The 112,950-nt window shown below is 62.5% G+C and carries 105 protein-coding genes and 3 tRNA genes (2 of these 108 only partly in view); 71 read left to right on the forward strand and 37 right to left on the reverse strand.

Annotated elements, in window-relative coordinates:
* The 4 genes from BLR13_RS32730 to BLR13_RS32745 form a co-directional block, all read left to right on the forward strand.
* Positions 1-1,294, forward strand: partial view of a b(o/a)3-type cytochrome-c oxidase subunit 1 gene (locus BLR13_RS32730; RefSeq protein WP_074814946.1) — the 3' portion only. The gene continues 332 nt to the left of window position 1, outside the view; 1,294 of the gene's 1,626 nt are visible here — the last part of the coding sequence; the start codon falls outside the window, past its left edge; the stop codon is at positions 1,292-1,294.
* Entirely contained in the window at positions 1,291-2,082 is a 792-nt protein-coding gene (locus BLR13_RS32735) for a c-type cytochrome (protein WP_074814943.1), read from the forward strand. The genes BLR13_RS32730 and BLR13_RS32735 overlap by 4 nt, the downstream gene beginning before the upstream one ends.
* A gap of 111 nt (positions 2,083-2,193) precedes the next feature.
* Entirely contained in the window at positions 2,194-3,237 is a 1,044-nt protein-coding gene (locus tag BLR13_RS32740; protein WP_074814941.1) for a transglycosylase SLT domain-containing protein, read from the forward strand.
* Between the two features lie 240 nt (positions 3,238-3,477).
* Positions 3,478-4,644, forward strand: coding sequence for a DUF2336 domain-containing protein (locus BLR13_RS32745; protein WP_074814938.1), 1,167 nt, complete (start codon positions 3,478-3,480; stop codon positions 4,642-4,644).
* Positions 4,645-4,773: 129 nt separating this feature from the next.
* Here the strand turns inward: BLR13_RS32745 and BLR13_RS32750 are convergent, their stop codons facing one another.
* The 3 genes from BLR13_RS32750 to BLR13_RS32760 all read right to left on the reverse strand — a co-directional run bounded on the left by BLR13_RS32750 (position 4,774) and on the right by BLR13_RS32760 (position 7,149).
* Positions 4,774-5,352 carry an Hpt domain-containing protein gene (locus BLR13_RS32750; protein ID WP_074814936.1) on the reverse strand — a complete coding sequence of 193 codons (579 nt, stop codon included), beginning with the start codon at positions 5,350-5,352 and terminating at the stop codon, positions 4,774-4,776.
* A gap of 22 nt (positions 5,353-5,374) precedes the next feature.
* Positions 5,375-5,920 (reverse strand): response regulator, encoded by a 546-nt coding sequence (locus tag BLR13_RS32755; RefSeq protein WP_074814934.1) that lies wholly within the window; start codon positions 5,918-5,920, stop codon positions 5,375-5,377.
* Between the two features lie 263 nt (positions 5,921-6,183).
* On the reverse strand, positions 6,184-7,149 hold the full coding sequence (locus BLR13_RS32760) for an NAD kinase (RefSeq protein ID WP_283806884.1): 966 nt from the start codon (positions 7,147-7,149) through the stop codon (positions 6,184-6,186).
* Between the two features lie 88 nt (positions 7,150-7,237).
* Between BLR13_RS32760 and BLR13_RS32765 the strand changes: the two genes are divergently transcribed.
* Complete coding sequence (locus BLR13_RS32765) at positions 7,238-8,839, forward strand: S10 family peptidase (RefSeq protein WP_074814929.1); 1,602 nt, start codon at positions 7,238-7,240, stop codon at positions 8,837-8,839.
* Positions 8,840-8,903: 64 nt separating this feature from the next.
* Here the strand turns inward: BLR13_RS32765 and BLR13_RS32770 are convergent, their stop codons facing one another.
* A complete protein-coding gene (locus tag BLR13_RS32770) occupies positions 8,904-9,443 on the reverse strand; it encodes a tetratricopeptide repeat protein (RefSeq protein ID WP_074814923.1) in 540 nt (179 codons plus the stop codon).
* A 290-nt stretch (positions 9,444-9,733) separates the two neighbouring features.
* On the opposite strand from BLR13_RS32770, the gene BLR13_RS32775 reads away from it, so the two are divergent.
* The 4 genes from BLR13_RS32775 to BLR13_RS32790 all read left to right on the forward strand — a co-directional run bounded on the left by BLR13_RS32775 (position 9,734) and on the right by BLR13_RS32790 (position 12,134).
* Positions 9,734-10,042: a His-rich protein BRANT gene (locus BLR13_RS32775; protein ID WP_091976884.1), complete on the forward strand. Its 309-nt coding sequence runs from the start codon at positions 9,734-9,736 to the stop codon at positions 10,040-10,042.
* Between the two features lie 203 nt (positions 10,043-10,245).
* A complete protein-coding gene (locus BLR13_RS32780; RefSeq protein WP_091976886.1) occupies positions 10,246-10,668 on the forward strand; it encodes a hypothetical protein in 423 nt (140 codons plus the stop codon).
* A gap of 322 nt (positions 10,669-10,990) precedes the next feature.
* Complete coding sequence (locus tag BLR13_RS32785) at positions 10,991-11,716, forward strand: outer membrane protein (protein ID WP_074814910.1); 726 nt, start codon at positions 10,991-10,993, stop codon at positions 11,714-11,716.
* 178 nt (positions 11,717-11,894) lie between these two features.
* Entirely contained in the window at positions 11,895-12,134 is a 240-nt protein-coding gene (locus tag BLR13_RS32790; protein WP_074814906.1) for a DUF6719 family protein, read from the forward strand.
* Positions 12,135-12,279: 145 nt separating this feature from the next.
* On the opposite strand, the gene BLR13_RS32795 is transcribed toward BLR13_RS32790, so the two are convergent.
* Complete coding sequence (locus tag BLR13_RS32795; protein ID WP_074814901.1) at positions 12,280-12,534, reverse strand: hypothetical protein; 255 nt, start codon at positions 12,532-12,534, stop codon at positions 12,280-12,282.
* 414 nt (positions 12,535-12,948) lie between these two features.
* Between BLR13_RS32795 and BLR13_RS32800 the strand changes: the two genes are divergently transcribed.
* Together BLR13_RS32800 and BLR13_RS32805 are read left to right on the forward strand one after the other, a co-directional pair.
* On the forward strand, positions 12,949-13,317 hold the full coding sequence (locus tag BLR13_RS32800) for a hypothetical protein (protein ID WP_074814898.1): 369 nt from the start codon (positions 12,949-12,951) through the stop codon (positions 13,315-13,317).
* Positions 13,314-14,162, forward strand: coding sequence for an alpha/beta fold hydrolase (locus BLR13_RS32805; protein WP_074814897.1), 849 nt, complete (start codon positions 13,314-13,316; stop codon positions 14,160-14,162). Before BLR13_RS32800 ends, BLR13_RS32805 begins: the two co-directional genes overlap by 4 nt.
* Positions 14,163-14,249: 87 nt before the next feature.
* Here BLR13_RS32805 and BLR13_RS32810 read toward each other — a convergent pair whose 3' ends face one another.
* Both BLR13_RS32810 and BLR13_RS32815 read right to left on the reverse strand, forming a co-directional pair.
* Positions 14,250-14,681: a hypothetical protein gene (locus BLR13_RS32810; protein ID WP_074814894.1), complete on the reverse strand. Its 432-nt coding sequence runs from the start codon at positions 14,679-14,681 to the stop codon at positions 14,250-14,252.
* Between the two features lie 186 nt (positions 14,682-14,867).
* Positions 14,868-15,107: a hypothetical protein gene (locus BLR13_RS32815; protein WP_074814890.1), complete on the reverse strand. Its 240-nt coding sequence runs from the start codon at positions 15,105-15,107 to the stop codon at positions 14,868-14,870.
* Between the two features lie 196 nt (positions 15,108-15,303).
* Here BLR13_RS32815 and BLR13_RS32820 point away from each other — a divergent pair.
* Positions 15,304-15,378 (forward strand) — tRNA-Thr (locus tag BLR13_RS32820).
* A gap of 61 nt (positions 15,379-15,439) precedes the next feature.
* Here BLR13_RS32820 and BLR13_RS32825 read toward each other — a convergent pair.
* Positions 15,440-15,874: a hypothetical protein gene (locus BLR13_RS32825; RefSeq protein ID WP_074814888.1), complete on the reverse strand. Its 435-nt coding sequence runs from the start codon at positions 15,872-15,874 to the stop codon at positions 15,440-15,442.
* Between the two features lie 220 nt (positions 15,875-16,094).
* Between BLR13_RS32825 and BLR13_RS32830 the strand changes: the two genes are divergently transcribed.
* The 3 genes from BLR13_RS32830 (at position 16,095) to BLR13_RS32840 (ending at position 19,153) form a co-directional block, all read left to right on the forward strand.
* Positions 16,095-16,790, forward strand: coding sequence for an urease accessory protein (locus BLR13_RS32830; RefSeq protein ID WP_074814885.1), 696 nt, complete (start codon positions 16,095-16,097; stop codon positions 16,788-16,790).
* A gap of 63 nt (positions 16,791-16,853) precedes the next feature.
* Positions 16,854-17,819 carry a Bug family tripartite tricarboxylate transporter substrate binding protein gene (locus tag BLR13_RS32835; protein ID WP_074814880.1) on the forward strand — a complete coding sequence of 322 codons (966 nt, stop codon included), beginning with the start codon at positions 16,854-16,856 and terminating at the stop codon, positions 17,817-17,819.
* Positions 17,820-17,848: 29 nt separating this feature from the next.
* Positions 17,849-19,153 (forward strand): serine hydrolase domain-containing protein, encoded by a 1,305-nt coding sequence (locus tag BLR13_RS32840; protein ID WP_074814878.1) that lies wholly within the window; start codon positions 17,849-17,851, stop codon positions 19,151-19,153.
* A gap of 108 nt (positions 19,154-19,261) precedes the next feature.
* Here BLR13_RS32840 and BLR13_RS32845 read toward each other — a convergent pair whose 3' ends face one another.
* A complete protein-coding gene (locus tag BLR13_RS32845; protein WP_074814874.1) occupies positions 19,262-20,755 on the reverse strand; it encodes a GH1 family beta-glucosidase in 1,494 nt (497 codons plus the stop codon).
* Between the two features lie 69 nt (positions 20,756-20,824).
* Between BLR13_RS32845 and BLR13_RS32850 the strand changes: the two genes are divergently transcribed.
* Complete coding sequence (locus BLR13_RS32850; protein WP_143039579.1) at positions 20,825-22,618, forward strand: glycosyl hydrolase family 17 protein; 1,794 nt, start codon at positions 20,825-20,827, stop codon at positions 22,616-22,618.
* A 14-nt stretch (positions 22,619-22,632) separates the two neighbouring features.
* Here BLR13_RS32850 and BLR13_RS32855 read toward each other — a convergent pair whose 3' ends face one another.
* A complete protein-coding gene (locus tag BLR13_RS32855; protein WP_074814869.1) occupies positions 22,633-24,273 on the reverse strand; it encodes an alkaline phosphatase family protein in 1,641 nt (546 codons plus the stop codon).
* A 243-nt stretch (positions 24,274-24,516) separates the two neighbouring features.
* Here BLR13_RS32855 and BLR13_RS32860 point away from each other — a divergent pair, with 243 nt between their 5' ends.
* Complete coding sequence (locus BLR13_RS32860) at positions 24,517-24,978, forward strand: hypothetical protein (RefSeq protein ID WP_074814867.1); 462 nt, start codon at positions 24,517-24,519, stop codon at positions 24,976-24,978.
* A 55-nt stretch (positions 24,979-25,033) separates the two neighbouring features.
* A complete protein-coding gene (locus BLR13_RS32865; protein WP_074814861.1) occupies positions 25,034-25,468 on the forward strand; it encodes a hypothetical protein in 435 nt (144 codons plus the stop codon).
* A gap of 59 nt (positions 25,469-25,527) precedes the next feature.
* On the opposite strand, the gene BLR13_RS32870 is transcribed toward BLR13_RS32865, so the two are convergent.
* Positions 25,528-26,358 carry a TrmH family RNA methyltransferase gene (locus BLR13_RS32870; protein ID WP_079587426.1) on the reverse strand — a complete coding sequence of 277 codons (831 nt, stop codon included), beginning with the start codon at positions 26,356-26,358 and terminating at the stop codon, positions 25,528-25,530.
* Positions 26,359-26,559: 201 nt separating this feature from the next.
* On the opposite strand from BLR13_RS32870, the gene BLR13_RS32875 reads away from it, so the two are divergent.
* Positions 26,560-26,645: transfer RNA gene (locus BLR13_RS32875), tRNA-Tyr, on the forward strand.
* Positions 26,646-26,899: 254 nt separating this feature from the next.
* Positions 26,900-27,997 (forward strand): LLM class flavin-dependent oxidoreductase, encoded by a 1,098-nt coding sequence (locus tag BLR13_RS32880; RefSeq protein WP_074814858.1) that lies wholly within the window; start codon positions 26,900-26,902, stop codon positions 27,995-27,997.
* Between the two features lie 27 nt (positions 27,998-28,024).
* Here BLR13_RS32880 and BLR13_RS32885 read toward each other — a convergent pair whose 3' ends face one another.
* The gene (locus BLR13_RS32885; RefSeq protein ID WP_074814855.1) at positions 28,025-28,414 is read right to left on the reverse strand and encodes a YciI family protein; all 390 of its coding nucleotides are present in this window, start codon (positions 28,412-28,414) and stop codon (positions 28,025-28,027) included.
* 225 nt (positions 28,415-28,639) lie between these two features.
* Here BLR13_RS32885 and BLR13_RS32890 point away from each other — a divergent pair, with 225 nt between their 5' ends.
* The 3 genes from BLR13_RS32890 (at position 28,640) to BLR13_RS32900 (ending at position 29,590) form a co-directional block, all read left to right on the forward strand.
* Positions 28,640-28,837: a hypothetical protein gene (locus tag BLR13_RS32890; RefSeq protein WP_244524982.1), complete on the forward strand. Its 198-nt coding sequence runs from the start codon at positions 28,640-28,642 to the stop codon at positions 28,835-28,837.
* Between the two features lie 50 nt (positions 28,838-28,887).
* Positions 28,888-29,103 (forward strand): hypothetical protein, encoded by a 216-nt coding sequence (locus BLR13_RS32895; protein ID WP_074814850.1) that lies wholly within the window; start codon positions 28,888-28,890, stop codon positions 29,101-29,103.
* A 413-nt stretch (positions 29,104-29,516) separates the two neighbouring features.
* Positions 29,517-29,590, forward strand: a tRNA-Gly gene (locus BLR13_RS32900).
* Positions 29,591-29,862: 272 nt separating this feature from the next.
* Here the strand turns inward: BLR13_RS32900 and BLR13_RS32905 are convergent.
* Both BLR13_RS32905 and BLR13_RS32910 read right to left on the reverse strand, forming a co-directional pair.
* Positions 29,863-30,465 carry a PepSY domain-containing protein gene (locus BLR13_RS32905; RefSeq protein ID WP_074830826.1) on the reverse strand — a complete coding sequence of 201 codons (603 nt, stop codon included), beginning with the start codon at positions 30,463-30,465 and terminating at the stop codon, positions 29,863-29,865.
* Between the two features lie 222 nt (positions 30,466-30,687).
* Positions 30,688-30,897 (reverse strand): hypothetical protein, encoded by a 210-nt coding sequence (locus tag BLR13_RS32910; RefSeq protein ID WP_074814847.1) that lies wholly within the window; start codon positions 30,895-30,897, stop codon positions 30,688-30,690.
* A 454-nt stretch (positions 30,898-31,351) separates the two neighbouring features.
* Here BLR13_RS32910 and BLR13_RS32920 point away from each other — a divergent pair, with 454 nt between their 5' ends.
* Positions 31,352-31,804 (forward strand): hypothetical protein, encoded by a 453-nt coding sequence (locus BLR13_RS32920; protein WP_074814841.1) that lies wholly within the window; start codon positions 31,352-31,354, stop codon positions 31,802-31,804.
* Positions 31,805-31,873: 69 nt separating this feature from the next.
* Here BLR13_RS32920 and BLR13_RS42030 read toward each other — a convergent pair whose 3' ends face one another.
* The 3 genes from BLR13_RS42030 to BLR13_RS32935 all read right to left on the reverse strand — a co-directional run bounded on the left by BLR13_RS42030 (position 31,874) and on the right by BLR13_RS32935 (position 36,667).
* Positions 31,874-32,014: a hypothetical protein gene (locus tag BLR13_RS42030; RefSeq protein WP_244524983.1), complete on the reverse strand. Its 141-nt coding sequence runs from the start codon at positions 32,012-32,014 to the stop codon at positions 31,874-31,876.
* A 185-nt stretch (positions 32,015-32,199) separates the two neighbouring features.
* The gene (locus BLR13_RS32930) at positions 32,200-35,307 is read right to left on the reverse strand and encodes an efflux RND transporter permease subunit (RefSeq protein ID WP_074814838.1); all 3,108 of its coding nucleotides are present in this window, start codon (positions 35,305-35,307) and stop codon (positions 32,200-32,202) included.
* A gap of 13 nt (positions 35,308-35,320) precedes the next feature.
* Positions 35,321-36,667 carry an efflux RND transporter periplasmic adaptor subunit gene (locus BLR13_RS32935; RefSeq protein ID WP_079587424.1) on the reverse strand — a complete coding sequence of 449 codons (1,347 nt, stop codon included), beginning with the start codon at positions 36,665-36,667 and terminating at the stop codon, positions 35,321-35,323.
* A gap of 137 nt (positions 36,668-36,804) precedes the next feature.
* On the opposite strand from BLR13_RS32935, the gene BLR13_RS32940 reads away from it, so the two are divergent.
* Positions 36,805-37,461: a response regulator transcription factor gene (locus BLR13_RS32940; RefSeq protein ID WP_074830825.1), complete on the forward strand. Its 657-nt coding sequence runs from the start codon at positions 36,805-36,807 to the stop codon at positions 37,459-37,461.
* Between the two features lie 3 nt (positions 37,462-37,464).
* Positions 37,465-38,799, forward strand: coding sequence for a sensor histidine kinase (locus tag BLR13_RS32945; RefSeq protein WP_079587423.1), 1,335 nt, complete (start codon positions 37,465-37,467; stop codon positions 38,797-38,799).
* 857 nt (positions 38,800-39,656) lie between these two features.
* Here the strand turns inward: BLR13_RS32945 and BLR13_RS32955 are convergent.
* Positions 39,657-40,436 (reverse strand): IclR family transcriptional regulator domain-containing protein, encoded by a 780-nt coding sequence (locus tag BLR13_RS32955; RefSeq protein ID WP_074814830.1) that lies wholly within the window; start codon positions 40,434-40,436, stop codon positions 39,657-39,659.
* 128 nt (positions 40,437-40,564) lie between these two features.
* Between BLR13_RS32955 and BLR13_RS32960 the strand changes: the two genes are divergently transcribed.
* From BLR13_RS32960 to BLR13_RS32990, 7 genes are all read left to right on the forward strand, one after another.
* Positions 40,565-41,401, forward strand: a complete 837-nt coding sequence (locus tag BLR13_RS32960; RefSeq protein ID WP_074814827.1) for a TauD/TfdA dioxygenase family protein — start codon at positions 40,565-40,567, stop codon at positions 41,399-41,401.
* 169 nt (positions 41,402-41,570) lie between these two features.
* Positions 41,571-41,891 (forward strand): 2Fe-2S iron-sulfur cluster-binding protein, encoded by a 321-nt coding sequence (locus BLR13_RS32965; RefSeq protein ID WP_074830821.1) that lies wholly within the window; start codon positions 41,571-41,573, stop codon positions 41,889-41,891.
* Positions 41,892-41,958: 67 nt separating this feature from the next.
* On the forward strand, positions 41,959-43,200 hold the full coding sequence (locus BLR13_RS32970) for a cytochrome P450 (protein ID WP_074814824.1): 1,242 nt from the start codon (positions 41,959-41,961) through the stop codon (positions 43,198-43,200).
* A 132-nt stretch (positions 43,201-43,332) separates the two neighbouring features.
* Positions 43,333-44,583, forward strand: a complete 1,251-nt coding sequence (locus BLR13_RS32975) for an MFS transporter (protein WP_244525302.1) — start codon at positions 43,333-43,335, stop codon at positions 44,581-44,583.
* Positions 44,584-44,669: 86 nt separating this feature from the next.
* Positions 44,670-47,903 (forward strand): ABC transporter substrate-binding protein, encoded by a 3,234-nt coding sequence (locus BLR13_RS32980; protein WP_083387520.1) that lies wholly within the window; start codon positions 44,670-44,672, stop codon positions 47,901-47,903.
* A gap of 375 nt (positions 47,904-48,278) precedes the next feature.
* Positions 48,279-49,382 carry an efflux RND transporter periplasmic adaptor subunit gene (locus BLR13_RS32985; RefSeq protein WP_074814814.1) on the forward strand — a complete coding sequence of 368 codons (1,104 nt, stop codon included), beginning with the start codon at positions 48,279-48,281 and terminating at the stop codon, positions 49,380-49,382.
* Between the two features lie 4 nt (positions 49,383-49,386).
* Positions 49,387-52,542 carry an efflux RND transporter permease subunit gene (locus tag BLR13_RS32990; RefSeq protein WP_074814812.1) on the forward strand — a complete coding sequence of 1,052 codons (3,156 nt, stop codon included), beginning with the start codon at positions 49,387-49,389 and terminating at the stop codon, positions 52,540-52,542.
* 200 nt (positions 52,543-52,742) lie between these two features.
* On the opposite strand, the gene BLR13_RS42335 is transcribed toward BLR13_RS32990, so the two are convergent.
* On the reverse strand, positions 52,743-52,874 hold the full coding sequence (locus BLR13_RS42335) for a hypothetical protein (RefSeq protein WP_283806883.1): 132 nt from the start codon (positions 52,872-52,874) through the stop codon (positions 52,743-52,745).
* A 475-nt stretch (positions 52,875-53,349) separates the two neighbouring features.
* Positions 53,350-54,270 (reverse strand): LysR family transcriptional regulator, encoded by a 921-nt coding sequence (locus BLR13_RS32995; protein ID WP_074814809.1) that lies wholly within the window; start codon positions 54,268-54,270, stop codon positions 53,350-53,352.
* Between the two features lie 168 nt (positions 54,271-54,438).
* On the opposite strand from BLR13_RS32995, the gene BLR13_RS33000 reads away from it, so the two are divergent.
* From BLR13_RS33000 to BLR13_RS33010, 3 genes are all read left to right on the forward strand, one after another.
* Positions 54,439-55,182, forward strand: coding sequence for an SDR family NAD(P)-dependent oxidoreductase (locus BLR13_RS33000; RefSeq protein WP_074814806.1), 744 nt, complete (start codon positions 54,439-54,441; stop codon positions 55,180-55,182).
* Between the two features lie 112 nt (positions 55,183-55,294).
* Positions 55,295-55,729: a GlcG/HbpS family heme-binding protein gene (locus BLR13_RS33005; RefSeq protein WP_074814803.1), complete on the forward strand. Its 435-nt coding sequence runs from the start codon at positions 55,295-55,297 to the stop codon at positions 55,727-55,729.
* A 111-nt stretch (positions 55,730-55,840) separates the two neighbouring features.
* Positions 55,841-56,209 carry a DUF427 domain-containing protein gene (locus BLR13_RS33010; RefSeq protein WP_074814800.1) on the forward strand — a complete coding sequence of 123 codons (369 nt, stop codon included), beginning with the start codon at positions 55,841-55,843 and terminating at the stop codon, positions 56,207-56,209.
* 390 nt (positions 56,210-56,599) lie between these two features.
* On the opposite strand, the gene BLR13_RS33015 is transcribed toward BLR13_RS33010, so the two are convergent.
* Positions 56,600-58,519: an adenylate/guanylate cyclase domain-containing protein gene (locus tag BLR13_RS33015; protein WP_079587419.1), complete on the reverse strand. Its 1,920-nt coding sequence runs from the start codon at positions 58,517-58,519 to the stop codon at positions 56,600-56,602.
* Between the two features lie 239 nt (positions 58,520-58,758).
* Here BLR13_RS33015 and BLR13_RS33020 point away from each other — a divergent pair, with 239 nt between their 5' ends.
* The 6 genes from BLR13_RS33020 to BLR13_RS33045 all read left to right on the forward strand — a co-directional run bounded on the left by BLR13_RS33020 (position 58,759) and on the right by BLR13_RS33045 (position 63,554).
* The gene (locus BLR13_RS33020; protein ID WP_074814795.1) at positions 58,759-59,043 is read left to right on the forward strand and encodes an autotransporter outer membrane beta-barrel domain-containing protein; all 285 of its coding nucleotides are present in this window, start codon (positions 58,759-58,761) and stop codon (positions 59,041-59,043) included.
* Positions 59,044-59,162: 119 nt separating this feature from the next.
* Positions 59,163-60,236: an alkene reductase gene (locus BLR13_RS33025; protein WP_074830819.1), complete on the forward strand. Its 1,074-nt coding sequence runs from the start codon at positions 59,163-59,165 to the stop codon at positions 60,234-60,236.
* A 638-nt stretch (positions 60,237-60,874) separates the two neighbouring features.
* Entirely contained in the window at positions 60,875-61,273 is a 399-nt protein-coding gene (locus BLR13_RS33030) for a DoxX family protein (RefSeq protein ID WP_091977669.1), read from the forward strand.
* Complete coding sequence (locus tag BLR13_RS33035; protein WP_197679496.1) at positions 61,270-62,187, forward strand: pirin family protein; 918 nt, start codon at positions 61,270-61,272, stop codon at positions 62,185-62,187. The genes BLR13_RS33030 and BLR13_RS33035 overlap by 4 nt, the downstream gene beginning before the upstream one ends.
* A 50-nt stretch (positions 62,188-62,237) precedes the next feature.
* Positions 62,238-62,477: a hypothetical protein gene (locus BLR13_RS33040; protein WP_143039578.1), complete on the forward strand. Its 240-nt coding sequence runs from the start codon at positions 62,238-62,240 to the stop codon at positions 62,475-62,477.
* A gap of 117 nt (positions 62,478-62,594) precedes the next feature.
* Positions 62,595-63,554 carry a LysR family transcriptional regulator gene (locus BLR13_RS33045; RefSeq protein ID WP_074814786.1) on the forward strand — a complete coding sequence of 320 codons (960 nt, stop codon included), beginning with the start codon at positions 62,595-62,597 and terminating at the stop codon, positions 63,552-63,554.
* A gap of 71 nt (positions 63,555-63,625) precedes the next feature.
* On the opposite strand, the gene BLR13_RS33050 is transcribed toward BLR13_RS33045, so the two are convergent.
* Positions 63,626-64,597 carry a LysR family transcriptional regulator gene (locus BLR13_RS33050; RefSeq protein ID WP_074830817.1) on the reverse strand — a complete coding sequence of 324 codons (972 nt, stop codon included), beginning with the start codon at positions 64,595-64,597 and terminating at the stop codon, positions 63,626-63,628.
* A gap of 150 nt (positions 64,598-64,747) precedes the next feature.
* Between BLR13_RS33050 and BLR13_RS33055 the strand changes: the two genes are divergently transcribed.
* Genes BLR13_RS33055 through cbbX form a run of 7 tightly spaced genes read left to right on the forward strand, consistent with a single transcriptional unit; the run spans position 64,748 to position 72,712 of the window.
* A complete protein-coding gene (locus BLR13_RS33055; RefSeq protein ID WP_074814784.1) occupies positions 64,748-65,785 on the forward strand; it encodes a class 1 fructose-bisphosphatase in 1,038 nt (345 codons plus the stop codon).
* 16 nt (positions 65,786-65,801) lie between these two features.
* Positions 65,802-66,677 (forward strand): phosphoribulokinase, encoded by an 876-nt coding sequence (locus BLR13_RS33060; RefSeq protein ID WP_074830815.1) that lies wholly within the window; start codon positions 65,802-65,804, stop codon positions 66,675-66,677.
* Entirely contained in the window at positions 66,674-68,710 is a 2,037-nt protein-coding gene (gene tkt, locus BLR13_RS33065) for a transketolase (RefSeq protein WP_074814782.1), read from the forward strand. The genes BLR13_RS33060 and tkt overlap by 4 nt, the downstream gene beginning before the upstream one ends.
* A 29-nt stretch (positions 68,711-68,739) precedes the next feature.
* Positions 68,740-69,825, forward strand: a complete 1,086-nt coding sequence (gene fba / locus BLR13_RS33070) for a class II fructose-bisphosphate aldolase (RefSeq protein WP_074830813.1) — start codon at positions 68,740-68,742, stop codon at positions 69,823-69,825.
* 57 nt (positions 69,826-69,882) lie between these two features.
* Entirely contained in the window at positions 69,883-71,343 is a 1,461-nt protein-coding gene (locus BLR13_RS33075) for a form I ribulose bisphosphate carboxylase large subunit (RefSeq protein ID WP_074814780.1), read from the forward strand.
* Positions 71,344-71,354: 11 nt separating this feature from the next.
* Entirely contained in the window at positions 71,355-71,780 is a 426-nt protein-coding gene (locus BLR13_RS33080) for a ribulose bisphosphate carboxylase small subunit (protein ID WP_074814777.1), read from the forward strand.
* The gene (gene cbbX / locus BLR13_RS33085) at positions 71,777-72,712 is read left to right on the forward strand and encodes a CbbX protein (protein WP_074814774.1); all 936 of its coding nucleotides are present in this window, start codon (positions 71,777-71,779) and stop codon (positions 72,710-72,712) included. The genes BLR13_RS33080 and cbbX overlap by 4 nt, the downstream gene beginning before the upstream one ends.
* 15 nt (positions 72,713-72,727) lie before the next feature.
* Here the strand turns inward: cbbX and BLR13_RS33090 are convergent, their stop codons facing one another.
* Together BLR13_RS33090 and BLR13_RS33095 are read right to left on the reverse strand one after the other, a co-directional pair.
* Positions 72,728-73,009 (reverse strand): DUF3551 domain-containing protein, encoded by a 282-nt coding sequence (locus BLR13_RS33090; protein WP_074814770.1) that lies wholly within the window; start codon positions 73,007-73,009, stop codon positions 72,728-72,730.
* A gap of 417 nt (positions 73,010-73,426) precedes the next feature.
* A complete protein-coding gene (locus BLR13_RS33095) occupies positions 73,427-74,458 on the reverse strand; it encodes a fatty acid desaturase (RefSeq protein ID WP_074814768.1) in 1,032 nt (343 codons plus the stop codon).
* 729 nt (positions 74,459-75,187) lie between these two features.
* Between BLR13_RS33095 and BLR13_RS33100 the strand changes: the two genes are divergently transcribed.
* From BLR13_RS33100 to BLR13_RS33115, 4 genes are all read left to right on the forward strand, one after another.
* Entirely contained in the window at positions 75,188-76,414 is a 1,227-nt protein-coding gene (locus BLR13_RS33100) for a CaiB/BaiF CoA transferase family protein (protein ID WP_074814766.1), read from the forward strand.
* Between the two features lie 66 nt (positions 76,415-76,480).
* Positions 76,481-76,684: a hypothetical protein gene (locus BLR13_RS33105; RefSeq protein ID WP_074814764.1), complete on the forward strand. Its 204-nt coding sequence runs from the start codon at positions 76,481-76,483 to the stop codon at positions 76,682-76,684.
* Between the two features lie 26 nt (positions 76,685-76,710).
* Complete coding sequence (locus tag BLR13_RS33110) at positions 76,711-77,997, forward strand: MmgE/PrpD family protein (protein ID WP_074814761.1); 1,287 nt, start codon at positions 76,711-76,713, stop codon at positions 77,995-77,997.
* 91 nt (positions 77,998-78,088) lie between these two features.
* Positions 78,089-80,089, forward strand: a complete 2,001-nt coding sequence (locus BLR13_RS33115) for a tyramine oxidase (protein ID WP_079587416.1) — start codon at positions 78,089-78,091, stop codon at positions 80,087-80,089.
* Positions 80,090-80,093: 4 nt separating this feature from the next.
* Here the strand turns inward: BLR13_RS33115 and BLR13_RS40755 are convergent, their stop codons facing one another.
* Positions 80,094-80,270, reverse strand: coding sequence for a hypothetical protein (locus BLR13_RS40755; protein ID WP_154070951.1), 177 nt, complete (start codon positions 80,268-80,270; stop codon positions 80,094-80,096).
* 87 nt (positions 80,271-80,357) lie between these two features.
* The gene (locus BLR13_RS33120; RefSeq protein ID WP_074814759.1) at positions 80,358-81,908 is read right to left on the reverse strand and encodes an amidase family protein; all 1,551 of its coding nucleotides are present in this window, start codon (positions 81,906-81,908) and stop codon (positions 80,358-80,360) included.
* A gap of 244 nt (positions 81,909-82,152) precedes the next feature.
* Between BLR13_RS33120 and BLR13_RS33125 the strand changes: the two genes are divergently transcribed.
* Positions 82,153-82,548 (forward strand): RidA family protein, encoded by a 396-nt coding sequence (locus tag BLR13_RS33125; protein ID WP_074814756.1) that lies wholly within the window; start codon positions 82,153-82,155, stop codon positions 82,546-82,548.
* A 7-nt stretch (positions 82,549-82,555) separates the two neighbouring features.
* On the opposite strand, the gene BLR13_RS33130 is transcribed toward BLR13_RS33125, so the two are convergent.
* Complete coding sequence (locus BLR13_RS33130; protein WP_074814754.1) at positions 82,556-83,803, reverse strand: glycerophosphodiester phosphodiesterase family protein; 1,248 nt, start codon at positions 83,801-83,803, stop codon at positions 82,556-82,558.
* A gap of 142 nt (positions 83,804-83,945) precedes the next feature.
* Between BLR13_RS33130 and BLR13_RS33135 the strand changes: the two genes are divergently transcribed.
* The 3 genes from BLR13_RS33135 (at position 83,946) to BLR13_RS33145 (ending at position 85,046) form a co-directional block, all read left to right on the forward strand.
* Positions 83,946-84,263, forward strand: a complete 318-nt coding sequence (locus BLR13_RS33135; protein ID WP_074814750.1) for a hypothetical protein — start codon at positions 83,946-83,948, stop codon at positions 84,261-84,263.
* 158 nt (positions 84,264-84,421) lie between these two features.
* Complete coding sequence (locus BLR13_RS33140) at positions 84,422-84,742, forward strand: twin-arginine translocation signal domain-containing protein (protein ID WP_074814746.1); 321 nt, start codon at positions 84,422-84,424, stop codon at positions 84,740-84,742.
* Between the two features lie 55 nt (positions 84,743-84,797).
* On the forward strand, positions 84,798-85,046 hold the full coding sequence (locus BLR13_RS33145) for a GCG_CRPN prefix-to-repeats domain-containing protein (protein ID WP_074814741.1): 249 nt from the start codon (positions 84,798-84,800) through the stop codon (positions 85,044-85,046).
* A gap of 160 nt (positions 85,047-85,206) precedes the next feature.
* On the opposite strand, the gene BLR13_RS33150 is transcribed toward BLR13_RS33145, so the two are convergent.
* Both BLR13_RS33150 and BLR13_RS33155 read right to left on the reverse strand, forming a co-directional pair.
* Complete coding sequence (locus tag BLR13_RS33150; RefSeq protein ID WP_074814739.1) at positions 85,207-85,446, reverse strand: GCG_CRPN prefix-to-repeats domain-containing protein; 240 nt, start codon at positions 85,444-85,446, stop codon at positions 85,207-85,209.
* A gap of 135 nt (positions 85,447-85,581) precedes the next feature.
* Positions 85,582-86,283: an ArsR/SmtB family transcription factor gene (locus tag BLR13_RS33155; protein WP_074814736.1), complete on the reverse strand. Its 702-nt coding sequence runs from the start codon at positions 86,281-86,283 to the stop codon at positions 85,582-85,584.
* A 199-nt stretch (positions 86,284-86,482) separates the two neighbouring features.
* On the opposite strand from BLR13_RS33155, the gene BLR13_RS33160 reads away from it, so the two are divergent.
* The 3 genes from BLR13_RS33160 (at position 86,483) to BLR13_RS33170 (ending at position 88,547) form a co-directional block, all read left to right on the forward strand.
* Positions 86,483-86,791, forward strand: a complete 309-nt coding sequence (locus BLR13_RS33160) for an NIPSNAP family protein (RefSeq protein WP_074814733.1) — start codon at positions 86,483-86,485, stop codon at positions 86,789-86,791.
* A gap of 68 nt (positions 86,792-86,859) precedes the next feature.
* Positions 86,860-87,681 carry an isocitrate lyase/PEP mutase family protein gene (locus BLR13_RS33165; RefSeq protein ID WP_074814730.1) on the forward strand — a complete coding sequence of 274 codons (822 nt, stop codon included), beginning with the start codon at positions 86,860-86,862 and terminating at the stop codon, positions 87,679-87,681.
* Entirely contained in the window at positions 87,681-88,547 is an 867-nt protein-coding gene (locus tag BLR13_RS33170) for an alpha/beta fold hydrolase (protein ID WP_197679497.1), read from the forward strand. Before BLR13_RS33165 ends, BLR13_RS33170 begins: the two co-directional genes overlap by 1 nt.
* A gap of 88 nt (positions 88,548-88,635) precedes the next feature.
* On the opposite strand, the gene BLR13_RS33175 is transcribed toward BLR13_RS33170, so the two are convergent.
* Positions 88,636-89,073, reverse strand: a complete 438-nt coding sequence (locus BLR13_RS33175; protein WP_074814728.1) for a hypothetical protein — start codon at positions 89,071-89,073, stop codon at positions 88,636-88,638.
* A 150-nt stretch (positions 89,074-89,223) separates the two neighbouring features.
* Here BLR13_RS33175 and BLR13_RS33180 point away from each other — a divergent pair, with 150 nt between their 5' ends.
* A complete protein-coding gene (locus BLR13_RS33180) occupies positions 89,224-89,862 on the forward strand; it encodes a trimeric intracellular cation channel family protein (protein WP_074814723.1) in 639 nt (212 codons plus the stop codon).
* A gap of 142 nt (positions 89,863-90,004) precedes the next feature.
* On the opposite strand, the gene BLR13_RS33185 is transcribed toward BLR13_RS33180, so the two are convergent.
* A complete protein-coding gene (locus BLR13_RS33185; protein ID WP_074814720.1) occupies positions 90,005-91,246 on the reverse strand; it encodes a cytochrome c in 1,242 nt (413 codons plus the stop codon).
* Between the two features lie 281 nt (positions 91,247-91,527).
* Here BLR13_RS33185 and BLR13_RS33190 point away from each other — a divergent pair, with 281 nt between their 5' ends.
* Positions 91,528-95,022 carry an indolepyruvate ferredoxin oxidoreductase family protein gene (locus tag BLR13_RS33190; protein WP_074814718.1) on the forward strand — a complete coding sequence of 1,165 codons (3,495 nt, stop codon included), beginning with the start codon at positions 91,528-91,530 and terminating at the stop codon, positions 95,020-95,022.
* 134 nt (positions 95,023-95,156) lie between these two features.
* Here BLR13_RS33190 and BLR13_RS33195 read toward each other — a convergent pair whose 3' ends face one another.
* Positions 95,157-96,149, reverse strand: a complete 993-nt coding sequence (locus BLR13_RS33195; protein WP_157793749.1) for an ABC transporter substrate-binding protein — start codon at positions 96,147-96,149, stop codon at positions 95,157-95,159.
* A gap of 742 nt (positions 96,150-96,891) precedes the next feature.
* On the opposite strand from BLR13_RS33195, the gene BLR13_RS33200 reads away from it, so the two are divergent.
* Together BLR13_RS33200 and BLR13_RS33205 are read left to right on the forward strand one after the other, a co-directional pair.
* Entirely contained in the window at positions 96,892-97,323 is a 432-nt protein-coding gene (locus tag BLR13_RS33200) for a hypothetical protein (protein ID WP_074814714.1), read from the forward strand.
* A gap of 94 nt (positions 97,324-97,417) precedes the next feature.
* Positions 97,418-98,395, forward strand: a complete 978-nt coding sequence (locus BLR13_RS33205) for an ABC transporter substrate-binding protein (protein ID WP_074814713.1) — start codon at positions 97,418-97,420, stop codon at positions 98,393-98,395.
* A gap of 263 nt (positions 98,396-98,658) precedes the next feature.
* Here the strand turns inward: BLR13_RS33205 and BLR13_RS33210 are convergent, their stop codons facing one another.
* The 4 genes from BLR13_RS33210 to BLR13_RS33225 form a co-directional block, all read right to left on the reverse strand.
* Positions 98,659-98,889: a DUF3303 domain-containing protein gene (locus BLR13_RS33210; RefSeq protein ID WP_244524984.1), complete on the reverse strand. Its 231-nt coding sequence runs from the start codon at positions 98,887-98,889 to the stop codon at positions 98,659-98,661.
* Positions 98,890-98,942: 53 nt separating this feature from the next.
* On the reverse strand, positions 98,943-100,103 hold the full coding sequence (locus BLR13_RS33215; RefSeq protein ID WP_074814710.1) for a DUF2652 domain-containing protein: 1,161 nt from the start codon (positions 100,101-100,103) through the stop codon (positions 98,943-98,945).
* 564 nt (positions 100,104-100,667) lie between these two features.
* Complete coding sequence (locus BLR13_RS33220) at positions 100,668-101,093, reverse strand: DUF4399 domain-containing protein (RefSeq protein WP_074830805.1); 426 nt, start codon at positions 101,091-101,093, stop codon at positions 100,668-100,670.
* A gap of 20 nt (positions 101,094-101,113) precedes the next feature.
* Positions 101,114-102,676 (reverse strand): SUMF1/EgtB/PvdO family nonheme iron enzyme, encoded by a 1,563-nt coding sequence (locus tag BLR13_RS33225; RefSeq protein ID WP_074830803.1) that lies wholly within the window; start codon positions 102,674-102,676, stop codon positions 101,114-101,116.
* A gap of 907 nt (positions 102,677-103,583) precedes the next feature.
* Between BLR13_RS33225 and ltrA the strand changes: the two genes are divergently transcribed.
* Positions 103,584-104,906, forward strand: a complete 1,323-nt coding sequence (gene ltrA / locus BLR13_RS33235; RefSeq protein ID WP_433994240.1) for a group II intron reverse transcriptase/maturase — start codon at positions 103,584-103,586, stop codon at positions 104,904-104,906.
* Between the two features lie 1,115 nt (positions 104,907-106,021).
* Here the strand turns inward: ltrA and BLR13_RS33245 are convergent.
* Positions 106,022-106,984 (reverse strand): IS110 family transposase, encoded by a 963-nt coding sequence (locus BLR13_RS33245; protein ID WP_091976312.1) that lies wholly within the window; start codon positions 106,982-106,984, stop codon positions 106,022-106,024.
* Positions 106,985-107,675: 691 nt separating this feature from the next.
* Here BLR13_RS33245 and BLR13_RS33250 point away from each other — a divergent pair.
* The 6 genes from BLR13_RS33250 to BLR13_RS33275 form a co-directional block, all read left to right on the forward strand.
* Positions 107,676-108,824 carry a thiolase domain-containing protein gene (locus BLR13_RS33250; RefSeq protein ID WP_074814702.1) on the forward strand — a complete coding sequence of 383 codons (1,149 nt, stop codon included), beginning with the start codon at positions 107,676-107,678 and terminating at the stop codon, positions 108,822-108,824.
* On the forward strand, positions 108,824-109,213 hold the full coding sequence (locus tag BLR13_RS33255; protein WP_074814699.1) for a Zn-ribbon domain-containing OB-fold protein: 390 nt from the start codon (positions 108,824-108,826) through the stop codon (positions 109,211-109,213). The genes BLR13_RS33250 and BLR13_RS33255 overlap by 1 nt, the downstream gene beginning before the upstream one ends.
* Positions 109,214-109,385: 172 nt before the next feature.
* Positions 109,386-110,246 carry a MaoC/PaaZ C-terminal domain-containing protein gene (locus BLR13_RS33260; RefSeq protein ID WP_074814697.1) on the forward strand — a complete coding sequence of 287 codons (861 nt, stop codon included), beginning with the start codon at positions 109,386-109,388 and terminating at the stop codon, positions 110,244-110,246.
* Positions 110,247-110,366: 120 nt separating this feature from the next.
* Entirely contained in the window at positions 110,367-111,245 is an 879-nt protein-coding gene (locus BLR13_RS33265) for an SDR family oxidoreductase (RefSeq protein ID WP_074814694.1), read from the forward strand.
* 65 nt (positions 111,246-111,310) lie between these two features.
* Entirely contained in the window at positions 111,311-112,267 is a 957-nt protein-coding gene (locus BLR13_RS33270) for a dihydrodipicolinate synthase family protein (RefSeq protein ID WP_074814691.1), read from the forward strand.
* Between the two features lie 18 nt (positions 112,268-112,285).
* A protein-coding gene (locus BLR13_RS33275; RefSeq protein WP_074814689.1) for an NUDIX hydrolase crosses the window boundary here: on the forward strand, positions 112,286-112,950 show its 5' portion. It continues 136 nt past the right edge of the window; only the first 665 of its 801 coding nucleotides appear in the window; it begins with the start codon at positions 112,286-112,288; the stop codon falls past the right edge of the window.

The raw sequence follows: 112,950 nt of genomic DNA on the forward strand, positions 1-112,950 counted from the left end.
TTCGGTGCTGTACACGTTCTACCCGCCGATGATCGGCAATCCCTTCTACTACATCGGCGTCGTGATGGTCGTGGTCGGCTCATGGATATGGGTCGCGCTGATGTCGATCAACATGGCGATCTGGAAGCGCGAGAATCCGGACAAGCCGGTGCCGCTGGCGATGTTCGCCAATGTCGCGGGCTCCTATCTCTGGGGCTGGACCGCAGTTGGCGCGGCGCTCGAAATCATCTTCCAGATCTTGCCGGTCGCGCTCGGCCTGAGCGCCACCATCGACGCCGGGTTGGCGCGGGTGTTCTTTTCGTGGACGCTGCACGCGATCGTCTATTTCTGGCTGATCCCGACCTACATTGCCTATTACACGATCTTTCCGCGCGCGATCGGCGGCCGGCTCTACAGCGACGCCATGGCGCGGATTTCCTTCATCCTGTTCGTCGTCGTTGCGATGCCGATCGGCGTGCATCATCTGTTTGCCGATCCGCAGGTCGGCGCCGGATTCAAGTTCATGCATTCGGTGTTCACCGGCCTCGTCGCGCTGCCGACGCTGCTGACGGTGTTCACGATCTGCGCTTCGGCCGAGATCGCGAGCCGCCTGCGCGGCGGGCGCGGCGCGTTCGGTTGGGTGACGGCACTGCCATGGCAAAATCCGATCATGCTGGCGACCGCGCTGTCGCTGGTGATGCTCGGCTTCGGCGGCGCCGGCGGGCTGATCAACATGAGCTATCAACTCGATGCCAGCATCCACAACACGCAGTGGATCACCGGGCATTTCCACCTGATCTTCGGCGGCGCCATCGTCATCATGTATTTCGCGATCGCCTATGACCTGTGGCCGCATCTCACCGGCCGCGCGCTGGAAAGTTTTGGCCTGATGCGCGCGCAGCTCTGGCTGTGGTTCGTCGGCATGATCGTCACCACGTTTCCGTGGCACTATGTCGGCATTCTCGGCATGCCGCGCCGCATGGCGTTTTACGACTACGCCAATCCGGCGATCTCGCCGCAGGCGTTTTCGGTGGCGATGTCGGCGGTCGGCGGATTCATCCTGCTGATTTCCGGCGTGTTGTTCCTTGCCGTGCTGGTCCGTGGCCAGTGGGCCGCGAGCAGCGAGGCGGGCGCCTACCGCTTCGCCGTGCCCCTGCACATGCCGGTGCGGATCCCGGCCGCGCTGAACAGTTTTGGGCTCTGGCTGGCGCTAATGGTCGGGCTCACCGTCGTCAATTACGGCTATCCGATCGCGCAATTGATGGCGTTGAAGGAAACCAACGTGCCCGCGGTCTATGTCGGAGCCAGCCGATGAGCGACCAGCCGCTATTCTCGTCCCGCAATCCCTGGTTCAGCATCAGCGTCGGCGTTACCGCCGGCATTGCGGTACTGGCGGCGATCATCGGCCTGATCTGGCTGCCCCTGGCGCAACCGGATTTGAAACTGAGCGGCATCTGGGACGCGATCTGCAGCGCCGCCGGCGTGCCGCGCGTCACCTCACAGCCAAATTCCATCCAGCCGGATTTCAAGACGTCTGATGTCGTGATGACTTCGGAGATGCTGACGAAGCCGAGCCAGGTCTCGATCGGCCGCGGGGCGACGCTGGCGCAGCGCTGTGCGATCTGCCACGGACCACAGGGCGTCAGCGACGCCAATTCGCCCAACCTCGCGGGCCAGTTCGCTGCGGTGACCTACAAGGAACTGAACGACTTCAAGGCCGGTGCGCGGGTCAACGTGGTCATGAGTCCGTTCGCGGCCACCATGAGCAACCAGGACATGCTCGACGTCGCGGCCTACTACGCTTATCTGCCGCGGGTGCCGTCGAGCAATCTGGACCTGAAGCTTGCGGCTCCCCAGATCGTCACGACCGGCGCGCCGATGCGCAACATCGCCCCCTGCGGCTCCTGCCATGGCGACGTCGACAACAAGGCCGGCAGTCCATGGCTCGGCGGCCAGTCGGCGGTCTATATCAAGGCGCAACTGCAGGCGTTCGCGTCGGGGATCCGGCGCAACGACATCAGCCAGCAGATGCGCAATATCGCCCGCCAGATGACGGCGGAAGAGATCGACCAGGTCGCCCGCTATTACGAGGCCCAGCCCTGAAGGGTTAACCCGTCATTAACCATAATTGCCGCAGGGTGACGGTGGCCTTGGCGATCGGGAGCTCGTGCAGGCCGAGAGGGGTCGTTTCGCGGGGAGCGGGGCACCAGGCATATGTCGGTCGACACAATAAACGCCACGGCTGCGGCAGGTGTTGATCCCACGCGCGTGAAGATCGCGGGCTCGATCAAGCAGGCCGCCTCGACCACCGGCGCCAGCTTCGAATACCTGCTCACCACCGCGAAGATGGAATCCAACTTCAATCCGAAGGCATCCGCCTCGACCTCGTCGGCGCGGGGGCTGTTTCAATTCATCGACCAGACCTGGCTCGGGACGGTGAAGGAAGCGGGCAGCCAGCTCGGCTACGGCAAATTCGCCGACGCCATCACCAAGAACCCTTCCGGCAGTTATTCGGTCAGCGATCCCTCGGATCGGGCCGCGGTAATGAAGTTGCGCGACGACCCCGATGCGGCCTCGTCGATGGCGGGGGTACTGACCCAGTCCAACAGCTTCAAGCTGACCGGCAAGATCGGGCGCCGCCCGACCGACGCCGAACTCTATATGGCGCATTTCATGGGCGTCGGCGGCGCCGGCAAACTGATATCGAGCGCCGAGGACAATCCGAACGCCAACGCCGCGCAGATGTTTCCGAACGCGGCGGCGGCCAACCGTTCGATCTTCTACGATCGCTCGGGCTCCGCCCGCAGCGTTTCCCAGGTCTATTCGGTGCTGACTTCGCGCTACGCCAGCGCCGCGAGTTCGCCGGCGACGCAGACCGCGATGGCGGCGGTCGGCGGCGACATCAAGCGCGGCGTGGCGGTTGCGAGCGCCGCACCGTCCGTGTCGATGGACACGGCCGCTTACCTCTCGAGTTTTCCGGATTCGCGCACCGTGACGCCGGTGGCCGCGACATCGTCGACCGATCTCAAGACCGCCTCGGCGCAGCCGCAGCCGATTTTCCGCTCGTTGTTCCAGGCGGGCGACCGCGCGGAGCCGATTTCACCGGCGGTTCAGGAATTGTGGGGTAGCGGTTCTTCGCTGACTTCCGTGTCGGTTGCGTCAAGCGCGGCGACGACCTCGCTGTCGGGGCAGACCCCCGAGGTCCGTGCGCCGGGCCGGCTCGATCTCTTCAGCGACCGCAACGGCACGTTTAGCTGACCCTCATGGTGAGGAGGCGCACTTGCGCCGTCTCGAACCATGTGGCCCGTGGCCCATCCTTCGAGACGTGCTTCGCGCTCCTCAGGATGAGGGCAGTGGAGAGCCGGTCCCGCACCCTTAACAAAACGTCAATAAAACCAGCCGTTTATGGTGAACCCTTTGTTAAGCGTCATGGTTTATTTTCTATGACAGTGGCACCGCGTCATGGTGCCGTCACGGGTTGCGTAAGCCGGCAGGACCATGATCGTTCGGCAGTTCATCAGTTGGATACGTACCGCTCCGGCAGGCGAGCGGGCAGAGGCGACGCGGTCTTTGGCGCGGGCCTGGTTGATTTCAGATCTTTCCGAGGACGATCGCACCGCAGCCGAAGGCGCGCTGCTGATGCTGCTCGACGATCCGTCGCCGCTGGTTCGCCAGTCGATGGCGGAAGTGTTCGCGCGCAGCTCGGAAGCTCCGGCCGCCATCGTGCAGGCACTGTCGCTCGACCAGACGTCGATCGCGCTGCCTATTCTCGAACACTCTCCGCTTCTGATCGACGCCGACCTCGTCGACATCGTCGCGACCGGCAATGGCGAGATGCAATGCGCCATCGCCCGCCGCATCAATCTGCCGCCGTCTGTGTCGGCTGCGATTGCCGAAGTAGGTTCCGCGGCTGCAGCGCTCGAATTGATCGAAAACGCCTATGCGGAACTGGCGCCGTTTTCCTGGGACCGCATCGTCGAGCGTCACGGCCATCTCGCCGCGATCCGGGAATCGATGCTGGTGCTGGAAGGCCTGCCCGCCGCCACGCGGCTGGCACTGGTCGCAAAACTCTCGGACACGCTGGCGCAATTCGTCGTGGCGCGTAACTGGCTCAGTCCGGACCGGGCAGGGCGGGTGGCGAGCGAAGCCCGCGAACGTTCGACCGTCAACATCGCGGCGCGTTCGGGCGGCGAGGACATGCAGGGGCTGGTGCGGCACCTGCGCGCCACCGGGCAACTGACCGCCGGCCTGATCCTGCGGGCGCTGCTGTCGGGTAATCTCGAACTGTTCGATTCAGCGCTCGCCGAATTGTCCGATCTGCCGCTGGCCCGCGTCTCGGCGTTGCTGCATGACCGCGGCAGCGCCAGCCTGCAGGCACTGCTGATCCGCGCCGGTTTTCCCGAATCCACTTTCGCTGCGTTCCGCGTCGCGCTCGAGGTCAGTCACGAAACCGGATATGTCGACACCCTTGGCGGCGCGGCAAGATTGCGCCGGAGCATGGTCGAGCGTGTGCTGACCCATTGCGAAACCGATCGCCAGGCCGCCGAACCTTTGTTGATCCTGCTGCGGCGCTTCGCCACCGAGTCGGCGCGCGAGGAAGCCCGCATGTTCTGCGACGAACTGGTCGCCGAAGATGCCAACGGGCATGACCTGATCGCGGCGTAGGTCGCTATCGCAAATTCGTAGGGTGGGCAAAGCGAAGCGTGCCCACCATCTTCAGCAAAAAGTTGTAGTTGTTGTCGGTGGGCACGGCGCAAGAGCGCCTTTGCCCACCCTACGGATTCGGAGTCTATCTCACTCCGCCGGAATGATGCTCGGCGCCAGGATCGCTTCGAGATGTTCGGGGCGGTCTCGGTTGGCGTAAGCGAGGAATTCGTCGGCGATGCCGCGCAACTGCCGGCTCAACGCGGGAGCCATGACCGCCGTGTCGAGCTTGGTACGCTCGCGCACAATCGCCTGAATGGCGTTGATGTGGTGGGCGATCAGATTCGCGGGCACCTTTTCGAGGTCGGGTGCGTGTTCGATAATGCGGCACAGGCTCTCGGCGGCAACGCCCGCGGAAGCGAAGCCGAAGGTCGCGGCATCGCCCTTGATGTCATGTGCGGCACGAAACAGCTCTTCGCGGTTGTCGTCGGTTAGGCCTTCGCGCAGGATCGCGGCGTGAGCGGCGGAAAGGCGGTCGGCTTCGATGGTCATCCAGTTCTTGAATTCGCTGGACAGCCCGGCGAGCGCCTTTTCGGCGCGGCCGACGGGATCGTCGAGATCGGATTCCGGAACGCGCAGCAAAACCTTGCGCAGCGGATTGGGCTGCGTGATGACGTGATGATCGGCGAAGGACTGGACTTCCAGTCTGCCCGGCTTTTCCTTCGCCATGATGCTTTCCCTCAGACCTGCGCTAGACGCTGGATCGCGCTTTGTCGAGCAACGACGGCTGCTGCATGACTTCGACCTCGCCGCCGATGCGTCGCTCGGGGCCGATATAGGCGTTGTTGGTGTTGCGCCGGCGATCCGGACCGAAATAGGTTTTGGTCTTGATGAACGGGCGCGGATTGGCGACGACGTTGAGGATGCGCTGGTACAATCCCTTGGCCGAGATTGGCTTGGCCAGAAACTCGGTGACGCCGGCGTCGCGCGCCACCGTGACACGGCGCTTTTCCGAATGGCCGGTCAGCATGATGATCGGCGCGTAGGGATTACCCTTGGATTCCGGCTGCCGGATCATCTGCGCCAGTTCGAGGCCGTCGAAGATCGGCATCGACCAGTCGGTGATGACGATGTCGGGAACGTAGTGGCTGTACATTTCGAGTGCGGTGGCGCCGTCCTCGGCCTCATAGGCCTCGCGCGCGCCGAACGAATGCAGCAGCGTGCGCAGGATGCGGCGCATGTGCGGGTTGTCGTCGCAGATCAGAAATCGCAGCTTGTTGAAGTCGATGCGATACATGGTTCGGCCCTAAGCGCATACCGCGGCCAAAACGGTATACCTGACGTTAACCATATCGCGCCGCCGGTTAACGAATGGTTGCGAAACCGGAGTCTTGGGAGGGGTGGGTCGACGGGAATGTTGCTGCTTTCCCGCCGTCGTCCCTGCGGAAGCAGGGACCCATACTCCGTGCAGCCCGTTGTGAAGCGGAATGGCTAAGAGCAACGCGCGAAAACAACGGCCGGTGGTTATGGGTCCCGGCTCAAGGCCGGGATGACGAGTAGCTAATGCCCGAACTGCTCGCGCAGGATGCGTTCCTCGAGGCTGTGGCCGGGGTCGAACAGCATCCGCATCGAAATTGTCTTGTCGGACAGCACCTCGACGCGGCGGACGTCGCGCACCTCGTCATGGTCGGCCACCGCCGCCACCGGGCGCTTATCGCCCTCGAGCACCTCGATCACCACGAAGGCGGTGTTGGGGAGCAGGGCGCCGCGCCAGCGCCGCGGCCGGAACGCGCTGATCGGGGTCAGCGCCAGCAGCGCCGCGTTGATCGGCAGGATCGGTCCCTGGGCGGACAGATTGTAGGCGGTGGAGCCCGCCGGCGTCGCCACCAGGATGCCGTCGGCGATCAACTCCGCCATGCGTTCGTGCTCGTCGATCAGGATGCGCAGGCGCGCTGCCTGATAGGTCTGGCGAAACATCGCGACTTCGTTGATGGCATGATGCAGATGCACCGTGCCGTGGACGTCGGTGGCCCGCATCAACAGCGGGTTGATCAGCGATTCCCGCGCCGCCGCGAGGCGCGTATGCAGGTCGTGCGTCGTGAATTCGTTCATCAGGAAGCCGACGGTGCCGCGATGCATGCCGTAGATCGGCTTGTTGGAGCGCATGTGGGCGTGCAGCGTCTGCAGCATCAAGCCGTCGCCGCCGAGCGCGACCACGACGTCGGCATCGTCGGCATTGTGATTGCCGTAGATATCGGTCAGTTGCTCCAGCGCCGCCTGCGCTTCCGTGCTGGCGCTCGCAACGAACGCAATCCGGTCATATCGCTTGGGGCTGGCCATGAGACGCGTACTCTTAAGCTTCGGTGCAGCCTCGATATAGCATTCGAAGGTGAAACGAAACCGGGCGATCGCTGTGGCGATCTGTCCGATTGCCCTAAACGGAGGTCTAGTTAACCGAGACAGGCTCTTGCCTGTTGGCCTGAGACGTTTCTCGGGCTTCCAATTGCCGGCGGCGGATGCCGACATGAACAATCCTTAATTTCTCAACCTCTTGTGGGCCCTGCCGACCCGCACCTGTGTCGGTTACACTGCGGCCAACAGGGAGGTAGCACACATGGGTATCGGACCGGCCTTGCAGCACTACGCGCGCGTGGTGATTGCGCTTCTTGTCGTTTCAATCGCGACCGGTGCCTGGGCGGATGACGAAACACCGCCGCCATCACAGCAGCAACCTGCCGCAACGACGCCAGCGCCGTCCGCAGGCCAGAAGGGTGGGGGCCGCCGCAGTGGCGACACCGCGCCGCCCTCCAATGCGCCCTCCGCCGAGCAACACCGCCTGCCGCCGGATTCGACCACCAAGCAGACGCTGGCGTTGCCCGGACGGACGCTCAATTTCACCGCGACCGCGGGCTCGATCCGCCTGTTCGACGACAAGGGCGAGCCGCAGGCCGATATCGCCTACACGTCCTACCAGCTCGACGGCGCCGACCGGACCGACCGGCCGGTGACGTTCCTGTTCAACGGCGGGCCGGGTGCATCCTCGGCCTGGCTGCAATTCGGCGACGCCGGACCATGGCGGTTGTCGATCAGCGGTGACGGCGCGGTGTCTTCCGCTTCCCCCGATCTGCTGCCCAACGCCGAGACCTGGCTCGACTTCACCGATCTCGTATTCATCGATCCCGTTGGCACCGGCTATAGCCGCTTCGTCGCGTCGGGCGATGAGGTGCGCAAGCGATTGTTTTCCGTCGACGGCGACGTCAGTTCGATTGCGCTGGTCATCCGGCGATGGCTGGAAAAATACGACCGCCTGCTGTCCCCGAAATTCGTGGCGGGCGAAAGCTATGGCGGCATACGCGGACCGAAAATCGTGCGCAACCTGCAGACCCAGCAGGGTGTCGGCGTGCGGGGATTGGTCCTGATCTCGCCGGTGCTCGACTTCCGCGACTATTCGGGCTCGAGCCTGCTGCAATACGTCACCAGCCTGCCGACGATGGCAGCGGTGGCACGCGAAGCCAAAGACGCGGGGAACGGATCGGTGACCCGCGCCGGCCTCGCGGACGTCGAAAAATATGCGCAAGGCGAGTTCCTGCTCGATCTGATCAAGGGGCAGGTCGACAAGGAGGCGACGACGCGGCTTGCCGACAAGGTAGCGGCGCTGACCGGTATCGATCAGGCGGTGAGCCGCAGGCTCGCCGGGCGCTTCGAGATCGGAGAGTTTCGCCGGGAATTCGACCGCCGCAGCGGCCGGGTCACCGGACGTTACGACGCCTCGGTCTCGGGCTTCGATCCCTATCCGGATTCGAGCTTCTTCCACTTTGGCGATCCCTCCGGCGATCCGCTGATGGCGCCCCTGACCAGTGCGGCCGTCGACCTCACCACGCGAAAACTCAATTGGCGGCCAGATGGTTCGTACCAATTGCTGAGTGACAGCGTGAACCAGGCCTGGGACTTCGGGCGCGGACGAAATCCGGCCGAGTCGGTGTCGCAGCTTCGGCAAATCCTCGCGCTCGATCCGAACATGAAGTTGCTGGTCGGTCACGGGCTGTTCGATCTCGCCACGCCCTATTTCGCCTCGAAGATCATCCTCGACCAGTTGCCGGCCTATGCCGGTCCGAACCGGGTGAAGCTCGTCGTCTATCCCGGCGGCCACATGTTCTATTCGCGTGACGGCGCGCGTCAGGCGTTCCGTGCGGAAATTCAGGCGCTGATGAAGTGAAACAGGAACAACAACAAGCCGGCGCAGCTTGATGACTGCGCCGGCTAAATTCGTGTTGCCTAACTCAGTAAACCAGTCCGGTGCCCGGCGGTTTCTCCATCGCTTCGGCGAGCGAGCGATATTCTTCGCTGGTCGTGCCGGTGAGCTGGGCGATCCGGTTCAGGTGATATTGCGCCTGGTCGCGGTTGCCCTGTTCGAGCTGCCACAGGCCGTAATACTGCCAGGTCTTGACGTGGTTCGGATCGGCCTTGAGCGCGCGCTCGTACCAGATCTGCGATACCTTGTAGTCGCCCAGCTTGCGGTAGGAGTAGCCGATCAGGTTGGCGACGGCGGCGCTGTCGTCACGCCCGAGTGCTTTCAGCTGCGGGATCGCCGCGGCGTAGTCGTGGCGGTCGTAGATGGTGGCATAGGCGGCGCGATAGCCGTCGGCGAAAGCGGTCTGCTCGATGGCCGGGCGCGCTTCAGAGGATTTCTTCTTCTTGCCCTTGTCCGGCGGCGGAGGATCGTTGTCCGGCGCAGCGTAGACCACGGTGACGATGGGCGCTGCCGCGAGCGTCAGCGACAGCATGGCGAGCGTCAAAAGCCTGATGGCAAGTTTGTTCATGCATCTCTCCTGATGGCCAGTTCGGTAATCCTACACGGATGCCTGGTGAATTGAACCCCCGGCGGTTGCAAACATTCCCGCTTGTCTGCCCTGATTTGCGCAAAATTTGCGCGCGCGGACGGCGGTCCGCGAAACCCGCAACATGACCAACATGTCATGCAGATGAACGAAGTCCGTCATTGCGCTTCAGCAGGGGTTCAGCGCGCGCTCGCTAAGGTCATCTCCATGATCAGCGAGCCCCCGGTCATCCGGCCGGAGATGCCAGCGATCCCCTGAAAGAGGAGACATCCATGTTCAAGACCATTTCCGCAGCGCTCGTTGCCGTTTCCGTTCTCGCCGCGCCCGTGCTCGCCGCCGCTCCCGGCAAGACGACCCAGAACACCGCTATCAAAGCTCCGGTGACCAAGACGGTGCAGGCCCCGGTGATCAAGGCCGATACCGCGAAGTCGAAGTTTCTGAACGCCAATGCCCGCATGGGCCGCCATCACCAGGAGCACTTTCGTCATCATCGCCACCACCAGCACATGGGTGCGCTGAAGACCCACGCCGCGCCGAATCTCGCGGTCAAGCATGTGACGCCGGCGCCCAAGCGCGGCTGAAACTAGCGGCTGAAACTGATCCGCGGGCGCGTCTCGATCGCCCCCATTGCCCACCGCGCCAGCGGATATCCGGCCCAGCCCACGCGCCATGCCCCATGGCCGTGGGCTGGTGCTTTTGATGACAGAGATGCGAATTCCAATTCACCGCCGGGCGGTCTAAGAGTGCCCCAAGACCGGATTAAGACCGGATAGAAGAGTTTCGCTTGGGGACATCAGCAAAATTTGCGGCGATCCTGATGCTGCCGATCGTGCTTTCGGCCTGCGCCGGCAGCGACGAAGGCAGGCCGATCACGTATAGCGACGATCGCGGCGTCGCCAACCAGCCGTTTCCGGGCAATTACCGCACCGAAGTGCTGGCGTTCATGAAGAGCTACCTCAACAATCCGGCGGGCGTGCATGAGGCCGCGATGGCTGAGCCGGTCCAGCGCGTCGTCGGCGGCCGGCTCCGCTATGTCACCTGCCTGCGCTTCAGCCCGCGCGAATCGGACGGCAGCTATCGCGAGCCCCGCGAGCGCGGCATTCTCTTTGTCGATGGCCGGCTCGACCGGCTCGTCGAGAACGCCAGCGAGCCTTGCGCCGGCGCGGTCTATGCGCCCTTTCCGGAAATGGAAAAGCTGACACGGTAGGGCCGCTCGGCTGCGCCACGGCAGCCGGTTCCAGACGGGTTGCCAGGCGGTGGTCGCGACCTCTGTAGCGGGCTGAAAAGGTGAACGAAACCCGATCACTTTTCGGCGAGGCTTGAACCTCGCCTTAGTTGTCTTCGACATCAACAAAGCGGGAAATCACCTGATTAACGCAGGAAAAAACCTTACATGCGAGGGAACTAAAGCGCTTTGTTGCCATGCCGTCACAGTTGCGCACCATCGGTGCGCCGGCATTGCCCCAAAGCAACCTAAATGAGGTCACGTTGTTTGTTTGATATCGCAACGTAAGTCATGGGGAATGAAGATGAAGAAGATTTTGCTCGGCGCTGCCGCGCTGGCCGCCCTGTCGGTACCTTTGGCGGCACCTGCTTTTGCGGCTGACATGCCGGCCCGCACCTATTCCAAGGCGCCGGTCTATACCGCGCCGGCGCTGGTCTATAACTGGACCGGGTTCTATATCGGCGGCCATCTCGGCGGCGCCTTTGCAGGCAATAACGGCCTGCAGGGCAGCGACGCCCGCTTCCTTGGCGGCGTGCAGGCCGGCTTCGACTATCAGTTCGCGCCCAACTGGGTGATGGGTGTCGAGGCCCAGTACAGCTGGCTGCCCAACAGCAACAATAACGGGGTGCTGTTCCCGGGCGGGACGCTGGTGACCTCCAATACCAACCAGCTCGGCTCGGTGACCGGCCGGGTCGGTTACACCTGGGGCCCGGCGCTGCTCTACGCCAAGGGCGGTTACGCCTGGCGTGACGGCAACAACATCGGCGTGACGGCTGGCGGCCTGGCGCAGCCCTTCACCACCAATGGCAACCACAAGGACGGCTACACCGTCGGCGGCGGCCTCGAATACATGTTCGCCCCGAACTGGTCGGCCAAGGCCGAGTACCAGTATTATAATTTCGGCAATACCAACTTCATCACCGCCCCGGCGGATGTTGCGGGCCGGAGCTTCCGGAACGACGAACACACCGTCAAGGTCGGCGTGAACTACCGGTTTGGCTGGGGTGGTCCGGTCGCCGCCAAATATTGATCGACGCCTGACATAAGACGCGACAAAGGCCGGCTTCACGCCGGCCTTTTTGTTGGCGGTCGGGTGCTGCGGCGCGCGCCCGGCATTTTTCGGACGTCGAAAAATAATTTTTGCAGCGCACGAAACTTTTCCGTCATGTTGAGTTATTATGGTTCAGCCGGCTGGTTGGACAACGAACATGCGTGCTTTTGCGTTAGGGCTGATTTTTTCCGCGATGGCGTTTCCCTGCCTTGCCCAGACCGTCCTGAAATCCGAACCGTTGATCATGGCACCCTATGAAATCGCCTTTGTGCAGGACATCTCGTGTCCGGCAGGCAAGGTGCTGAAGGTCACCGGCGCGATCCGGGGACTGCACCGGCGCAAGGCCTGCGTCTCGCTGGCTGCGGAGCAGGCCTCGCTGGCAACGGCGACGCCTTAGATCGGCATTCCAGCTTTCTCGCCAGCTTTCACGGCGTGTCCGCCTGCGCGGGCGTCCGGCGGGTTGCGCCTTTCGGTAGGACAGTAGCGTCCGGGAAATACCGGATCATCCGCTTCGCGGACGAAGAGCCGCCGAACAACAGACTTCACGAACCCAATGGCGGCTCCAGCCTGGCGTCGCGCTCGGCATCTGCCTTGTTTTTGGCTGGGTCTTCATGCGGTTCGGGCTGGCACGGCCGGATCTCGTAATCATTGTCCAGCACCGGACGCGGCGCGGCCTTCTGTTTCTCGGAGACGACGTCGACCACGAGGCCGCTGTTCTGGGCCACCTTCCAGACGTCGGCCTCGGTCGGGTAAGCCTTGCTCAGTTTAGCGTCGTTGCAGAACAGGGCGAAGGGCATGGTTGGCTCCGGTAAAAAGCGTCAACGCGGAAGCCTCATCCGGGTTGCAGGCTGGCTGGTATGCCGGCGGGTTCTAATGACCTAAAACGGACTAAATTCGCCCATTTCGGTCCGTTTTTGAGGAGTCCCTGAGTCCTTAACGAGGGGTAAATCCGGCAAAAAAGAATCCCCGAGACTCCCCGGCCAGAATCGCCGGATGTTGCCGGCCATGAGAACGATCCTCCCGACCTCCTGCGAGCGTGTCCACCTCACGCTCACTGTCGCGCTGCTGGCCGCCTGCGCCACCAACGTGGCGCTGGTATGCGCCTGGCTCTGACTTCGGGCGATTGACGCCGTGCCCGTTCGACCCATCATGCAGGTCAACCAAGAGAACGGGCCGCCTTGAGCGGCCGGGCGTATGCGAGGGGGGACCAAATGATCGAGACGCTGCCTGAGCGGGTCAATGGCGATGCGGCGCTGGTCCGGCGCGGACGCTACCTGACGACCACGTTTCTGCTGGAGGTCGGCCAGACCTGCTGGCTGGTCGCGATCCACGAGGGCCGCATCGTGTCGGTGACGCGGGGCCCGTTCGTGATGCCGTCCTCGTCCTTTGCGCTTCGTGCGCCCGAGGAAGAATGGCAGAAATTCTGGAGCAAGCGGCCGCCGCCGGGCTCCAACGACCTGCTGGCGCTGATCAAGCGACGGGTGCTGAAGGCCGAAGGCAATCTGCAGATTTTCATGTCCCATCTGCGCTACTTCAAGGAGGCGCTCGCCAAGCTACGCGCGCAGGGAGCGGCGGCATGAGGGCGCGGTTCGAGCCGATTACCGGCCGCTACATGCATCTCGATCTGTTCGGGCGGCCGCACCGCGTCTATGTCGAGGAGGCGGGCGAGGGCACGCCGCTGTTGTGCCTGCATACGGCCGGAAGCGACGGCCGGCAGTATCGCGGTCTGATGAACGACACGCGCGTGACCGCAACGCATCGCGTGATCGCCTTCGACATGCCCTGGCACGGCAAATCGTCGCCGCCGTCGGGCTGGCACGAGGAGGAGTATCAGCTCACCTCGGCGCAATACACCACGATGATCCTGGAGATCTCGGCCGCGCTCGAACTCGACAGGCCGATCCTGATCGGCTGTTCGATCGGCGGCCGCATCGCGCTGCATCTGGCGCTTGAACATCCCGAACGCTTTCGCGCCATCATCGGCCTGCAGGCCGGCACGCATGTCGATCCCTATTACGATCTCAACTTCCTGCACCGGGCAGACGTGCATGGCGGCGAGGTCTGCGGCGCCATCGTCTCCGGGCTGGTCGGCCCGGATGCGCCAGACAGCGAGCGCTGGGAGACGCTGTGGCACTACATGCAGGGCGGCCCCGGCGTCTTCAAGGGCGATCTCTATTTTTACAAGCTCGACGGCGACATCCGCGGCCGGGTGGCGCAGATCGACACCCGGCGCTGCCCGCTGTTTCTGCTGTCCGGCGAATACGACTATTCCTGCACGCCGGAGGAAACACTGGCGGTGGCGAACAGCATCCCGGGTTCCGAGGTTGCCATCATGAAGGGCCTCGGCCACTTTCCGATGAGCGAAGATCCGCAGGCGTTTCTGACGCATCTTCTCCCTGTGCTGGAGAAGATCGGCAAGGGCTGAAGGTCGCGAAGCGGCTCACACACCCCGCACCAAGGTGCGGGGGTGAACCGGTCTGCGCAAACGCGTCATAAGGGAAGTATGGGAGAGCTACTTGCCCACCCGCGGCGAGGCCGGCATCTCCCGCAGCGTGGCATGGACCTTGGCCATGGTGGCGCTGCAATAGGCCTCGCGCTCCTGGCTGAATCGCTCCTGGTGGGCCCGGAAATTGGCGACCCGCGCCTTGATCTCGGATATTTCCGACTGGAAGCCATTGCGCAGGTCGGCTCGAGCGATCGTTTGCACCGGCCGCAACGCTTCCCTAGAAATTTCCCGCGGCGCCTCCTTCGGCAGATCGGCCACGAGGGCCTCGGCCAGCAGGGCCTCAATGTCAGGCATCGGCGCTGCCGTGTCGGCGGCTCCCGAGGTCAACGCGACCGATGTGGCAACTGTGTTCCCGGCCTCCGGCATCTTGCCGGTCACCGATTGAACAAACGCCATGGTCTGCGCGATCAGAAGGTCGCGTTCCCTCATCCATTTCATGAGACACCTCTGCCTACCTAACACCATCAAATCGCTTTTCTGGAAGCAAGGGCGGTTGGTGATTTGGAAGGGGACAGCGTCGGTTTTGCGTGCGAGGTGACAAAACTGTGACACTTGGCGCACGCCAGCGTGCACATGGTGGCGTCACGGGGCGATCCCGCTACCGCCGTTGCGCGAGCAAGCAATCTATCGTTCGCGCGGATTGGTGTTGGGCACGAACGGCGCGCCGACCACGCGAACCGCCGGCTGGTCGGTGACGTGGACGATCGGCCTGGCGGCTGCCGGGGTCTGCTCGGCGCGGGCGGCGAAGCGGACCGGGGCCTTGTCGGCCGGCTCCACCAGACTGGCGCTGGCCGCAACGATCACGGTGAACACCGTGACGACGGCGAGCAGGAACATGTTGCAGTTTTCTTCGCGAATTTTCATGCGGAGAAAACGTGGGAGGTGGGGGTTGGTTCCGCAGCGGATGGAAGGAGCCAGCGCCGTGCCCGGGACTGGTGGCAAGTACGGCGGAAGTGGATTTCGGGGTTCTGGCCCTTTGAGGGCAAGTCTGGTATTCGACCCGCCGAAGATCGATTGGCTGCAGTCCGGTATTCTGCCGCCCGCCGATCCCCTTCAGTCCGCCGGTTTAGCTCAGCGGTAGAGCAGCGGTTTTGTAAACCGAAGGTCGGGAGTTCAATCCTCTCAACCGGCACCATTCCTTGCGTATGAAAAAGGCGGCCTTTCGGCCGCCTTTTCCGCATCGATGGGTAATTGCCTTACTGGCAGATGTGCTGCCGCCCGTCCTCGCCGCGGAACCAGGTGCCGGGGACGCAGACAAAACCGTTGCGGCGGGCATAGTCCGCGCCGCCGATCGGGGCTGTGGCGATGGCGGCTGCGGTGCCTACGGCGCCGCCGACCACGCCGGCCGCGACGTTGCCCGGCCGGAAGCCGCCGTCATTGTCATACCGGTTGTAGCTGCCGCGCCAGCGGCGGTCGTGCCGATAGCCCTGATCCTGCCAGTCCTGGTTCTGGGTGACCTGCCGCTGGTAGCTGCCGGTGTAGGGGTTGCCCGGTCCCTTGTTCTGGCAATTGGCATTTGGATAGAACTGGGCGCAGTAGCCGGGATTGTAGATCACTTCCTGCGCCATGGCGGGGGTTGCGAGCGCGGATGCGACCAGCGCGGCGGCACCCAAAATTCCGAATCTTGTCATGTGGGTTCTCCCAGAGAGGTGTGAGCCGGGGCAACCGGGGGCGCGCAGGCATGTTCCGGTTTTAAGCGTTGTGCGATCTTCAAACCGGTGTGAAGTTCCTCCTTCGGCATTCTGACGGGGATTGCGACTCCGGTTGGCGGGTTGCGCGGCGAGAGTAAGTGTTTGACCTGACAAAGGCTTCGACTTGGTATTTGATGTACCGGCAGAGAGCAGGGGGCGCATGTTCGGAATTCTAGGGCTTGGCTTTTTGCTCGGCATGCAGCATGCGCTCGAGGCCGACCATATCGCCGCCGTATCCAGCATCGCCGCGCGCCGCAGCCAGGTCGGGGACATCGTCAGGCACGGCCTGACCTGGGGGCTCGGGCACACCCTGACCCTGTTCATCTTTGCCGGCGCCGCCCTGCTGCTCGGCCACGCCATCCCCGAGAGCCTGGCCCGGCCGATCGAGACCGCCGTCGGCGTCATGCTGGTCGGTCTCGGTTCGCATGTGCTGTGGCGGCTGTGGCGCGACCGGGTGCATTTTCACCGCCATGGCCATGGCGACGGCACGGTGCACTTCCATGCCCACAGCCATGCCGGCGAAATCGCCCCGCATGCCCGCACCGCCCACGCCCATGAACACGGCTTCCGCTGGCGCACGCTGCTGGTCGGGCTGATGCACGGGATGGCCGGCTCCGCAGCACTTCTGGTGCTGACGGTATCGCAGGCCTCCAGTCCCGCGGTCGGGCTTGGCTATGTCGCGCTGTTTGGAATCGGCTCGATGATCGGGATGGGCGCATTGTCGACGTTGATTGCGGTGCCGCTGGCGGTCACGGCGCGCTGGCTCACCTTTGCCAATCACGGCCTGCAGGCGGTGGTGGGAGCCGCCACGATTGCCATCGGCATCAGGACCATCGTCGAGATGGCGTTGGCCTAATGCCGGATTGTCGACCCTGCCGAGGGCTGATGTAGTGGGCAAAAATCGTTCGGGAGGACGGGGATGAAGCGCCGGGATTTTCTGGCAGGAGGCGCGGCGTGCACGCTGGCGGCGATTTCAGGCAAGGCGTCTGCGCAATCGGGCCCGCTGACGAAAATCATCTTTCCGTTTGCGGCCGGCGGCGGCGGCGACGCGCTGTGCCGGGTGCTGGCGCAGTATATGAGCCAGCCGCTCGATCGTAACATCATCGTCGAGAACCGTACCGGCGGTGACGGGCTGATCGGAATCAAGGCGGCGAAGGCTGCCAATCCTGACGGCACCACCATCCTCGTGACCACGGGTCCGACGATGTACCTGCTGCCGATGGTCGAGACGCAGCCGACATTCGATACCGCCAAGGACTTTGTCCCGGTTTCGCAGCTCGTGCGTTTCGAGTTCTGTGTCGTCGCTGGTCCGGCCGTGGACGCGAAGGATTTCACGCAATTCGTCGCCTGGCTGAAGGCCAATCCCGACAAGGCGACGTTTGGCGTGCCGAGCAATGGCACCATTCCGCATTTCACCGGCTCGAGGCTCGAGGAGGTGCTGGGCATCAAGATGACACGGGTGGCCTATCGCGGCGGGGCGCCGATCATGAACGACCTCATCGGCGGTCACCTGCCGTTTGCGATTGTCACACTGACCGACGCGATCCCGCAACATCGCGCCGGCGGTGTCAAGGTTCTGGCGGTGACGAGTGCCGAGCGTTCGCCGTTCCTGGAGGTGCCGACCCTGAAGGAGTACGGCATCGATCTGGTGGCGGACGCCTGGTACGGCATGTGGCTGCCGGCGGGGGCGTCGCCCGCCTTCGCCAAGCAGGTGAGCGAGGCAGCGGCCACGGCGCTCGCCAAGCCCGAGGTCCGGGAAAAGCTGCTCGCGATCGGCTTGATCCCGGTCGGCTCGACGCCCGAAGGTCTGACGCGGGAACTCGCCGCGAACACCGCTTTCTGGCAGCCCATCGTGAAGGCGACTGGATACAAGATTACCAACTAGGCGAACTCGAAACCCCGGGGAAGTCGCTGATGCCAGATGCCGGAACTTCGCGAGAAAGCCGTTTCGCGATCGTCTTCGCGCTTGTCGGCGCCCTGTTCGTGGGCGCGGGCACCGCCATGGCGGAATCGGCTGCTCCCCAGGCGCCGACCTTTTCGCACGCTGCGCTCGACAGCTTTGGTGACTTCATCCGCAGGGAGATCGCTGCCGACAAGATTCCCGGCGGCGTCCTGCTGATCCAGCAGCACGGCAAGCCGGTCTATCTCGAAAGTTTCGGCGTGCGGGATCCCGCCACCCAGGCGCCGATGACGGCAGATACCATTTTTCAGGTCTATTCGATGAGCAAGGCGGTCACTTCGGTGGCTGTGATGATGCTGGTGGAGGACGGCAAGCTTTCGATTGACGATCCCGTCCAGAAATACATCGAGTCATTTGCCTATGCCAAAGTGGGCATCGACGATTCCGACGAGGCCGGGCAACGGCCGCTCAGGCTGGTGCCGTTGAAGCGGCCGATCACCATCAGGGACCTGCTGCGGCATACATCCGGCATCACCTACGGCTTCTACGGTGAAGGCGTGATCCGCAAACTCTACGGCGATCCCAAATTGTTTGCAGGCGATCCCGACAACGCCGACTTCGCCGACCGTATCGCCGTGCTGCCGCTGGCCGACCAGCCGGGTGTGCGCTGGGACTACGGCCATTCAGTCGACGTGCTTGGGCGCGTCGTCGAGGTGGTGTCGGGACAGTCGCTGTTTCAGTTCGAGAAGCAGCGGCTGTTCGATCCACTTCACATGCCCGACACCAACTACTTCGTTGCGGACAAGAAGGACTGGTCGCGCATTGCGCGACCGTTGAAGGCCGATATTTTCGAGCGCCCGCTGGCCGGCATTATCGATCCGAGACTGCCGCGGCGCTTTGAGTCCGGCGGCGCCGGGCTCAACACCACCATCGGAGATTATTCGCACTTCCTGCAGATGCTGCTCAACAAGGGCGAGCTCAACGGCAAACGCTATCTGAAGCCCGAGACGGTGGCGCTGATGACGTCGGACCAGATCGGTCCGGAGACCGGCATCATCCACGATCCCTTCTATTTTCCGAGCCCGAACAGCGGTTTCGGTCTCGGCTTCGCCGTCCGCACGTCGCCGCCGGCGGGTACCACGTGGCCGCTCGGCGAATATCGCTGGGATGGGGCTGGCGGCGCATTCTATTTCGTCGATCCGGTCGACGATCTGTTCGCGATCTTCATGGTGCATTCGCCGACGCAAGGCGGCCGGATTCAGTTGGCGCTGAAGACGCTGATGTATCAAGCGTTGGGCAAGGGGCTGCGCAAGGACTGATACATAGCGTTTTCAAGCGAAGTGGATTCCGGTTCGCGTAGCAATCAAGCTTGCGCAGATTGCGTAGACTTATCTGCGGTAGAAAACGCGTCAAAAAGAAAAGCAAAATCAAACAATGGCGTTGCGTGCGATGGTTTCGCGATAGAACGATGCGCTGAGTCTTGGCGTGCGACGCTGGGTGTCGAAATCGACCCGGTAGAGGCCGAAGCGCTTTTCAAGTCCGTCCGACCATTCGAAATTGTCCAGCAGGCTCCACAGAAAATAACCGTGCACCGGCACGCCCTCGGCTGTCGCGCGCTGCAACTGCGCCAGGTAGTTGCGCAGATACATGACGCGATCGAGGTCTGAGATGCTGCCATCGGCGGCAGGCTGGTCGGTCCCCGACGTGCCGTTCTCGGTGATGTAGATCGATTTCACGTTCCACAGTTTCGCGACATGGCGCGGCGTCCAGTACATGGTCTCGGGGCCGAATCTGAGCCAGGGCGCATCCATGTGCGGAAACGAGGCAGGGAAGGGCGCCAGCGTAAACCCGCTGATGTTGTCGGCGGCCACGACGTAATGGTCGGGCATGTAGACATTCAAGCCGACGAAATCGACCGGCGACGAAATGATGCGCAGATCCTCAGGCGTGAATTTCGGCGCGTCGGCGCCGGCCTGCGCCAGATAAGCGTCGGTGTACTTCCCCTCCAACATCACGGTCAGATAACCGGCATTGAGTTCGCGCATCGCGATCTCGGCCGCCCGGATGTTCGCCGGCGTGTCGATCGCGGGGATGCAGCTCACGGCATTTTCCGCCGGGCCGACCTTGGTGCCGGCATGCGCATGGGCGCGGATCGCCTGTACGGCCAGACCGTGTCCGAGCGCGATGTGGTGACGGACCTGGTTCAATTCCACCCGCGGCAATTTGAGGCCGGGTGCGTCGGAGCCGTATTCATGGCCGAGCGACACCGTCCTGGAGCATTCATTGATGGTGAAGAAATGTTTGACCCGGTCGCTCAGGCGGCCTGCGACATAGGCTGCATAATCCGCGAACGCCTTTGACGTGTCGCGGGACGTCCAGCCGCCGAAGCGGGTCTGCAGCGCCTGCGGCAGGTCCCAATGATACAGGGTCGCGAACGGTTCGATGCCGTTGGCCGATAATTCGTCGAGCAGGCGGTTGTAGAAGTCGAGACCTTTGGGGTTCGGCGTACCGGTGCCGTCAGGGAAAACGCGCGGCCATGCGATCGAAAACCGATAGGCTTTTGCGCCCAGCGCCTTCATCAGCTGAACGTCTTCCTTGTACCGATGATAATGATCGTCGGCGGTGTCTCCCGTGCTCCGATCCGAGATCGTGCCTGGCTGGTGCGTGAACAGATCCCAGATCGACGGGCCGCGGCCATCTTCGTTGACGGCGCCCTCGATTTGATAGGCGGACGTGGCCGTGCCCCACAGAAAGCCGTTCGGAAAGCCGGGTGGGGCCGTTCGGCTTTCCCTGGGCAAAGCAGCCTGCGCGTCAGCGCGCCGCGCCGCGGTGGCGCCAGACATTCCGAGCGTTGACCAGCCCAAGATTTTGGAGAATTGGATTTTGGCGAACTGGCGCCGGGAAAATTTCAGCAACGGCATCGCTTCACGTGTTCGGGATCGAGGCAAATATGCGGCAAAAGCAGAGCTTACCCTTCGCAGCCGACCTTGATGCTGGTCGAATTGACATGTTACGAGGTCAAACGAAGTCGCGCAAACGGCGTGAACGCCCATCGACCACGCCTCAGGACAGGACCGACAGCCTTGCGCACGCCACTGGCGCTCTTCTTCGTTTCCATCGGATTGATCGCGGCGGCGTGGTGGTGGCTGGCCGCGCCGGTCACCCTGGTGCGTGCGCCGATCGATCCTGAGGCCAAACTCGAATGCGTGTCCTACGCGCCTTTTCGCGGAGAGCAAACGCCGCACAATCCGCGACTGATCGTCAGTCCGGAGCAGATCGCGGAGGATCTCGGCGAGCTAGCCAAGGTCACCAAATGCATCCGCACCTATTCGATCGATAACGGGTTGGACAAGGTGCCCGAACTGGCGTCCAAAGCCGGATTGAAGGTTCTGCTCGGGATCTGGATCGGGCGCGATCGCGCCAAGAATGTGCTGCTGATCAATCACGCGGTCGCGCTGGCCAACGATCATCCCGGCGTGGTCACGTCGGTCATCGTCGGTAGCGAGGTGCTGTTGCGCGGCGAGATGACGGTGTCCGATCTGCGCGAATTCATCCGCTCGGCCAGATCGCGCGTCCACGTTCCCGTGACCTACGCCGATGTCTGGGAGTTCTGGCTGCGCTACCGGGAAGTCGCCGCCGATGTCGATTTCGTCACCGTGCATTTTCTGCCCTATTGGGAAGACGTTCCGCCGCGCGCCGAAGACGCCGCCGCGCATGTCGATGAAGTCCGCAAGCAGTTGACGGTCGCCTTTCCCGGCAAGGAGATACTGATCGGCGAGACCGGCTGGCCGAGCCAGGGACGGATGCGCGAGATCGCGGTGGCCTCCCGCATCAATCAGGCGCGGTTCATTGCCGAGATTCTCGAACGCGCCAGAACCGAGAAGTTTCGCGTCAATCTGTTCGAGGCCTATGACGAGCCGTGGAAGCGCCGATGGGAAGGCACCGTGGGCGGCTATTGGGGCGTGTTCAATGCGTCAGATCGCCGGCTGAAATATCCGGCCGGTATTGCCATCGGCAACTATCCGCTCTGGAAGTGGCAGATGGCGGGCGGGCTTGCGCTGTGCATCCTCGTCTTCGCCACGGCGGGGTTGGCGCTGCGGCGCCGATCGTCGTCGCCGCGATTGGCATCGTGGATGGCGGTCGCGCTATCGGCGACAACGAGCGGGGTTCTGCTCGGCGTCAGCCTCGACAAGCTGCTCTATGAAAGCTTCGGGTTCGATGGCTGGCTGCGCCAGTGCGCGCTGCTGGCAGCAGCGATCGCGGCACCGCTGTTGTCCACCCATGCCTTGATGTCGGAACGCCCGATTCCGGCGTTTCTCGATATCTTGGGGCCGTCCGAACGCCGAACCCAGATCTTCATCACGACGCTCCTCGGCGTCACGCTGATCGCGATCACATTGATCTCGGTGGAAACCGCACTGGGTCTGGTGTTCGACGGGCGCTGGCGCGATTTCCCGTTCGCCGCCCTGACCATGGCGGTCGTGCCGTTTGCAACGCTGGCGCTGCTCACTCATCCGCGATCGGGCGCGCGCCCGATTGCCGAAGTCGTGTTCGCGAGCCTGCTCGCGATGGCGGCGCTTTATATCGGCTTCAATGAAGGTTCCGCCAACTGGCAGTCATTGTGGACCTGCGCGGTGTATCTGCTGCTGGGTTTCACGCTGGTGCAGGCGCGGGAGGGCAAGTCTTCCGAGGGCAAGGCTTTCGATGGCAAGGCTTCCGAGGATGAGGCTTCCGAGCCGCAGTCCGAACGCTGGTCGAACGGGGCTTCCAGTCAGTTACGTTGACGCGTGCGTCTCGCTCACGGCTTGACCCCGATCTTCTCCCGGATCGCGCCGAGCTCGGTCTCGTCCCAGATACCGATCAGGACGCCGTTCTTCACCTGCAGCTGCTGGTTTGCATAATTGGCGATCTTCTCGTTCGACGTGGTGATGTGTCCCTTCGGATGCAGCGCCCAGTCGAACAACTCCGCCTGCAGCCGGGCGACGACATCGGCGCAGGACGGGTCGGCGCCGCGATCGCGAAATTCCTCCGGATCGCTTTCGAGGTCGTAGAGCATCGGCCGAAACCCCGACGCGTGGATGAATTTCCAGCGGCCGTCGAACACCATGAACAGCCGGCAGCGTTCGATCGGCTGTCCCAGCATCACGCGGACGTCCTGCATGGCGTAGTCGTATTCGGAGAAGACTACCTTGCGCCAGTCGGCAGGCTGCTTGCCTTGCAGCAGCGGCAGCAACGAGCGTCCCTCCAGAATATGGTCCGGCGGCTTGCTGCCAAAATAATCAATGAAGGTCGGCGCCAGGTCGATGCCCTCGACCAGCGCGTCGCACACCGTGCCGCGCGTGCTGTCGGCTTGAGCCGACGGATCGATCACAATCAGCGGGATTTTGGCGGACTGTTCGTGGAACAGATCCTTCTCGCCCATCCAGTGATCGCCGAGATAGTCGCCATGATCCGACGTGAACACGATCATGGTGGTGTCGAGCAGGCCGCGCGCCGCGAGGAACTGCATCAGCACGCCCATCTGGTCGTCGATCTGCTTGATCAGGCCCATATAGGTCGGAATGACCTTTTCGCGGGCCTCGTCGCGCGACATGTTCTTCGAATAGCGCATGTTCATGTAGGCGGCGAACACCGGATGGGCGTTGTCGCGTTCGATCTCCGACCGGATCGCAGGCTGCACGTCGGAGGCCGCGTACATGCTGGCGTAGGGCTCCGGCGCGATATAGGGCCAGTGCGGCTTGATGTAGGACAGATGCAGGCACCACGGGCGGCCGTCGTCCTCGGCCTCCGCGATGAACCCCATCGCGCGCCGCGTCATGTAGGGCGTCTCGGAATGCTCCTCGGGCACGCGCGCGGCCTTGTCGGCGTGAACCAATAGCCAGCCGTTTTGCAAGGCCCCCTCGGCGTCGGCGCCGGAATTGGCCCAGTGCTCCCACGGGTTGTCGGCGTTGTAGCCCTGCCGGCGCAGATAGTCGTCATAGGCCGGGCGAGGGCGTCCGGTCGGATGCAGGCCGTCGTCGCGCTCATAGGGCTCGAAGCCGCATTCCGACACATGCACGCCGATGATCGAACTGGGCGCGATGCCGAGGTTCTTCAAGCCTTCGAGGTCGGGTGCCATGTGGGTCTTGCCGACCAGCACGTTGCGGACGCCGATCTTCTTTAAGTGATCGCCGAGCGTCGGCTCGCCGACACGCAGCGGCCAGCCGTTCCAGTGCGAGCCGTGCGAGCGCATGTAGCGGCCGGTGTAAAACGACATCCGCGACGGGCCGCAGATCGGCGACTGCACATAGGCGTTGGAGAACAGCACGCCGCGTTTGGCCATCGCATCGATGTTGGGCGTCTTCAGCACTGGATGGCCGGTACAGCCGAGATAGTCGTAGCGAAGCTGGTCGCACATGATCCAGAGCACGTTTTTCGCAGGCTTTTGGGAGGGCGGCATATCCGGGCATTTCCAGCAGTTCGGGAGCCGCGATGGTGCGATATTGCCGGTCAAATGACAATAAAGCGGGCCGCCGCAGCGGCCGGGGCCGGGACGTTAACGTTTGGCTATCGCGATTTCTCGCAATTGAACTGGCATCGAGGCCGGCGCGTTAGGCTTACCGTCAGTTTGGCCCGCCGCTTTAACCCCTCAGGTTGTGCGTTGGATTAGATTGCCCGCCGAGGAAGGCAGGGATCCCAAGCAATGCGCGTTCGCGTAACACTGGCAATCTTGATGGCGATGACGTCGACGGCGTTTGCCGGCGGCGGTTTTGACATTGTGATTCCCGGTCGCGCCGGCGTGCCCGTCATCATTAACGGCGTCGATGCGTCCTATGCGGCGGTCGAGGGCGAATGGGGGCTCGGCAAGAACTGGCAGGTGCAGCCGACGGTTTACGGCGGCCGCTATATCGATCCGGTTCCGAACGTCGGCCATTACTATCCGAGCGCAGGCCATCTGCCCGGCTACGGGCGCCTGGAAGTCGAACCGCCGGCCAACCGCCGTTTGCCGCAGCCGGCCGAGAGCTATCATCAATCATGGTCGGCGCAGTCGGCGCCGCTGCCGGCGCAGTCCAACGTGCCGGTCGAACCGCCGGCCATCATTTACGCGCCGCAGGAGCAGGGTCGTCACGATTTCAGGCCGCGCCCGCACAACGTTCCGCACTAGGAAAACAGGCACTTCAAGAAACGAAGCCAACGAAAACACCTTACAGGAGAGACTAATGCGTCAATTGTTTACGGGATTGGTTGCGGCGGTCGCTGTCATGGCCGCGGCGCCCGCCTTTGCGTGCGGCTACACCCCTTGCGCAGCACCGGTCTACGTCGCGCCCGCGCCGGTCGTCGATTACGGCTGCAACCCCTGCGGCGGTGGCGGCTGGGCTCACGAGCGGCTCGCCGCCCCGGAGCAGCAGTACTATTACGTCAACCAGGGCCCGACCTATACCGGTCCGGGCGACTTCGCGCCGGCTCGGGTCTATGAAGAAGGTTCGGTCTCCGGTTACGGCTATGCCCGTCCGTATCACTATGGCTACCGCCCGCACTATGGCTATCGCCAGCATTACGGCTACCGCCACTATCGCCAGTGGGCTCCGCGCGTCAGCTACTATCGCGGCCACGCGCCGTACTACGGCCACCGCGTTCTGCGCCGCTACTATTGATCTGAAAACGATCTGAAAGCTTTAGCGCCCGTTCGCATCAAGCGAGCGGGCGTTGTCTTTTACCGGCCCATCAGGCCGAGCCGGCTCGCGCCGATATAGAGCGCCAGCACCGCGGCGTTCGACACGTTGAGGCTCTTGATCTCGCCGGGCATGTCGAGGCGCGCCACCACGCTGCAGGTCTCGCGCGTCAATTGCCGCAGGCCCTTGCCCTCGGCGCCCAGCACCAGCGCCAGCGGCTGCCGCAGTTCGACCGCGGCGAGGTCGGTGCTGCCCTCGCTGTCGAGACCGACCGTCAGGTAGCCCAGGTCGTTGAGCTCGTTCAGCGCGCGGGCGAGGTTCTGCACGGTCACCAGCGGCACCATTTCCAGCGCGCCGGAGGCCGATTTCGCCAGCACGCCGGTCGCCTCCGGACTGTGTCGGCTGGTGGTGACGATCGCCTTGACCGCGAACGCCGCAGCCGAGCGCATAATGGCGCCAACATTGTGCGGATCGGTGATCTGGTCGAGCACCAGCACGATGCCCTCCTGGGGCAGCGTCTCGAGGTCGGGCGAGGGCAGGGGATCGGCCTCCGCCAGCAGGCCCTGATGGACGGCGTCGGGCCCGAGCCGGGCGTCGATCTCGCTCGGCCGGACGATTTCCGGGGCAACCCTGGTGTCGATATTCTCGTCACTGAGCCGGCGAGCAGCATTCTCGGTCAGCAACAGCTTGCGGATCCCGCGCGCCGGGTTGGCCAAGGCGGCCGAAACCGTGTGCCAGCCATAGAGAATCACCGGGCCGTCCGGACTGCTGTCACGGTCCCGCCAGACCGGCCGGCCGCCCGGTTTTCGGCCTTTTTCGAAGGGTTTGCCGCCGCCACGGCGGAACGGCGGTTTTCGATCGCGATCACTCATGGGAAGCTTCTGTCACGGGTTCCGGATTATGGCAATTTGGGCCCTTCCGGGGCGGATTTGATGGCTCGCCTTGGTTGACTTTGCCACCCCCCTTCGCCCATAAACGCGCCCGACCGGGAGCTCGCCATCGGCTCCCGGATTTAACGTCATCCATGGCCTGATCGCCGCCTCTTGGCGGTTGGGTTTGCGATGCTGTTGGACGGGGGAGTGTCCCGAGTGGCAAAGGGAGCTGACTGTAAATCAGCCGTCTTATGACTTCGAAGGTTCGAGTCCTTCTTCCCCCACCACGCTTCGCCCTGACGGGCTACGCGTGGCGCAGCCACGCTGAGGCCGGCAGGGCGAAGCGTGTCCGGCGTAGCTGAGCGCAGCGAAGCGTAGACGGACTGGCGCGGCACAGGCGGGCCCGACTGCCCAACTACGGCACCGCGCCCCAGTGGGCTCTGTAAGCCAGCGCCCCCCATTTGCATCCCCCGACATCCCGTAGCAGGATACCTGCGTCCTTATTCCAGGTTCCCGTTCGCTGCCATCACAGGCCCCCCGCGTGCCCTTAACCGCCAACGCGCTTCACAATGCCAACAAGCTCAAGCTTGGGCTGTTTTCCCTCAACGCCGATGGCGGCATCGCCATCACAAAAGTGCCGGAGCGCTGGCGGGCGGACTGGGCTGACATCGCCGAGGTCGCCCAACTGGTCGACCGTGCCGGCTTCGAATTCATCCTGCCGATCGCGCGCTGGAAGGGATTTGGCGGCGAGCTCGATGTCCGCACGCTGTGCTTCGAGACGTTTACGTTTGCCGCAGCACTCAGCGCGATGACCGAACAGATCACGATCTTTTCCACCGTGCATGTGCCGGTCGTGCATCCGGTGTTCGCGGCGAAGGCGCTGGTGACGGTGGACCATGTCAGCGGCGGCCGCGCCGGGCTCAACATCGTGGCCGGATGGAATCAGGGCGAGTTCGACATGTTCGGACATGCGCTCGCCGAGCACGATCGCCGCTACGAGCAGGGGCTCGAATGGTTCGAGGTGATGAACCGGATCTTCACTTCAAAAGAGCGGTTCGACCACGCCGGCGAGTTCTACCAATTGACTGGCGTGATCGGAAAGCCGCAGCCGGTGCAGCGCCCGCGTCCGCTGACGATGTCGGCGGCGTCCTCGCCGGCGGGGCGGGCGTTCGCGATGAAAACCAGCGACCTTCTGGTCACCGTGCTCGGCGTCGCCGGCGAGGGCCTGGCGCCGGTGCGGGCACTCGCGGCGCAGCGCAACGCCGAAGGCCGTCCGCTGCAGATCATCACCACGACGCATGTGGTTTGCCGCGAGACCGATCGCGAGGCGGAAGACTATTATCAGCATTATGCGGTTGCGAATGCCGACACCGAAGCGGTCGACTATCACATGAACATGTCGCGCCGGAATCGCCAGCTCGATACCAACGAGATCTTCAACGAGCGCAAGCGTTATGCCGGAGGCTTGAGTTCGCATCCCTTGATCGGCCGGCCGGAAAAGATCGTCGACGAATTGCTGTGGCTCAACGCCGCCGGGATCGACGGCGTCACGCTGTCCTTTGTCAATTTCAAGGACGAACTGCCGTTCTTCATCGACCGCGTGCTGCCGCTGCTGCGGCAGGCCGGCTTGCGACAGTAGGCCGGGCTGAGGACGGCCCCCGCAAGCCTATTCCTCCGCCGCCTCGGTCGCCGCAACCGGCGCGCCCGGAAGGTATTTGCGGATCTCGCGGATCTCGTAGACCGCGGTCGGATTGACCTGGCGGAGCTGTCGGGCGACGTCGAGGGCTGCGTCCTCACTGGCGCAGTCGACCACGTATAGCCCCAGCAACTGCTCCTTGGTCTCGGCAAACGGCCCGTCCAGCACCATGCCGGCGCCCGGGCCGCGCAGGGTGCGGGCCTTGGCGGTACCGCCCAGCCGCGCCGTCGGGCCGAGCAGTTTGTGCGCGTTGAGCCGGTCATGGACGGCGAGCAGGTTGACCATCAGGGCCGCATCCTCCTCCGGCGTCCAGGACATGACCTCGGCTTCGACGTGATAGGCCAGAATGGCGTAAAGCATGGGTTCTCCTCGTTTGCTTGCGGGATCGGCTGCCGCTCAAGGACGTCTGGACACGGCCTATCCCGACAATCCGGCTTTTGAAACGTGGCACCATGCCGCCATGTTGCCGGCCGGCGATGAAACATTCCGGAAACACGATATATCCGCCGATCCTTGAACGGACCGCCAGAAGGCCACGACTGATGGGCAGAACGCAGGAACTGCGCGGCCATCATGGAGACGGTCATGTCACGCGAGCCTACCATCATCAGCGATTCCGCCAGATCCCGCGCGTCGCTGCCGGCATCGTCGCAGGCCGGTGACTGGCACGACGTCAGCGGCCATCACCGCTACTACGGCAGCTCGGCCACCAATGGCGGCGAGCGAATCGTCGAGAATCGCCGCGGCCCGCGCCCGCGCTCCGTCAATCTCTGCGGCTTCTGATCGCAAGCGCCGCTCCGATCCCAAGGTTGCTAACACCGAAATTTCCATCCATGACCGCCGTCGCGCTGTTCGTCCTGTTCCTGCCGTTTCTGCTGTCGCTGTTCGGACAAAGCTCGATGGCGAAGATGCTCTGTCTGGTGACGAGCATCCTGGCCACGCTGCTGAGCGTCGAACCCGGTGGGGCCGTGCTGCCCTGGTTCCTCGGCGCACTGATCGCCGGGGTATCGGTGTGGGAACGAATCCGGCAGCGGCGGACGGCGCAATAACCTGTTCATCGTCATCGATGCTTCGCATCGCCCCGGAATGTCTGCGACTGGGAAAATGACAATACCAAAATAAAAGGCGCGACGGGATTGCTCCCGTCGCGCCCCACTATTTGTGCTCGCTGGTCCAGGGCTGAGAGCGCCCCGATGCCAGACCTTCAAAACCTACAAGCCTTCAAAGCTAGTTGGCCTTGCAGAGCCTAGCGGGCGATCCCAGCGAGGTGACAGCGCTTGGTAAGAGACACTGGATCACCTCCTTTCGTTGGTTGTGGAAACATCAATATAGGCGGCGAATCTGCCGCTGTTAAGCCCCGAACCGTTGCGGAATCCCGGGAATAATGGCCGTTGGTCGGCGCGGAGGCCGCCGCGAGGCGGGTTGAGGCCGCCTGCGCGGCGTGTTAGGTGATCCCCGGTGCGCGGGTGTAGCTCAATGGTAGAGCAGCAGCCTTCCAAGCTGAATACGAGGGTTCGATTCCCTTCACCCGCTCCAAAAGCGATTTCAATGACTTAGCCGTGGATTTTAGTTTCAGTCCTGGCGCCATTCTGACAATTTTTACATGTCATGGCTGAAGGCTGACGCAAATTCGCGAGTGTTTTCATACTCTACTACAAGTCGTTCTTATTTATGATAACCGTCCGCGATAAGCTTTGTTCGTGGTCGGCGTGGCCACGATTGCCGATATCCGCGCCGTGGGCTTGTGATCTCTGAAACATCGGATCGCGGTAACGGCGATCTAGCTTATCGGTTCAGACGTGCGTCGCCTAATGGCGATCTGACTTTTCCTTACCGACTTTGGGCGGTTCGAGCATGACCTCCTTCAAGCGATCACCACTGGCGATGACGACCGCGAAGTTGAGTTTGCCATCCTGCTTCATCAGACCTCCGGCAAGGGCGCTTCCCGATGCAGCTTTTTCAGCGATGCGTACGGCATCCGATAGCTCTTGCTTAACTGATTTCAGGGCAGTGATGTTGCCCAGATCCTCTCTATCCAGCTCGCTCAGCGATGACGAAATTTCCTTTTCTGTAACGCTTCCGGTGTTCGCATCTATGACATTTTCCCAAATTCGCTCATTTCTTACCGTCCGCACTCGATAAATGGCCGGACCGGATATCTCAAAGCTAACGTCCGCGGTCCTTGAACCGTCATGTAAATGCTCGGCGATCGCTACCGCCTGACTGAGTGGTATTTTTATGGTGCGAAATTGCTCGAGCAGGCGACGAATCACCGCCTCCTCGGCATCGCCTTGCGCGGCTACGCCTCTATTTGTGGCGTCCAAAGGGGAGTGGGTGAAATCGGCTCTCGCGCCCGTAGCAGCAAGCGTGGCGGACAAAACGATAATCGCTAATAATTTCTTCTTCGACATGAAGTTCATCCAGTAGCTCTCGGTCAAAACTGACCGGTGCAGTTATTTGTGTGTGGGCAATGCGCCATCAGCAGGCGCGTACTGTGCGCTATTCGGGCGGGTAAAGCTGGACGCCTCTGCGCGCCAGCTCCGACTCGATGAGGTTGAATACACATTCGACGGGTAGGAGCCACACGTTGACCGAATAGATGATGCAATCGCGAGCGAAGAGAAGGGCCGGGGTCACGGGGTGGCCCTCCGGCGCTGGGCTTGTTGCGTGATCGGCACCGCCTCTCGATCGACGAACGCGTGCAGCCCGGCAAGCAAGGATATCGTAACGCCCAGCAGCAAGCTCAGGCCCACGAGGAACAGAGCCACGACCAGGTTCAGGAATGCGAGCGCAAGCCCCGGCCACGGATTTTCTTTTGCGAGCGACCATAAAAGTGTTGACATTCTTTGGCTCCTAAATACACTACACCGTATAGTTCATATACATCCCGATCCCCGGGATGTGTCAAGAGCGAAGACTCACAAGCGCGTGTTCGGGCCGTTCCAATGGTGGGGAGTTTGGAGCGTAAGGCTGCGCTCCCCAGGCGAACGCGGGTGCCGCAACTGTAGAAGGGATTCGATATGTTCAAGTACACATTGGTCGTCGTGCTGGCGGCTTTGTTCGCCAACGGCACTGTCTTAGCGCAGGAGAACCGCGCCACTCCCGAGCAAAGGGCCGCGTGCGCGCCTGATGCCTTCCGGCTATGCGCGAGCTACATCCCTGACGCCGGGAATGTGGAGGCGTGTCTCAGGCAAAGAAAGTCAGACCTGAGCGATGCTTGCAGAGCCGTCTTCGATCACGCTGCGGGGACTGCTTCGGTCAAGACCATAGGATCGCTCCGGTACCACAGCGCAACAGATGAGGAATGATCGCGTGAACACGTTTTATGCTCCCGCTTTCGCCGCGTTCGGAGGCTCGGCCTTCGGAGCGATCTCTACGATCGTAACTGGATGGGTGAGCCGGCGCCGCAGGGTTCGCGAGCGTCACTATGCCCGGTCGATTTCCAAGCGCGAGCGGCTCTATCGAAGCTTCATCGAGGAGGCCTCCCGAGTCTACGCCGACGCGCTCGTCAGCGACAAATCCGAGATTCCGCAACTGGTCAATCTGTATGCGCTGATAGGGCGGATGAGGATTCTGTCCAGCGATCAAGTGGTTCAAGCCGCGGAGCGGGCAGGTCGCCTGATCATCGAAACCTACCTGTCACCAAACCGCGAATTTGGCGATCTGCCCGGGTTCATGGAGGAAATGGATCCCCTGCGTGGCTTCGGGGAAGCCTGCCGACGCGAATTGCATTCGATCCCATCTCACTGAGGTCCCTTGCGATGCTGCCGACTTAAGTCCCAAAGCCGTGGCGCAAGGTTAGCGAGCGGGGTGGCTGATTCACGGCCTCCAGTCCGCTTTGCAAGCCGCGAGAAAGAAATTGACTCGTTCGTGCAGGAATGTCGGCAGCTCTTTTTTGAGATCCTTCAGTTCCTCACCCATCAGAGATCTCATCAGCATCGGAAGCAGGATGAGATCCATGAACATCTGCGCGGTCGCAACGCTCCGCTTTGCGCTGAAGGGTCCTTTGGCCGAGCGCGCGACCTTCTGCGTCGCGTCGTTCAGGAGCTACGAAACTGCCCCAGCCGCGCGGTCGCGCGCCGCGTCGTGAACATTTCGGCTCAACTCCGGAAATCGCTGCGAGCGGGTCATGTGCTTCGACATCGTCACTCTGCCGGTTGCGGTGCGTAGGAGGCGTCGTGTGCGGCCGGGCCAACAAAGCGGCGCGCGCGGCAGAACCAGGGATAGAGAGCGGGGAGCACGAGCAACGTCAGCAACGTTGCGCTAATCAGGCCGCCGATGACTACCGTGGCGAGCGGGCGCTGCACCTCGGCGCCCGAGTTCGTCGAGAGCGCCATTGGCAGGAAGCCGAGACTGGCCACAGTCGCCGTCATCAGCACCGGGCGCAGCCGCGTCATGGCAGCCTGCCAGGCCGCGTCGGCCATGGCGAGTCCTTCCTTGCGCCGTTCCTCCATGTAGCTCACCATCACGACGCCGTTCAGAATAGCGATGCCGAACAGGGCGATGAAGCCGACCGCGGCCGAGATACTGAACGGCATGCCGCGCAGCGCCAGAGCGAAGATTCCGCCGACCGCCGCAAACGGCACGTTGAAGAAGATCAGCGTCGCGAGACCGGCGCTGTCGAACATCAGATAGAGCAACAGGAAAATGACGCCGAGCGCCACCGGCACGACGCTCGACAGCCGCGCCATGCCCTCTTGAAGGTCCTGGAAGCTCCCACCCCAGGAAATCGTATAGCCGGGCGGCAGCCGGACCTGGGCCGCAACGGCCTGCTGCGCATCGGTCACGAAGCTGGCGAGCGGCCGCGCGCGCACATTGGCCTGCACCTTGATGATGCGCTTGCCCTGCTCGCGTTCGATCTGGGCAGGACCAGGCTCCCAGCTGACGTCGGCCAGATCGCCAAGAGCAACCGAAAGGCCGGCGCCGTTGCTCACACGCAGCGCCCGGATACGGGCGATGCTGTCACGGTCCTGCGGCGCCAACCGGACGCGGATGTTGTACCGCTCTTCCCCGTCCTTCATGGTGCCCACCGTGCGTCCGCCGAGCGCTTCGACAAGGTCGAGCACCTGAGTCGCGCTGAATCCGTGACGGGCGATGGCATCGCGATTGACGACGACGCGCAGATAAGGCTGGCCGACGGTTTGCTTGGCCTGCACGTCGGTAGCGCCAGGAACGCTCGACACCACGCGCGCCACCTGGTCGCCGAGGTCGTGGAGTGTCGCCGTGTCGGTCCCGTGGATGACGATGGCAAGGTCCGCCATCACGCCCTGCAGCAGGTCGTCCATCCGCATCTCGATCGGCTGCGCCCAGCTCTGGGTAATCCCGGGCACGCTCTCATCCAGGGCCTGCTTGTAGGCTTCGATCAGCCCGGCCTCGGTCTGCGCGGTCCGCCATTCCGACTTCGGCTTGAGAATGATGAAGGTGTCGCTTTGCTCGACTCCCATGGGGTCGGTTGGGATCTCCGAACTGCCGCCGAGCGTGACGACGGTCTGGACCTCCGGGAATTTCTTCAGCGTCTTCTCCACCATGGTCTGCGTGGCGATGGCGGATTCGAGCGAGATGCCGGGCAGCTTGGTGGTGGTGACGGTGAGCGCACCTTCCTCCAGGCGGGGCAGGAACTCCGCGCCGAGGTTTGAGCCGATCGCGAGCGCGCTGCCCAGCATCACGGTCGCTACCAGGATCGTGATGACGGGATGGCGCATCGTCCTCGCGAGCACGGGCGCATAACCGCGGCGAGCAACTCCGATGATGCGGCTGTCCCGTTCGGCGACCGGCTTGCGAAGGAAGAACGACGCGAGCACCGGCATCAGCGTGAGCGTCAGCACGAGCGAAGCGACCAGCGCGAACATGACGGTCAGCGCCATTGGGCGGAACATCTTGCCCTCGACGCCCTGCAGGCTGAGGATCGGCAGATAGATCAGCGTGATGATCGCGACCGCAAAGGCGACCGGTCGCGCCACATCGTGCGCGGCCTCGCGCACCACCTGCGCCGCAGGAAGGGAAGGCGCCTCGGCGCGGCGGCGCACGATGTTCTCGATCATCACCACCGCCCCGTCGACCAGCAGGCCAAAATCGATGGCGCCGAGGCTCATCAGGTTGCCCGACAGTCCGGTGAAATACATCGCGGTGACGGCGGCCAGCATCGAGAGCGGAATCGCCAGCGCGACGACGACGGCGGCGCGGAAATTGCCCAGCAGCAACAACAGGACGGCGATGACCAGGAAGGCACCCTCAGCCAGGTTGTGGGCCACGGTCTCCAGAACGCGGTCGATCAGATCGGCGCGATTGTAGTAGGGAACTATGCTGACACCGAGCGGCAGCGTCTTGTTGATCTGTTCGACGGTGGTGCCAAGTCGCTGCGCGACCACGCGCGTGTTCTCGCCCAGCGTCATCAGTGCGACGCCCACCACCGCCTGGCCGTCGCCCTGGCTCGTCACCGCCCCGAGCCGCGGCATCGGCGCCTCGACCACCTCGGCGATGTTCTTGACGTACAGCGGCGAACCGCCGGCTGCGGTGCGCAGGACGATATTGCCGATGTCGCCGATAGATTCCAGCAGTCCTTCGCCGCGGATGACAGCCTGCTCGCCGTTGCGCGCGATCGTCGCACCGCCAGTAGCGCGGTTGTTCTGCGCCACCGCGTTGTAGATGTCCTCGATGGACATCCCAAAGCGCGTCAACGCGCTCTGGGAGACTCGGACCTCGTAGGTCTTGAGCTCACCGCCGTTGACATTGACCTCGGTGATGCCCGGGACCTGCTTGAGCTGCGGTGAGACCTGCCAATCCAGGATCGAGCGCAACTGCATGAGCGAGTAGTTTTTGCCCTCGACCCTGAACTGGTAGATCTCGGAGAGGCCGTCGGAGAGGGGGCCAAGCCTGGGCGTTCCTGCTTCTGCGGGCAGCGCTGTCTGGCTCAGCCGCTGCGCAACAAGCGTGCGGTCGGTCAGGATGTCGCCGCTGTCGGCGAACTTCACATAGATGACGGAGAGCCCGTAGCGCGAGATCGAGCGGTAGCTCGTCATGCCCGGCAGGCCCTGCAGGGCCAGCTCGATCGGCGTGGTAATCGAACGCTCCACGTCCGGCGGGGCCAAACCCGGTGCTTGGGTGGTGACCAGCACCTGCAGCGGCGAGATGTCAGGGTCGGCGTCAAACGGCAGGCGTTGCATGCTCAAAAGACCGGCCGCGACAAGCCCGGCGATGAGGATGAGCACGAGCATGCGGTTGCCAAGGGCGGCATCGACAATTCTGTTGATCACGGCGATGTCTCCTTCAGCCTTGGTCCGGAATGGTGGACTGCATCAGAGCCGCCTTGAGCCAATAGCTGCCCTCGCCGACGACTGGCGTGCCAGCCGCGAGCCCGCTCGTGATCTGGGTCTTTCCGTTTGCAACCAGGCCGGTATGAACCGCGCGCCAGGCGAACTGGCGATCTCCTGTCGGGATGAACACGACGCTCTGTCCATTGACCTCCTGCAGGCTACTGCTCGGCGCCAGGACGGCGTCGCTGCCCTGCGGCGAGAGGATATTGACGGTTGCGAACATGTTGACGCGCAGTGCGCCATCCGGGTTTGGGACCTCACAGCGCACCTTGGCCATCCCCGTCCCCGACTCGATCTGGTCGGGGATGTAGGTGACGCGGCCAGCAAAAACCCGGTCCGGAAAAGCGCTCACTTTCACCTCGACTGCATCGCCCACCTTGACTGCGCCGAGATCCCTCTCTGCTACGTCGGCCTGTACCCAGACGGTTGAGAGGTCGGACACGGTGAAGATCGGTGTCGCCGGATCGACGATCTCTCCGGTTGCGACGGAGACCGAATCAACGACCCCGGCGAATGGTGCGAACAGGGCGCCGCGGGAATCCCCCGGCCGATCGTTGGACGCGTCGGCACCACCGGCAGCAGAGCGCACGGGCAAGAGCCGTGCCTCCTCCTCTTGGTACTGCCGTAACACCGCTTCCTTGGTACGGAGATCGGCTTCCATGGTAACTGCGGTGGCGCGCCGAGCCACGAGTTCGGCCTGGGTCACGAGGTCGCTGCGAATAAGGTTTGTCGCACGATCATAAGCAGCACTTGCCGCAGCGAGTTGCGCCTTTGCCTGATTCAGCGCCGCCTCGGCGCCCAGAACCTTGCTGTGGGCCGCACTGAGGTCGAAGTTATCGAGAACGGCCAGGCGTTGACCTGGAACGACCCGATCGCCGGCGGTTACATCGACTGTCTCGATCCGGCCGCGCGCCGTAGGCTTGATGCGGGCAAGGTGGAGTTGATCGTATCCGACGCTACCCGTCGCCGACACGGCGCGCACCAGCGGCCCGGCCTTCGCCTTCTCGATCTGCAATTGCAGGTTCGCCAGCTTCGGCTCGGAGAGAGTAATTGCGGCGGGCAACTCCGGATCGGCGGCAACTGCCGACGGGGCGCTCACAGGCATGGCAACTGAAGCAGACGGCAACGAACGACCAGCCACAAATCCCGCAACTACAGCGATAGCGACCGTCGCGACACTGAGAAGCAATCGGCGTTTCAGAATCGGCAGCCTCCCAGGAAGAAGGGACCGGCGATTATTGGACTCCGACCAATTGATCGCGATTGCGTGAGCTGTGCGTGATAGGCTTGTATGAATCATCTTCCCGCTCCGACGAAATATTGTAGGTCGGCACCGTTAGCGGGCTTTTCTGACGCGGGCCTGAAGGCTATCTGATTGACGTTCAGGTTGGCGTCAGCTTTCTCCTGCAATTAACCCTCATGACGACGAGCGAGCCCATGCGAGTCTTGCTAATTGAAGACGAACCACATCTCGGATCGGCTGTGCAGGAGCATGTCCGCGCGGCAGGACACGCGGTCGACTGGTTCGAACGGCTGGAGCCGGCGGAGCACGCGGTGCGCACGGTATCTTATGACGCGCTGCTGCTTGATCTGCACCTGCCTGATGGGCGCGGCCTGGATTTCCTGCGCAAACTTCGCCGCCGCGGCGATGCGCTGCCGGTCGTCATCCTCACCGCGCGCGATTTGGTCAGTGACCGGATCGAGGGCCTTAAGGCGGGCGCCGACGATTACATCGTCAAACCTTTCGACCTCGACGAAGTGAATGCACGTTTAGAGGCCGTCAGACGCCGGTATTTCGGCAAGGCAATGCCGGTCGTTCAGGTCGGTCCCGTGGAGTTGGAGTGGGAATCGAAGGTGGCGCGGCTGGACGGACGACTGGTCGAACTGAGCGCGCGGGAGTGGGCCGTCATCGAAGTGCTGGGCCGACGGCGGCAATCGACGGTCTCGAAAGAGCAAATCGAGGATGCGCTCTACGCATTCGGCGAGGAGATCGAAAGCAACACCATCGAGGTCTATGTTAGCCGCATTCGCCGCAAGCTTGGGCGGGATTTCATTCGCACGATACGCGGTCTCGGCTACGGCTTGGGAGATTAGGACGTGGCGGGCAGGAGTCTGGTCTCACGGCTGATCTGGATGCTGGCCTCGTCGATGGCGGGGCTGTGGCTATTGGGCAGCGTGGCCGCCGGCGTGCTGACGGTTTTCGAGGTCAATGAGAGGCTCGATGACGCGATCGAGGAGGTAGCGCAGCGGCTGCTGCCTGCCACCTATGATGCAGTCCAGCAACCACAGGCCATGCAGCAGATGGCGAGACACCTGGTCGCGACGATGGATCCCAAAGCTCTGGCCTATCAGATCATCGGTCCGGCCGGCGAGATCGTCATGCGCTCCGACAACGCGCCAGAGACACCGTTTCAGGTCCCGCGCCAGACTGGCTTCCACGACGTCCCGCGCTATCGGGTCTATTCCCAGCCAGCGGCTGTCGATGGCTTTTTCATCGAGGTTGCCGAGCCCTCCGTGCACCGCTCCGAGTCTCTGAGGCGGACCGCCGCGCTTACCGTCGGGCCACTGCTGTTGTTCTTGCCGTTGTCGTGGTTTTTGATCCGCTTGGCGGTGTTCCGGAGTATGCGCTCACTGGACCAGTTGCGGAGCGAGATCGGTCGTCGCGACGGCTCCAATCTATCGCAGATCCCCTATATGGACCTGCCGACCGAGCTCGCTTCGATGCTGGTAGCGGTGAACCGGTTATTGGAGCGGCTGGAACGGGCGCTGGCCACCGAGCGTCAGTTCGCAGCCAACAGCGCACACGAATTGCGGACGCCGATCGCAGCCGTGCTGGCGCAGATGCAATTGTTGTCGGCACAGCTCGCCGGCACGCAGCATGCAGAGCGCGCGGCGCGTATCGTCAACCAGATAAAGGGACTCAGCAGTCTTGCCGAGAAGCTGCTGCAACTGTCGCGGGCCGGGGCAGGCGTCGGGATGCTGCGAGAACGCATTGATATGTTGACCGTCTTGCAAGTTCTGGTCGATGAGTTTCGCCGACGCGAGGACGTGGGCGACAGGCTGGTCGTCACCGCCGAATGTCCGGACGAATTCATCGTGCAGGGAGAATTGGACGTTCTCGGCATAACGCTGCGCAACCTGATCGAGAACGCCATCCGTTATGGCGCTCCTGATGAGCCGATCGAGATCGTCGTCGAACGCGGCCGGCAAATTCGGCTGCTGAACGGCGGCGCTCCCGTTCCAACCGAGACTCTTGAAACTCTGAAGAAACCTTTCGTCCGCGGATCATCGGTCGGCGCCGGCGGCGGTCTCGGGCTTGCGATCGTCGACAGTGTGATGAAACAGATTGGCGGCAGCCTGACCCTTATTTCTCCTGTTATCGGCCGTGGCAGCGGCTTTGAGGCGCGCCTGGTCTTCCCTGAACCGAATTGAATAATTCGGATCACATCTTCAGGGCCTGGGCGTTCGGAACACCGGGGTGATCGTGTTTGAATCGATTGTTAAGTTGAAGAGTGCAAGGTCGCGCCAATTGCGTGAAATCTCTAGCCGAACGCGAATGGACCAAACGTGCTTGGGTTGGAGCGGTTGCTTTTTGACCGACGAGCAATCCCTTATCCGTCCAGCGGTTCCCTTGCGTGTTTCCACAATCGCGTTGCGATTGCGCTCCGATGCGGCTATCGCCATTCTGACAACCAGAAATTCTGTAATGATCTCAATGGGCCAAAAACACCGAAAATGTCAGAACGGCTCTTGAAAACACAGCGAAAATTCGAGACTTCCAAGCTGAATACGAGGGTTCGATTCCCTTCACCCGCTCCAAAACGATTTCAATGGCTTAGCACGAGTTTTCCGATCTCATTCCGACAATCATTCCGACGACCAGCCTGAATACCGTTCCAATTTTTGCCAGTGTTTTCAGTCCCGCGAATCTCGATGTCGCCGTAGTGCCTGCGATCGGTTCAATGCGCCAACCTCTACTGCTCTTCGCTTCCGTCCTTGCGCAATCACCGCCGATCGTCGTCGGTTAACACAAAGACGATGGCGCGCGATTTCAGCGCAGCGACCAAGGATTGAAATGGCGCGCATTGCGTCTTCGCGAAGCTGTTCAGCAATCATCCGGATCAATGACTTCGGTGTAATCAACAATGACGAGGCGTTGAAGTTCACGCCATGCGACAACCGGGGCGCGACGAATAATGAGCGATATGGAACGACCGCTTCTGGCGCTGCGGACATTTGCGTCAGCTAGACTAAGGGCCCAATAGTAGCCGCATCAATCGTTGTGTTAATCAACTTGCGCTGTCCTGCGCTGCGAGCGCTGCAACAATGGTACGCGCAGTTGTGTTGAGTGGTCCAAGGTAACGATCGGCCGCCTGTTCGTGCGTCATGACCGATCGGGGAAAACGCATCACGAGACACGCGATCACCTGGCGGCCTTGCCGCACGGGAACCGCGAGCCCAAGCACCTTGTACGGGCGTGGCGACAATGTCACGGCGTAGCCACGGCGCCGAACCACGGCGAGATGCGCCTCGAGTGCTCGGGCGTCGCGCATACCCAAAACGCCGAGCCCCGCCTCAGGAAGCAACTCCCGGATCAAACGCCGTCGTTCCTCCGCAGGGCAGAAGGCCAGGTAGGCCTGCCCGAGCGCGCTGGGTATGAGCGGATAGGTCCGATTGTATCCAGCTCGCTCGAACGACAGCGGACTTTGCGGCGCGGTGCTGTGGAGAAGCACCACAACAGCGCCCCGGACCTTGGCGAGCCCGATCGGCCAATTGTGTTGGCGGGTAAATTGGCGCATCGCCGGCACAGCGGCGTCAACGATCCGATCGATGAAGCGAAGGCCGACTGAGAGCGCCAACACGTGCTCGGTGATCCGGTAGCCGGCCTCGCTCGAGATGCGGGCGCCATATCCGGCTGCGATCAAGGTGTCCAAGAGGCGGATCAGCGTTGGCTTCGGTAAACCGGTGGCAGCGCGCAAATCGCCGAGGCTGCTCGCGGATTTACGATTAAGCGCCTCCAGCAACTTCAGTGCCCGCACCACTGGTTCTACCGGCTTGCTTGCGCCCATGGCGAAAATGTCCCGTGGCGCATTCCGTATTACGGAATCTGCTCAGAATCAGCAAGCGGTTTTGCGTTTTCTCCGGCAAACACAGCCAGGACGCGCGAACAAACCAGCGTCGATAGGGAGGAAATGCAATGACATATCAGTCAATCGAAGTGCGTAAACTGACCCCAACCATCGGCGCGGAGATCTTCGGCGTCGACCTCGGCGGGCAGCTGGGTAACCAGCAATTCCAGGAGGTGCATGACGCGCTCATGGAAAACCTGGTGATATTCTTCCGCGACCAGAAGCTGACGCCGGAGCAGCACAAGGACTTCGGCCGCCGGTTCGGCAAGCTGCATGTGCACCCCAATGCGCCGCAGCTGATCGAGGGTCATCCCGAAATCCTGGTGATCAAGGCAGACGAAAAGTCGAAACGGGTTGCCGGAGAAGAATGGCACTCCGACGTGTCCTGCGACGAGGAACCGCCCATGGGCTCGATCCTCTACATGCAGGAAACACCTGCGAGCGGCGGCGGCGACACCATGTTTGCAAATATGTATTCCGCCTACGATGCCCTTTCAGAGCCGATACGGCATCTGCTTGAGGGCTGCACGGCGATCCATGACAGCAACAAGGCGCATCCCTACCGCCACAACGCGAAGGACCGCGCCGACATGCAATTCCCGAAATCGGAACATCCGGTGATCCGCACCCATCCCGTGACCGGACGGAAAGCGCTCTACGTCAACCGCGGCTTCACCACTCACATTCCGCAGTTGAAGAAGCAAGAGAGCGCGGCCCTGCTCGAGATGTTGTACCGGCATGTCGAGACGCCGGAGTTCATGTGCCGCTTCAAATGGCAGCCAGGCTCGATTGCTTTCTGGGACAATCGCAGCGCGCAGCACCACGCGCTGTGGGATTATTTCCCGGAGCGACGCTATGGCCATCGTGTGACCGTCTGTGGCGACAAGCCGTTTTACCGCGGCTGACAAGGCGCTTTTCGAGATGTCCAGCGAGCGGCGGCGACGCCGGCGCTCGCGGCAGGCGCGCTAACAATGCGCCGTCGGAAAGACCAGGCAAGACAGCCGCGGGCAATGCGGTTGTCAAATGCGCAAGCGCGCGGCGCGAGCGCACAATCAATCAGAGGAAACGGCAGCCATGCCAAAGGTCACCTATGTCGAATACAGCGGAACCGAGCGAGAAATCGAGTTGCCATCAGGTCTTTCGGTGATGCAGGGCGCAATCGACCACCAGATCACGGGCATAGATGCCGATTGCGGAGGCGAATGCGCTTGCGCGACGTGTCATGTGTATGTCGACCCTCGCTGGCTCGAAAGGGTCGGACCTCAGGGATCGCAGGAGGCGGCGCTGCTGGACTTCGCCGCGCTCGCGCAACCCAATTCGCGTCTCGCCTGCCAAATCAAGATGAACGATCGGTTGGACGGCCTCGTCGTGAACTTGCCTGAGGCTCAGCACTGACCGCGAGCCGATCTGCCGCGCGTTGGAATTGGTCCTCGATATCAGCAGACATTTTGGAGAATTCCGCATGAGCACGCAAACCACTCAATCTACGAAAGTCCATGCGCACGATATTCCACTCGATCAGATTGATGTCAGCGATCCGCAACCCTTTCAGGACGGCACCATCTGGCCGTATTTCGAGCGATTGCGCCGAGAGGACCCCGTCCACTATTGCGGGCAGAGCGCGTTCGGACCCTATTGGTCGATCACCAAGTACAAAGACATCATGCAGGTCGACACCAATCACGCCGTCTTTTCCTCGGAAGGCGGCATAACCATCCTGGATCGGCCCGAAGAATTTCGAACACCCAATTTCATTTCGATGGATCCGCCGAAGCATGACGAGCAGCGCAAGACCGTGAGCCCGATCGTTGCGCCCGGCAACCTGGCCAAACTTGAACACCTCATTCGCAGTAGAGCTTGCGCTATTCTCGACGCGTTGCCCGTTAACGAGACGTTCGACTGGGTGGATCGGGTGTCGATCGAACTGACCACCCAGATGTTGGCGACGCTGTTCGATTTTCCGCTGCAAGATCGACGCTTGCTCACCTATTGGTCCGACGCGGCCACGGCCCCCATTGGCCCTGGGGGGATGTTCGACACCGAAGAGGCCCGGCTGGCTGAATTGAAGAACTGCCTGGAATACTTCACCCGGCTTTGGAACGAACGGGTAAATGCAGAGCCTGGAAGCGATCTGATTTCAATGCTGGCGCACTCGCCCGCAACCAGAAACATGGGACCGAAGGAGTTTCTGGGAAATCTGATCTTGCTGATCGTGGGAGGCAACGACACCACCAGGAATTCCATTTCCGGCGGCTTGCTGTTTCTGAACCAGAATCCGGATCAGTACCAAAAGCTGCGCGGCGACCCCGGCCTCATCACCAACATGGTATCGGAAATCATCCGCTACCAGACACCGCTTGCGCACATGCGGCGCACTGCGCTCGCCGATACGGAAATCGGAGGCAAGCAGATCAGAAAAGGTGCGAAGGTGGTCATGTGGTACATTTCGGGAAATCGCGACGACGAGGTGATCGACAACCCCAACAAGTTCATGATCGATCGCCCGCGCGCCCGGCAGCACCTCTCGTTCGGCTTCGGGATTCATCGTTGCGTCGGGAATAGGATCGCGGAATTGCAGTTGAAAATCCTGTGGGAGGAGGCGTTGAAGCGCTACCCCACCATCGAGGTCGTCGGCGAGCCCGAACGCGTCTATTCCAGCTTCGTCCACGGCTACAAGTCTCTCCCGGTGCGGATTCCAGCGTAACGGCCGGCGACGCGCCGCGCGTCCAGGACTCAGATTTCGCGGAAGGTTGGCATTCACGGAGGGAGCAAGCATATGAGCGCGCAGAAGCCGTCAAGATACGGTTGGGTCATCGTCCTCCTTCTATTTCTGTTCATGCTGATCAATTTCGCGGACAAGGCGGTGATCGGACTGGCGGCAGCCCCGATCATGAAGGATCTGGAATTGACGCCGAGCCAGTTCGGCCTCGTCGGTTCCAGTTTCTTCTTTCTTTATGCGGTGTCCGGGGTCGTCACGGGCTTCGTCGTCAATCGCATTCAGACCCGTTGGGCGCTTTTGGCCATGGGGCTGATCTGGGCGGTTACCCAGTTTCCGATGGTCGGCTCGATCGGCTTCACAACGCTGATTGCTTGCCGCGTGCTGCTCGGCGCAGGCGAAGGCCCGGCATATCCGGTGGCGCTGCACTCGGCCTACAAGTGGTTTCCCAACGAACTTCGCACATTGCCTACCGCCTTGATCTCCCAGGGCGCGAGCATCGGTGTGGTGCTGGCGCTACCCGGCCTCAACTATCTCATTGTGCACTACTCCTGGCATTGGGCTTTCGCAGCGCTCGGAGTGACCGGCCTGGTCTGGGCGCTGGCGTGGCTGGCGTTCGGACGCGAAGGCACCCTCATTGAAACGCCAACGCCGACCGAGGGACGATCGTTTGGACGGATTCCCTACCGACGCCTTTTGCTTAATCCCACCGTACTCGCGGCATGCGCATCGGGCTTCGGCGCCTATTGGGGTCTGTCGCTGATGATCGCATGGCTACCGCATTATCTGATCAAAGGTCTCGGATATACCCAACAACAGACCGGGTGGCTCAGCACCCTGCCGTGGGCATGCAATGTCTTTATCGTCATCGGGGCTGGCTGGCTTTCGCAAAACCTGTTCGCACGCGGCTACTCGAGCCTCGTCGCGCGCAGCTTGATCGGCGGCGGCGCAGTCGCCTTGGGAGGGATTGCGCTGATTGTCATGCCGCATGTCGAAGCGCCCATGCTGAACCTGGCGCTTCTTGTGCTCGGGATTTCGCTTCCGTCGGTGATCTATGTCCTCAGCCCAGCGATCGTCAGCGAGTTCACGCCGGTGTCGCAGCGTGGCGCGATGCTGACGATCATCACCGCGGTGGCGACATCGGCGGGGCTGCTGGCGCCCTACGTAATGGGGCGCGTTATCGAAACTGGCGCCACTGCTTCCGAAGGCTTCCACCAGGGTTTCCTGATCTGCGGCGTCGTGAGCCTTATCGGCGGTTTGATCGGGATGGCATTTCTGCGTCCCGAGGCTGAAGCCGCGCGGTTCGCCGCTGCTGATGCGGCGGCCGTGGCAACGCGGAATCGTCTTGTTAACGCCGAATTAGCCTTGTGAAGGTCGGCGCAGCCAGGCGCTGCATCGACTCCCGTGATTGGCAGATATAGACTGCCAATCTGTCGCTCGGCATCAGGAGATGCGCTTTGGCACAGAGTAGGTTGGCAGCTGTCAAGAACAGAGCGACCCAAGTCTGGCCGAAGCTTGCAACGCTGGTTATTGCGGCATGCCTGTTGCTTCCGCCATTGCATCAAGCCGCTGCCCTTGAGCAAGTTTCCCTGCAGCTCAAATGGAAGCATCAGTTTCAGTTCGCCGGCTACTATCAGGCGCTCGAGCAGGGGTTCTATCGCGACGCCGGCCTCGACGTCACCATCCGCGAGGGCGGTCCGGACATTGAAGTCGCCGAAGCGGTCGCCGGCGGCAAGGCCGACTTTGGAATCTGCAGTGCCAGCGTGTTGCGCGAGTGGGCGAAGGGGCTCCACTTGGTCGTGCTGGCCGTCATATTCCAGCAATCCCCGGCCATCATTCTGGTGCCGCGCCGGGCCGACATCAGCAGCGTGTCGGATTTGCGCGGCCGTACGCTGATGGACGCCCCGGGTAGCGATGAAATCGCTGCAATGCTGAAGCACGAAGGGGTGGACTACAGGGCCATGCCGCGGATCGACCACCGCGGCGATCCACGCGATCTTCTGGCCGGTCGGGCCGACGCGATGGTTGCCTACAGCACCAACGAGCCGTTTGTGCTTGAACGGCTTGGCGCCGCCTACCGGACGTTCTCGCCGAGCGAGTACGGGGTCGATTTTTATGGCGACAATTTGTGTGCCTTCGAAGCGCAGGTGAAAGCCCACCGGGACCGCGCGGCCGCGTTTAGGGCAGCTAGTCTGAAAGGTTGGGCCTATGCCCTGGCGCACAAGGAAGCGACGGTCGATCTCATCCTCAGGGCCTATTCCAAAACCAAAAGCCGCGATGCCCTCCTGTTCGAGGCGACGCGCACGGCAATGTTGGTTGGGCACGATCCGGATCTGATCGGCGCGCAGGATCCCACGCGCTGGCGACGTATCGCGGCGACCTATCACCAACTCGGCCTGCTAAGGGACGATGCGCTGCCGCAGGCGCTGATCTGGGAAGGAAGTGATACCGGCATGCACGCTTGGTCGATGCCGCTACTGCTCGGATCGGTGACTGCAGCGCTTGCTTACCTCGCCTACCGCCGCCGTCGTTCCATGGCGGCTGCGTTTGCCTGGCTGGTAATGCTTCCGCCGATCGTCGCAATTGGACGGCCCAGACTGAGCCTGATCATGTCTTTGCTGTTCATCGCCCTCAGCATTCCGGTTCTCATCTTCATCCTGATCTACAATTACAACAAGAATTCGGCCGGCATGGTGTCGATCCTGGACGATGCGGTTGCGCAGACCAGCCGGGCCGGCGTCGAGCGCACCAAGAGCCTGATCGAGAGCACTGAAAGCCCGCTGCGCTTTCTCGCCACGGTGGCCGCCGCGGATTCCGGCTATTTCCGAACCGAACAAAGCAATGATCTCTTGTACCGCGCACTGACCTCCGCAGAGCATATCGACGCCGCCTACGTCAGCTTCGAGGATGGCTATCATCGTGTCGTTACCCGGATCGACGAGGATCGCAGGCGTAACGACCCCCGTATTGTGGCGGTCGCAAACTGGCACGCCAGCTACATCGACGCGATCAGCTTTGGGCTCTCGCGGGTCCGCCATCGCAAATTCTTCGACATATGGCCTCATGAGGTCGACGAATACAACATTGCTACCGACGTCGACATTCGCACCTTGCCCGGCTATCAGACGGCCAAGACGACGCGGACACTCGCGGTGACCGAACCCTCGATCAACCCCGACACCGGCTTTCCCATTCTCTCCTTGCGCGTTCCAATATTCCATGGTGTCGATTTCATCGGCTGCGCGTCGGCCAACATCACCATCGACGTGCTGTCACGCTTTCTGGACAAACACCGCGCCAGCGCGCACAGCACAACCCTGATCGCCGACCGCAACGACGGCAAGATCATCGCCTTCCCGAATATGCAGAAGGGCGTGCGCGTCGAGAATGACAAACTCAGGATCGCAACCCTGGCCGATATTGATGATCCAGACGTGCGCGAGGCCTCTCGCCAGCACGCACGCACCGACGCCGACAGCTTCGCCTTCCGGTCCCCGGCGAATGGAGAAGATGTGATCGCGGCATTCGCCAATTTTCCGGATGGTTTCGGCCAGCCCTGGCAGGTGATAACGCTGACACCGATCGACGATTTCGTGGGGACATTGAAGGCAACCAATCGATTGATCATGGTCGTGATCATCATCCTCACCATGATCGAGCTCTTCTTCATCTATTTCGCATCCCGTCGGCTGTCGCGACCAGTCGAGAACGTGTCGCAGCAGCTACAGGCCATCGAAGGCCTGCAATTCGACGTGCCGACATCACAACCGTCCAACATCCGGGAGATCGCGAAGCTGGAACACGCAGCTTCACTGCTTCGCAACTCGCTGAAATCGTTCTCGTCGTTTGTGCCGCTGGATATCGTCAGGCAGCTCATCAAGTCGGGCATTCCGCTGACCTTGGGCGTCGAGCCACGATTCCTCACAATATTCTTCTCCGATCTGGAGAATTTTTCCAGCCACTCCGAAACTCTGGCGCCAGACGATTTGCTGGTGCAAATCTCGACCTATCTCGAGCAAGTGTCCGGCGCCATCGCGGAAGAAGGCGGCACCGTCGACAAGTTCATCGGCGATGGCGTCATGGCGTTCTGGAATGCCCCGGTCGAGCGCCCCGACCACGTCCTTCGCGCGTGCGCCGGCGCCTTGCGGGCGGCGCGGCGCATGGAGCGCGTCAACGACGCCTGGGAGGCGGAAGGACGACCACGCATCCGCATCAGGATCGGGCTTAATTGCGCCAACGTCCTTGTCGGCAATGTCGGCTCTTCGGCTCGACTGAGCTACACTGCCCTGGGAGACGGCGTGAATGTCGCCGCCCGCCTTGAAGGCATCAACAAACTGTTCGGCACCACGATCTGCATCAGCGACAGCATGTACAACCAGGCGCAGTCCGATGTATATGCGCGACCGCTGAAGCGGGTTCAGGTGAAGGGCCGGAAAACCGAGTTCATGATCTATGAATTGCTGGCATTCCGCGCCAGCGACGATCCGGAGCTAACGGTCCGCGATGGGGATGAGCAGCTTTGCGCGATGACTTGGGAAGCCTCGCAACAGATGGAGGCTGGCGATTTCACGGCGTCAGCGCGCGGCTATCGCGCCATCCTTGACAAGTTTCCCGCAGATCCCGTGGCCAAATTCATGCTGAAGGAATGCGAGGAGCGGGCAGCCAATCTCCCTGAGAAAGTTGGTGGGTGACCGATGATGCGGTCAGGGCAGTCGTCAGTAGTGTTCGTTAATGTAGCTCTCGTGGATGCTCCAGAATGAGTTTACGACGAGCGTACTTGTCGATACACTTGCGGTTGAACTGGCGCGACGTCGGACCTTCGCTACGTCCTCGTCACTGTGCGCGTGGTGCGCGCAATGCAGCGATCCACCGGTCAAGAACTATTCCAGGCTTAGGGGGATGGCGCCGTCAATGATCGCCAAATCCGCGTGCGAAGAGAATGTCCGAGGCGCCGGTGCCGCGTCCGTTTGCGCCGATGGCGGCGGTCGCTGAACGATTGGCTATTTCCAATTCTTAAGGCAGGATCGCGATCGAATCGAACAAGCAGGACACCACGGGAGGCTGCAATGCGAACCGCAATCTGCACCGTGTTTATGGTTTGCGGACTCGTGGTCCCGGCCGGTGCGCAACAGGCGCAACCGGCCGCCATTCCGGTCGGCGTCGTCAAGGCCGAACACAAGACGATCGAGAAGACACTCGATTTCGTCGGGCGAGTGGAAGCGGTTAATCGCGTCGAGATACGAGCGCGGGTACAGGGGTTCCTGGAAGCGGTGCTGTTCAAGGAGGGAGACCCGATCAAGGAAAATGATCCCCTCTATCGCATAGAGAAGGGGCTGTTCCAGGCAGCGGTCGAACAGGCGGACGGCGCCCTGGCACGCAGCAAGGCCTCGAAAGTGCTCACCGAAGCGCAACTCGGGCGGGCGGAGGACCTGCTGGCAAAGAACGCCGGGACGGCCGTTGCGCGGGATCAGGCGCTTGCCGCGGACGAGCAGGCGAAGGGCCAGATCATGAGCGACGAGGCCACCCTGCAGACCGCCAAAATCAATCTTGGCTATACCGACATCGTCGCGCCGGTTTCCGGACGGATCGGCCGCACCAACATCACCAAGGGCAATGTCGTCGGCCCCGACAGTGGCCCGCTCACCGTCGTCGTGAGCCAGGATCCGATGTATGTGACGTTTCCGGTGAGCCAGCGCGATTTCCTGCGAGCGAAGGAGGACACTCACCAGGTCGACCTCAAGGCGATCAAGGCCAGGCTTCGCTTTGCCGACGGCGCAACCTACGACCAAACCGGCCAGATCAATTTCGTCGACGTGACGGTTGATCGCGCCACCGACACTGTGCTGGTGCGCGCCACGTTCCCAAATCCGGCCGGCGGACTGACCGACGGCCAGTTGGTGCGGGTGGCGCTCGAAAGCGGCACGCCAAAGGAAATGGTCGTAGTTCCGCAATCGGCGCTGATCGCCGACCAGGAAGGCGTCTACGTCTTCGTGGTCGAGGACGGCAAAGCCGTTGTGAAGCGGATCAAACCCGGGGGCGAGAGCGGAACGGATACCGTTGTCCAGGAAGGCTTGTCCGGGAGCGAGCAGGTTATTGTCGAGGGATTGCAGGGGGTGCGCCCCGGTGCGCCGGTCAAGGCCAGCCCGGTGACAACGCTCAAAAGGAGCTGATCCAATGCTCTCCGCCATCTTCGTCGATCGGCCGCGGCTCGCGATCGTCATTGCCATCGTGACAACCCTCGCGGGGTTGCTGGCGCTGTTTTCGATTCCGATTGCGCAGTATCCCGATATCGTTCCACCCCAGGTCTCGGTCACGACGGTCTATCCGGGAGCCAATTCCGGTGTTGTCGATGCGACCGTCGCACAGCCGATCGAGGCGCAAGTCGTCGGCGTCGACAAGATGATCTACATGAAAAGTGTGAGCGGCGATGACGGCAGCTACACGCTGACATGTTCTTTCGAGCTCGGCACTGACCCCGACATCAACGCCGTCAACGTCAATAACCGCGTCCAGGTCGCCTTATCCAAGCTGCCACAGGACGTCCAGAAGCAAGGCATCACGGTCAAGAAGAAGTCTTCCGCCCTGCTCGGCGTGATTGCCGTCTATTCGCCGAAGCATACGCACGACCCGTTGTTCATCTCCAACTACGTCACCATCAATCTGCTCGACCCCGTCAAGAATACCGCGGGTGTTGGCGACGCTTATCTGTGGGGCCCGCAGGACTACGCGATGCGCGCGTGGGTTCGAACCGACAGGCTGACCGGGCTGAACCTGACGACCGGCGACATCATCAATGCCATCCAGTCGCAGAACGTCCAGGCCGCCGTCGGACGCATCGGCGCGCGACCGATTTCAGACGATCAGCAGCTGCAGCTCAACATTCAGACCAAGGGCCGCCTGGATTCGCCCGAGGAATTCGGCAACATCGTCGTGCGCACCAATCCGGACGGGTCCGTGCTGCGTCTCAGCGACGTCGCGAGGCTGGAACTGGGCGCCGCCAATCTGGACCGGGATACGCGCTTCAATGGCGGCCCTGCGGCGGTGATCGCAGTCTTCCAATCGCCGGGCGCCAATGCCATCGCTACCCTGAAGGCCGTGCGTGATCGCTTTACCGAGCTGCAGAAGCGATTCCCCGACGATCTCGAATGGAAAGTTACCTACGATCCGACAACTTTCGTCACCGATACGATCCATGAGGTGCAGAAGACGCTGCTAGAGGCATTCGTCCTTGTCGTCATCGTGGTGTTTTTGTTCCTCGGCAGCATACGGGCGACCTTGATCCCGATGTTTGCGGTGCCGGTCAGCCTGGTCGGCGCCTTCATCGTGCTCAAGGCGGTGGGCTATTCCGCCAACACGGTCTCGCTCCTCGCGATCGTGCTGGCCATCGGCATCGTCGTCGACGATGCCATCGTGGTGGTCGAGAACGTCGAGAGGGTGATGGAGGAGCATCCGGAGCTTTCCCCGGGCGAGGCGACCAAGCTGGCGATGCGCGAGATCACCGCCCCCATCATCGCGATCACGCTGGTGCTGCTGTCGGTGTTTGTGCCGGTGGCGTTCATCCCCGGCATTTCCGGTGAGCTGTTCCGCCAGTTTGCGGTCACCGTCGCGGTTGCGATGTTTCTCTCGGCGATCAACGCGCTCACCTTGTCTCCCGCGCTCTGCGGGGTCTTGCTGCGGCCGCAGCATGGCCCTCGTCGCGGTGTGATGGGGTTTGTGATGCGCTCTATCGATCGCGTGCGTGACGCCTATGGGGATGCGGTTGCCCGCATCGTGCGGCTCTCCATCATCGGGCTGGTCGTCGTTGCGGTCTGCGGGTTCGGCGTCGTGGGGCTGACAAAAATCACCCCGACGGGGTTCCTCCCCGAAGATGACCAGGGCGCGCTTTTTGTTGTCGCCCAGTTACCGGGCGGCGCCTCGGTCGAACGGACGTCGGAGGTGATCCGCCAGGCCGAAGCCATCGTGAAAGAGGAGCCGGCTGTCGCCGACTACACGTCAGCGATCGGACTGAACTTCATCGACAATTACTCGCAGTCGAACGCCGCGTTCATGGTGTTGTCGTTCAAGCCCTTCGACGAGCGCAAGGATCCGTCCCTCGGGGCGCAAGAGGTCATCAAGCGACTTGGTGCCAAGCTCCGCCAAATCCAGGGCGGAACCGTCGTCCCTCTTGCGCCGCCGCCGATCGTCGGCCTCGGCACCGGGGGTGGTTTTGCCTACGTGGTCGAGGATCTCCGCGGCGGCGACCCGAAGGCGCTCGCGCAGGTCATCCGCGGACTGATGGTTGCCGCCAATCAGGATCCGCGGCTGAGCCGCGTGTTCAGCACGTTCTCGGCAACGAACCCCTCGATCTATCTCGACATCGACCGCGACAAGGCGCAGATCCTCGGCGTGCCGCTGAGTTCAGTCTTTCAGGCGCTACAGGCTTCCCTCGGCGGGTATTTCGTCAACAACATGAACCTGTACGGCCGTACCTGGCAGGTGCAAGTCCAGGCCGAAGCGGCCGACCGGGCCAGTATCGACGACATCTATCGGATCAACGTCCGCAATGGCAAAGGACAGATGATCCCGCTCAGGAGTCTGGTGGAGGTCCGCGTCGTGGTCGGTCCGCCGTCGCTGATCCGCTACAACAATCTCCGCGCGGTGACGGTTCAGGGGGCTCCGGCACCCGGCGTCTCGTCCGGGCAAGCGCTCAAGGCCATGGAGGAGGTAGCCGCGCACGCACTTCCTCCGGGTTTTGCGGGCGAATGGACCGATACCGCATTCCAGGAGAAGCGCGCCGAAGGCAAGACCGGGATCATTCTTGGTTTCGCGGTGCTGTTTGCGTATCTCTTCCTGGTTGGGCTCTACGAAAGCTGGACCATTCCGGTGCCGGTGCTGCTGTCGGTGACGGTTGGCATCCTGGGATCGTTTGCCGCGATTGTGCTCGCCGGTCTGACGCTCGATCTCTATGCGCAAATCGGTATCATCGTGTTGATCGGGCTTGCGGCGAAGAACGGTATTCTGATCGTCGAGTTTGCGAAGGAGAAGCGCGAGCATGGGGTGCCGTTGCTCGAGGCCGCAACTCAGGGCGCGAGGGAGCGCTTCCGCCCGGTGATGATGACGTCGTTCGCCTTTATCCTTGGTCTGCTTCCCCTGGTGGTCGCCGTCGGCGCCTCGCAGCTCGCGCGGCGCAACGTTGGAACCCCGGTATTTGGCGGCATGATCTTCTCATCGTTGCTCGGCATCTTCGTCATTCCGCCGCTTTACGTGGTCTTCCAGATGATGCGCGAACGGATCAGGCCATCGGTCCGTCCTGAAAAAGCGGCTGAGCCCAGCGCGGGCGCGGCGGAATGATGCACGTGCCGCGCCACGCCGAAGGATTACCTCGTTCGCGGATTTCATGTTGTGGGAACGCCATATCCGCCCGCGGACCTGCAAAAATGGTCGTGCAATGACGGCGTAAGCACAATCGATATCAACTGTACTTTTGTGAGGAAAGAGAGCCTAGGAGGGAGGACATCCGTCGATGGCGCCTGTTGGCTTGGCCGGAGGCGTTACAAAAACAAAAAGGTCCCAATCAGCAGACCCGCCGCAAATGCCCAGAGTCCCAGGGTGCAGGCTGAAACGATGCGGACGAGGTTGCGGAGGTCCGCATCCTGCGCGATTTCGTGCGATTGATCCGTCATGCAGCCCCCCCTGCGGCGACCGCCAGCCATTATGGGAAAATTGGCATCCTTCCTAAAGGCCGTGCCCGAGAGTTCCCCTCTTTGGTGCCCAAAAGAAGGCAAAAACGGTTACGGGATATCACAATTTGGCAAGCCTGGCAGATGGGAGACCGCCCGAGGCCCGCGCCGCCGGTTCTCGATTGAGCCGTCTTGGCGCAGAGTTTGAGGAATACCGGCGGAGTCGGCGCAAAGTCGGATGTTCGGACAAGGCGAAGAAGCCGTTTGCGTCCAATGAACGAATTTGAGGTGATTTGTCGGAATGACCCTTGAAAATATCGAGAGATCGACACCCCTTCCAAGCTGAATACGAGGGGTCGAGTCCCTTCACCCGCTCCACGATTTTCTACGCCACGCTACGATCTAGTGCGATTTGGCACGCTTTTATGCGCGCGTTTCCTCGCCGCCGATCCGGCGCGGCGATTGAGATCAACCTCTCCTAGAAACTTATCCCGCTGTCTGCTTCGCCTTCCACGGCGGGGATAAGGTTCGCGGCGAGAAAGTCCACGAAAGCTCTGAGCTTGGGAGCGAGATGCCGGCTCGACGGCCACAGCACCCGAAGCGGTCCGGAGCGGTCGGTGTAGTCGTCGAGCACGGTGACGAGCAGGCCTTCACGAAGTTGCCGGCCGATGGCGAAGTCCGGCAAATAGGCGATGCCCAGTCCTTGCTCGGCCATATAGATCAGCGGCTCAAGCGTGCTTGCGACCGCCGTTTTCGGCAGTTCAATCTCGACGCCGGCCTGCTCAGGCGGCAAGGGCCATTGCTCGAACCTTCTGCTGGTCGGAAACCTGTGGTGCAGACAGGCATGAGCCTTGAGGTCATCAGGGGTTTTGGGAACACCTTTGGCCGCGAGATAAGCCGGGGCCGCCACCAGGCGCCGGCGATAGGTGCCCAAGGCCCGCGACATCAAGCGCGTGTCGCCGGCGTCGGCGAAGCGCACCACGGCGTCAAAACCCTCCTCGATCACATCGATGATCCGATCGCTGAAATCGAGATCCAGCATGATCTCGGGATAGGTCCGCATGAACGCCGCGAGCGTCGGTATCATCAGCATGCCGACCAATGGCAGACCGACACGCAGCGTGCCGCGCGGGGCCTCGTGTGTCTGCGACAGCTCAAGCTCGGCTGCTTCGATTTCAGAAAAGATGCGCCGGCAGCGATCGAGGAACAGGGCGCCTTCCGCGGTGAGTGTGATGCTGCGCGTGCTGCGATGGAAGAGGCGCACGCCGAGCCGTTCCTCCATCCGAGCCACTGACTTGCCGATCGCTGATGACGACACGCCAAGCTGCCGTCCCGCAACCGTGAAGCTTCGGGTCTCGGCGGCCCGAACGAACGCATTGAGCGATCCCAGACTGTCCATCCGCGAACCTCCATATCGGACACTCATGTCCGATATGTTTGGAATTATGGCCTGTTTTTCAATTGGTCGAGAACGCTCATCTTGGGGCCAACGCCGCAACCGACCCCTCTCACAACACCCGGTCGGAGACCGCGGCCACAGAAACCTTTTCTTATCAAGGAGATAATCATGCCATCATCAGTCGTTCTCATCACTGGGGCTCTCACGGGCATCGGCCGCGCTGCGGCGGTCTCGTTCGCGAAAGCGGGCAATCGCGTTGTTGTTTCTGGGCGCAAGCCGGATGCCGGTGAGGCACTGGTTCGCGAACTCCGTTCGCTCGGTGCCGAAGCCGAATTCGTCCAGGCCGATGTGCGCAAGGAAGACGATGTCCGTCGTCTCGTCGACCGCACCGTCGAGCGCTTCGGACGTGTCGATATCGCGGTCAATAATGCCGGCACCGAAGGCAAACCCGGCCCGATCACGGAGCAGACCGCGGAAAGCTATTCCGCGACGTTCGACACCAATGTTCTCGGCGTACTCCTGAGCATGAAGCACGAAGCGCGCGTCATGCAGGGACAGCGCAGCGGGACCATCATCAACATCTCCTCGACCTATGGGCACGAGGGCGCGGCGGGGGCCCCGATCTATGTCGGCAGCAAGCACGCCGTCGAAGGCATCACCAAGTCGGTGGCGCTCGAGCTCGCGAAGTCGGGGATACGTGTCAATGCGGTGGCGCCTGGCCCGACCGACACCGGCATGTTGACCCGCTTCACGGGCACGCCGGAGAACAAGGCGGCGCTGACGGCGACCGTTCCGATGGCGCGTCTCGGCCTCTCGCAAGAAATCGCCAACGCGATCGTCTTCATCGCGTCGGAGGGAGCCTCCTACATCACCGGCCATGTCCTCCACGTCGATGGCGGCAAGAGCCACTGACTCTGAGGGCTTTCTCGTTCGCGCTTCATCGATCGGGCTTGTTCACGGCAGTCGATTATTGCGACCAAACCCGATTGGCGCGCAACGCATTTCAAATAGTGGGAGGAGCCCGATGGGCAACGTGGTGACGAAGCACAGCATTTCTTCCGAGCTGGCACAGAAGATGATCGATCAAGCGGTGGCAAAAGCCAGACAAATGGGGGTCGCCGAGAACATCGCGATTCTCGATGACGGCGGCAATCTCAAGGCCTTTAGCCGGATGGATGGGGCCCCGATCCTTTCCATCGAGATTGCGCAGAACAAGGCGTACACAGCTCTGTTCGGCGTCTCCACCCAGGACTTTTTCAACTTTATCCAGCGCGACCCGTCGCTTCTGGCTGGGATCCCCACGCTTGCGCGTGTGGCAGCGTACGGAGGAGGTTTTCCTATCAAGGCGGGCGGAGAAGTCGTCGGGGCAATCGGGGTGAGCGGGGCTCCGGTGCAGCACGACGTCGATTGCGCGAAAGCAGCCCTTGCGCTCGTGCCCGATGCGATGCGAGCCGAATAATTGGAGCTCAGATCATGATGATTCACAGCCGTCCGGAAGAACAAGCGCTATGAGCACACCTTCGGAGAGCGCGATAGTGACCACCTGCACCTGCCAACACGGAGACGAGTCATGACTGACAAGCCAGTGAAGATTCCGGGGCCGGACCACCCGATTTCGATCGAAGCGAACCCGTCTCGCATCGTGGTCAAGGTCGGCGGAAAAATCATCGCCGACACAAGCGCTGCGTTGACACTTCGCGAGGCGTCGTATCCCCCCGTTCAGTATATTCCCCGTCGGGACATCGATATGGCCGCGCTTATGCGCAGCGAACACACTTCGTATTGCCCCTACAAAGGCGACGCTTCCTACTACAGCATTCCTGCTGGCGGTGATCGTTCACGCAACGCGGTGTGGACTTATGAGGCTCCATTTGAAGCGATGATGCAGATCAAGGATTATGTCGCCTTCTACCCGGACCGGGTCGACGAGATAAGTTAACCGGCGAGAGGAAGGAGCATAAGAGATGGCGTCGATGGAAGAAAGGAACAGACGCTTGTCCTCGAAGCATTCAATACACTCTTCAAGACCAGAGGCCGATCTCGACCTCTTCAGCTAAGCGATAAACAATGGTTCGTCGGGCCCAACTGCGTCCAATGAAACGTCCAACAAAGCGTCCAACACAAAAACTGGCTGCGCGTCTAAGCTTATGGTATGCAATCGAAAATCCGATCGGATAATTCGAGTCGGCGCGCTTCACCCGCTCCACTCCACGATTTCCTGCGCCTTCCCACGATGTTCTGCGATCGCGTTCGCTGGACGGCCGCACTCAGGTTTCCTGGGCGCGTAGCCCGCCGCGCTGCGCGTTGGGCCGAGGTGACGACGGTCCTTTTAGTTCACGCCGGCCTTCCGCAGGCCGCTCAGCAGCTGAGCCACAGCCTTTTGCGCCGTGGGATTCTGGTATTGGTCTTCGCTGTAGTATTTGGTGATCGAAGCGAGATCTGATCGCGAATTGTGTGCTTCTTTGAATTCATCGATCGCCTGTTTCGCTTCCGCATTTCGATTGGTCAGGGCAAGGGCTGCAATCAGCCAGGCGTGGGTAAACCAGAGGTTCGGCCGCGCCCGGACCGATGCCCCAAGAGCTTCGGCCGCCTTCTCGTAATCACCGATAGCGAAATAAGCGCGTCCTTTGACCCACAGGAATACCGTGTACGACATATCCTTGGGGCTGAGCTCACAAGCCTTTTCGGCGAGCGCAATCGCGCCCTTGGGATCGCCGAGAAACACCATTTCATTGCCGGCCTGGGCATAGGCGGATGCGAAGTTGGGATTGATCTTGATCGCCTGCCTGAAGGCGTCGAGCGCGGCTTGATGGTTGCCGCGCAACCGATGGACCCACCCAAGAGCAAAATGCGCAGACTGCACATTAGGGTCGAGGCCTATCGCTTTTCTGGCGGCCGCATCCGCACGTTCCACCTCGGCGTTGCCTGCGTCATTCCAGCCATTGAGGACATCCGAAGTCAGCTTTGTGGCGATTAGACCCAACAGGCGCGCATTGTCCGGATCTGCCATGAGGCCGGCCTCCGCATGCCGGCGTGCTTCGAGGGATTTTTCGGCCGTCTGAAAGCCGGTATTTGCCGCCATTGCTCTCATCCTCTCATCCAATGGATTGTGATCCGCGGCCAGCGTGCCGACCTCGTGTCGCACCCCAGTTCTAATCACCTCATCATTCAGCGAAGCGGCGATGCGGCTCATCAGTTTGTCCTGCAGATCAAGCAGGCTGCCGGTTTCATATGCGAAGGAATTGGCCCAAAGGTTGGTGCCGCTTTCGGTGTCGATCAGCTGCGCATTCACCTGGACGAGCGGTCCCGTGCGCCTGACGCTGCCTTCGAGAGCGTAGCGGACCCGCAGCTCGCGGCCGATCTGGCGGGGGTCGTTCTGCTTGTCCTTGTAGGTGAAGGCGGTGCCGGAGGAGATCACCCAGGCGCGTTGCAGCCGGGAAAGCTCGTTCGTCAAATCGTCGGTGATCGCGTCGGCCAGATAGCCATCTCCCCTGTTTCCGTCGAAGTTCTTGAACGGCAACACGACGATCCGGTTCGTCCTGGCAACCGTTCCATGCAACTCGCGAAACATCAGCACTGACGCGATCGAGGCGACAGCGATCGCCCCGATGCTGGCGGTTATCGCCATTCCGCTCCAGCGGGCAGCGATCCAGTGGAGGAAAGAGACGCGTATCCGTTCATACGCGACCTCGTAGACGTGGACCGGGTACGGGATATTTTTTACACGGCGTTCACCGCGGTCCGCGAAAAAGAACTGGGGAAGAGCGCGCGTCTGGTCGTAGATGCTCTGGCTGACGCATACCGTTCCCGGCGACGCCAGGGCCTCGAGCCGAGCCGCGATATTGACGCTATTTCCGTAAAGGTCGCGCTGATCGACCAGGACGTCGCCCGTGTTGATCCCGATCCGGAGCCGGATGCGGTCCTTCTCCTTCTCATTCACCTGACGCGCGGCAAGTCCGCGCTGGATATCGAGCGCGCAGCGTACCGCGTCGACCGCGCTCGAAAACTCGACCAGCAAGCCGTCGCCCATGCTACGCACGAGATGTCCGTTATATTTGTCGACTGTCGGGTCGATCAATTCACGCGCATGGCCCGCGAAGCGCGCATGCGTCTCGTCCTCGCTACGGCTCATCATGCGGCTGTAGCCGACGACATCGGCCAACATCACGGCCATCAATCGCCTACGCTGCGCGGCGACTGGCTCAATTGCCGTCGGGGCCGTCCGCGCGGTGACCAACTCGATTGCCATCGAGGCGCCCTCTATCGATTATCAATATAACCTGCGCGCCCGCCGAAATGCGGATAGCAAAAGCGTCTTTTGGCATTTCGTCAATCCCCGGAACTCACATCTGCGAACTGAATTCCACCGCCCCAGATTGGATTTGGGCCGGCTACCGGGGATTGAAGAGTTGCTTCGATACCTGCGTTGCGCGTCGGGCCGAAGTGAGCAAGGCTGTGCGCCGAGTTTAGCGTCAATGCGTATTCGAGGTGCGTCGAAAGCGGCTACCGTTCGTCACGCCTTGGCTGAACGGCGTCGGTATCACGCCCCACGCGGCCGGCCAGTTCACCACCTTCGATCTGCCGGCTGATGCCGAAAGCGTGGTTTCCGACGCTGGCGCCTTTGCTCTTTTTGACGCCGCGATAAGCGTGATCGACACGCGGACTGAACTCGGCCTCCGCACCGACAAGTCTCTTGCGATGACGAATGGCATTCTCACTATGCGCGGCCGTCTTGCATGGGCGCAGGACTTCAATCCGGATCGCTCGAAATGACAACCGAATCCACCGACGCTGTATCTGTTGTGCCGATGGATCGCATCTGAATAAACTGACTTATCCGACGACACGGCAATTCCTAGCTTTTCCTTATGCATCCAATCGAGGAGAACGCTATGAACCATTCATTCACGCCCGTCCGTGTCGGACGCTACACGCTGCCAAACCGTCTGGTCATGGCCCCGATGACCCGCAGCCGCGCCAAGTTGGACGGCACGCCGGGAGAACTGGCCGTCGAATATTATGCCCAGCGCGCCAGCGTCGGCCTGATCGTCACCGAAGGCACCCAGCCTTCCGATGACGGCCAGGGCTACCTCGCGACGCCCGGCATCTACAGCCCGGCGCATGTCGCAGGCTGGAAGAAGGTGTCCGCCGCCGTGCATGACAAAGGCGGCCGCATCTTCATCCAGATCATGCACGCCGGACGCATGTCGCACCCCGACAATACGCCGCATCATCGCCAAGCCGTCGCACCCTCCGCGATCGCGCCGGGGGCGCAGATGTTCACCGCCACGGGAATGAAGGACATTCCCGCGCCGCGCGCGCTGGCGAACGAGGAAGTGCGCCGGACCGTCGCCGACTTCCGCCATGCGGCGCGCGCCGCCATCGAGGCCGGCGCCGATGGTGTCGAGATTCACGGCGCAAATTCCTATCTCATCCAGCAGTTCTTCGCCCCGAGCGCCAACGCGCGCAGCGATGAATATGGCGGCTCGATCGCGAACCGTGCCCGCTTCGCCATCGAGGTGGTCCGCGCGGTTGCCGGGGAGATCGGCGCGGACCGGACGGCGATCCGCCTGTCCCCCGGCCTGACCATGAACGGGATCGACGAAGGCGCGGAAGGCCCGGACCTCTATCGCTATCTGGTCGCTGAACTCGGCAAGCTTGGCCTTGCCTACCTTCACGTCCTGCATGCCGGCGACGAGAAACTGGTGGGCGACATCCGCGCACTGTGGAAGCAAGCGCTGATCGTGAACCGGCCCGGTCGTGCGCGCGACCGGATCGGCGCCGACCTGGCTTCGGGGCTGGCCGATCTGGAAGCCTACGGCCAGCTGGTCCTTGCCAACCCGGATTTCGTCGCCCGGGTGAAGACCGGTGCGCCGCTGAACGAAGCGGATCGCGCCAGCTTCTTTGGCGGCGCCGCACAGGGCTACACCGACTATCCCGCGCTTGAGGCGGCCACGGCCGCGTAGGGCGCCCGCACCAGCGCAAGCGTGGCAGCGACGCAAGTCGCGCCACGTGCCTGCGTGGCGCGGCGCACAGAACGTCGCTGCCACCGACGCGGCCGGGAAGGCGGGCGTCAAGCATATCGTCTTCATGTCGGCCGTGGGCGCGCGCGCGGCAGGAGGAGGAGCCGGTGCGCGGCGCCTCCTGCTGCGGGGCGAACAGCGTCTTGTCGCCACGGCGCCGGCCTGGACCATCCTGCGTATGAACTTCTATGCCGAAGCTTTCCTGCAGCTCGCCTTGGCGGCCGGCCGCCCAAGCCCTCCGCGGCGTGCTTGCCGAAGACTTGCAACGGCGCGTCGAAGCGATCGACGGGTCGAAAACCGGCATCACGATTGGGCTCACTCCGCCCACGCCCAAGGGTCGACCAACCATCGTGATCACCCAAGGCGGATTACGTCCGAGCAAGCATGCGCACCGTGCGACATCGCGCCACCGACGAGTCTCTCGCGCACGGCCGTACGGAAATCATCCATCGCTTCGGCCGGGCCGCGTCGCCGACATATCGGTAAAACAGATAGATATCATCTGAATAAATCGGCTGTTGCAGGGACAGCCTGCCTCCTAGGTTCTCCTCACTGTTAACCTCAACCCAATGGAGACCAACATGAGTGCAGTTTCTATCCAATCATCTCGTCCCACCCGTCGTATCGGCGCCTGGACGTTGCAGGGCATCATCGCGGCGGCGTTTCTTGCGGCCGGCGCCGCCAAGCTGGCCGGCGTTCCCTTCATGGTCGACTTGTTCGAGCAGATCGGACTCGGTCAGTGGTTTCGCGTCGTGACCGGCGTCGTCGAAGTGGCCGGCGCCGTCGCGCTGCTTGTTCCCGGCCTGGCTTCGCTCGCCGCCCTGTGGCTCGGCGGCACCATGGTCGGCGCCGTGGCAACCCATCTGTTCGTCCTGCACACCAGTCCGGTCCCGGCGATCGTCCTGGGATTGCTCAACGCGCTGGTTGTCTACCTGCGGCGCGATGAACTCGCTGCCTTGCTTCACCGGGTCAAGGGTTGAGCTTTGAAGTTCAGAGACAGCCAAACCTCAGGAGAACGAAAATGAAGACCGATGCAGTGTTCACGCGTCCGAACCGTGCTGAAGCGACTTCCCGGCAGATTGCCCTGCGCTCGCGTGGACACTCGCATGGGGGCCTTACCCGACTGGTCAGTCCGGGCGACGTTGGTGAACGGATCAAGCCGTTCGTCTTTCTCGACTACTTCGACGCCGATCCGGCGACCGCACCCAAATTCGGATTTCATCCCCATTCGGGAATTGCCACGCTCACCGTCATTCTGGCCGGGCAGGCCTTCTACAAGGAGACCACCGGCCGCGAAGGCGTCATCGAGACCGGCGGAGTTGAATGGATGCGCGCCGGCAGTGGCGTCTGGCATACCGGCGGAATGTTCGGCACGGAGCGGATCAAGGGCTTTCAGCTCTGGGTCGCGATGCCGCCCGAGCTCGAGCTTGCCGAACCCCAAAGCCAATATCTCGGCGCTTCCGACTTCCATTTTGCCGGCCCTGCGAGGGTTATCGCAGGCGAATACGATGGCGTGAAAAGCATTGTCGCCTCGCCTCAGGGCATCACTTACCTCGATGTGCGGCTCAAGGCCGGAGAGCGCTGGACGTTCCGCCCGACCAAGGGGCACGACGTCGCCTGGATCGCGTTGCACCAGGGAATCGTGAGGACGCCGGAGCAGATATCGACGGGCGAAGTCGCCGTGTTCGAGGAGGGCGATCAGGCGATCGCGTTTGAAGCGCTCTCCGATGCCGGCTTCATCCTCGGCTCTGCGGTCAAGCATCCTTACGACCTGGTGACCGGCCACTACTCCGTGCATACCAACGCGGAATCCCTGCGCACCGGGGAGAGCAACATCGCCGATATCGGCCGGCGGCTGCACAACCAGGGTGTCCTGGGACGCGCAAGACGCTGAGGATCGGGGCGATCAGCCTGATTGAAGACTTAAGCTAATGGAGCAAACCAATGTTTGGATCAGATGGAGTTCAGCTTTTGCAACGGATGGCCAGCGCCCGGCCGTGGAGGTCCGATCGACGCCTGCCGCTCCGATCGGAACATTTTCCGGTCGAGGCCAGGGGCCGCGAGATCGTCACCCAGCAAGGCCTCACGATCGCCGTCGCCAGCGATCCCGCGATGAGCGAGGAGATCGCCCGGCGCCTGAACAATAGCGATCGGAGCGACCAGGAGGACCAGTGGGCGCTCTGAGCCCGAGGCCGCCAGAGGGGCTCGCGAGACGAGGGCGCGACGTCGATGGTTGATATGACCGCCAGTCGGGCAGTAGCATCAGGGCTTTAGTATCGGTCTGGTCGATAGGTAGGTTCCATGCTCGACGCTGTCTCTCTCGATCAATTGCGCACGTTCATCGCTGCGGTCGATGAAGGAAGCTTTTCCGCCGCCTCCCGCAAGTTGTTGCGTGCGCAGTCCGTTGTCAGCGAGACGATCAGCAAGCTTGAGGAACAGATCGGCGTGCAGTTGTTCGACCGCGCCGGCCGCTACCCCAAACTCACCGCAGCTGGATCGGCCGTGCTAGGCGATGCGCGCAGCATCATCGCCGGGGTCGACCTGCTGAAGGCCCGCGCAAAGGGCATGTCTGATGGTCTGGAGCCGGAATTGTCCGTGGTGATCGACGTCTTCTATCCGATCGACGCGATTACCCAGGTGGCCAAGGAGTTTCGGCAGAACTATCCGGGCGTGGCGCTCCGCATCTATGTCGAGGCGCTCGGGGGAGCCATTCAGCCCGTGCTCGACGGCCGTTGCAGCATCGGCGTCATCGGATCGCTCCCGGTGATTCCGGATACGCTGGCCTATGAGCGGTTGCCCGGCATCGCGTTTCTCATGGTTGCCGCCCGCGATCATGCACTGGCTTCCTACCGAGGCAAGATCCCTAAGGAGGCGCTTGCAAAGCATACGCAGATCGTTCTCACCGACAGGTCCGAGCTATCTTCGGGACGCGAATTCGGCGTCATGTCGTCTTCGACCTGGCGGCTTGCGGACCTGTTCGCCAAGCATCATTTTTTGCTGAAGGGTCTGGGTTGGGGCGGAATGCCGCTGCATGCCGTGCGCAAGGATTTGGAAGAGGGGCGCCTTGCCGTGCTGCCGATCGAGGACGTGCCGCCGGATGGCTTGATGCTGCCGATGTCGGCGGTGTGGCAGACCAAGTCACCGCCTGGACCCGCCGGCCGATGGTTTGTCGATCGGCTGAAGCAATTTCCGGTGGATACCGGCAAGGTGCCGAAACCGCCGGTCACCCGGAAGAAGGCGAAACGGTCTGCGAAGACTTAGCCGGCCGCCCGTGTCCCACCACGAGAAGCGACGGATACGGCCGCGCGTTTGCCGCAAAGAGTTGGGCTACCTCAAGCGCGTTTGCCGCGCACCGAGGGCCGGGTGATGCGCACTCGGCCATGGGTTCTCGGCAGGAACTGGGCGCCGCGCGCGGCGAGGAATTCCAGCATCGCGCGGGCCGGCGGCAGCAGCACCTTGTCCTTGCGCGAGAGCACGAACCATTGCCTGACAACGGGCAGGCCCGCCACGTCCAGCGTCACCAGCCGCCGTTCGTCGAGTTCGGTCGCCACCGTGTGCGCGGAGATGAAGGCGATGCCGAGCCCGGCGATGACCGCCTGCTTGATGGTCTCGTTGCTGCTCATCGCCATGCCGATATTCGGGCGGACGCGCGCGGTCTCGAACAGTTGTTCCATCAGGCCACGGGTGCCCGAGCCGGGTTCGCGCATCAGAAAGGTTTCATCGGCAAGATCGCTCAGGGCGAGGCGGGATTTTCGCGCCAGCCGATGGCTGGTCGGCGCAATGATGACATGGGGATGGTCGCCGATCAGGCGGACATCCATGTCGATGTCGGCAGGCGGGCGGCCCATGATGGCGAAGTCGAGGTCGTAACCGCGCAGCGCGGTGCCGATCTCCTGCCGGTTGCCGATGAAGAGCGAAACGTCGACCTTCGGGTAGAGTTTTGAAAATCCCGAGATCATGAACGGCACGAAATATTTCGAGGTGCTGACGGCGCCGATCGAGATCCGGCCGGCGGTCTTGCCCGCCATCATTTCCAGCGAGGTTTCGCAGTCGGCGATCGCGGCCTCGATACGCTCGGAAAGCGCGAGCACTTCGCGCCCGGCGTCGGTCAGCAGCATGCCGTCGCTGGTGCGCTGAATCAGCGGCAGGCCCGCCAGCGCCTGCAGATTGCGGATCTGCAGCGTCACCGCCGGCTGCGTCAGATGCAGTTTTTTCGCTGCCGCCGTCACCGAGCGATCGCGGTGAACGGCGGCCAGCGCGCGCAGCTGGCGAAGGGTCAATTCCCGCAGAAACCGGCTCGCCATCGTCTCCATCTCTATAAGTAAAACTTTGCCACGGCCAAAGATAAGAAAATTTCACTAATTTGGCAAACTGGGGTGTTGTTGGGGCGCGGACGGCCGGACGGCACGCCGCTTTGAAATGGCCCCGCAGAGGGCAGCGACAGGGGAACGGCCATGGATGAACGCGTGACGCTGCGTTCGCATCTCGATCGCCCGGGGGCGGAAACGCCTGAGGGTGCCGCGGTCGCCGCCGTGATCGCGGCGATTGCCGCCGCTTCGATCGACCTTGCCGACCTGATTGCCGACGGCCCGCTGGCCGGCATCACCGGCCGCCTCAGCGGCGTGAATGCCGACGGCGATGCGCAAAAGGACATCGATCTCGCCGCCGACAGGATGATGCGCCGCGCACTGGTCGCAACCCCCGTCGCCGCCATTCTGTCCGAAGAGGCGGAATTGCCCGAAATCCTCGACGCCGCAGCGCCGCTCTGCGTCGCGATCGATCCGCTCGATGGCTCCGCCAACCTCGAGAACAACATCTCGGTCGGCACCATCTTCTCGATCCGTCCGCGCGGCAACGATGTGGTTTCCACCTTCTTCGAGCCCGGCACGGCGCAATGCGCCGCGGGCTTCGTGGTCTACGGTCCGCAGACCACGCTGGTGCTGGCGCACAATGGGTGCGTCGATATCTTCATTCTCGACCGGCGCGGGCGTGAATTCCTGCTGGTCGCGCCAGGCGTCAGGATTGCGCCCAACACGCCGGAATTCGCCATCAACGCCTCGAACCGGCGGCACTGGCATGGGCCGGTGCGGTCCTATATCGACGAATGCCTTGCCGGTACCAGCGGCAACGGCGGCGCCGATTTCAACATGCGCTGGATCGGCTCGCTGGTCGCGGAATCGCTTCGCATTCTCGTCCGCGGCGGCGTGTTCCTGTATCCGGCCGACGCACGCCCCGGCTACCGCGAAGGACGGCTGCGTCTTCTGTACGAAGCGCACCCGATGGCACTGGTGATGGAGTGGGCGGGAGGTTCCGCGACCACCGGCCGCCGGCGCATCCTCGAACTCTCGGCGCGAACGCCGCACCAGCGCGTGCCGCTGATCATGGGCTCGGTGCGCGGCGTCCGCGACGTCGCCGCCATCCACGAAGGCATCGAGCCGATGTTCGACAATAGCGACGCGCCGCTGTTTGCGCGCCGCGGCCTGTTTCGCTGAGCCGGGGATAGAGCAGATGTCGCGCAGTTATCCCATCATATCGATCACGGGTTCGTCGGGCGCCGGCACCACCTCGGTGAAGCGGACGTTCGAGAACATCTTCCGTCGCGAGAAGGTCGCCGCCGCCTATATCGAGGGCGATGCGTTTCATCGCTACAACCGCGCCGAGATGCGCACGCGGATGCAGGAGGAAGGTGAGAAGGGCAACAAGACCTTCAGCCACTTCAGTCCGGAAACCAACCTGTTCGAGGAACTGGAGAAAGCCTTCCGCGACTACGGCGAGTCCGGCACCGGCACCACCCGTCACTACGTTCACGACGAGGACGAAGCCAAATTATATGGCGCGGAGCCCGGCACCTTCACCGAGTGGGGCCCGCTGCCGGAAAAGTCCGACCTGCTGTTTTACGAAGGCCTGCACGGCGCTGTGGTGACCGACAAGGTCAATATCGCCGAGCATGCCGACCTCAAGATCGGCGTTGTTCCCGTCATCAATCTGGAGTGGATCCAGAAGCTGCATCGCGACCGCAAGGATCGCGGCTACACCCAGGAGGCCGTCACCGACACCATCCTGCGGCGGATGCCTGACTATGTGAACTACATCTGTCCGCAATTCGCCGAGACCGACATCAACTTCCAGCGCGTGCCGACGGTCGACACCTCGAACCCCTTCATCGCGCGCTGGATCCCGACGCCGGATGAATCGATGGTGGTGATCCGGCTGAGGAATCCGCGCGGCATCGACTTTCCCTATCTGCTGTCGATGATCCCGAACAGCTTCATGTCGCGCGCCAATTCGATCGTGATCCACGGATCGAAGCTGGATCTCGCGATGCAGCTCATCCTCACCCCGCTGATCCTCCAACTCATGGAACGCAAGAGGCGTACGATATGAACGCTCCAGCTCTCGCCTGTATTGCCAGCCGCCCCGAGATTTCGCATGCGGACATGGCCAACACGATCCGCTTTCTGGCGATCGACGCGGTCGAAAAAGCCAAGTCCGGGCATCCGGGCATGCCGATGGGCATGGCCGATGTCGCCACTGTGCTGTTCACGCGCTTCCTCAAGTTCGATCCGGCAGATCCTGCCTGGCCCGACCGCGACCGGTTCGTGCTGTCGGCCGGCCATGGCTCGATGCTGTTGTATGCGCTGCTGCATCTGACCGGTTACGAAGGCATGACGCTGGATGAGCTCAGGGCATTCCGGCAATGGGGATCCAAGACCCCGGGCCATCCCGAATACGGGCATACACCGGGTGTCGAGACCACGACGGGGCCGCTGGGGCAGGGCATCGCCACCGCGGTCGGCATGGCACTCGCCGAACGGCTGATGAATGCCCGGTTCGGCAATGACTTTGTCGATCACTTTACTTACGTCATTGCCGGCGACGGCTGCCTGATGGAAGGCCTCAGCCACGAAGCGATTTCGCTGGCCGGGCACCTCAAGCTCAACCGGCTGATCGTGCTGTTCGACGACAACGAAATCTCGATCGACGGCGCGACGTCGCTGTCGTGCTCGGACGACCAGCTTCTGCGCTTCAGGGCGTCGGGCTGGTCGGCCTGCCGGATCGATGGCCATGATCCCACAGCCATCACTGCGGCGATCGAGCAGGCCCGGCACAACGATCGCCCGTCGCTGATCGCCTGCCGCACGATGATCGGCTTCGGCGCGCCGAACCGCCAGGGCACGGAAAAGGCGCATGGCGCCCCGCTCGGGCCAGAGGAGATCGAGAAAACCCGCCACGTCCTGAACTGGCCGTACGCGCCGTTCGAGGTGCCGCAGGCCGTGCGTGACGCGTGGCGCGAAGCCGGCGCACGCGGCCATGACGCCCGCCGGGCCTGGATCGAGCGGACCCGGCGGCCCCAATCGGGAGAGCGTTCGGCGTTTCATGATGCGCTGAACCGGAATCTGCCCTGCGGCTATGTCGATGCGATGGCGCGGATACGCGGCCGTTTTGGCAGCGACCAGCCAAATATCGCGACAAGGCAGGCTTCGCAGCTCGTGATCGACACGATTGCGGAGGCGCTGCCGAACCTGCTCGGCGGCTCGGCTGACCTCACGCATTCGAATCTGACCAAAGCGAAGACGCATCAGGCGGTCGGTTCCGGCGCGTTCGCGGGAAGCTATGTCCATTATGGCGTCCGCGAGCACGCCATGGCCGCGGCGATGAACGGCATCGCGTTGCACGGCGGCTTCATCCCCTATGGCGGCACCTTCCTCACCTTTGCCGATTACAGCCGTCCCGCCATCCGGCTTGCCGCGCTGATGGGCGTGCGCGTCATCCATGTGATGACGCATGATTCCATCGGTCTCGGCGAAGACGGTCCGACGCATCAGCCGGTCGAACACCTCGCCGCGTTGCGGGCGATCCCGAACCTTTTGGTGTTTCGCCCCGGCGACGCCATCGAGACAGCGGAGGCCTGGGATTGCGCATTGCGCGCCAAAACCGGCCCGTCGGTGCTGTGCCTGTCGCGGCAGGCGTTGCCGGCATTTCGTAACGCAGCTGATGATACCAACCGGGTGGCGTTGGGCGCCTACGTCGTGGTCGAGCCGGTGGGCGGTCGCGACGTCACGCTGATTGCAACCGGCTCCGAAGTGTCGCTGGCGCTAAGGGCCGCAAAACTGCTGGCGGCAGACAACGTCCGTGCGGCCGTGGTCTCGGCGCCATGTTTCGAATTGTTCCGCCGGCAATCCCGCGAATACCGGGCCGATGTGCTGGGACGCGCGCCACGGATCGGCGTCGAGGCGGCGGTCGAAGGCGAATGGGCGCGCTGGCTCGGCGACAGCGGCGAATTCGTCGGCATGACCGGCTTCGGCGCGTCGGCACCGGCCGACGTGCTGTACCGCGAATTCGGCATCACCGCCGAGGCGGTCGCCACCAAGGCGCTGCAAGCCATCGCGCGATCGCGCATGGCGGCAGCGGGTTGATCAATTTTCTGGAGAACCGGGAGGCACCGATGGCACGCATTACCCTGAGGCAGTTGCTGGATCACGCGGCCGAGCACGGCTACGGCGTGCCGGCGTTCAACATCAACAATATGGAGCAGGGGCTGGCGATCATGGACGCGGCGGCGTCGGTCGACGCGCCCGTCATCATCCAGGCCTCGCGCGGCGCGCGCTCCTACGCCCACGACATCATGCTGGCGAAGATGATCGACGCGCTGGAGGAGATGTACCCGCAGATCCCGCTCTGCATGCACCAGGACCACGGCAACGAGGAATCGACCTGCGCCACGGCGCTCCAGCACGGCTTTACCTCGGTCATGATGGACGGTTCGCTGAAGGCCGACGCCAAGACCGCGGCGGATTACGATTACAATGTCGAGATCACCCGCCGCGTGGTCGAGATGGCGCACTGGATCGGCGCTTCGGTGGAAGGCGAGCTCGGCGTGCTCGGCTCGCTCGAACATGGCGGCGGCGAACAGGAAGACGGACACGGCGTCGAGGGCAAGGTCAGCCACGACCAGCTCCTGACCGATCCGGACCAGGCGGTCGATTTCGTCCGCGCCACCCGGGTGGATGCGCTGGCGATCGCGATGGGTACCTCGCACGGCGCCTACAAGTTCTCGCGCAAGCCGGATGGCGATATTCTGGCGATGAACGTGGTGGAGGAAATCCATCGCCGGCTGCCGAACACCCATCTGGTGATGCACGGCTCGTCCTCGGTGCCGCAGCCGCTGCAGGACATGTTCAACGCGTTCGGCGGCGAGATGCCGCAGACCTGGGGCGTGCCGGTCGAGGAGATCGCCCGCGGCATCAGGCACGGCGTTCGCAAGGTCAACATCGACACCGACTGCCGGCTGGCGATGACCGCGGCCTTCCGCAAGGTCGCTACGCAGACGAAGAGCGAATTCGATCCGCGCAAATTCCTCAAACCGGCGTTGGACGCGATGCGCGAGCTGTGCCGCGAGCGTTTCGAGCAGTTCGGCACCGCGGGCCATGCCGCGAAGATCAAGGTGCTGCCGCTCGCCGAAATGGCGAAACGCTACCGCAGCGGCAGCCTCGATCCCCGGATCGGATCGATGGCCGATGCCGCCGAGTGAGATGGGACATTTTCGATCACCTAAGCCGCGCCGCCAACTGAACCAGAGGAGAGCAGCATGAACGAGATCTCGATGACCGTCCGCGGCAAGGATCGCTACAAGTCCGGCGTGATGGAATACAAGAAGATGGGCTATTGGGAGCCGGACTATGAGCCCAAGGACACCGACATCATCGCGCTGTTCCGGGTGACGCCGCAGGACGGCGTCGATCCGATCGAGGCCTCGGCGGCGGTCGCCGGCGAATCCTCGACCGCGACCTGGACGGTGGTGTGGACCGATCGCCTAACCGCTGCGGAGAAATACCGCGCCAAATGCTACCGCGTCGATCCGGTGCCGAACTCGCCGGGGCAGTACTTCGCCTACATCGCCTATGACCTCGATTTGTTCGAGAACGGTTCGATCGCCAACCTCTCGGCCTCGATCATCGGCAACGTGTTCGGGTTCAAGCCGCTGAAGGCGCTGCGGCTCGAGGACATGCGGCTGCCGGTGGCCTATGTGAAGACCTTCCAGGGGCCGGCGACCGGCATCGTGGTCGAACGCGAGCGGATGGACAAGTTCGGCCGGCCGCTGCTAGGCGCCACCGTGAAGCCAAAACTGGGACTGTCCGGTCGCAACTACGGCCGCGTCGTCTATGAGGCGCTGAAGGGTGGGCTCGACTTCACCAAGGACGACGAGAACATCAACTCGCAGCCCTTCATGCACTGGCGCGAGCGCTTCCTCTATTGCATGGAGGCGGTCAACAAGGCGCAGGCGGCCACCGGCGAGATCAAGGGCACCTATCTCAACGTCACCGCTGGCACCATGGAGGACATGTACGAGCGCGCGGAGTTCGCCAAACAGCTCGGCTCGGTCATCATCATGATCGATCTGGTGATCGGCTACACCGCGATCCAGTCGATGGCGAAATGGGCGCGCCGCAACGACATGATCCTGCACCTGCACCGGGCAGGGCACTCGACCTATACAAGGCAGCGCAATCACGGCGTCTCGTTCCGGGTGATCGCGAAATGGATGCGGCTCGCCGGTGTCGATCACATCCATGCCGGCACGGTGGTCGGCAAGCTGGAGGGCGATCCCGCGACCACGCGCGGCTATTACGATATCTGCCGCGAGGATTATAACCCGGCGCGGCTCGAACACGGCGTGTTCTTCGACCAGCACTGGGCGAGCCTCAACAAGATGATGCCGGTGGCGTCCGGCGGCATTCACGCCGGCCAGATGCATCAGTTGCTCGATCATTTGGGAGAAGACGTCGTGCTGCAATTCGGCGGCGGCACCATCGGCCACCCCATGGGCATCCAGGCCGGCGCCACCGCCAACCGCGTCGCGCTGGAAGCGATGATCCTGGCCCGCAACGAAGGCCGCGACTACCTGCATGAGGGACCGGAAATCCTCGCCAGGGCGGCGCAGACCTGCACGCCATTGAAAGCCGCGCTCGAGGTCTGGAAGGACGTCACCTTCAATTACGAATCGACCGACATGCCCGACTACGCCCCCACCGCCAGCGTCTCGATGTAAGGAGCAGGACCATGCGCGTTACCCAAGGCTGTTTTTCGTTCCTGCCCGATCTCACCGACGCACAGATATCGGCGCAGGTCCAATATTGTCTAAGCAAGGGCTGGGCGGTGAACATCGAATTCACCGACGATCCGCATCCCCGCAACACCTTCTGGGAAATGTGGGGGCTGCCGATGTTCGACCTGCGCGATGCCGCCGGCGTCATGATGGAGCTCACCGAATGCCGCAAGGTCTATGGCGACAGCTACATCCGGATGTCGGCGTTCGACTCCAGCCCTGGCTGGGAGTCGGTGCGGATGTCGTTCATCGTCAACCGTCCGAAGGACGAACCCGGCTTCCGGCTTGAACGGCAGGAGGTCGAGGGCCGCAACATCCGCTACACCACGAAATCCTACGCGGTCGACCGTCCCGAGGGCGCTCGCTACGGTGGCAAATGAGCGCGTCGGCCGTTCCCTCCGTCGTCGCCCCGGAGGCCGGCGAAAGTTCGCCGGCCGCGCAGGTTGACCTGCGCCGCGAGTTCAACGAGGTCGGGATCGGCGAGGTGCTCGATCAGCTCGATCGCGAATTGATCGGGCTGAAACCGGTCAAGACCCGGATCCGCGAAATTGCCTCGCTGCTGCTGATCGAGCGCCTCCGCAAGCGGATGGGGCTGACCTCTGACGTGCCGACGCTCCATATGTCGTTCACCGGCAATCCCGGCACCGGCAAAACCACGGTGGCGCTGCGGATCGCCAGCATTCTGCACAAGCTCGGTTTCGTGCGCCGCGGCCAGGTGGTGTCGGTGACGCGCGATGAACTGGTCGGGCAATATATCGGCCATACCGCGCCGAAGACGAAGGAAATATTGAAGAAGGCGATGGGCGGCGTGCTGTTCATCGACGAGGCTTATTACCTGCACCGGCCCGACAACGAGCGCGACTACGGCCAGGAGGCGATCGAGATCCTGCTGCAGGTGATGGAATCGCAACGCGAGGATCTGGTGGTGATCTTGGCCGGCTATGGCGACCGCATGGACAAGTTCTTCGGCAGCAATCCCGGCTTCCGCTCGCGGATCGCCCACCACATCGATTTCCCCGATTATGCCGACGATGAATTGCTCGCCATCGCCGAACTGATGCTGGGGGATATGAACTACAAATTCAGCGCCGACGCCCGCGCGGCGTTCGTCCGCTACATCGCGTTGCGCAAGACCCAGCCGCTGTTCTCCAACGCCCGTTCGATCCGCAACGCGCTGGATCGGATGCGGCTGCGTCAGGCCAACCGCCTCGTCGCCGATCTCGACCGGGTGCTGACGGCCTCCGACATCATGTCGCTGGAGGCGTCGGACGTGCTCGCGAGCCGGGTGTTTGCGAAGGGTTTGGCGGGGTAATGGCGCCGGCTATTCTCAATACGTGCGCGCCCGCTTTTTGCGCGTCGCAGCCTTGCCCTTGTAGTAGGGGTTGACCACGCACTGGGCCGCGCGGCCCGAGGCCGACGCCTGGCACTGCGGAATCGATGTGTAGCCGCATTCGAAATAGTAATCGGTCATGCCGCCCTGGTAGATCTGGAGGCAAACCGGGTAGTTCGGATCGTAGGTCTGAGCCCGTGCTGGTCCGACGAGCGAGACGGTTGCGATCGCCAGAGCAGCCAAGGCCAGTGCGCGCGTGCCGCGCTGTTGCCGTTCCATGCCGATGTCCTCCCAACTAAGACCGCTGATTTCCGCCGGCCCCGCGTGTTGGCGGCGCGCGCGTGGTCAGAACATAGGCGGGGCGTGACAAAATGCCAGTCACGGCTGGCTGATCCGTTGCCGAAAGGCTCGCGAAACAGCGGTTCGCCGCGCCATCGGGCTTGGCCCGCTTTATGCAAGACTGTTCAGCAGAAATCGGGAGAACATTATGCAGGTGGACCTATTCCTGGTGTGGGTCGCGTTATTGGGAGCGGTAAGTTTTCTGGCCTTGTCGGTCGGCTGATTAACAGGACACTGATTCGCGATCCGGCCGGGCGCAGGCAGGATCGCTGACGCCACGCATGGGCCGGCGAGCGGATGAGGCCGTTCGGCCGTATGCTGCGTGAGCCACGGCTGTCGGCAACATGAACGAGTTCGCTAGCTCGCTGCCAGCGCGCGCATCTCGCGGAACGAGATCAGCTTGCGCTGCCGCTCGTCCCACAGCACCTGACGCACGCAGCCGAGGCTTCGCAGCAGCGTGAGCCGTCCGAGCTCGACGAGCTGCGGATGATCGCGCAGCACCTGCGGCAGGCGATAATAGGGGATTCGGCTGCACAGATGGTGGACATGGTGCACGCCGATATTGGCGGTGAACCAGCGCAGCACGCCGGGCAGGTCGTAATGCGAGCTGCCGTGCAGGCCCGCTTCGTGAACGTTCCAGCTCTCGCCGCGCTCCCAGAACGTATCCTCGAACTGATGCTGGACGTAGAACAGCCAGACGCCGATCGAGGCGGCGAGCAGCGTGATCGGCAACTGCACCAGCAGGAACAGGCCGATGCCGACCAGCCAGATCATGGCGGCCACCAGCACCGCGATCGCGGCATTCGTGGCCATCGCGCTGAGCCAGGCCTGCCAACTGGCGCGCATGCCGCCGGTCGGCAATCGCTGCTGCAGGATGAACACATAGGCGGGCCCGAGACCGAACATCACGACCGGATGCCGGTACAGGCGGTAGAACATCCGGCCTCGCCTGGAGAGCGCGCGATATTCCGACACCGTCAGCGTGTCGATGTCGCCAATGCCGCGGCGGTCGAGATTGCCCGCGCCGGCGTGGTGCAGGGTGTGCGCGCGCCGCCAGACATCGTAGGGCGTCAATGTCAGCACGCCGATGACGCGTCCGACCCAGTCGTTCGCCATGCGATGGCGAAAGAACGAGCCGTGGCCGCAATCGTGCTGGATCATGAACAGACGCACCAGAAAGCCCGCGGCCGGAAGCGCCAGCACCAGACAGATCCAGTAGCCTTCCGCGAGCCCGGCCCACATCAGGACCCAGATCAGGACGAACGGTATCGCCGTGATCGCGATCTCGAAGGTGCTGCGCGTGGAACTCGGCTCGCGGTAGCCGGACAGCGCATGAGCCAGCGCGCGGGAAGCGGGCGCGCCGAGGGCGTAGGTCACTTGTTGATCCATTCGGAAGACACCTGACGAGATTTGAGCTTGGGTTTGCCTCACTGCCGTCAGGCCGACCCACCGGGCCGGACGGCATTGCGCTTTGTTGTCGCTCCGAACTGGAGCTGCACCATCTGTTCGGGTGCTGCCAGCGCAAGGCAGGGTTCCCTTACCCGATTCAGGCACAGCTAGCGAGTCTCGACCGTAGCAAAGATGGGTGCGACAGACTGTGCGTTTTTGCACAGCGGCGGGTCACTAAAAATTTATAAAAAAATGAGATATATCAATTAATTATGAGATAATTCGGTCGCTGTGTCGCGATGTCGCGGGCCACGAAGTCGGACGGCTGTTATCGGCGGAGGATCGAGCATCGGCCGTCCCTGTCGATGGCAGGCGATCCCGGTTCCTTGCTATATCCCGCTCGTGCCGGAGGCGAACCACCTCGCGCAGAAACTCCTTTCGCCAGTTCAGTCGCAAGCTTGCCATCCGTTCCAGGTCTCGATCGGTGAAGATCGTCATCGATTAGTTCTCCTTCGAAGTTTCCTTCGGGAGGTGGTCCGGCCTCGGCAGGATAGGCAGGCGCCGTTAGGGCAACGCAAAAAAAGTGTGAAATGGACACCGGCCGCCGCAGACGGATACCGTCATGCCGTCAACGCAGGGCTCAGCGGCGCAAAATAGTGTATCGGCAAGCCACGCAACGCGCCGGGCACATTCCCGCGCCACAAGATCAAAATCTTCGGAGGAAGTTACATGTCGGCTCTGCCACTTTCGGGCATCAAGATTCTCGACCTGACGCGCGTGCTCGCAGGCCCGCTGTCGGCGCAGATGATGGCGGATCTCGGCGCCGAGGTGATCAAGATCGAACGGCCGGGCGGCGGCGACGATGCGCGCGCCTTCGGCCCACCCTACCTGAACGATCCCGAAGGCAAGCAGAACAACAACAACTCGTTCTACCTCTGCGCCAATCGCGGCAAGAAATCCGTCACCGTCAATATCGCCTCACCGGAAGGCCAGGACATCATCCGTGAACTCGCAAAATCCTGCGACGTGATGATGGAGAACTACAAGGTCGGCGATCTCAAGCGTTACGGCCTCGACTACGAGACCATCAAGAAGCTCAACCCCGGCATCATCTATTGCTCGGTGACCGGCTTCGGCCAGACCGGACCCTATGCGCCGCGCGCCGGCTACGACGCGATCCTGCAGGCGATGGGCGGGCTGATGAGCGTCACCGGCCACATCGACGGAGAACCCGGCGCGGGCCCGATGAAGGTCGGACCTTCCATCGTCGACTACATGACCGGCATGAATACCTCGATCGGCATCTTGTCGGCGCTCTATCATCGCGACGCCAATGGCGGCGAGGGGCAGCATGTCGACGTCTGCCTGTTCGACACCGTGATCGCCTCGCTGTCGCATTGGCTTCAGATCTATCTGGTCAACGGCCAGACCCCGCCGCGGCGCGGCACCTGGGGCAATGGCGGCATGCCGGCCGGCGTGTTCCGCTGCACCGATGGCGAACTGATGCTGGTGGTCGGCAATGATGGCCAGTTCGTGCGCACCTGCGCGGTGCTCGGCGCACCCGAACTTGCGACCGACCCGCGCTTCGTCAAGAACAACGACCGCGTCGTGCACGGCAAGGAAATCATGGCGATCTTCGCCGGCCTGTTCCTGAAGAAGCCGATGGCGTACTGGCTGGACGAACTGGAGAAGGCCGGCGTGCCCTCGGGGCCGATCAACAGTTTCGAGCAGGTGTTCGCCGATCCGCACGTCCAGTCGCGCGGTATGAAGATCAAGGTCAAGCATCCCTTCGAGCCCGAGCTCGCAATGATCCGCAATCCGCTGACGTTCTCCGGCACCCCGATCACGGACTATCGCGCGCCGCCGCTGCTCGGCGCCGACACCAAAGACGTGCTGGCGACGATCGGCTATGATGAGGCCAAGGTCGAGGCGTTGAAGAAGCAGAAGATCGTGTAAGGACGCGCTTCACATCCGACCGGCAACGAACTGAAGGTTTCGCCACGCCAGCACCGGGAGAAGCCGATGGAGCCCGCCAAGGACACGATCCGGCGCATCTCGCCTCAGAGCGGGCGCCGGCGGTTTCTCAAGCAGCTCGCGGCCGGGCTTGCCTTGGGCGCGCAGGCCTTTCCGGCGGTCGCGGAGGAGAAGCCTGAGCGCCCGCGGCAGCGCCAGCCGGCGATCAGGTCACGCTCGCCGAAACGCTCGCGCGCTATGCGGCCGGGCTGAAATACGAGGACCTGCCTGACGATGTCGTGCGCATCGCCAAACGCGCGATCCTCGACACCGTTGGTTGCGCGTTCGGCGGCTACACCGCGGGGCCGAGCCGGGTTGCGCAAAAGCTCGCCGCTGACGTCAGTGCGAAGCAAAGCGCGACCGTCCTGTTCAGCGGCATCAGTACGAGCCCCGATCTTGCGGTGTTCGCCAACGGCGTGATGATCCGGTATCTGGACTTCAACGACGCCTTTGTCAGCCTGACCCATGGCGCCGGACATCCGAGCGATACCATTGCGGCACTGCTGACGGCTGCCGAGCTGAACGGCCGCAGCGGACGGGATCTGATCACCGCGACCGTGCTGGCCCATGAGGTGTTCTGCAAGGTCGCCGATGTCTTCGACTATCTCGGCAACGGCATCGACCATTCGACCATCACCGGCTTCGCGGCGGTGGTCGGCGCCGGCAGCCTGATGAGGCTGACGACGGATCAGATGGTGCAGGCCATCGGGATCACGGTCGGCGGCAACACCGCGACGCGCCAGGGCCGCGCCGATGCGCTGTCGAACTGGAAGGCGTTTGCGGCGGCGGACGCCTGCCGCAAGGCGATGTTTTCGGTGCAGCTTGCACAAAACGGCATGACCGGCCCCGGCAAGGTGTTCGAGGGCAGCTACGGCTTCTTCAAGGTGATGGGCCGCAAGCCGGTTTCGCCGCCGCAGCTCGGCGAGCCGTTCGGCATCCGCCGCTGCTTCACCAAGCGCTTTCCGCTCGGCCAGTTCTCGCAGACCGTAGCCCAGGCTGCCCTCGAAGCGCGGCCATTCGCCGGTAACCCGGACGATATCAAGGAGATCAACATCCACGTCTCGCGTTCCGCGATCAAGATCATGGCTGAGGGCCCCGACAAGTGGCGGCCGCAGACGCACGAGACCGCCGATCACAGCATCCCCTATGCCGCGGGGCTGATGCTGACATACGGCAAGATCGATCCTGACTATTACGAGGATCCCTACCTGCACGACGCGCGCCTGCTTGACCTCGTCGGCCGCGTCAAATGCCTGCCGTCGGATGAAGCCGACCGAACCGAGAACGAATTCAACCTGTGCGAACTCGAACTCGTGCTCAAGTCGGGCGCACGCAAGACCGTCCGCGTCGAATATCACCGCGGCCACTTCAAGAACCCGATGACCGATGCCGAGATGGAAGAGAAGTTCCGCCTGCTGGCGCAAAAGCACCTCAGCGCCGATCGCGTCGACAATCTCTTGCGTCTGCTGTGGGGGATCGAGGGCCTGCCGCAGGTGAGCGCCCTGATCACGGCGACCCAGGTCTGATTGCCGCCGCCGTCCGGCGCCCCGGTGGACTCCGGCAACAAACCTGCGCAATCTTGCTTCGCGGGAATTTCTGCCGGTCAGGAGAGGGCGCATGAACGCATCGGCTGTTGGGGTGAGGTATCTTCTGGCGGTTTTGTTGTGGCTTCCGGCATTCGCGGTCGCCGCGCAGGAAGCGCGCCCCGTGCATCCACTCGATGCGTTGACGGCGACCGAATTGCATCAGGTGAAGGAAATTCTTGCCGCGGCCGGCAAGCTCGGGCCGAAGGCGCGCTTTCATACCGTCGACCTCGACGAACCCGACAAGGCCATCGTCGCGGCGTGGCGCCCGGGCATGGCGTTGCCGCGGCGTGCGCTCGCCGTGGTGAGCGAAGCGGGGAGCGTGCATGAAGCCGCCGTCGATCTCGCGGCCGGTAGCGTCACCGGATGGCAGGCGGTCAGTGGCGAACCGGCGCTGCTGTTCGAGGAGCTCAACGGCACCGCCGGTTTGGCATTAGCGGATCCGCGCATGGTGCAGGGGCTGGCGAAGCGTGGGTTCGCGCCCAATCAGGTGTTTTGTTTGCCGCTGACGGCAGGCAATTTCGGCAACAAGGAAGACCAGGGCCGCCGCCTGATCAAGATGCCCTGTGTCGGCAAGCCCACCGGCTCCAACTACTGGGCGCGCCCGATCGAGGGCCTGTTTGCGACCATCGATCTCAAGACCAAAAAGGTGCTGGACGTCACCGATAGCGGCGTGGTGCCGGTGTCAGGCGACACCGGCGGCTACAAGGAAGCCGAGATTGCCGCATACGGCGCGCTGCGGCCGGAATCGAAACCGGCCAGCGTCGCCCAGCCCGGCGGCGACAATATTGCGATCGAGGACGGTCGCATCGTCTGGGACATGTGGCGCTTTCACCTGCGCGCCGACAAGCGGCCGGGGCCGGTGCTGTCGATGGTCGAGGCGCGCGACGGCGCGCGCTGGCGTTCGGTCGCCTACCAGATGCATCTGTCGGAAGTGTTCGTGCCCTACATGGATTCCGACGAGGCCTGGTACTTCCGGACCTATATGGACAGCGGCGAATACGGTTTTGGCAACTCGCTGAGCCCGCTGCGCAAGGGGATCGACTGTCCGGCTTACGCACGCTTCTTCCCGGTCACCATGCCGCAGGACGATGGCGAGCCGATCCAGACGCCGGACGCGATCTGCGTGTTCGAGCGCGCGATCGGCGATCCCGCCTGGCGGCATTTTGAAATTTTTGAGCAGGGACGAACGATGGTGCCGGCGGAAGGCCGCCCGGCGAGCGAACTCGTGGTGCGTTCGGCCTCCGAGGTCGGCAACTACGATTACCTGATCGACTATGTCTTTCATCAGGATGGCAGCATCCGCGTCGCCGTCGGCGCCACCGGCCTCGATGCCGTCAAGGGCGTGACGAGCCAATCGATGAAGGATGCGGCCGCCGCTGACGAAACCAGGCAGGGGACGCTGATCGCGCCCGGGCTGGTGGCGCCGTTCCACAGCCACTATTTCAACTTCCGCCTCGATCTCGACGTCGATGGCGCCGCCAACGATTTCATGCGCGAGCGGCTGGTGCAGAAATCGTTGCCAAAGGGCTCGCCGCGCCGCTCGATGTATACGGTCGCGCACGAGATGCCGGCGCGGGAGAAGGAAGCCCGCACCCGCATCGAGTCCGCTTCACCCGCGCTCTATCATTTCGCCAACAACAATGTGGAGAGCGCGCTCGGCCATCATCCCGGCTACATGCTGATGCCGGAAGGCAGCTACGTGCACCCGCTGCTCGCCGCGGACGATCCGCCGGTGAAGCGCAACGACTATCTGCATTACCAGCTCTCGGTGACGCCCTATTCGCCGTCCGAGCGTTACGCCGGCGGGCGCTATGCCATGATGAGCGACGGCAAGGACACGTTAGGGGCCTGGACGGCGCGCGACCGGCCGATCTCGAACCGCGACATCGTCGCCTGGTACACGGTCGGCTTTCACCACATCACCCGCATGGAGGATTGGCCCGTGATGCCGACCCATTGGTTCGGCTTCACGCTGATGCCGCATAATTTCTTTGCATCAAACCCGGCGATGACGATCCGGGACCCGAAGTAGGGCTCTAGCTGCGCTGATGGGTGCAGGTAACCAGGAATCCCGCCGTCTTGCTGCACTGCCATTGCGCGCTCAGTCCTGAATCGGAAAAAGGCTTTGGACGCATCAGCCCTGCGACGCCGGCCAGAACGATCATGGCGGCGGCGATCGTGAACATCTTCCGAGACCACTGAATACGGATCATCGTCTTGTCCTCCAGGCCGAATGCGGGAAGACTAGGACGATCGAGCCTTTCGATATGTGAGATACCTCACGTTCGCGCGCGAAAAGTTCAGCCCATCCTTTCCCAGAGCTGACGCACCAGCATGCCGGCGCGCTTTTCGATGGCGGCTGCCGCGTCGAGCGCGAGATCCTCGCGATAGCGCCCAGCGATCAACTGCACGCCGATCGGCTTCCCCGCGTGCAGCGCAACCGGCACCACCGCGGAGGGCAGGCCGAGCACGTTGATCGCGGAAATGAAACGCAGATCGTTCCAGAAAATCTCTCGCGCGCGTTCGCCGCTGATCGCATCCTCGCGCGGGCCGGGCGTCGGCTTCACCGTGGTCGGCGCCAGCACCACCGGGTATTCCTCGAAGAACAACTGCCAGGCGCGGATATGGCCGTTGCGGGCCGCCGTCGCACGCATCCAGCCAGCGAGGTCGAGGGTGTTGGCCGAGCCCTTGATGCCGTTCCAGGCGATGTGGAAATCTTCCGAAGCCACCTTGAGCATCGCGGCTTCCTGCAGCGTCACGGTTTCGTTGGTGATGATGTCGCACCAGGTGTGCCAGACGCCATTGATGTCGGGGACCTCGACCTCGCTGACGCGATAGCCTGATCGTTCGAGATGGTCGGCGGCGGCTCTCAGCGCCGCATGCACCGAAGGATCGACGTCCATGTCATCGGGCAGTTTCGCCAGCGCGACCTTGATCGGCCCTTTCGGTTTCGGTCCGGTCAGGGGCGCCGGCACCCACCACGGGTCGCGCGGATCGCGCGCACTCATGACTTCGAGTGCGACGCGGAGGTCGTCGACGCCGCGCGCCAGCGGCCCCTGCGCGGACATCAGATGCGCCAGCATCGGCCGTTCGGCCGCCGCACTCTCGTTGTAGGCGGGAATGCGGCCCTGGGTCGGCTTGATGGTCGCGATCCCGTTGCAATGCGCCGGCCAGCGCAAGGAGCCGCCGATGTCATTGCCGTGCGCAATGGTGCCGATACCGGCCGCCACCGCGGCACCGGCGCCGCCGGACGATCCGCCGCAGGTGATCTCGGGATCCCACGGGTTCAGCGTCAGTCCGTGCAGCGGGTTGTCGGTGAAACCGCGGAACGAGAATTCCGGCGTGTTGGTCAGACCGATGACAACAGCGCCTGATTTCTTGAGGTTGCGCACCACAGGCGCGTCGGAAGGGGCCATGATACTCATTTGCGCCGGCACCCCGTTGGGGTTGGGCCGCCCCTCATAGTCGACGTTTTCCTTGATCGTGATCGGCACGCCGTGCAGCAGGCCGGGGTTTCGCCTGGCTGCCGCACCGTCGGCGGCTTTCGCCGCCTTGAGCGCTTCCTCCGACAGGTCGACGACAACGGCGTTGAGTTTTGGATTGACCGCGCGCATCCGCGCGAGATGCACTTCGACCACCTCGACCGAGGAAATCGCGCCGGTGCGGATCGCGGCGGCCGTCTCGACGGCGGACCACTGCCAGACCGGGCCTTTGGGCGGGCGTGGCTTGGCGGATTGGTGTGGCGCGGTCTTCTTTGCAGCCTTCCTCGGCGCCATCTTCTTCGCGGCGCTCTTCGTCGCTTTCTTCTTCGCGGTTTTCTTTACGGTTTTCTTTACGGTTTTCCTGGCCACGTCGCGTCTCCCATAATCGATGACGAGAACGTTAGAGGTGCATGCGCCCCATGTCGAGGCGGATGCCCACTTCAGCTCTTGCTTGCGATGTGACCGACTTTCAACGAATGAGAGGTGCCGCACGGATGCATCGGGAAGCGAGGGGTAGGGTTCTCTGACGGCAACACTTCGACCATTACCGTAGCATGATAGTAGCGACCGGTGCTAAAACGGACTTGGCCCGCTCCGGTCCGAAGAGGTTTCCATGAAACGAGAAGTCATCCGCGTCGAACCGCTGTCGTCCTATCTCGCGAAGTGGAACGCGCCATTGTCGCCGGTCACGCGCGGCAACGGCATGGTGTTCGTTTCCGGATTTCCGCCGTTCGATCCTGCCACCGGCGAAATCATCGTCGCCGCCCCGATCGAGCGCCAGACCGAGATCGTGCTCGAGCAGATGAAGCTCTGCCTGGAGACATCAGGCACCTCGCTGCAGAATGTCATGAAGTGCAACATCTACTGCACGTCGGCGAAGCATTTTGCGGCCGTCAACGCCATCTATGCGCGGTATTTCCCGGTAGATCCGCCGGCGCGCATTTTCGTCTGCGTGCCGGAGTGGATGGGGCCGTTCGATATCGAGATCGATTGCGTGGCGGTCATGTAGAAGCGGCTTACTTCATCCCCATGCAACTCGCATAGAACGTCGTGGTCGCCGGCCAGTCGGAAAACATGGCGCGGACGCCAACCTGTTTGGCGAGCACGTCGAGCACGGTCAACGTATCGCCGTCGCGATCGATCGCCGACTTGACCGAGGAGTGATAGAAGCCGCCGCCCTTGTTGAGCGGGCCGTCGCGTTCCAGCGACCAGCCGATCAGATCGAGGCCGGCGGCCTTCGCGGCCTTGGCATATTCGGACGGCACGATCTCGCCCTTGGCGTTCAGCGCCAGCATCGCGTAGATCGGCGGTCCCAGGATCTTGACGCCTTGCGCCTTCAACTCTGTCATCGAGGGCTTCCAGGTCTCGGGTTTTGCAGGATCGAGGCCGCGCTTCTCGTAGCGATCCTCGAGATACACGGCCTGGGCTGCGAATTCCGGGGCGGTCTTCACCCAGAACAGGATATCGGCAAGGCTGAAACTCTGGGCGAACACGTCGCTCGCTGGAATCCCTGATGTCTTGTAGGCCTGCAGCATCTGCGTCGCGTATTTCTCCTGGGTGTAGTCGCCGTCGAACGGCATCGGCACCTCGGCCGCCTTCAGTTCGGGCGTGAATTTGGCGCCGAGGCTCTTGATCAGCGCGATGCTCTCGTCATGGGTCATCAGCGTGCCGGAGTTGGCATAGAGATCGGTGCGCCAGCGCGGCGTGCCGTTCTGGTATTCTTCGGCGGTCCTGGCGTCCGGGTTGAAGCCGTCCATCTTCGCCGTCAGCGACTTGAATTCGGCGAGCGTGATGTCGCTGGTGCAGCACTTCGCCGACGCCTTCTTGCCCGTGGCCGGATCGGCCGGGCTGAAACCTTGCGAACATTTCGCCGCGAGTGCGGGGACGGAGAGGATGTTGGTCGTGGTGTGCAGGTCGCATTGCGAATGCCGGCAGACCAGTTGGCGATCTTTGGTGAAGGTCACGTCGCATTCGATCACGCCGGCGCCCATGCGCGCCGCGGCCATGTAGCTTTCCCGGCTGTGTTCGGGGAACTGCAATGCCGCGCCGCGATGGCCGACGGAAAAGCCGGTGCGGTGAAACGGCCCGGTACACTGGCTGAGTTGCTGCTTCAGCGGCCCGTCCTTCATCTTGTCGACGAGATAAAACGGCCGCGGCCCGATTTGCGCCTCGTTCGGCAGCGCAATCGTCTGCGCCGCCGCAGGAAAGATCGCGGTCAGGAGCCAGAAGGCTGCCATCAAGGTGGAGCGGGGGCGGGTCGGCATGGGTGGTCCCTCCAGTGACGCAATTGCGTCTCCAGTGACGCATTGCGTACGGACGTTATATCATGGAGCATGTGACGGTCGCGTGGTGGTCGGCAAGCCCATCGCAATGGCCAGACCAAGAAGCGATCTCGGAGGAAGCAACATGCCCGCTGCCTTTTTCATCGTCCGCGCCACCGTCCCCGATCCGGCCAAACGCGGGGCGTTCGATGCCTGGTATTCGCGCGAGCATGTGCCGGATGCGGTGAAATCGTTCGGGGCGACAAAGGCGTGGCGCTACTGGAGCCTCACCGAACCTTCGCTGCATCACGCGATGTATCAATTCCCGGATCAGGCCGCACTCGATCGCGCGATGGCGGGTCCGCATCTCGACCGGCTGATCGCCGATTTCAACCGCGACTGGCCCGACGTGACCCGCACTCGCGAAATGCTGGTGCTGGCCGAGGAATTTGTGCCGGCGTGAGATCCGCAGACGCAGGAATCACGCGCGTGATGGGGCGGGCGTGACCCGCAGCGCAGAGGCGCGCGCCACAAACCTGAACGCGAAATTCAGCGAACATTCATCTCGCTGCCTTGAAACTCTCCTTCTCACATCACCCGATTGCAGAGGAGGAGATTGTCATGGAACGCCGGCACTTTCTGAAACTCGCCATTGGATTCGCGGCCGGAGCAGCCGCACTCGCGGCCAGCGCGCAAGCGGCACCCTTGATGCCGCATCCGCTGACCGAAGGCGGACAACTCCCCAACAATGCGGAAGCCCATCCCGCCGTCACATCGGGCGATGAAGTCGATCGCCTGCAGCCGGAGGAAGTGCGTTGGGGCCGTCACTGGGGCCACCGCCGTCATTGGGGTTGGCGTCGCAGACATTGGGGCTGGCGCCGAAGGCATTGGGGCTGGCATCGCCGCCGCTGGCACCGTCGCTGGCGCCGCCGTTACTGGTAACGCGCGTCCCGAGCCTGTCGTGTAACTGCAAACCAAGCGTGGAAAGGAGACGTTCATGAAGATACTAGCTGCATCGGCGTTGGCGATCGGGCTTGGTCTGGCCGCGGTCTCGGCGTCGCAGGCGATGCCGATGGCGCCGCTCGATCCGGCCCGGACGGTTTCCGAAAATGTGATCCAGGTCGCCGGCGGCTGCGGGCCGGGCTGGCATCGTGGCCCCTATGGCGGCTGCCGGCCGATGTACAACTGTCCGCCCGGCTGGCATTCCGGCCCGTTCGGCCGACGTTGCTTCCGCAATGGCTGGTAAGTCCAACATCACACAACGCAAAAAAAAGCCCCGCGCAAGCGGGGCTTTCGCAAGTGATGCGGATGCGTGCTTATAGCGTTTTCGAGCGAAGTGGACACCGAAAACGCGCCAAAACAAAAGAGCAGAGCCCGGTTCTGATTCAATCAGAAGCGAAAAGGCTCTACACCGGGCGGCAGCGTCCATAGGCCCAGACGAAGCCGTAGGGGCAGACGCGACCGACGGGCCGCACCACCACGACCGGGGCAGGCCGCTCGACGACGACAACGCGGCCCCGATTGGGCTGGCATCCGCCATAGGGACCGCGATGCCAGCCGGGGCCGCATCCGCCCGCGGCATTCGCGGCGCTGAAGCTCGCGAACGAGCCGGCGACCAAAACTGCTGCTGCGAATAGGTACTTCATGTTCTCTCCCGTTTTTGGCCGCGACGCGGCGTGGCTGGAACCTAGATTCCGAACCGTGAATGGAAAATGAATTTTCGGGATTCGAACAATGTGAGCAACGCGCAAATTGTCACTGCGCAATCACATTTCCGCCGCTCACGTTTCGGCGTTGGTCCCGAACAGCGCCGCGAATCTTTTTTCGCCGGTGCGGGTGAAATTGACGACGCGGCTGCCGGGCGCGGGATCGCGCGCGGCCCAGTTCAGTTCGGTGAAGCGATTCATGACGGCGGCGCCGAGCGTGCCGGCGAGGTGATGACGGCGCTCGCTCCAGTCAAGGCAGGCCTTGCACACCGGGCGGCGCGGGTGGGCCAGCATGTCGGCGTCGATCTGCAGCGCCTGCGCCATGAAGCGCTTGCCTTCACCGGTGAGTTCGATCTCCTGCTTGCTCTGCCGCACCAGCTTCTGCTTTCGCATGCTGTCGAGCATCTGCACGCCGAGGTCGCCGGCGAGATGGTCGTAGCAGATCCGCGCGCGGCGCAGCGCCGGCTCCTTCGGCCCGGTGCGGACACGGGTGTGACCGGCGCGCTCGGCAAGGCCCGCCAGCCCTTCGAGCACGCTTGCGACATCGGGGCCGGTGAGGCGGTAGTAGCGGTGACGCCCCTGTTTCTCCGGCTCGATCAGGCCGCCGGCCTCGAGCTTGGCGAGATGCGAACTGGCGGTCTGCGGCGTGATGCCGGCCTGGTGCGCCAGTTCGCTCGCCGTCAGCGCGCGGCCGGTCATCAGCGCGGTCAGCATGTTGGAGCGCGCGGGGTCGCCGACCAGCGAGGCGACCATGGCGATATCGGGACCTGCTTTCATAGTTCGATGTTAGCCGAAGCATTGACGACGATCAAGCGGGTATGTTGGTTTCGAAGTCTGGCTCCGTCATTGCGAGCGCAGCGAAGCAATCCATCGTGCGGCACGCTGCGCCATGGATTGCTTCGTCGCGGAGCCTGTCATCGGGCGCGCATTCGCGCGACCCGTTGCCTCCTCGCAATGACGGCAATTGGAGTTACCCATGACCATCACCGTTTTCATCCGCTACCAGATTGATCCGTTCAAGCGTGCGATGTTCGAGCAGTATTCGAAGAACTGGCTCAGCATCATCCCGAGATGCGGCGGCGATCTGCGGGGCTACTGGATGCCGCATGAAGGCACCAACAACATCGCGTTTGCGCTGATCGCGTTCGACAGCCTGGCCGCCTATGAGAGTTACCGGGCGCGGCTGCGCACCGACAAGGAAGGCATGGCGAATTTCAATTTCGCCGAGGAGAATAAGCTCATTCTTGCCGAAGAGCGGACATTCCTGCGGCAGGTCGTGGCCTGAGCGGCAGCGCTGGCGCTTGACGCCGCGCCTCGCTATCTTCACAGCCGAACAAGACAGGGAGAGAAACCATGCCGGTCACGACAGTGGACAAGCGCGCCGCGTTCCGCAAGCTGCACGAAAGCGGATGCTTCATCATTCCGAATCCGTTCGACGTCGGCAGCGCCCGCGCGCTGCAGCATCTCGGTTTCAAGGCGCTGGCGTCGACCAGCGCGGGCTTTGCCTGGACCATCGCGAAGGCCGACAACCGCGTCACGGTCGACGACGTCTGCGACCATCTCGCCGCGCTGTGCGCGGCGGTCGATCTTCCCGTCAACGCCGATTTCGAGGGCGGCTTCGCCCATGAACCCGAGAAAGTCGGCGTCAATGTCGCACGCGGCGTCAAGACCGGCGTCGCAGGATTGTCGATCGAGGATTCCACCGGCGATGCGGCCAAGCCGTTGTATGATTTTGCGCTGGCCGTCGATCGCATCAAGGCGGCGCGCAAGGCTGTTGATGCCGACAACAGCAATGTGATGCTGACCGGCCGCTGCGAAGCCTATCTGGTCGGAAAGCCCGACCTTGGCTTTGTGATCGAGCGGCTCAACGCCTATTCCGAGGCCGGTGCGGATTGCCTCTATGCGCCGGGTATCAAGACCAAAGAAGACATCGCCGCGATCGTGAAGGCGGTCGCTCCAAAACCCGTCAATCTCTTGATCGGCGCATCCGGCCTGTCGCTTAAGGAGGCCGGCGATCTCGGCATTCGCCGCATCAGCGTCGGCGGTTCGCTGGCGCGCTCGGCCTGGGGCGGCTTCATGAAGGCGGCGCGCGAGATGGCGGACAAGGGCACGTTCACCGAGCTCGCCAGCGGCTATTCCGGCGGCGAACTCAACAAGATGTTCTCGGGCCAGTGATGAAGTTGCGCAAACGGCTTGTCGCCGGGGTCTGTCTGGTGATGCTGGGCGCCCCGGCCGCGCAGGCCGAGCGCGCGCGGCAGATCGTGGCGCATGATGGCGTGCGTATCGATGTCATCGCCGAGGGCAGCGGTCCGCCGGTGGTGCTGTTGCCCGGACGCGGTCGCGATTCCCTGGATTTCGATGACCTCGCCGCGGGGATCGCCAAAGCCGGCTATCGTGTGTTGCGGCCGCAACCGCGCGGGGCGGGCGATAGCCAGGGCCCGATGCAAAACCTGACGCTGCACGATTTCGCGCGCGATATCGCCGCCGTGATCCGGCACGAAGGCAACGCGCCTGCCGTTATCGTCGGGCACGCCTTCGGCAATTGGGTCGGACGCATGACGGCGACCGACTATCCCGAGCTGGTGCGCGGGGTGGTGATCGTCGCCGCTGCGGCAAAGGCCTATCCGGCCGGATTTGCCGGGGCAAAAGAGTTGTCCGACGCGGTCAGGAAGGCCGGCGACCTGTCGCGACCCGAAGCCGAGCGGCTGGAAGCGCTGCGCATGGCGTTCTTCGCGCCGGGCCATGACGCGCGTGTGTGGTTATCGGGCTGGCATACCGAGGTCGACGAATCGCAGTTCGCAGCCGGCCGCGCCACCAAACAGTCGGAGTGGTGGCCGGGCGGCAAGGCGCCGCTGCTCGACGTGCAAGCCGAACTCGATCCGTTCAAGCCGCGCAGCATGACGAACGAAATCAAGGAAGAATTCGGAGCGCGGGCGGAGATCGTCGTGATCCCGAATGGCAGTCACGCGCTGATACCGGAGCAGCCGGCGGCGGTCACAGATGCGATCGTGACGTGGATCGGCAAATTGCCGAAGCCCTGAACCGGAATCGCAAGCCGACATACAACAAGCCACATAAAAAAGCGCAGTGGGCCGGGGCCCGCTGCGCTGTCAGTCGGCGCGTCAGCCGTTACTTGGCGGCAGGTGCGCTATCGGCCGGGGGAGCGGCCGTCTTCTTCATGTCCTGATTGGCCGGAGCGACCGGCGTTGACGGGCGCGACGGCGCCGCGCCGGTGGTCATTCCTGTTTCGCTGTTGGCCTTCGGCGTCACGTCACGCATACCCGGAGGCGCGGCAGGCGTTGCCGGCTGCGTCTGCGCGGTCTGGGTCGTGGGCGAGGTACCGGCCCGATTCACGCTGGAATTGTTCAGACCATAGAACACCGCGCCCAGCACCACCGCGGCCGCAATCGCGTACATCGCGATCTTGCCACCGCTGGCCGGGCCTTCGGCGAGTTCCGGATCGAGCTGTAGATCATTGTCGAGACTGTTCAGGCGGGCCTGACGGCGGATTTCGTCGTCGCTCAGGCTGGCGCGGTAGGGGTCGTTCGGGTTGGGTTGGTATGCCATGAAAAAGTTCCTCCGTTAGCACCCTAAAGCCAAGCGCGGGGACAATGGCTGGCGCGCGTGGATGTTCCGCGCCATCTTGCAACCCGCTCACGCTGGAACCGGTGATTCCCTGTTCCAAATCCGTCTTCATGAGGTTGCCAAGAGGTTGCCATGTGGAACCTGCCGCCCAACGATACCGTGCTGCATCTGCTGTCCTATGTAGCCTTGACCGCGCAGGCGATGACGGCCGCGTTGGCGGCGGGGCGACGCAGCATGGATTGGGCCGGCGTCTGCATGCTGGGCTGCATTACCGCGCTCGGCGGCGGCACCATCCGTGACGTGCTGCTCGGCCACTATCCGCTGGTCTGGGTACAAAACCCGTCCTATCTGGCGCTGACGGCGGTCGCCGCGTTCGCGACCATCCTGATCGCGCGCATCGTGCACCGGTTGAACCTGGCGTTTCTGGTGCTCGATGCCATCGGGCTTGTCGTGTTCACGATGGCGGGCTGCGACGTCGCCTGGCAGGTCAACGCCTCGCTGCCGATTGTGATCGTGGCGGGGATGATCACCGGGTGCGCCGGCGGCGTGCTGCGCGACATCCTCTGCAACGACGTGCCGCTGCTGTTTCGCTCTGAACTCTACGCCAGTGTCTCGGTCGTCACCGGGCTGTTCTACGCCACCGCTTTCGGCTTCAAGCTGAATGACGAACTCTGGACGGCGCTGACCTTCGCGTTCGGGCTGACGCTGCGGCTATTGGCAATCCGCTACAAATGGGAAATGCCAAAATTCATATTCGAGGATAAGCGCTGACCGCGTTCCCCGGATGCTGCGCAGCACGCCCTTGCGTGGTGCGCTACTGATCCGGGGTCCATGCGGCCGTGTCCGGCGTGCAAGAACGTGGGTCCCGGCTCTGCGTCGCGTCACGCTGTGCCGCGCCGCGTCCGGGACACGATCACTTGCGGCGCGCCTTCGCGACCTGCGCTGCGGTCACCGCCGGCGCCGCATTGCCCCAGGCATTGCGGATATAGGTGGTGACGTCGGCGATCTCCTGGTCCGACAGCTTTGCCGCATAGGCCGGCATCGATCCCTTGTTGGGCGCGCGCGGCGTTGTCACGGTCTGCGCGCCGTCGAGGATGACGCGGAGCGTCGAGGAGGGATCTGATGATTGCAGGTTGGCGTTGCCGGGCAGCGGCGGATAGATCCGCGGCGCCCCCGAGCCATCTACCTCGTGGCAGGCGATGCAGGCGCCCTTATAGAGCTTCTCGCCTTCGGTCATGGCGGCTGCGGGTGGCGGCGCACTTGAAGAAGGCTCCGGCGCACCTGCCGGCAAATTCTTCAGATACACCGCGATGGCGCGGACATCCGGGTCGCTCATTTTTGACGTCGAATTGACCACGACCTCAGACATCAGTTCGCCGGCATGGCTGCGGCCGTTGCGGCCGCTCTGCAGATATTCAGCGATATCTTCCACGCTCCAGGACTTCAGGCCGCTGCGCGCGGCGGCATCCAGCCGCGGCGCGAACATGCCTTGCACAAGTCCGCCGCCGAACGTCTGCCCACGTCGGTCGGCACCAAAGATGTTCTTCGGTGTGTGGCAGGCGCCGCAATGGCCGGGGCCTTCGACCAGGTAGCGGCCGCGATTCCATTCCGCGCTCTTCTGCTGATCGGGCATCAGGATGCCGGGCTTGAAGAACAGCCAGTTCCAGCCGCGCATGACGACGCGATAATTCAGCGGCCAGCGCAGTTCCGGCGGCGATGGGGAGTTCTTCACCGGCGTCAGCGTCGCCAGATAGGCCCGGATCGCACCAATGTCCTGGCGGGTGAGTTTGGTAAAATTCGGATAGGGAAAGGCCGGGTAATAGCGCGAGCCATCGGGCGCCACGCCGAAGCGCAGCGCGCGATAGAAGTCGTCGTCGCTCCATCCGCCTACTCCGGTATCGCGATCCGGCGTCAGGTTGGGCGAATAGATGCCGCCGAACGGCGTATCGATCCGCTTCCCGCCCGCAAACGGTTTGGCGGTATCAGCGGTATGGCAACTCGCGCAGTCGCCGGCATCGGCCAGCGCCTTGCCGCGCGCGACCTGCTCGGCGGCGATATCGGCCTGGGCGTCCGCGAAGCATTCGCCGGAAGCGAATGCACTGCACAACAGCAATCCGACCAGAAACGCCCGCATGGTCCGGTGTCGTCCCTGCATTCATTGACCTCTTGGAGCGTTATAGCGCGAAAGCGGGCAGCGTCGTGACCTCATGCCGTTTCGCGCCGGGGCTCCCGAACGACACAAACCGAAAACCGACACCATTATTCCCGGCACGAAATTGCGATCTTTGAAAGCGGGGCCAGGTTGTCCAGATTTGTAGTGCGTGGGGCGGAAAATCCGACATAGACTGGTTCTAACAAGTTCGGATGACTAGCTAAAAAGCGTCGTGTTGACCAAGATTTGGCGACCAAGACTTAAAGGGTGGCAAAGAGGGCATTATGGGAATCAACCAGGGTCCGATCAGTCTCGATCAAAAGTACACCCAAGGCTCCGGCCATGTCTTCCTGACCGGCATTCAGGCGCTGGTCCGTCTGCCGATGGCGCAAATCCGGCGCGACCGCGCCGCGGGGCTGAACACCGCCGGCTTCATCTCCGGCTACCGCGGTTCGCCGCTCGGCGGCTACGATCAGCAGCTTTTCGCCGCCCGCAAGCATCTCGAGCAGTACAACATCAAGTTCCAGCCCGGCGTGAACGAGGACCTTGCGGCCACCGCGGTCTGGGGCTCGCAGCAGCTCAATCTGTCGCCCGGCGCCAAATATGATGGCGTGGTCGGCATCTGGTACGGCAAGGGCCCCGGCGTCGATCGCTGCGGCGACGTCTTCCGCCACGGCAATACGGCGGGATCTGCCAAAAACGGCGGTGTGCTGGTTCTGGCCGGCGACGACCACGGCGCCAAATCCTCCACGGTGCCGCACCAGTCCGACCATGCCTTCATGTCGGCGCTGATGCCCTATCTCTATCCCTCCAGCATCCACGAAATGATCGAGATGGGCCTCTTGGGTATCGCGATGTCGCGCTACTCCGGCTGCTGGGTCGGCATGAAGGTGATTACCGAGACGGTGGAAACCACCGCCGAGATCGACCTGACCGACGAGATGACACCCTTCGTCATACCCACTGATTTTGAAATGCCGCCCGGCGGCCTCAACCTGCGCTGGCCCGACGATCGCTTCGAACAGGACCGCCGCCTGCAGGACTACAAGGGCTTCGCCGCCATCGCCTTTGCCCGCGCCAACAAGGTCAACCGCATCACCATGGATTCGCCGAATGCCCGGTACGGCATCATGGCGTCAGGCAAGAGCTACGAGGACATCCGCCAGGCGCTGCGCGAACTCGGCGTCACGCCGGAGGTCGCCGCCAAGATCGGTCTGCGGCTGTACAAGATCGGCATGCCGTGGCCGCTGGAGCCGCAGGGCGTGCGCGAATTCGCGGTGGGGCTGGAAGAGATCTTCATCATCGAAGAGCGCCGCGAGATCGTCGAGAACCAGGTCAAGCAGGAGCTGTTCAACTGGCGCGACGATGTCCGCCCGCGCATCATCGGCAAGATGGACGATCACGACAAACGCTTCCTGCCGTTTGCCGCGGAGTTGAGCGTGGCGTCGCTGGCGAGTTCGCTGACCGAGCGGCTGCTTCGACTGAATCTCAATCCCGAAATCGCGGCGATGCTGCGCGCCAAGGCCGACTGGTTCAACGGCCGGGAGGCGACCCAGATGCAGGCGGTGGCGCCGATCACCCGCACGCCGTATTTCTGCTCGGGCTGTCCGCACAACACCTCGACCAAAGTGCCGGAAGGCAGCCGCGCCTTCGCCGGCATCGGCTGTCACTTCATGGCGCTGTGGATGGATCGCTCGACCGAGACCTTTACCCATATGGGCGGCGAGGGCGTGCCGTGGGTCGGTGTGGCGCCGTTCACCAAGGAAGAGCATGTGTTCGCCAATCTCGGCGACGGCACCTATTTCCACTCCGGTAGCCTCGCGATCCGTCAGGCGGTCTCGTCCGGCGCCAACATCACCTACAAAATCCTCTACAACGACGCGACCGCGATGACCGGCGGCCAGCATGTCGACGGCGAATTGTCGCCGCAGCAGATCACCTTCCAGCTTCACGCCGAAGGCATCCGCGAGATCTATCTGGTCTCGGAAACGCCCGAGGCCTATCCGGCCTCCGATATCGCGCCGGGCGTCAAGGTCGCGCATCGCGACGACCTCGACACGGTCCAGAAGACGCTGCGCAAGGTCAAGGGCGCCTCCGCGATCGTGTTCGTGCAGACCTGTGCCGCCGAAAAACGCCGCCGCCGCAAGCGCGGCCTGCTGGAAGATCCGGCACGGCGCGTCATGATCAATCCGGCGGTGTGCGAAGGCTGCGGCGATTGCTCGGTGCAGTCGAACTGCATCTCGGTCGAGCCGCTGGAAACCGAGATGGGCCGCAAGCGCACCATCAACCAGTCGACCTGCAACAAGGACTATTCCTGCGTAAAGGGCTTTTGTCCGTCGTTCGTCACCATCGACGGCGGCAAGATGCGCCGCCGCGTGCCGGCCGGGCTCGGCGATATCGGTGAACTGCCGGAGCCGGCCTCGCGCCCGACGCTGGAGCGGCCCTACAACATCGCCGTCGGCGGCGTCGGCGGCACCGGCGTGCTGACGATCGGCGCGCTGCTCGGCATGGCCGCGCATATCGAAGGCAAGGCCAGCATGATCCTCGACATGTCCGGCCTCGCGCAAAAGGGCGGCGCGGTGCTGAGCCACGTTCGTCTCTCCGAACATACCGCCGACGTCACCTGCTCGCGCATCGTCACCGGCACTGCCGATCTCGTGCTTGCCGCCGACGAAGTGGTGGCGGTTGCCAAGGAAACCATCACGCTCTGCGAATCCGGCCGCACCACCGGAATCATCAACACCCATCTGATTCCGATCGCGGATTTCATCCTCAACCGCGATTTCAATTTCCAGAGCCGCAAGGTCAACAACGTCCTGGAGACCGCGCTGCGCAAGGACTCGTCCTTCTTCGACTTCACCAAACCCGCCGAATTTTTGCTCGGCGACTCCATCGCCACCAACATGATGATGATGGGCTTTGCCTATCAGCGCGGTCTGCTGCCGCTGTCGGCCAAGGCGATCGAACAGGCGATTGAGGTCAACGGCGTCGCGGTCAAGATGAACACGCAGGCCTTCCAGCTCGGCCGTCTCGCCGCGCACGACCCGGCCCGGCTCGCGGCCATGATGAAGGACCATGACGAGACCATAGCACCCAAGACGCTGGACGCGATGTCGCTCGACGAAATCATCGCCCATCGCAGCGCGCTGCTGACCGAGTATCAGGACGCGAAACTCGCCGACCGCTACCGCAACGCGGTGACTCAGGTTCGCAATGCCGCGCTGAACGGCGGCTTCGGCGACGAACTGCCGAGGGCGGTCGCGATCAACTACGTCAAACTGCTCGCCTACAAGGACGAGTATGAAGTGGCGCGGTTGTTCACCGACGGCCGGTTCGAGAAGCAGCTTCGCGACCAGTTCGAAGGCGACTTCAAGCTCTCCTTCAATCTCGCAGCGCCGATGCTGGCCGGCAAACCCGATGCGCTGGGGCGGCCGGGCAAGCGCGCCTTCAGCGCTTCCTGGATGATGCCGCTGTTCAAAATTCTCGCGAAGCTGAAGGTGTTGCGCGGCACGCCGTTTGACGTCTTCGCCTATAGCCCCGACCGCCGGCTGGAGCGCGACCTGATCGCCGGTTACGAGAAGGATGTTGCGACCGTGCTGGGCCTGCTGTCGCCGGTCAATCTCGACACCGCGATCGAGCTGCTTTCGCTGCCGGATCGCATCCGCGGCTACGGCCCGGTGAAGGAGAAGGCGGTGCAGGAAGCCAAAGTGCGCTACGCGCAACTGGCCGCCGACCTAGTCAGCCCGCCGCCGGCGCCGCGGCAGATCGCGGCGGAGTAGGGATCTAACCCTCATGGAGACTCGTCGCGGCCAGTTAGGTCCGCTGTCGTTCAAATAACCGACTCAAGTCGGACATCACCAGATGTCCGCTCCCCCTCCCATTTGCGGACTTTATGCATCGCTGCAAGAAGCAGCTATTCGATTACCTCGTCGGCCCGTGTGATAAGATTGGCAGGCACTGCCAGGCCAAGCGCCTTGGCCGTTTTGAGATTGATGACGAGGTCGAATTTGGTCGGTTGCGCGATCGGCAGTTCCGAGGGGCGCTGGCCTTTCAATATCTTGTCGACGTAGACCGCGCCTTCCCTCACCAGGGCCTGACCGTTTGCTCCATATGCCATCAGCCCGCCTGAGAGCGGAAAGTTTGATGCCATGGAGAACGTGGGAAGCTGATGCTTCAATGCGAGATCGGCTACGCCGGGCCGTAATAGCGTAGGTTGAATTATGACAGCATCAACCTGCTTCTCTCGCATGGACTGAAAATACGGATCAGCGTCTTCTGTCGGCCGCGCCATAACGCGTTCAATAGCGATGCCGAGCCGGCTTGCTGCAGTTTCGATGTGCTGCAGGTACGGCGGTGTGAACGGGTCGACCGTGTTGGCAAACGCCGCGACGCGAGTGGCTTTCGGCAGTGTTTCGCGAATGAGCTCCATGTTTTTGGACATGATTTCGGCCGCGATGGCCGTATTGCCGGTGATGTTGCCCCCAGGCCGCGACAGGCTAGCCACGATGCCGGTGGCGACGGGATCGCCGACCCCAACCATCACGATCGGGACCTCTTCGCTCGCGTCGCGAGCGGCGAATGTTGGCGGCGTCTGCCACGTCACCAGAACGTCAACTGAAAGCCTGACGAGTTCCGAGGCGAGCGCCGGCAATTGCGCCGCTTTGCCCTGAGCGGTGCGCACTTCGTATCGGCAATTGCGCCCATCGACATATCCAAGCCTTGCGAGTTCCTCGCGGATTACCGCGAGGAAAACCGCGGGGTCGGGATTCCCCAGCGCCAGAATGCCGATGACATGCACCTTTGCCTGCTGAGCGCCAGCAGTTAGCGGCAATGCCATTGTTGCTCCCCCGAACACCCACAGAAAGTCTCGTCGTTTCATGCGACCCTCACTCATCATGCCGCGCATCAATCGCTCGATCCAAGCTCTACCAGACGCCGGGAGCACCGCAACCTCAGACGAGCGCCGAAATGACGCTAAGGCAACGGGTTCAGAATCGGAAGAATTCAGTTCGGGCAAATGCCTTCCGGTCTGCCCCCAGAAAGCGGACATTGCTCGAAGCAGCCGGCACTTCGCATTTGTGCCACAAGCGGACGTTCCTTATCGCTCTGCGCGTGAAGCGATCTGACAGTATTCAATTACGCGATGCCAACGAGTGCGCGCTCCGTCGCTGACCACATCCGTGGCGCCAATAACGCAGCCTGCAATCCGGATTGGTTGAGCCGCGGGGGTTCTTAACCTCCACGGGTTTATAATTTGTGACTTGAATTTGCCGCTGGTCGGATCATCGTGCCGCGCTCCAGATCAGGTTGCCTGTGACCGAATGTGAGATCCTGCTGGCGGATCAGGTTTAGCAACTCCGTGTACGTTGCTCGCAGGGACGGCACGCAGCGGTTCGAGCCCAGCTGACAGGGTTCTAAAAGGTATCGTCAGCCCGACCTTGATATTTTTCCGCACACGTCAGCGCCGCTGCTGGAATCCGCTTGCCGCAGGTGCGACAACCTCGATCGGCTACCGATCGAAGTTCCGGCCCAGCCGCCGCGATTGCAGCTGTCGGTGTTGTTCGCCAAGTACATTCATTTCTCAAGGTCTTTGCGGCCTCGCGACGCCGCAATGTCCGCCTGTGTCTCGAGCCCCGGGAGGGTGAGACATGCTGAAGCGGTCACTTATTGTCTTTTTGGCGGCTGCCGCGAGCTTCGTCGTCGCATCAGCTGTCTGGCCTGTTCTGGATGCTGATCTGCATTTGAACAAGGCGTATGCCACGGCTTCGTCAACCGCTGTGCCATCCACGGCCGCAGCTTCCGAACGTTTCAAAACGATCCATGCCCCCAATCAAAGGACGACGAGGATACTTGCGATGGATCGGGCGGAGCATCTCGCTTTCTGGACCCTGGTTCTGAAAAATAAAAAGCTGGCTTGTGATGCTGTTGTTCGGACCACGTATCAAGGCGGCACTGAATCCGGGGTCGATAACTGGAGCATTGGCTGTCGAGACGGTTACGAATATTCGGTCAATATTGAGCCGAACAACGCGCAGGACGCAGGCTGCACTGGAAACGCATTCGCCCGAAGTGCGGAATAGCCGGTCGATGAGGAGCGTTTCAGTGCGCCGCGCTGAATACCTATCCGCTGCCGCTTCGGCCTCGATGTAGCCTGGAGCTTCCCGGGAGGACCGCATGAGGCGGCGCGACTTCATCAGTCTTCTAGTCGGTGCGACGGTTACCTGGCCACTCGCCGCGCGCGCCCAGCAGGAGGCGATGCCGGTGATCGGGTTCCTCCATGGCACATCGCCTGAAGCGCGGCGCGCTGAAGTTGCGGCATTTCATCGCGGCCTGCGCGAGAGCAGCTACGTTGAGGGCCGTGACGTAGCGGTCGAATACCGCTGGGCTGAGGGAAGATACGATCGGTTACCAGCACTCGCAGCCGACCTGGTCGACCGTCAGGTGAGTGTCATTGTTGCGTTCGGCACCGCAGCCGCACTCGTTGCCAAGGCAACGACGACCATCCCCATCGTCTTCCTTGTAGGTGGCGACCCAATCGCCCTGGGCCTCGTCGTCAGTCTGAGCCGGCCGGGCGGCAACGTCACGGGCGTAACCCCATTAAACGACGACCTGGGGCCGAAGCTACTGGAGTTGCTCCATGAGCTGGTTCCGAACGCCACCATCGTCGGCTATCTCGTAAATCCGAAAAATGCGACTTCGGACGCCCTTTCTCGACAAATTCGGGTGGCGGAGCGCACGATTGGGCAGCGAGTGCATATCCTGCACGCCAGCAGCGAACACGACTTCGAGCCGGCTTTCGCAACCCTCGACCAAATTCGCGCTGGCGGACTTTGCGTACAGGGCGATACGTTCTTCAACGGTCGGCGCGAGCAACTCGTTGCGCTAGCGGCGCGCCATTCCATCCCCACGGCTTATGCATTCCGCGATTACGCTGCCGCGGGCGGCCTTATGAGCTACGGGACTAATTTATGGGATGCCTATCGCGAAGTGGGCGTCTACGCGAGCCGGATTCTCAAAGGTGAAAAGCCGGCCGATCTCCCAGTCCAGCAGTCGGTGAAGGTCGAGCTAGTCGTCAACCTGAAGACCGCCAGGGCGCTCGGCCTCACGTTCCCGCTGTCTCTGCTTGGCCGCGCAGACGACGTAATTGAATGAGACACCATTGGCTGTCGAGACGGGATTCCATTGGTCATTCACCGGCATCGGTCTTGGAATGCTTTGATGATGGGATGATTTTTAGGTGACATTTGGCAGCGACTTCGCTCGGCCGCTTCGTTGACGTGGAGCGAGCAGTGGAGCGCTCGCGATCTTGCAGTCTTCCGTTGTGATGCTGTTACTTGCCTTTGAGTTCGTCACGAAAGGCAATTGCTTCAAGCTCGACCCGGACGGCGTCCATGATAGGAACCACTGGCCGCGCTTCAAATACAAAGGCAGGCAGCATCGAGCAGAACTAGTGAACCGCCAACGGATCGTCGCAATCCAGCAGCATATACCCGCCCCAGTCCCCCACTCGTATGACGAACATCTCGATCTTGAAGTTGTCGGAGCGCTTTCCATTGAGTGAAGACCTCCAGAATCCGCTTCTGGGCATTCTCGTACTCGATGGGCGATCCTTGCGAACGTTCGCTCCAGGTGATCATGTACTTCATCGGTATCCTCCTTTGTTTGTTGTGAAGTGGGCATTGGAGGGCTTGTCATCGGGCTAAGTCGGTAAATTGGTGCGCGCGGGTTGGGTCAAGAAGCGCTCCGCCGGTACCGGCAGCATCGGCTCTTCGACCGCGGCCGGCGCCCCGTCCTGTCCTTCCAGCATCTGTCGGAGCTTTTCGATTTCGGCCGTGATGGTCTTCTGGAATTCCGCGCCGACATGGTCGAGAAACGCCTGGTCCTTCGGCTTCGGCCTCGCCAGCCTTATCTCGATATGCGTCGCCCCGGGCTTCCCCTCCAGGAACGCGTAGGACATGATCACCTTGGGGGCGTCGGGCATCGGCAACAGCGTCGAAATCGTAAGGTAGTCGAACGGACGCCAGTCCAGCACCTCCTCGATGATGGCGTGGGGACCATGCATGCAGTGATTGACGGTCCCGACCCCGCGCCGGCCGCTCTGCGAAGTCTCGCGCACCTCGTCCGCCGCCCGCCATTTCGGCCGCAGCCCGGGCTGGGTGAAATGCTCCCACACCGCCGGACGCGGGGCGGCGATGTCGAACTCGATCACGGCTGCCGCGGCCTCGCGGGTCACCTGGTTGATCTGCCGGTCGTTTTCCTGCTGCCATGCCGCTTCGAGGTCGCACACCCAGCACGTCACCTCGCCGATGATGTCTATCGACTCCCGGTGCTCGACCAGGCCCTGCGCCGTGGGATCGATGCCCATGGCCCGAATGCAGGGGTCGGAATACAGCACATAGGCGTGGCCGCCGAGGCGCTCGTTGACGCCGTTCTTCAGCAGGCGGTGCACCAGGATGACGTCGCGGCCGGCGAGTTCGTCGCGGCCCGACATCTTCTGCTTGATGAACTCGCCGTGGTGGCAGACGAATTTGAGGTCGAGATCCTGCATCCGGTTGCAGGCGTTGCACGCGCAGGAGGTCGATTGGCTGATGTTGCGAAGACGCTTCCGGAAGGCGAAATACGCCGCCTCCACGGCGTCCTGCAGCGCCGAGCCGTCGACCTTGTCGGCGACTGCGTAGAAGAAGGCCGCGTCGCCCTCGAACTTGGCGAGCCGGAATGGCGGCCGCAGCCGCCTCACCATGGTGTCCATCACGTCGGCGATGATGTCCTGCGCATGCTCGAGTTCGACCCCGGCGAGAAAGCCGGTGTAGCCGGAGATGTCCGCGATCACGAAACAAGCGGATTCGGGTTTCGAAAGCATTGAGCTGTCCTTTCCTCGTGAGAAAGCGCCTTGTGCAATACTGAAAGCCTAGCACTTCGCCCCGGCCAGCGGGGGGGGGGAAATGGCACCCAACCGGACTCAGACGCGATCAGGTTCGATGTCTCTGATGGGTCGATTTTGTTGCAAAAGGCGGCTGCCTCGGATGTGATTAAACCAGCGTTTAGTCGACTTGTCCGATTGGTTAGTCCGAGCCAACTTAAGTACGGTCACGTCATACCCGCGTGCAATGGCGTCAACCAAGTGGTGGGTGCTAGCCATGACTGCGGAGTGCAAAGCAATGGAACCGGCCCGCGAGCCGGCAGTTGCAGGACAAGGTCGGCGGCGTAGAGCCCGCCGGCCTTTCTCTTGATCGAGCGGCGCGTGGCCGCTCCGGTAGCCGCGCCATTCGACCAGCGCTCAGGAGTTCGGCCCGGTCTTGACCTGGCCCGGTCGGATAAGGGCGGGTCCGATTTGATGCGACGGCCGGTGAAGGGCAGCCCCAAAAGTGCGCAAGACTTCATGGGTCGGTTCGATCCAAAAATGAAAACCGCAACGAAGCCAGTCCTACTTAATTCTGATCGTTATTTTTGGTGAAACGAGCGGCGGGTTGAACGGGTAATGCTTGGCATCGCCCAACACTAGTTGGAGAGTGTGCTTTCCGGACGGCAGCTCAATCCGTGCCTCGGTCTGGCCCGCTCCGAAATGAAGATGGTTCTTGTCTTGTGCGATCGGCTCGTTGAGGTCGAGTGGTTCATCCACATCGATCAGCAAATGATGATGCCCGCTATTCTGAAAATCGTCGCCCGCGTGGGTGACACCCATGTTCCGCAGACCGAAACGACACCAGAACCCTCCTTTGATCGTTGTGCCGTCCTGCGGCCAAACGAAATACAGAACCGCATCCGTTGGCGCGGACTTTCCTTGAGCCTGGGCAGCGCACGACAGGGGTGCCAGCGCCACTGATAGCACGACAAGCCGGGCGATTTTCATGAACATGCCCTCTGACGCTTTCATGGAGATAGCGCGACCCGCAAACCATGTGTCGGATATCGAACGTTCGTGTCGTAACTATCGCGGTTCGTCGGCCGGGCATAACGCGCGTCATTCTTCCACGACCCAGACCGAATGACATGCGACGCGCAGTCGCCCTCGACCCACGGTGAACCGTCCGATGGCGCACCCTGATAATTCTTGTGCCAACAATCCTCTACCCACTGATCGACGCCGCCACCCATATCATATAGCCCAAACGGATTTGGCCTAAAACTCCCGACCTTGATGGGTTGCTCGGCGGCTGCGATGTCAGTGCAGTTCTTGCAATTGGCCATGCCAGATAGAAACTGGTCGCCCCACCAGTACTTTGTTTGCGTGCCGCCACGGGCGGCATATTCCCATTCGGCTTCGCTTGGGAGCCGATATGCCCTTCGCGTTGCGCCTGCGAGCCAAGCAACAAATTGCTTGGCATCGCTCCAGCTTACGTTCGTGATGGGCGCGTCATCTTTGCCGGTTGCCACGAACGCACATGCCTTCGCTGCAGCGCATTCGTTCCATTCGCGAACGGAAATCGGATACCGACTGATCGCAAACGGCTTGATAGCGACTTGGTGAGTTGGCTTCTCTGTGACTTCGTCATTACTGCCCATTATGAAGTTACCGCCGCGAAGCATATTCATTTCGGGCTCTCGGACCGCCGAGGTCAGCTGTGTTGCAGGCGTGGCTGGAGACGCGAGCTGAGGTTGCGACGCTCCTTGTTTCACAGCTGGGGCCACCGAAGGAGCGGGCTGAGTTTGGGGTGCTGCTTGTTTCACGGTGGGCGGCGGTGACGAGAGCACCTTCGGTATCTCTGGCGAAACCGGCGCTGAAGCCTGACCTCCAACCTTGCCATGCGGTTGCCAAAACACATACCAAAGGACACCGCTTGCGATGACCAGCAAAAACAGGCTCAGCAAAAAAATCAGAATGTTCTCGCGTCGTTTTCGGGTCCTGTTGAAAGCGGCCGGATCCGGAAGCACACGGTAGACTCTTACTGGGTCTGTGATGTTCTTTACTTTGCGATCTCCGAGCGACTCATATCCGCAAACCAGTTTGTGCTTTATCTGCTCGTAGATGCCGCCTGAGATGTAAACTTGGCCAGGAACGGCAATACCCTCAAGGCGCGTGGCAATATTGACGCCATCGCCGAAAACGTCGTCTACTTCGATGATAACGTCGCCAAGATTGACGCCAATCCGATATTCAATCCAATGATGCTTCGGCATAGATGTGTTGCGTCCAACCATGTTTTGCTGGATGACGATAGCGCACCGCACAGCTTCGACAGGACTGTCGAAAATCGCAATAAATCCGTCACCAGTGGTTTTGACGAGCCTTCCGTGATGCCCCACGATGCTGGGCTCTATGAGGTCACGCTCGATCCGCTTCACGCGAAGATGCGTTCCTTCTTCATCGATCTGCATGAGACGGCTGTAGCCCGCAATATCGCCAGCGACAATCGCAGCAAGACGGCGCGGCGGCGTCGACTCTCGCGGGGGATCGCCAGCTCTGCTCGATTTCAGTCTGCGAATTTCACCCATGACCTGGGTCTCCACACACCGCAAACGGCAGTGTTAGGGGCGGACAATTAGTTTCCGCAGAAATTGGAACTCGCCAACAAGAGACTATCACACTGCCGGGTTGGGACAAGCCAATTGAAGCCTTCCTCCGGGTCTGCACCTGATAGCTCAAACCCCGATATTCGAATGTGAACCGCTTCACATCAGCGTCTGTAGCTTGCTTGCCCGATGTCCATTCTGGGTGTGCGCCGTGACAAGGCGGCGCTTTCCAGTGGGTGCAAGCCCCACCCGGCAATCGCTCCAGCCGGAAGCAACCGGAGCAGTCATGGAGGTAACGAAGTGGCTGAAGCCTCTGGTTAGCGTGTCACGAATTGGTGACAGCGCGAGTGTGCAGGCCGTAACGCGAGTGAGTGCGCCGGGAGACTGGCAAGGAGTATGTGGTGAAAGTCCACTGCGATGAAGGAGTAGCAACCCACGTCGCCCCCGATCCGTGCGCAGGCGTCCGCGAGGACGTCGGCGAAGCGTCGGTAGGGGAGCGTATAGGCCAGCCATTGAGCCGCGAAACCGTTATCAACCCGGTTGCCGACGTTGTTCACTTGACGGAAGGCAAAACCGGCAGGCGCGTTATTGCGAGCGCCTGTCGGATCCGGCGTGGTCTGAGACCCTGGCATGTACGGACGCTCCTTGTGCGGGAACCGGGAGATCTCTGGATCGGCCGTAGGCCCTGTTGGGGTCGGATGGTCCGTAGCGGGAAGGTGAGGAGCCGTAGCCGTTGATGCACGATTCAGAGAAGTCTGACTCCGGCATAGTAGTGACGAAGCCGACGAACAAAGCCGGGCGACCGGTGGCGGAGCCGGTGGAGCCAAGGCCGGGGACCAAGGGGAACGCGGATCAGCAAAGCACGCACCGGGCGCAGAGCCGGGCTCGCGTGACCCAGGCGCTGGGCCGTGTACGGCAAGCCGCAAGGCAGAGGAAGAAGGAGAAGTTCACCGCGCTCCTCCACCATATCAGTGTCGATACGCTCCGGACGGCGTTCTACGCGCTTAAGCGCAAAGCCGCCCCCGGTGTGGATGGTATGACGTGGCAGGACTACGAGGCGGACCTCGAACTCAGGATCGAGGATCTGCATGGACGGGTCCTCCGAGGAGCCTATCGGCCGCAACCATCCCGCCGGGCCTACATAGACAAGGCGGATGGAAAACAACGGCCGTTAGCGATCGCCGCGCTTGAGGATAAGATCGTCCAGGGCGCGACCGTCATGGTGCTCAATGCTATCTACGAAGGCGACTTCGTCGGCTTCTCTTATGGGTTCCGACCCGGACGAGGACCGCATGATGCGTTGGACGCACTTTCGACCGCGATCAAAACAAGAAAGGTGAACTGGATACTTGACGCCGACATCCGGAACTTCTTTGGGGCTGTTAGCCAAGATTGGCTAGTTCGCTTCGTTGAACATCGGATCGGTGACAAGCGCATCATCCGCCTGATCCAGAAATGGCTGAGAGCGGGTATACTCGAAGATGGGGTCGTAACAGTTGATGACCGGGGAACTGGCCAAGGCTCGGTGGTCTCGCCGATCCTAGCCAATATCTACCTGCATTACTGCTTCGACCTCTGGGTTGAGCGCTGGAGACGGCAGGAGGCCCTGGGCGATATGATCGTCGTGCGATATGCCGACGATCTGGTTGTCGGCTTCGAGCATGAGGGCGACGCACGTCGCTTCCTTGATGCGATGCATGACAGGCTCGGGGAATTTGCACTGTCGCTTCATCCGGACAAGACACGCTTGATTGAGTTCGGCCGCTTTGCTGCGAACGATCGCAAGCTGCGCGGGCTTGGAAAACCGGAAACCTTCGCGTTCCTGGGCTTCACCTTCATTTGTGGTCGATCTCGCCGCGGCAACTTCCAGCTTCAACGGAAGACCCGACGCGACCGCATGCGGCGGAAGCTTGGGGACATCAAGGCGGAGCTACTGCGCAGGATGCATCAGCCAATTCCAGAGCAAGGGAAATGGCTGAGGCAGGTCGTAGCTGGCCACTTCGCCTACTACGCGGTTCCGACAAACAGTCGGGCGCTCTCGGCGTTCCGGCATTATGTGACCGATCTCTGGCGACGAACGCTTCGGCGGCGCTGTCAGAAAGATGGGTTCACATGGGAACGCATGACGAAGTTGGTCGCTCACTGGCTCCCCACGCCGCGTATCCTTCATCCCTGGCCTGACGACCGCTTTGACGTCAGACACCCAAGGTAGGAGCCGGATGCCTTAGTCGGGCGAGTCCGGATCTGTGCGGGGGGCGGCCAGCAATGGCCGTCCCTACCGCGATACGCTGAGCAATCCTCGAAAAGGACAATGCGCAGGCCGACCCGACAACCCTTTCGGGGAAGGCTGATACGGCTGGGTGAAGCAGAGCGAAGAGTACGCCCCAGCCGCTGCGCCGGGGTAGTGGCGGCGGCATGTACACAAGGAAAGCGTACGCAACACGGGAAGCCCCATGGCGCGGTCAGCGATGACCAACCGGATGCCCGCGAGGGACAGGCCGGGTGCCCTGGGGTGGCGGAGGGGTTCGTAGTACCGCTGAAGCCGGGTAACGCCGGTGGAGGGAAGGGACCTCAGTTCAAGACAGACGCAATACGTAGGGAAGGACCTTGGAGATTGGGAAACCTATCAACTCCGATAAATGGTCAGAAACTGCAGAAAGCGTTGCACGCGAAAGCGTGAGTTCTTGTCCGAGAGCCGGATGCGGGAGATCTGCATGTCCGGTTCGATGAGCGGGATGTGGAAACGGAGTCACGGCTGAACCACTAAGGCACCGCCAGACGAAAGAGGCGGCAACAGATATGTTCAACCTAAAGCCACCGCGCCACATCTCGACTCTACCCATTTTCGGAAGTCGAACCGCGCCACCGCGACGTCCGCTCTACCCTCGGGAGCGGACATCGTCACACTAAACGCCAAGGTCGTGCAAATGGCACATGCTCTCGAGCCAATATGCGCGTCTCCTGTCGGAGTCGGGTGGAAGCACCACGCCGCCTGAGCCACAGCGGGCGAGTCGGGTTTGCTGGCAATAGCTGATTGCAGTCGAAGCCTGCGACAAAGTAACCCGACGGGCAAATCACCAAACGTCTGTCCAGCCCCTCGCGCAAAAATAAATCGCTGGCCCCGTCGGGCAAATCAGAAGTTTAACTCCGCCCGTCTCCCGCGATGAGAGCAACTGTGCTGAAGTAGACCGGTGATCGGCTGGCCTCAAGGCTGGCGCGAGGCGCGCCCCCGCCTTCGGCGGCTTACGGCCTTGACGCCGTCCGCTCCCCGGTCTGTTGGCTAGGCATGCGCTCGGTCGAGGACCGAGCGCGGTGAAGTGCGCTCGCTCAATTCAGTGCGTAACGGCTGGGATCCCATTTCTGCCGGCGTGCGATCATTGTGTTGAGGATGATGATCAGCTTTCGCATGCAGGCGACGAGCGCAACCTTCGGCTCCTTCCCCTTGGCAAGTAGCCGTTGATAGTAGGCCTTGAAGACAGGATTGTTCTGTGTGGCCGCGCCGAGGCACGGCATGTAGAGGGCGTTTCGGACCCAACGGCGGCCGCCCTTGATGTGGCGTTCGCCGCGGCGCTTTCCGCTATCATCGTCATAAGGGGCAACGCCTAACAACGCCGCGGCGATCTCGTCGCTCACTTGGCCAAGCTCCGGCATTCCAGCAATGAGGTTCGCTGAGCTCGTTTCGGCAAAGCCTGGCACGCTCTCGACGATCTCGGCGCGTTCGGCAAGATGAGGTGTGGCCCTGACCTGGGCCGAGATCGCGACTTCGAGCTTGGCAATTTCCTCGAGCAAGCTCTTCAAGATACGGGTCCGCGCTTTCCGAGCCTGTCCTGGTGCAGCATGCTCGTTTTGAGCTTCCAGTCGTATCTTGAGATCGACCAGATTGAGACGAGCTTTCACCAGCGCCTGCAGCTCTTCGCGCGCGGCATCGTGCACTTGGCCCGGCGCCTCGCTGAACGTCTCTGCGAACCAAGCGATCATCTCTGCATCAATCGTATCGTTCTTGGCCAGGCGTCCGGCCGACTGCGCAAAGCTGCGGACTCGCTTGGGGTCGACGATCCGTACGGCGATGCCGGCCAGACGGAGCACCTTCCCCCAATCGCGCTCATAGCCGCCGCTGGCCTCCATCACCGCCCTGTTCACCTTGTGCTTGCGAAGCCAGGCAACCAGCTTGCGATGACCCTGGGCAGTGCTCGGATACGTCTGCCGCAGCGCCAACTCGCGAATGCACGCATCGACCTTGTCCTTTGCTACATCGATGCCGACGACAACGAGACCATTTTGTGCCATCATCCACTCCCTTCCTTGCTCGGTACGGGCTCAACGGCCCTTGCAACTGTTCGGGTTGAGGAAGACACCGGAGCTGTCCCTCGCTCTCATACAGGCTCTGCCGCTTTGGGGCGTTACGGGCTCAGTTCCAGCAACGGGCGGTTCTGCTTCAACCGCCCGTTCGCACATTCTGCCAGTTTTTGCCGACACAAGGGGCGCTCGCGATCGTCACGAACGTGCGGTGAGATGCGGTGGACGCGATGGTGCGAAAGACGAGCGCACTGTTGCGTACGGCGAAATCGTTTGGGTCCGACGCCCCGATGCAGGCGTCAAGTTCGAGGGTAGCCAACGTTGCCCGAGAGCGATGGTGTCACAACAAGCAGGGTCACCAGGACGATCTCGTATAAGCCGTAAAGCTATTGCGCAGGGAAGGCTGGGTGTTCTCCGCTGAACCTGTATGCTCGTGGGCAGCATATCTTTTTGCAACAGCCTGCGAGACCGCGGGTGCAGCGCGCGCCCGGTCTTCCCTGCGCCCTCTATTTCGGAGGGCAAGGATTCCCAGCAAAACTCCGGGCGCTTGGCGCCGCGAGATCGCGGTGGCGTGCAAGTCTTGTTTTGTATCAAGTCTCGCCTGACGGAATATTTCCACGCTTGCCAAGGCCGCGCCGACAGGCCAGAAAAACGCTGGAAACAAGAAACGCCAGCGGAGAACGATTTGACCATCAAGGGCAAAGCCTACATTGCCGGGATCTATGAACATCCCACCCGGCACGCACCCGATAAATCCACCGCGCAGCTACATGCCGAGGTCGCCAAGGGTGCGATCGAGGACGCCGGGCTGACCAAAGCCGACATTGATGGCTATTTCTGCGCCGGCGATGCCCCCGGCGGCCTCTGGCCGATGGTCGATTACCTCGGCCTCAAGGTCCGCCACATGGATTCCACCGATACCGGCGGTTGTTCCTATTTGATCCATCTCGGCCACGCAGCCGAAGCGATCGCCGCCGGCAAGTGCTCGATCGCGCTGATCACGCTGGCGGGCAAGCCCCGCACCGGCCCGATGCCGCCGCGCGCGGCCGGCGCCGAGGTCGATTTCGAGGCGGCCTACGGGGCTACCACGCACAATGCCTACGGCATGTGTGCCATGCGCCATATGCACGACTACGGCACCACCAGCGAACAGCTCGCCTGGATCAAGGTCGCGGCCTCGCATCACGCGCAGTACAACCCGCATGCGATGCTGAAGGAAGTCGTCACCGTCGAGGACGTGCTGAACTCGCCGATGATCTCCGATCCCTTGCATCGGATGGATTGCTGCGTCGTCACCGACGGCGGCGGCGCGCTGATCGTGACCACGCCGGAGATTGCAAAAAGCCTGAAGAAGCCGCTGGTGCGCCTGATCGGCCACGGCGAAGCCATGAAGGGTCCGCGCGGCGGCAAGGATCTCGACCTCACTTACTCGGCCGGCGTCTGGTCCGGCCCACGCGCGTTCGAGGAAGCCGGCGTCACGCCCAAGGACATCAAATACGCCTCGATCTATGACAGCTTCACCATCACCGTGCTGATGCAGCTCGAGGATCTCGGTTTCTGCAAGAAGGGCGAGGGCGGCAAGTTCGTTGCCGACGGCAACCTGATCTCGGGCGTCGGCAAACTGCCGTTCAACACCGACGGCGGCGGCCTCTGCAGCAATCACCCCGTCAATCGCGGCGGCATGACCAAGATCATCGAGGCGGTGCGCCAGCTTCGCGGCGAAGCGCATCCCAAGGTGCAGGTTCCGAACTGCGATCTCGCGGTCGCCCACGGCACCGGCGGACTTCTCGGCGTGCGCCATGCCGCCTCAACCTGCATTCTGGAGCGCGCATAATGGCCGACGCCAAGAAATATCCGACGCCTGTCACCAATCCCGAAACCGCTCAGTTCTGGGAAGCCGCCAAGCAGGGCAAGTTCCTGATCAAGCGCTGCACCGCCTGCGGCGAGCCGCATTTCTTCCCGCGCTCGATCTGCCCGTTCTGCTTCTCCGACAAGACGGTGTGGGAAGAGAGTTCGGGCGAAGCCACGATCTACACCTTCAGCCTGATGCGCAAATCCGCCACCGGGCCGTTTGCGATCGCCTACGTCACCCTGAAGGAAGGCCCGTCGCTGCAGACCAACATCGTCGACTGCGACATGGACAAGCTCAAGGTCGGCCAGAAGGTGAAAGTGGTGTTCAAGCCGACCGACGGCGCGCCGCTGCCGTTCTTCACGCCGGCCTAATAGAAGTTCGCGCACTGCGCGCCACACAGCGACGGTCATCCCCGCGAAGGCGGGGATCCAGTAAACGCCGGTGATTACTGGATGCCGGCCGGAGCCTGTCATCCGGCCGGCCAGAGGCCGGACCGGGTGGCGGGCATGACAGGAGAGAAAAAAAATTCGGGAGAGAAACAACATGCCGATCAAGTACGATGAGCTGATGGCCCTGAAGAGTCTCGGGCAGAAATACGCCTACACCGACCGCGACGTGATGCTCTATGCCTACGGTATCGGCATGGGCGCCGACCCGATGGACGAAAAGGAACTCGCCTTCGTCAACGAGGCCGTCGCCACGCCGCGGCCCTTGAAGGTGGTGCCGACGTTCGCGTCCGTGGCCGCCTGGGGCGCCGGACCCGGCGAAATGAATCTCAACCGCGTGATGGTGGTGGACGGCGAGCGCGACATCACCTTCCACAAGCCGTTTGCAACGGCCGCCCACATCACCGCCGATTCCACCGTGCTCGACGTGTTCGACAAGGGCAAGGACAAGGGCGCGGTGATCCGGCATCAGACCGTGCTGAAGGACGAGAAGGGCGAGAAGCTTGCGACGTTGGTGGCCTCGCGTTTCGCGCGCGGCGATGGCGGCTTTGGCGGGCCTTCCGAAGGCCAGCCCGAGCCGCACAAGGTGCCGACCCGCGCACCCGACAAGATCGTCGACATCACGACGCGCCCGGACCAGGCGCTGGTCTATCGTCTGTGCGGCGACCGCAACCCGCTGCATAGCGATCCCGGCTTTGCCAAGAAGGCCGGCTTTCCCGCCCCGATCCTGCACGGCATGTGCACCTACGGCATCACCTGCCGCGGCGTGCTGCAGACCTTTGCCGATTACGATTCGTCCGCCTTCAGGCAGCACGCGGCGCGGTTCTCCTCGCCGGTCTATCCCGGCGAGACCGTGACGATGGAATTGTGGAAGGACGGCAACGTCGTTTCGTTCGAAGCCAAAGTGAAGTCGCGCAACGTCACCGTGATCAAGAGCGGCAGGACGGTGCTGGGCTGAACTGTCATTCGGGGGCGCGCGAAGCGCGAACTCGGAATCTCGATCAACAACCTCTGGATTCCGGGTTCAGCCCTGCGGGCTGCCCCGGAATGACGGCAATCAACGAGGGAGAGAAACACCATGGGATTACTCGACGGCAAGGTTGCGATCATCACCGGTGCGGGCGGCGGGCTTGGTGAGGCCTACGCCAAATTGTTCGCGCGCGAGGGCGCTGCGGTCGTGGTCAACGATCTCGGCGGACCGCGCGACGGCTCCGGCGGCGACAAGTCGATGGCGCAGAAGGTGGTCGATGCAATCAAGGCCGGCGGCGGCCGCGCGGTTGCCAACGGTTCCGACATCTCGACCATCGCCGGCGGCCAGTCGGTATTCGACGACGCCATCAAGAATTTCGGCCGTGCCGATATCCTGGTGAACAACGCCGGCATTCTTCTGGACGAGACCTTCGCCAAGTCCAGCGAAGCCAACTGGGACAAGGTGATCCGGGTTCACCTCAAGGGAACCTATTGTTGCACCATGCCGGTGTTCAAATGGCAGCGCGAGAACGGCGGCGGCGTCATCGTCAACACGTCCTCGACCTCGGGCCTGATCGGCAATTTCGGCCAGACCAACTACGGCGCCGCCAAGGGCGGTATCTGGGGACTGTCGAACGTGCTGGCGATCGAAGGCCGCAAGTACAACATCCGGATTTGGACCCTGGCCCCGGGCGCACTGACCCGCATGACCGCGGACCTGCCGCGCTATATCGAGAACCCCAAGGCCGCCCTCGGCCCCGACGGCATCGCCCCCGCCGTGCTATACATGGTCAGCGATTTGTCGGGCGACCAGACCGGCAAGACGCTTGGCGTCTCCGGTCCCCGCGGCGTCCGCGAGATGCGGATGATGGAAATGGAAGGCTGGAAGCCCCCGGGCGAGGGCTGGAAGGCGCAGGACGTGGTCACCCATGCCAAAGAGATCTTCTTCTCCGAGGAGCAGATCAAGATGGGCGCGCGGCGGTTTTGACGCTATCTGTCATTCCGGGTTCGATGCTTTGCATCGCCCCGGAATGACGAAATAGAGAGGCACACATGAACAAGCTCACCGCCCAGGCCGCAGGCACCTTCGCGATCGCGCCGACGCCGTTCCATGACGACGGCCGCATCGACGAAAAGTCCATCGACCGGCTGACCGACTTCTACGCCGAAGTCGGCTGCGACGGCGTCACCGTGCTCGGCATCCTCGGCGAGGCGCCGAAGCTGGATGCGGCGGAGGCCGAGCAGGTAGCGGTTCGCTTCGTCAAACGCGCCAAGAACATGCAGATCATCGTCGGCGTCTCGGCGCCCGGATTTGCCACCATGCGCTCGCTCGCCAAGGCCTCGATGGACGCTGGCGCCGCCGGCGTGATGATCGCGCCGCCGCCGCATCTGCGCACCGACGACCAGATCGTCTCGTACTTCAAGCAGGCGCAGGAAGCGATCGGTGACGACATCCCCTGGGTGCTGCAGGATTACCCGCTGACCCTGACGGTCGTGTTCACGCCCGCGGTGATCCGCAAGATCGTGATGGACTCGCCGTCCTGCGTGATGCTCAAGCACGAGGACTGGCCGGGCCTGGAGAAGATCTCGACGCTGCGCGGTTACCAGAAGGACGGCTCGCTGAAGCCGATGTCCATCCTGGTCGGCAACGGCGGACTGTTCCTCGACTTCGAAATGGAGCGCGGCGCCGACGGCGCCATGACCGGCTACGCCTTCCCGGAACTGCTGATCGATATCGTCAAGCTGTCGAAGGCCGGCAAGCGCGATGCCGCGCACGATCTGTTCGACGCCCATCTGCCGCTGATCCGCTACGAGCAGCAGCCTGGCGCGGGGCTGGCGGTGCGCAAATACGTACTGCAGAAGCGCGGCGTGATCGCCTCCAGCGCGCAGCGCAAGCCGGGCGCCGTCATCTCGGCCACGGCGAAAGCCGAAGTCGATTACCTGCTGTCGCGGGTGGCGCGCGTCGACCGCCGCGCCAACCTGCAGCCGCAATCCAGCGCGGCAGGTTAGGACCAAAGGAACAAGTATATGGCCGAGATCGTCGCCCCGCGTCCCGCATCGACCATTCTGCTGCTGCGCGACGGCGCGGCGGCCAAGGAAATCGAAGTCTTCATGATGGTTCGCCATTACGAGATCGATTTCAATTCCGGCGCGCTGGTGTTTCCCGGCGGCAGCGTCGACAAGGGCGACAAGGAGATCATCGCCAACCCGCAGCTCTATTCGGGCGGCGAGGGGCTCGACGAGGCGACGCTGAGCTTCCGCATCGCCGCGATCCGCGAAACCTTCGAGGAAAGCGGCATCTTGCTGGCGCGGCCGAAGGGATCGAAGGCGTTGGTCGATGCCAAGACAGCGAGCGCGATCGAAGCCGCGCATCGCGCGGACCTCTGCGACGGCAAGATCAGTTTCCTCAAGGTGCTGACCGACAACGGCATGGTGCTCGCGCTCGACGAACTCGTGCCCTACGCGCACTGGATCACGCCGGAAGGCATGCCCAAGCGTTTCGACACCTGGTTCTTCCTCGCCGCCGCACCGCCCGAACAGGTCGGCGCCCATGACGGCAAGGAATCCACCGACTCGATCTGGGTCTCGCCGCGCGAGGCGCTGGAAGGCGGCGAGAGCGGGCGCTTCAAGCTGCCGTTCCCGACCACGCGCAACCTGATCAAGCTCGGCAAGCAGGGAAGCGTGAAGGCGGC

Origin of the sequence: Bradyrhizobium ottawaense (assembly GCF_900099825.1) — a bacterium.
Classification (GTDB): Bacteria; Pseudomonadota; Alphaproteobacteria; order Rhizobiales; family Xanthobacteraceae; genus Bradyrhizobium; species Bradyrhizobium ottawaense_A.

Coding starts and splice junctions, on each gene's coding strand:
- BLR13_RS33200 (WP_074814714.1), top strand. CDS start 96,892: ATGCTGAAGCGGTCACTTATTGTCTTTTTGGCGGCTGCCGCGAGCTTC.
- BLR13_RS33215 (WP_074814710.1), bottom strand. CDS start 100,103: ATGCTTTCGAAACCCGAATCCGCTTGTTTCGTGATCGCGGACATCTCC.
- BLR13_RS33055 (WP_074814784.1), top strand. CDS start 64,748: ATGGATGAACGCGTGACGCTGCGTTCGCATCTCGATCGCCCGGGGGCG.
- BLR13_RS32995 (WP_074814809.1), bottom strand. CDS start 54,270: ATGGACAGTCTGGGATCGCTCAATGCGTTCGTTCGGGCCGCCGAGACC.
- BLR13_RS32800 (WP_074814898.1), top strand. CDS start 12,949: ATGATCGAGACGCTGCCTGAGCGGGTCAATGGCGATGCGGCGCTGGTC.
- BLR13_RS32855 (WP_074814869.1), bottom strand. CDS start 24,273: ATGCCGCCCTCCCAAAAGCCTGCGAAAAACGTGCTCTGGATCATGTGC.
- BLR13_RS33170 (WP_197679497.1), top strand. CDS start 87,681: ATGAAGTTGCGCAAACGGCTTGTCGCCGGGGTCTGTCTGGTGATGCTG.
- BLR13_RS32760 (WP_283806884.1), bottom strand. CDS start 7,149: ATGTCGGCATCCGCCGCCGGCAATTGGAAGCCCGAGAAACGTCTCAGG.
- BLR13_RS33115 (WP_079587416.1), top strand. CDS start 78,089: ATGAACGCATCGGCTGTTGGGGTGAGGTATCTTCTGGCGGTTTTGTTG.
- BLR13_RS33080 (WP_074814777.1), top strand. CDS start 71,355: ATGCGCGTTACCCAAGGCTGTTTTTCGTTCCTGCCCGATCTCACCGAC.
- BLR13_RS32770 (WP_074814923.1), bottom strand. CDS start 9,443: ATGAACAAACTTGCCATCAGGCTTTTGACGCTCGCCATGCTGTCGCTG.
- BLR13_RS33040 (WP_143039578.1), top strand. CDS start 62,238: ATGTTTGGATCAGATGGAGTTCAGCTTTTGCAACGGATGGCCAGCGCC.
- BLR13_RS32975 (WP_244525302.1), top strand. CDS start 43,333: ATGCTGATCAATTTCGCGGACAAGGCGGTGATCGGACTGGCGGCAGCC.
- BLR13_RS32885 (WP_074814855.1), bottom strand. CDS start 28,414: ATGCTTTACGCCATTCTGGCCTATCACGTCGAAGCCGAGGTCATGTCC.
- BLR13_RS33075 (WP_074814780.1), top strand. CDS start 69,883: ATGAACGAGATCTCGATGACCGTCCGCGGCAAGGATCGCTACAAGTCC.
- BLR13_RS33245 (WP_091976312.1), bottom strand. CDS start 106,984: ATGATGGCACAAAATGGTCTCGTTGTCGTCGGCATCGATGTAGCAAAG.
- BLR13_RS33100 (WP_074814766.1), top strand. CDS start 75,188: ATGTCGGCTCTGCCACTTTCGGGCATCAAGATTCTCGACCTGACGCGC.
- BLR13_RS33060 (WP_074830815.1), top strand. CDS start 65,802: ATGTCGCGCAGTTATCCCATCATATCGATCACGGGTTCGTCGGGCGCC.
- BLR13_RS32865 (WP_074814861.1), top strand. CDS start 25,034: ATGCGTCAATTGTTTACGGGATTGGTTGCGGCGGTCGCTGTCATGGCC.
- BLR13_RS32810 (WP_074814894.1), bottom strand. CDS start 14,681: ATGAAATGGATGAGGGAACGCGACCTTCTGATCGCGCAGACCATGGCG.
- BLR13_RS32935 (WP_079587424.1), bottom strand. CDS start 36,667: ATGATTCATACAAGCCTATCACGCACAGCTCACGCAATCGCGATCAAT.
- BLR13_RS33175 (WP_074814728.1), bottom strand. CDS start 89,073: ATGGCATACCAACCCAACCCGAACGACCCCTACCGCGCCAGCCTGAGC.
- BLR13_RS33180 (WP_074814723.1), top strand. CDS start 89,224: ATGTGGAACCTGCCGCCCAACGATACCGTGCTGCATCTGCTGTCCTAT.
- BLR13_RS32890 (WP_244524982.1), top strand. CDS start 28,640: ATGTCACGCGAGCCTACCATCATCAGCGATTCCGCCAGATCCCGCGCG.
- BLR13_RS33030 (WP_091977669.1), top strand. CDS start 60,875: ATGAGTGCAGTTTCTATCCAATCATCTCGTCCCACCCGTCGTATCGGC.
- BLR13_RS33025 (WP_074830819.1), top strand. CDS start 59,163: ATGAACCATTCATTCACGCCCGTCCGTGTCGGACGCTACACGCTGCCA.
- BLR13_RS32985 (WP_074814814.1), top strand. CDS start 48,279: ATGCGAACCGCAATCTGCACCGTGTTTATGGTTTGCGGACTCGTGGTC.
- BLR13_RS32750 (WP_074814936.1), bottom strand. CDS start 5,352: ATGGCGAAGGAAAAGCCGGGCAGACTGGAAGTCCAGTCCTTCGCCGAT.
- BLR13_RS32825 (WP_074814888.1), bottom strand. CDS start 15,874: ATGACAAGATTCGGAATTTTGGGTGCCGCCGCGCTGGTCGCATCCGCG.
- BLR13_RS32835 (WP_074814880.1), top strand. CDS start 16,854: ATGAAGCGCCGGGATTTTCTGGCAGGAGGCGCGGCGTGCACGCTGGCG.
- BLR13_RS33195 (WP_157793749.1), bottom strand. CDS start 96,149: ATGCGCGGCATGATGAGTGAGGGTCGCATGAAACGACGAGACTTTCTG.
- BLR13_RS42030 (WP_244524983.1), bottom strand. CDS start 32,014: ATGGATCTCATCCTGCTTCCGATGCTGATGAGATCTCTGATGGGTGAG.
- BLR13_RS33125 (WP_074814756.1), top strand. CDS start 82,153: ATGAAACGAGAAGTCATCCGCGTCGAACCGCTGTCGTCCTATCTCGCG.
- BLR13_RS32990 (WP_074814812.1), top strand. CDS start 49,387: ATGCTCTCCGCCATCTTCGTCGATCGGCCGCGGCTCGCGATCGTCATT.
- BLR13_RS42335 (WP_283806883.1), bottom strand. CDS start 52,874: ATGACGGATCAATCGCACGAAATCGCGCAGGATGCGGACCTCCGCAAC.
- BLR13_RS33220 (WP_074830805.1), bottom strand. CDS start 101,093: ATGAAAATCGCCCGGCTTGTCGTGCTATCAGTGGCGCTGGCACCCCTG.
- BLR13_RS32850 (WP_143039579.1), top strand. CDS start 20,825: ATGCTGGTCGAATTGACATGTTACGAGGTCAAACGAAGTCGCGCAAAC.
- BLR13_RS33130 (WP_074814754.1), bottom strand. CDS start 83,803: ATGCCGACCCGCCCCCGCTCCACCTTGATGGCAGCCTTCTGGCTCCTG.
- BLR13_RS32910 (WP_074814847.1), bottom strand. CDS start 30,897: ATGTCAACACTTTTATGGTCGCTCGCAAAAGAAAATCCGTGGCCGGGG.
- BLR13_RS32805 (WP_074814897.1), top strand. CDS start 13,314: ATGAGGGCGCGGTTCGAGCCGATTACCGGCCGCTACATGCATCTCGAT.
- BLR13_RS33190 (WP_074814718.1), top strand. CDS start 91,528: ATGGGAATCAACCAGGGTCCGATCAGTCTCGATCAAAAGTACACCCAA.
- BLR13_RS33160 (WP_074814733.1), top strand. CDS start 86,483: ATGACCATCACCGTTTTCATCCGCTACCAGATTGATCCGTTCAAGCGT.
- BLR13_RS32940 (WP_074830825.1), top strand. CDS start 36,805: ATGCGAGTCTTGCTAATTGAAGACGAACCACATCTCGGATCGGCTGTG.
- BLR13_RS32965 (WP_074830821.1), top strand. CDS start 41,571: ATGCCAAAGGTCACCTATGTCGAATACAGCGGAACCGAGCGAGAAATC.
- BLR13_RS32895 (WP_074814850.1), top strand. CDS start 28,888: ATGACCGCCGTCGCGCTGTTCGTCCTGTTCCTGCCGTTTCTGCTGTCG.
- BLR13_RS33145 (WP_074814741.1), top strand. CDS start 84,798: ATGAAGATACTAGCTGCATCGGCGTTGGCGATCGGGCTTGGTCTGGCC.
- BLR13_RS33225 (WP_074830803.1), bottom strand. CDS start 102,676: ATGGGTGAAATTCGCAGACTGAAATCGAGCAGAGCTGGCGATCCCCCG.
- BLR13_RS32790 (WP_074814906.1), top strand. CDS start 11,895: ATGCGTGCTTTTGCGTTAGGGCTGATTTTTTCCGCGATGGCGTTTCCC.
- BLR13_RS32795 (WP_074814901.1), bottom strand. CDS start 12,534: ATGCCCTTCGCCCTGTTCTGCAACGACGCTAAACTGAGCAAGGCTTAC.
- BLR13_RS32775 (WP_091976884.1), top strand. CDS start 9,734: ATGTTCAAGACCATTTCCGCAGCGCTCGTTGCCGTTTCCGTTCTCGCC.
- BLR13_RS33105 (WP_074814764.1), top strand. CDS start 76,481: ATGGAGCCCGCCAAGGACACGATCCGGCGCATCTCGCCTCAGAGCGGG.
- BLR13_RS33050 (WP_074830817.1), bottom strand. CDS start 64,597: ATGGCGAGCCGGTTTCTGCGGGAATTGACCCTTCGCCAGCTGCGCGCG.
- BLR13_RS32970 (WP_074814824.1), top strand. CDS start 41,959: ATGAGCACGCAAACCACTCAATCTACGAAAGTCCATGCGCACGATATT.
- BLR13_RS32745 (WP_074814938.1), top strand. CDS start 3,478: ATGATCGTTCGGCAGTTCATCAGTTGGATACGTACCGCTCCGGCAGGC.
- BLR13_RS32870 (WP_079587426.1), bottom strand. CDS start 26,358: ATGAGTGATCGCGATCGAAAACCGCCGTTCCGCCGTGGCGGCGGCAAA.
- BLR13_RS33255 (WP_074814699.1), top strand. CDS start 108,824: ATGGCCGACGCCAAGAAATATCCGACGCCTGTCACCAATCCCGAAACC.
- cbbX (WP_074814774.1), top strand. CDS start 71,777: ATGAGCGCGTCGGCCGTTCCCTCCGTCGTCGCCCCGGAGGCCGGCGAA.
- BLR13_RS33000 (WP_074814806.1), top strand. CDS start 54,439: ATGCCATCATCAGTCGTTCTCATCACTGGGGCTCTCACGGGCATCGGC.
- BLR13_RS33090 (WP_074814770.1), bottom strand. CDS start 73,009: ATGGAACGGCAACAGCGCGGCACGCGCGCACTGGCCTTGGCTGCTCTG.
- BLR13_RS32905 (WP_074830826.1), bottom strand. CDS start 30,465: ATGTCGAAGAAGAAATTATTAGCGATTATCGTTTTGTCCGCCACGCTT.
- BLR13_RS33095 (WP_074814768.1), bottom strand. CDS start 74,458: ATGGATCAACAAGTGACCTACGCCCTCGGCGCGCCCGCTTCCCGCGCG.
- BLR13_RS40755 (WP_154070951.1), bottom strand. CDS start 80,270: ATGATCCGTATTCAGTGGTCTCGGAAGATGTTCACGATCGCCGCCGCC.
- BLR13_RS33260 (WP_074814697.1), top strand. CDS start 109,386: ATGCCGATCAAGTACGATGAGCTGATGGCCCTGAAGAGTCTCGGGCAG.
- BLR13_RS33155 (WP_074814736.1), bottom strand. CDS start 86,283: ATGAAAGCAGGTCCCGATATCGCCATGGTCGCCTCGCTGGTCGGCGAC.
- tkt (WP_074814782.1), top strand. CDS start 66,674: ATGAACGCTCCAGCTCTCGCCTGTATTGCCAGCCGCCCCGAGATTTCG.
- BLR13_RS33165 (WP_074814730.1), top strand. CDS start 86,860: ATGCCGGTCACGACAGTGGACAAGCGCGCCGCGTTCCGCAAGCTGCAC.
- BLR13_RS32765 (WP_074814929.1), top strand. CDS start 7,238: ATGGGTATCGGACCGGCCTTGCAGCACTACGCGCGCGTGGTGATTGCG.
- BLR13_RS32755 (WP_074814934.1), bottom strand. CDS start 5,920: ATGTATCGCATCGACTTCAACAAGCTGCGATTTCTGATCTGCGACGAC.
- BLR13_RS33205 (WP_074814713.1), top strand. CDS start 97,418: ATGAGGCGGCGCGACTTCATCAGTCTTCTAGTCGGTGCGACGGTTACC.
- BLR13_RS33270 (WP_074814691.1), top strand. CDS start 111,311: ATGAACAAGCTCACCGCCCAGGCCGCAGGCACCTTCGCGATCGCGCCG.
- BLR13_RS32920 (WP_074814841.1), top strand. CDS start 31,352: ATGAGGAATGATCGCGTGAACACGTTTTATGCTCCCGCTTTCGCCGCG.
- fba (WP_074830813.1), top strand. CDS start 68,740: ATGGCACGCATTACCCTGAGGCAGTTGCTGGATCACGCGGCCGAGCAC.
- BLR13_RS32740 (WP_074814941.1), top strand. CDS start 2,194: ATGTCGGTCGACACAATAAACGCCACGGCTGCGGCAGGTGTTGATCCC.
- BLR13_RS33045 (WP_074814786.1), top strand. CDS start 62,595: ATGCTCGACGCTGTCTCTCTCGATCAATTGCGCACGTTCATCGCTGCG.
- BLR13_RS32735 (WP_074814943.1), top strand. CDS start 1,291: ATGAGCGACCAGCCGCTATTCTCGTCCCGCAATCCCTGGTTCAGCATC.
- BLR13_RS33140 (WP_074814746.1), top strand. CDS start 84,422: ATGGAACGCCGGCACTTTCTGAAACTCGCCATTGGATTCGCGGCCGGA.
- BLR13_RS32830 (WP_074814885.1), top strand. CDS start 16,095: ATGTTCGGAATTCTAGGGCTTGGCTTTTTGCTCGGCATGCAGCATGCG.
- BLR13_RS33005 (WP_074814803.1), top strand. CDS start 55,295: ATGGGCAACGTGGTGACGAAGCACAGCATTTCTTCCGAGCTGGCACAG.
- BLR13_RS32955 (WP_074814830.1), bottom strand. CDS start 40,436: ATGGGCGCAAGCAAGCCGGTAGAACCAGTGGTGCGGGCACTGAAGTTG.
- BLR13_RS32960 (WP_074814827.1), top strand. CDS start 40,565: ATGACATATCAGTCAATCGAAGTGCGTAAACTGACCCCAACCATCGGC.
- BLR13_RS32815 (WP_074814890.1), bottom strand. CDS start 15,107: ATGAAAATTCGCGAAGAAAACTGCAACATGTTCCTGCTCGCCGTCGTC.
- BLR13_RS33135 (WP_074814750.1), top strand. CDS start 83,946: ATGCCCGCTGCCTTTTTCATCGTCCGCGCCACCGTCCCCGATCCGGCC.
- BLR13_RS32860 (WP_074814867.1), top strand. CDS start 24,517: ATGCGCGTTCGCGTAACACTGGCAATCTTGATGGCGATGACGTCGACG.
- BLR13_RS33210 (WP_244524984.1), bottom strand. CDS start 98,889: ATGAAGTACATGATCACCTGGAGCGAACGTTCGCAAGGATCGCCCATC.
- BLR13_RS33015 (WP_079587419.1), bottom strand. CDS start 58,519: ATGGCAATCGAGTTGGTCACCGCGCGGACGGCCCCGACGGCAATTGAG.
- BLR13_RS33150 (WP_074814739.1), bottom strand. CDS start 85,446: ATGAAGTACCTATTCGCAGCAGCAGTTTTGGTCGCCGGCTCGTTCGCG.
- BLR13_RS32840 (WP_074814878.1), top strand. CDS start 17,849: ATGCCAGATGCCGGAACTTCGCGAGAAAGCCGTTTCGCGATCGTCTTC.
- BLR13_RS32845 (WP_074814874.1), bottom strand. CDS start 20,755: ATGCCGTTGCTGAAATTTTCCCGGCGCCAGTTCGCCAAAATCCAATTC.
- BLR13_RS33265 (WP_074814694.1), top strand. CDS start 110,367: ATGGGATTACTCGACGGCAAGGTTGCGATCATCACCGGTGCGGGCGGC.
- BLR13_RS33185 (WP_074814720.1), bottom strand. CDS start 91,246: ATGCAGGGACGACACCGGACCATGCGGGCGTTTCTGGTCGGATTGCTG.
- BLR13_RS33010 (WP_074814800.1), top strand. CDS start 55,841: ATGACTGACAAGCCAGTGAAGATTCCGGGGCCGGACCACCCGATTTCG.
- BLR13_RS32785 (WP_074814910.1), top strand. CDS start 10,991: ATGAAGAAGATTTTGCTCGGCGCTGCCGCGCTGGCCGCCCTGTCGGTA.